Below are 115,343 nucleotides of genomic sequence, written 5' to 3'. Positions count from 1 at the left end.
ACACGAGCGCGCCGAGCTCCATCACAGCCGCGTTCGTGGCGGCTGCGTCGTCGCGGTCCGCCGGCAGCACGGACTCCATCAGCGGGAGGTCCTGCTTCGCCTTCGCCGGCCCGGGTTCGCCCTGGCCGAGGACCGCACGAGCGAGCACACGGCGCACGTTGACGTCCACGACCGGGTGCCGGTCGCCGTATGCGAAGACCGCGACGGCCCGCGCGGTGTAGTCGCCGATGCCCGGCAGTGCGAGCAGCGCGTCGACGTCGCGCGGCACGACGTTGCCGTGGTGGGTCGCGATCGCGGTCGCCGCCGCGTGGAGCGCGAGCGCGCGCCTCGGGTAGCCGAGCCGGTCCCAGGCGCGCACCGCCTCGGACGGCGGCGAGTCCGCGAGGTCGCGAGGCGTCGGCCACCGGGTGAGCCACGCCTCCAGACGGGGGATCACGCGCGCGACCTGCGTCTGCTGCAGCATGATCTCGCTGACGAGCGTCCCCCACGCGGGGAAGCCGGGGCGGCGCCACGGCAGGTCCCGCGCCTGCTGCCGGAACCACGCGATCAGCGGGGTCGCGATGTCGGGCCGTTCCGGCGTGGCCGGCTCCTGCACACCGCGTCGCGCGGTCGGTTTGTCCACATCCGGTCTGGAGGCCCGACTCGCGTTCACCTCGACAGCCTACGGTGGACGCATGGCACGCTGGGCACCCGAAGAGACCGACACGATGGCTGCGATCGCCGCAGAGGCGATTGCGCAGGTCGGCACGAACCGCACCGTCATCGGCGTCGACGGGCAGGACGGCACCGACCTCGAACGGGTCGCGGCCGCGCTCGTCACCGGTTTCGAGCAGCACGGGGTCTCCGCGATGGCGGCCGCCGCGCCGTCCGCCGACCAGGACACGCTGCGGTCCGACCTGGTGACGCCCTTCCGCACGACCGGAGCCGGTGACGGTGTCCTGATCGTGCACGGACGGGGCGTCCTGGCCCCCGGGGTGCGCACCCTGTGGCGCTGGTCGCTGTGGGTGGAGCAGGAGTCCGGCCGGCTCGAGCGCCGCGCCGACGTGAAGATCGCGGCCTCCGCCGTGCTGGACGTCACCGATCCCGAGCACCCTCGCCGCGAGTGGAACGACGCCTGCTGACCGGCGCTGGTAATCTCGCCTGGTGCTCGAAACCGCGCCGGACGGCATCCTCCTCGTCGACAAACCGCAGGGGATCTCCAGCCACCGGGTGGTCTCCATCGCCCGTCGGCGCCTCGGCCTGAAGAAGGTCGGCCACGCCGGGACCCTCGACCCCATGGCCACCGGGCTGCTGCTGCTCGGCATCGGGCCGTCCACCCGGCTGCTGACGCACCTGGTGGGCCTCGACAAGACCTACACGGCGACCATTCGGCTCGGTGTCTCGACGGACTCCGACGACGCCGACGGCACGCCGACCGCTGCTGTCGGTGTGGCCGCTGCCGACGTCTCGGACGACGCCGTCGAGACCGCCGTCGCAGCACAGCGGGGCGTGATCGACCAGGTCCCGTCCACGGTCAGTGCGATCAAGGTCGACGGGCGCCGCGCCTACGACCTGGCGCGCAAGGGCGAGGCGGTGGAGCTCAAGTCCCGCACGGTGACCGTCTCGCAGTTCGACGTGACGACCCGGAACGAGCGGACCGTCGCCGTCGACGGCACCGACGTCGCCGTGGTGGACCTCGACGTCGTCGTGACCTGCTCGTCGGGCACCTACGTCCGCGCGCTCGCCCGTGACGTCGGCGCTGCCCTCGGCACCGGGGCGCACCTCGTCGCGCTCCGGCGGACCCGCGTCGGACCGTTCGACGTGCAGGACGCCATCGACCTCGAGGACGACGCCGTCGACGTCCGCGCCGCGCTCGCGCGTCCGGCGGACATCGCCCGGCGACTCTTCTCGTCCGTGACCCTCGACGCAGCCTCGGCGAAGGACCTCACCGACGGCAAGCGCGTCGCGGCCGAGCACCCCGACTCGGACGGTCCGGTGGCAGCGGTCACGGCGTCCGACGACCGGCTGGTCGGCCTCGTCTCCGTCCGCCGCGGACTGCTCCGGGTCATCACGAACTTCCCGACGCCCGGTGCGTCGTCCTCCTCGCAGACCGGAGCCCGCGCGTGATCGAGTGGTACATGTGGGTGCAGCTGGTGCTCGCCGTGGTCGTGGGGCTCTTCGCGGTCGTCGTGGGGTTCATCGGCTGGAAGCCGAACGACTACACCGTCGGCGCCCTCGTGCTCATCGAACTGCTGCTCCTGGTGCAGGGCGTCATCTCGATCGTGCTGCCGGCGACGGGCAGCCCGCCCGACGGCAACGCGCTCGAGTTCGGGGTGTACGCCGTGTCGGTGCTGCTCGTCCCACCGGCCGCGGTCGTGTGGGCCCTGATCGACCGCACGAAGTGGAGCACCGTGGTGCTCGGCGCCGGTGCGTTCACCGTCGCGGTGATGGTCTACCGGATGTACCAGATCTGGTTCGCGCTGAACTGACGCCGGAGGTCATGCGCGGAGCCGCGCGTCGGTAGAATCGGTGCAATGGCGACCAGATCCTCACTCGCGACCGGCATCGGCCGCGTCCTCATCGCCGTGTACGGCATCCTCGCGCTGGCGGCGACCGGACGCAGCGTCGTGCAGATCATCGAGAAGTTCTCGTTCGCACCGTTCGCCTACACGCTCAGTGCCATCGCCGCCGTCGTCTACATCGTCGCGATGATCGCCCTCATCGTGCCCGGCCGGTTCTGGTACCGGGTCGCCTGCGTCACGATCGTGTTCGAGATGACCGGCGTGCTCGTCATCGGCACCCTGTCGCTGTTCGACCGCCAGCTGTTCCCCGACGACACCATCTGGTCGTACTACGGCATGGGCTACGCCTTCGCGCCGCTCGTCCTGCCGATCGCCGGGCTCTGGTGGCTCCGCAAGCACCACCGCACCGCCGTCACCGAGTCGACGGCACCTGCTGCGTCCTCGTCCACCGCCCCGGCGAGCGAGTAGGAGCCACGGTGCAGTTCTACGAGGACACCGCCGACGTGGCGGACGGGTTCGGGCCGAGTGCGGTCACCATCGGCAAGTTCGACGGCGTGCACGTCGGGCACCGTGCCGTCATCGCACACCTCGAGCGTGCCGCCCGCGAGCACGACCTCGTGGCCACCGTGGTCACGTTCGACCGCCACCCGCTCAACGTCATCGACCCGCCGCACGTCCCGCCGGCCCTGACGAGCACCGCGCAGCGCCGCGAACTGCTCGAGGACGCCGGGGTCGACGCCACCCTGCTGCTCCGCTTCGACCAGGAACTGCAGTCGAAGTCGCCCGAGGCGTTCGTGTCCGAGATCCTCGTCGACACCCTGCACGCCCGGCTCGTCTTCGTCGGCAGCGACTTCCGCTTCGGCGCGAAGGGTGCCGGCGACGTCGCGCTGCTTCGTGCCCTCGGGGAGCAGCACGGGTTCACGGTCGAGCTCATCGACGACGTGGACCTGATCGACGACGTCCGACCCGACGGTGAGCGCCGGGTGTCCTCCACCTGGATCCGGGAGCTCCTGGGCCAGGGTCGCGTGGCCGAGGCCGCACGACTCCTCGGGCGGGAGCACGCCGTGCGGAGCGTCGTGGTGCACGGCAACCAGCGCGGCCGGGCGATGGGGTACCCCACCGCGAACCTCGACCCGGCGTGCGAGGGCTTCGTCCCCGCCGACGGCGTCTACGCCGCCCGGGTGCTGCACGACGGCACCGTCTACCCGGCAGCGGTGTCGGTCGGCAACAACCCGACGTTCGAGGGCGTGCCGGCGAAGCAGATCGAGGCGCACCTGCTCGATGTCGACATCGACCTGTACGGCGATCGGATCTCGGTGCTGTTCGTGTCGTACGTGCGCGGCATGGTGAAGTTCTCGTCGATGGACGAGCTCGCCGCGCAGATGCGGCAGGACGACCTCGACATCCGACTGCTGCTCGGACTGCCCGCTCCGGTCTGACCTGCCGGCACGCTGGCCTGGTTCGCCCGCTGGTGCCCCTGGTATGACGACGCCCCCGTGACCGTTCGGTCACGGGGGCGTCGTTCGTGGTGCGGAGGCTCAGCCGCCCAGGGCGTCGAGCCAGATCTTGCGGGCGTCGAGGGCTTCCTGCGCGTCCTTGATCTTCCGGGCGTCGCCGGTGGCCTGCGCCGCGGCGAGCTCGGACTGGAGCTTGCCGATCGCGTCTTCCAGCTGGCTCGCGAGGCCGTTCTGACGGGCCTTGCGCTCCGGGTTCGATTCCTTCCAGTGCGCGTCCTCGAGCCCACGGACGTGGTCCTCGATGGCACGCAGGCGGTCCTCGACCCGACGGACGTCACCGCGGGGCACCTTGCCGATCTCGTCCCAGCGGCGCTGGATGCCGGTGAGGGTCTTGCGCGCGGCGACCCGGTCGGTCGCCTGCAGGAGCGGCTCGGCCTCGGTCAGCAGGGCCTGCTTCGCCTCGAGGTTGGCGGAGAACTCTTCGTTCTCGGCTGCGCTCTCGGCGTGGCGCTGCTCGAACAGCACGTCTCCGGCGGCCTTGAAGCGCGCCCAGAGTGCGTCGTCGTGCCGCTTGCCGGCACGCCCGGCGTTCTTCCAGTCGTCGAGGAGCTGGCGGTAGTCCGGGATCGCATCGGAGCCGCGGGGTGCGAGGGCCTCGGCCTGCGCCACGAGCTCCTGCTTGCGGGTCCGGGCGTCACGGTGCTGTGCGTCCAGCTCGGAGTAGAACGCACGACGGTGCTGGTCGACGGTGGACCGCGCTGCGCGGAACCGCTTCCAGAGGTCGTTGGCCTCGTTCTTGGGGATCCGCGGCCCGTCGTGCTGGTGCTGCTGCCAGCGCGCGAACACGTCGTCGAGCTGCGCCGTGATCTGCTTCCACTGTGCGCGTGCGGGGTCCACCGCGGCGAGTGCCTCGGCTTCCTCGACCAGGGCGGTGCGGTGCGCCAGGGCGTCCTGCAGCGCCTGCTGCGCCTGTTCCGCCTGCTCCTTGGTGAGCGAGCCGAGCTGCTCGGTGAGAGCACCCACGCGGGTCTCGAGCGACTTGATGTCACCCACCACGCGCGCGTCGGCGACCAGGGCGGTCAGGTGCTCGACCGTCCGGGCGACGTCGTTCGCCGACGCACCGCGCTGGACGCGCTGCTCGGCGATCTTCACCTGCCCCTCGAGGTCGGCGTACTTCCGCGCGAAGTAGGCGAGGGCTTCTTCGGGGGTGGCGTCCGGGTACTCACCGACAGCACGTTCGGTCTCTTCGTACCGGACGTACACGGTCCCGTTCTCGTCGACCCGCCCCCAGGTCGTTGCTTCGTCAGATCCCACAGGTCTCGCCTCGATCGTGGTCGTGCATCGCCGACGTCACCGTCGGCACGGTCAGGTCGTCAGCCTATTGCACGGACGGGCTCCGCCGCCCGACCGGTGCGACGGGTTGTGGACTACTTCTGCTCCGCGATGGTCGCGTCGGTGATCTTCGTCGCCACCTTCGGCTCGCCGGTGCCGTCGCTGCCGGGCGACGCGATGCCCTTCGCGGCGATCTTCGACTCGAGCTCGGACAGCCCGCTCGTGACCTTGCCGACGACCGTGTAGCCGCCAGTCGAGCCGTCGAGCGTGGTGTCCCCGTAGACGATGAAGAACTGCGTCGACTGCGAGTACGGGGAGTCCGACCGTGCGATCGCGATCGTGCCCTTCTCGTAGACGCCGTCCTCCGGCACGTTCTCGAGCGGGCCGTACTCGAAGCCGGCGTCGCCGGTGCCGTCGCCGTTCGCGGAGCCGCACTGCAGGAACTTCAGTCCGTCGCTGTCGGCGAGCCGGTGGCAGGTGGTGCCGTTGTAGAACTGCTCACGGATCAACGAGATCTCGGCACTCGTGGCCTGCGGCGCCTTCGCGCCGTCCAGCTCGATGCCGAGGTCGATGTCCTTGTTGAGCGTGAGGGTGCCGGTCCAGGTCGCGCCCTTCGCGATCGACTTGCTCGGCACGTCGCCGGTGTTGCCGGCCGTGGCACTGGCCGACGGCGTGGCCGTCGAAGACGCGGAGGCGCTCGGGGCCGGGGCGTCCGACCCCCGCGATCCGGCGAAGGCGAGCTGCGACCCGGTGGCGAGGGCCGCGACGAGGACGAGGGCACCGGCGCCGATCAGGTTGTCCCGCACGCGGCGGCGTCGCTGCCGCTCGTGGAGGCCCTGGCGGGCCTGGTAGAGGCGGAGGCGCTCGCGCGCCTCACGGTTGTCACGCGCTGGGTTCTTCGGTGCCACGGTGCTGGTCTGCCCTCTCGTCGCAGTGTGCAACGAGCGTAGCCGAACGGTCGCCGTCACCAGCAGGGAGGCGCGGCCTGCGTCGGTGGACCGGCCTACGATTGCAGGATGGCAGCGGATCGTTCGGGAATGCACGCACCCACGACGGGTGGTCGCGCCGGTCTCGCGCAGGGTTCCGTCCCGCTCGCCGTCCGGATGCGCCCCACCAGCCTCGACGAGGTCGCCGGTCAACAGCACCTGCTCGGCCGGGGTTCGCCCCTGGTGCAGCTGGCCACCGGCACGCGTGAGAACCCCGGCGGGGTCTCCGTGATCCTGTGGGGACCGCCCGGCACCGGCAAGACCACGCTGGCGCAGGCCATCGCACGGCAGTCCGGCCGCGAGTTCGTCGAGCTCTCCGCTGTGACCGCCGGCGTGAAGGACGTGCGCGAGGTCATGGAGAAGGCGCTGACCCACCGCGACCTGTACGGGTCGACCACGGTGCTGTTCCTCGACGAGATCCACCGGTTCAGCAAGGCCCAGCAGGACGCCCTGCTGCCCGGCGTCGAGAACGGGTGGGTCATCCTGATCGCCGCCACCACCGAGAACCCGTCGTTCTCGGTCATCTCGCCCCTGCTGTCCCGCTCGCTGCTCCTGACGCTCAAACCGCTCACCGATCCCGACCTCGGCATGCTCGTCGACCGCGCGGTGGAGGACCCCCGCGGGCTCGGCGGTGCCGTCGTCCTCGGTGACGAAGCCCGCAGCGCGATCATCCGGCTCGCGTCCGGTGACGCCCGACGTGCCCTGACGGCGCTCGAGGCCGCGGCGGCGTCGGCCACCGCCGCGCAGGGCGAGGACGACGACACGGTGCCCGTCGTCGACGCCGACACCGTCGCGGCTGCGGTCGACCGGGCCCTGCTGCGATACGACCGACAGGGCGACGAGCACTACGACGTCATCAGCGCGTTCATCAAGTCGGTGCGGGGGAGCGACGTCGACGCCGCCCTGCACTACCTCGCCCGGATGATCGAGGCCGGCGAGGACTCCCGGTTCATCGCGCGGCGGATCATCATCTCCGCGTCCGAGGACATCGGCATGGCCGATCCGCAGGCGCTGCCCATCGCGGTCGCGGCGGCCCAGGCCGTCCAGCTCATCGGGATGCCCGAGGGGCGGATCCCGCTGGCCGAGGCGGTCGTCTACCTGGCGACCGCGCCGAAGTCGAACGCCGCCTACAACGGGGTCAACCAGGCGATGGCCGACGTCAAGGCGGGGCGCATGGGCACGGTCCCGATGCACCTGCGCGACGCGCACTACGCCGGGGCGAAGCGCCTCGGGCACGGCAAAGGGTACGTCTACTCGCACGACGCCGAACACGGGGTCGCCGAGCAGCAGTACCTGCCGGACGCACTCGAGGGCACCGAGTACTACACGCCGACGGCCAACGGCTACGAGCGCGAGGTCGGGCCGCGGCTCGAACGACTCCGGAAGATCACACGCGGCCACTAGCGTCGCTGCTTCTGCGCTCGCCCCGATGCTGCTAGCATTGCCGGGCCTACGTCCTGGTCCTCGAGCACGGCTGCGTCGAGGACAGAGTGCCACTCCGGTGGTACGGGGGCAGAGGTTCGGACTGTAGCCGTCCGATCCCACAGGCTCATCCCTCTGGATCCCGTCGTCGGGGCCACCGGCACTCGCGTGCCCGGCCTCCGGTGAGTATTCAGTTCGAACAGAGAAAAGGACCCTGTGTCTACCAAGTCACGTACCCGCAGCAAGACCCGCCTGTCGCGCGCACTCGGCATCCCGCTGACGCCGAAGGCTGCCCGTTACCTCGAGAAGCGCCCCTACGGGCCCGGTGAGCACGGCCGTACGCGCCGTCGTGCGGACAGCGACTACGCCGTCCGCCTCCGTGAGAAGCAGCGTCTGCGCGCCCAGTACGGCATCCGCGAGAAGCAGCTCCGCATCGTCTTCGAAGAGGCCCGCAAGACGAAGGGCCTGACCGGTGAGAACCTGGTCGAGCTCCTCGAGCAGCGCCTCGACGCCCTCGTGGTCCGTGCCGGCTTCGCCCGCACCACCGCGCAGGCCCGTCAGCTGATCGTGCACCGCCACATCCTGGTCGACGGCAAGCTCGTCGACCGCCCCTCCTTCCGCGTCAAGGAGGGCCAGCTGATCCACGTCAAGGCGAAGTCCGAGTCGATGGAGCCCTTCCAGGTCGCCGCTGCCGGTGGCCACCAGGAAGTCCTCCCGAAGGTCCCGGGCTACCTCGAGGTCGAGATCGAGAAGCTCCAGGCCCGCCTCGTGCGTCGCCCGAAGCGCGCCGAGGTCCCCGTGACGTGTGAAGTGCAGCTCGTCGTCGAGTACTACGCAGCTCGCTGATCCACTGATCACACCCGAACGGCGGGTCGTCCTCTCGAGGGCGACCCGCCGTTCGGCGTTCCGGCACCGGCTCCGCTTCGCAACACGCCGTCGTCTCATCGACGCGCGTCCGGTTGCGCGAGACGCCCCCGATTTCGGCGGCGTCCTGCCGACACGACGGTGTCTTGTGTGGGGCAGTGGACGTGAGCAGGGGCGGACGGGAGGCGCGGGGGGCGCCGTGTGCACGGCCTCCAGCCCGGTCCCAGGTAGGTCTGCAACACGCCGTCGTCTCCGCGACGCGCCTCCGGGTGCGCGAGACGCCCCCGAGTTCGGCGGCGTCCTGCCGACACGACGGCGTCTTGCGGACGGGGACGCGCGGAAGTGCCCGGCGACTAAGCTTGTCCGGGCATGCACCGCCCGGGTGCACAGAGGGAGAGGCACCGTGAAGCAGCTGTTCTTCGTCGCCGTCGGCATCGTCATCGGGTTCGCCGTCGCACACCGGGTCGCCCAGACCTCCGGTGGCGCCCGGCTCTTCGCCGAGGTGAACGCCAAGACGAAGGCCTTCACGGGAGCCGTCGCGGACGGCTACCGGTCGCGCGAGGCCGAGCTCCGGACCGACGTCTGAGCGCTCCGACCGAGCAGCCACGACCCTCCTCCACCCACGACCTGAACCCAGGAAGCACCATGCAGACCGCAGAGATCCGCCGCCGTTGGCTCCAGTACTTCGGTGACCGCGGCCACACCGTCGTCCCGTCCGCGTCCCTCGTCTCCGACGACCCGTCGCTCCTCTTCACGGTCGCCGGCATGGTGCCGTTCATCCCGTACCTGACCGGTCTCATCCCGGCGCCGTTCCCGAGGGCGACGAGCGTGCAGAAGTGCATCCGCACGAACGACATCGAAGAGGTCGGCAAGACCCCTCGCCACGGCACGTTCTTCCAGATGAACGGGAACTTCTCGTTCGGCGACTACTTCAAGGAGCAGGCGATCCAGTTCGCCTGGGAGTTCCTGACCAAGCCGGAGACCGACGGCGGGCTCGGCTTCTCGCCCGATGACCTCTGGGTCACCGTCTACGAAGAGGACGACGAGGCGATCGGCTTCTGGAAGCAGCACTCCTCGCTGCCCGACGAGCGGATCCAGCGCCTCGGCAAGGACACCAACTACTGGTCGACCGGACAGCCCGGACCGGCGGGTCCCTGCTCGGAGATCTTCTTCGACCGTGGCCCCGAGTACGGCATCGACGGCGGCCCGGCAACGGACGACGACCGCTACGTCGAGATCTGGAACCTCGTCTTCATGCAGTACCAGATCGCCGACGTGCGGTCGAAGTACGACTTCGAGATCACCGGCGAGCTGCCGAACAAGAACATCGACACCGGCATGGGGCTCGAGCGCGTCGCCTTCATCAAGCAGGGCGTCGACAACATGTACGAGATCGACCAGGTGCGCCCGGTGCTCGACCGTGCGGCCGAGATCTCCGGCCGGCGCTACGGTGCCGTGCACGAGGACGACGTCCGGATGCGCGTCATCGCCGACCACGTCCGTTCCTCGCTGATGCTCATCGCCGACGGCGTGAGCCCGTCGAACGAGGGCCGCGGGTACATCCTCCGACGGCTGCTCCGTCGCACCGTCCGCGCGATGCGCCTGCTCGGTGTCGAGGCCCCCACGTTCCCCGAGCTCTTCCCGGCGTCCCGCGACGCCATGCGCGACGCCTACCCCGAGGTGGCGTCCGACTACGACCGGATCTCCCGCATCGCCTACGCGGAAGAGGAGACCTTCCTCCGCACCCTGGCACAGGGCACGACCATCCTCGACGTCGCCGTCGAGCGCGCGAAGCAGGACGGCGCCCCGTCGATCGGCGGCGACACGGCGTTCCTGCTCCACGACACCTTCGGGTTCCCCATCGACCTGACGATGGAGATGGCCGAGGAAGCCGGCGTCCACGTCGACCGCACGGCGTTCGAGACCCTGATGTCCGAGCAGCGTGCCCGGGCGAAGGCCGACGCGAAGAGCAAGAAGACCGCGATCGCCGACCTGAGCGTGTACAGCGCGTTCCGGGCGAAGGGCGAGACGACGTTCCTCGGCTACGACGCGCTCGAGGCCGAGACGCGCGTGCTCGGCATCATCGTCGGTGGCGTGAGCGTCGACCGTGCGGTCGCCGGTGACATCGCCGAGGTCATCCTCGGCGAGACCTCCCTGTACGCGGAGTCGGGCGGCCAGGACGCCGACCAGGGCTCGATCGTCGGCAACGGGTTCGACCTCGAGGTCCTCGACGTCCAGCGACCGGTCTCCGGACTGTGGAGCCACACCGTGCAGGTCCGCTCCGGTGAGGTCGGCGTCGGCGACGCCGCGAGCACCGTCGTCGACGCGGAGTACCGCCGCGGTGCGACCCAGGCGCACTCCGCGACGCACCTGGTCAACGCTGCCCTCCGCGACATCCTCGGGCCGGAGGCGCTGCAGGCCGGTTCGTACAACAAGTCCGGCTACATGCGCCTCGACTTCTCGTGGTCGCAGCCGGTCTCGCTCGAGACGCGCTCCGAGATCGAGGAGGTCGTGAACACCGCGATCCGCACCGACCTCGAGGTCTCCACGCGCATCCTGCCCATCGACGAGGCGAAGGCCCTCGGGGCACAGGCCCTGTTCGGTGAGAAGTACGGCGCCGAGGTCCGCATGGTCGACATCGGCGGCCCGTGGTCCCGCGAGCTCTGCGGTGGCACGCACGTCGCCTCGAGCGCGCAGATCGGGCTCGTCAACCTGGTGGGGGAGTCGAGCGTCGGTTCGACCAACCGCCGAATCGAGGCACTGGTCGGGCTCGAGGGGTTCCGCGACCTCGCCGTCGAACGCACGATCGTGTCGCAGCTCTCCAGCGCGCTCAAGGCACCCCGGGCCGACCTGCCGGCCCGCGTCCAGAACCTGATGGAGGACCTCCGGTCCGCCCAGAAGAAGCTCGCCGAGTACGAGTCGGCGAACCTGCAGCAGCGCGTGCCCGCCATCGCCCGGAACGCCACGACCGTCGGTGCCACCACCGTGGTCGCCGAGACGGTCGACGGCCTGCAGTCCGGCGATGACCTGCGCTCGCTCGCCACCGGCGTGCGGGGCCAGCTCGGTGACGGCGCGGCCGTCGTCGTGCTCGGGGCGGTCGTCGGTGGCAAGCCCATCGTGATCGTCGCGACGAACGACGCTGCTCGTGCTGCTGGCGTGCAGGCGGGTCCCCTCGCGAAGGAGGCCGCCGGCGTGCTCGGTGGTGGCGGCGGCGGCAAGCCGGACCTGGCGCAGGGCGGCGGGACCGACGCGGCCGCGCTCCCCGCGGCGCTGCGTGCCGTGACCGCACGGCTCGCGGGCTGACCGTGGGCATCCGGTCCGGGCGTCGCCTCGGCGTGGACGTCGGACGCGCCCGGATCGGGGTCGCCGTGTGCGACCGCGACGGCCTGCTGGCGACACCGGTCGAGACCGTCCGTCGTGACGACTCGGGGGACCTCCGGCGGATCCTCGAGCTCGCGGACGAGTACGACGTGCTCGAGGTCGTCGTCGGGCTGCCCCTGTCGATGTCGGGCGGGGACACGGCCTCCACCGAGGACGCCCGTGTCTTCGCGGCCCGGATCGCGGCGCGTCGGCCGGTGCGCCTGGTCGACGAACGACTGTCGACCGTGACGGCCCAGCGGGGGCTGCACCAGGCCGGCAAGAACACGAAGAAGTCCCGGGCCGTGATCGACCAAGCAGCCGCTGTTATCATTCTGCAACACGCGCTCGACCACGAGCGCAGTGCCGGTGCCCCTCCGGGCGCCACGCTTCCCTGACAGGGCTGCCCGGTACCGCACATGGGTGCTCTCGTCGTCAGCTGCGAGGACGACGGTGCCCAGGTGGAGTTCCCGACCGAGAGACCGAGGACGTTGGCAGACGATCTGGACTGGAACGCGATCATCGCGCCCGGCAACGACGCCGAGCGGCGGAAGGCGACTTCCGACCGCACGACAGGCACCGATGACCGCGACGACGCTGGTCAGGTGACCCCGCCGCCGCCTCCGATGTCCCGACGTGAAGCCCGAGCCCTCGAGGCCGAACGAGCCCGCGTCGCAGCGACCGACGAGTCGCCGGTCGCCGAGCGGACCACTGATTCCCCGCCAGCCGCACGCGACGAACGCCCCGCGTCACCCGCCGACGCGCCGATCGCCACCCGCCCCGAAGACCTGCACCCCGAGGTCGCCGCACTGCTGACCGGCGAGCTGCCGACCGAGCCCGGGGCGACCGCTGCGGGCGGCGGATCCGGGGCCGGCGGGACGGACGACGGTGACGTGACCGGCGGCGGTGGCGCCGCGGGAGGCGGTGGCCGCGGGGGACGAGGCGGGGGAGGACGCGCCTCCAGGCCGCCCCGGGAGCCACGGCCGAAGCGCCGACGCGGACCGCTCGTCGCCGGACTCGTCATCGTCGCGGTGGTGCTCGCCGCCGGCGTCGGGGCGTACACCTTCGCCGCCCCCAAGTTCCAGCAGCTCATCGCGGCGATCAGCGGCGCGCAGGAGCCCGACGACTACACCGGCGACGGCACCTCGAAGGTGACCATCACCATCAAGCAGGGCGACATCGGCGAGAACGTCGCCGCGACGCTGCAGCGCAGCGGCGTCGTCAAGGACTCGAAGGTGTTCTACAAGCTCCTGCTGGCCTCGCCGGACGTGCAGTTCCAGCCCGGTTCGTACGCGCTGAAGAAGCAGATGAGCTCGAAGTCCGCGCTCGCGGCACTGCAGGACACGAAGAACCGCGTGCAGGCGTCGATCATCATCCCGGAGGGCACCGCCCTCGCCGACATCGAGGCCGGGATGGTCTCGAAGGCCGGCCTGACCAAGCAGGAGGTCGACGCGGCCGCGAAGGACCTGTCGGCCTACGACCTGCCGTCCGGCGTCACGACGCTTGAGGGCTGGCTCTTCCCCGCGACCTACCCGATCAACCCGGGCTGGACCGCCGAGCAGTACTTCAAGTCGATGGTCGACACCATGAAGGAGCGCCTGTCCGCCGCCGGCGTCAAGGAGGCCGACCAGGAGCGCACCATCGTCTTCGCGTCGCTGGTGCAGAAGGAAGCCGGCCTCGCGGCCGACTACCCGAAGGTCGCCCGGGTGTTCCAGAACCGCCTCGACCAGGGCATGCGTCTGCAGTCCGACGCCACCGTCGCCTACGGCACGGGCAACACGCACACCGTGACGACGACCGACGCCGAACGGGCCGACGAGTCGAACGCGTACAACACGTACGTGCACGAGGGGCTGCCGCCTGCACCGATCTCGAACCCCGGGGACATCGCGATCAAGGCCGTGACGAACGAGGCCCCGGGCAAGTGGCTGTACTTCGTGACGGTGAACCTGGAAACCGGTGAGACGGTGTTCTCGAACACCTACGACGAGCACCTCGTCGCGGTGAAGCAGTTCCAGGCGTGGCTCCGGGCGCACCCCGACTACCAGTAGGACGGCGACGTCGCACGGCGGTGCGCTGTGGGAGGATTGCCGCATGCTTCGTTGGTTGACTGCTGGTGAGTCCCACGGACCCGAACTGATCGCCATGCTCGAGGGCCTTCCCGCGGGTGTCCCGGTGTCGTTCGAGTCCATCCGTGCCGATCTCGCGCGCCGCAAGCTCGGCTACGGCCGTGGCTCGCGGATGAAGTTCGAGCAGGACGAGCTGCACGTGTCCGGCGGCGTCCGGCACGGCTACTCGCTCGGCAGCCCCATCGCGATCCGCATCGGCAACACCGAGTGGCCGAAGTGGGTCGAGGTCATGAACCCCGAGCCGATCGAGTCGACCGAGATGTCCCGCGGGCGGAGTGCCCCGCTCACCCGACCGCGTCCGGGTCACGCCGACCTGGTCGGCATGCAGAAGTACGGCTTCGACGAGGCCCGCCCGATCCTGGAGCGTGCGAGCGCCCGCGAGACCGCTGCCCGTGTGGCGCTCGGCGCCGTCGCGAAGTCGTTCCTGGCCGAACTCGGCATCCGCTCGGTGGCGCACACGCTGCAGGTCGGGACCGTCCGGGTCCCGGACGGCACGGAGCTGCCGCTGCCCGATGACGTGGACCGCCTCGACGAGGACCAGCTGCGCTGCTTCGACCCCGAGACCTCCGCACGGATGGTCACCGAGGTCGAGGCCGCGAAGAAGGACGGCGACACCCTCGGCGGCGTCGTCGAGGTGCTGTTCTACGGCGTCCCGCCGGGCCTCGGCTCGCACGTGCACTGGGACCGCCGGCTCGACGCCCGCCTGGCCGCGGCGATCATGGGGATCCAGGCCATCAAGGGCGTCGAGGTCGGCGACGGCTTCGCGACCGCCGGGCGCCGGGGCTCCGCCGCCCACGACGAGCTGTACCGCGAGGACGGCGAGATCTACCGCACGAGCGACCGCGCCGGTGGGACCGAGGGCGGGATGTCCACGGGCACCGTGCTGCGGGTCCGCGCCGGCATGAAGCCGATCGCGACCATCCCGCACGCCCTGCACACCGTGGACGTCGTCTCCGGTGAGGACGCCTCGGCGCACCACCAGCGCTCGGACGTCTGTGCCGTGCCCGCGGCGGGCGTCGTCGCCGAGGCGATGGTGGCCCTGGTGCTCGCCGACGCGGTGCTCGAGAAGTTCGGCGGCGACAACGTCGTCGAGACGAAGCGCAACCTCGACGCCTACCTCGCGGCGATCCCGGAGACCCTGCGGACGCGCCGGACGGAACCGTCGGCGACCTCGACCGACCTGTGAGCGCCGACGTCCGACGCGCCGACGCGCCCGTGGTCGTCATCGGACCGATGGGCGCCGGCAAGTCGAGCGTCGGCAAGCGGGTGGCGAAGGCCCTCGGCGTCCCGTTCACGGACACTGACCGGGTCATCGTGCGCGAGCACGGACCAATCCCCGGGATCTTCGCCGACCACGGTGAGCCGGCGTTCCGCGCGCTCGAAGCCGAGGCCGTCCGGGCAGCGATGGCCGCCGGCGGCGTGATCGCCGTGGGCGGGGGAGCCGTCACCCACGCGGACACCCGGCAGGCCCTGGGCGGGGCGCGCATCGTCCTGCTCACCGTGTCGCCCGAGGCCGTCGCCGACCGCATCGCCGGGTCCGACCGGCCCCTGCTGGCGAACGGCGGGATCGACGCCTGGCAGACGATCATGGATGAGCGGGCCGCCACCTACGCCGAGCTCGCGCACGTCGTGGTCGACACGTCCCGCCGGCCGATGTCCCGCGTGGTCGACGAGGTCGTCACGTGGCTGCGCAGCGACGCCGGCGCCACCGAGCGCAGCGACGACGGCGCCACCGAGCGCAGCGGCACCACCGTCGCGCCCGGCAGCACGACCAGCAGCACCACCAGCACCGAAGGAGCACCGTGACCGAGTCGACCCTGCCCGCCGGGACCACCGAGATCCGGGTCGGCGGTGACGACGGCTACACGGTGGCCGTCGGCACGGACCTGCTCGGCGCCCTGCCCGCGATCCTGGGCCCGCGTGTCGCCAAGGTCCTCATCGTGCACTCTCCGACGCTCGGTGCCCGGGCGAACGAGCTCCGTGCGCTGCTGGTCGAGGCCGGGCTCGAAGCCCTGATCGCCGAGGTCCCCGACGCCGAGGGCGCCAAGCGCGTCGAGGTCGCGGCGTTCTGCTGGCAGATCATGGGACAGGCCGACTTCACCCGTACCGACGCGGTCATCGGCCTCGGTGGCGGTGCCGTCACCGACCTGGCCGGCTTCGTCGCCGCGACCTGGCTGCGCGGTGTGCCGTACGTGGCCGTCCCGACCAGCGTGCTCGGCATGGTGGACGCCAGCGTCGGCGGGAAGACGGGCATCAACACGAACGAGGGCAAGAACCTGGTCGGCGCCTTCTACGCCCCCCGCGCCGTCGTCGTGGACCTCGACCTCGCCCGCACGCTGCCGCGCAACGAGATCCTGACCGGCTTCGCGGAGATCGTGAAGGCCGGGTTCATCGCCGTGCCCGAGATCCTGGACATCGTCGAGGCCGACGTCGACCGGGTGACCGACCCGACGACGCCGGAGTTCCGGCGGGTCGTTGAGCTCGCCATCGCGCTCAAGGCCGAGGTCGTCTCGGACGACTTCACCGAGCAGGGCCGACGCGAGATCCTGAACTACGGACACACCCTCGGGCACGCGATCGAGCACGCCGAGCGGTACCAGTGGCGCCACGGGGCGGCGGTGTCGGTCGGCATGGTGTTCGCCGCCGAACTCGCCCGACTCACGGGCCACCTGGACGACGCCACGGTCGAGCGGCACCGGGCGATCCTCGAGTCGCTCGACCTGCCGACCTCGTACGGTGTCGGTCGGTGGCAGGGGCTGCTCGCCACGATGCGTCGCGACAAGAAGGCCCGTGCCGGCATGCTGCGGTTCATCATCCTGGACGGCGTCGGCAAGCCCGTCGTGCTCGAGGGCCCCGAGGACCACCTGCTCTTCACGGCCTACCAGGAGGTCGGCGTCTAGCCACGCCGGTCAGCGCAGGACCCGTCGCGTCCTGCGCCACCACCAGGTGACACGCGTCGAGACGGTGACCCAGGTGAACCGATGCCAGGCCACGCCCCGAACCAGCTGACGATCGCCGCTCCGGCGGCGATGCACGCCGCGATCAGTGCTGTCTCCACGGCACGAGTGTCCGCTCCATGACCGAGCCCCGCGCCGGGCCCGCGCCGACCTGTGGAAGCCGCGCCGGGCCTCCAGGCTGTGGAAGAGGACAGAGCGACGCGACGGACCGGGCCACCCGCACGCTGCGGACCCAGCACCGGGGAGCAGACTGGCGGGCGTGCCCACCCCACCCCGACTGAGCGACCTCTCCGGCCCGCGCGATGCCGACACCGGCACCCTGCGCTCCCGCGGTCGACGCTTCACCGAACTCCTCTCGATCGCCCGCCGCCACCACCTGGTGCCGTTCCGTCGTCTCGACTTCTCGCACGACCCGGCCACCTCGGACCTGCGTCGCGACCAGGCCGAGCACCTGCGCCGAGCGCTCGAGGAAGCCGGTGGCGGGTTCGTGAAGATGGGCCAGCTGCTCTCCACCCGCGACGACCTGCTGCCCGAGGAGTGGACCGAGGGACTCGCACACCTGCAGCGGAACGTCACGGCGGCGCCGGCGGACGAGGTCCGTGCGCTCCTCGAGCAGGAGCTCGGTGCCCCGGTCGACCAGGTCTTCGCGACCTTCGACCCGGTGCCCGTCGCAGCGGCGTCCATCGCGCAGGTGCACCGCGCCCGGCTGCCCGACGGCACCGCGGTCGCCGTGAAGGTGCAGCGGCCGGGGATCGACGCCGCGGTGCGCCGCGACGTCGACATCGCGCTGCGGGTCGTCCGGTTCATGGCCCGGTGGTCGACCGAGGCGCGGCAGGTCGGGGTGCAGGACATCGCCGGCCAGTACGCGGACGACCTGATCCGGCAGGTCGACTTCGTCTCCGAGCTCCGGAACCTCACGGCGCTGCGTGCGGCCCAGGCCCGCAGCGCGCGTCCGGACGAGGTCCGGTTCCCGGACCCCTACCCGGACCTGTCCGGCCGGCGTGTGCTCGTGATGGAGTTCCTGGAGGGCGACACCCTCAGCGCGATCCGCGCCGAGCGTTCCGAGCGCGACCTCGACGCGCCGATGCGCGCGATCCTCCGCGCCTTCCTGCGCCAGGTCGTCTTCGACGGCCTATACCACGCGGACCTGCACCCGGGGAACGTCCTGGTGCTGCCCGACGGGCGGCCCGCGTTGATCGACTTCGGATCGGTCGGGAGGCTCGACCCGGGTCTCCGGGACACGGTCCAGGACCTGTTGGCCGCCTACCTGCAGGACGACACATCGCGGATCGCCGATGCGGTCCTGCGGATGGCCCCCGTGCGCGATGCGCACGACGAGCCCGACTTCCGTCGGGACATCGCCCGCTTCGTCGCGGACGAGCTCGGCCCGGGTGCGCGCATCGGTGTCGACACCGTGGACGACGCGGTCGAGGTCTTCGGGCGGTACCGGTTGAAGCCGCCGCCGGACTTCGTCGCCGCGGCCCGTGCCCTGGCCATCTTCGAGGGCACCCTCCGCACGCTCGCACCGTCGTTCGACCTGCTCGAGGAGTCCCGCGGACTCGCCCGGGAGCAGATCACCGACCAGCTCCGGCCCGGCAAGCTCCGCGACCTCGCGGCGAAGGAACTGCTCGGCGTCGTGTCGGCCGCCCGTCGCCTGCCCCGCCGGGTGGACCGCATCGGCGAGGCGATCGAGACCGGACGGTTCACGGTGAACATCCGGCTCTTCGCGGACAGCCGCGACCGGCAGCTCGTGTCCGGCATGATCCGGCGCATCCTGCTCGTGCTGCTCGGCGCGGGGGCGGGGATCCTGGCGATCGTCTACCTGTCGTTGCCGGCGCGACCGACGGCGGCCCTGTCCACCGGGGTCGCGGGCGGGTTGCTCGGGGGAGCGGCGGTCGTGCTGCTCGGCTGGGCGGCGATCGACGCCTGGCTCGCCCGGCGGCGGCGCTGACCGCGGCGCGCACCGCTCCGGCCGCCGGGCGGGCGTCCGCTACACTCGTCCGGGGCCGTCCGCGGCCCGAGGACACTTCACAACACGACCGAACGGGACACCGACGACTCATGGCCAGTACCACAGACATCAAGAACGGCGCCGTTCTCATCATCGACGGCCAGCTGTGGTCGGTCGTCGAGTTCCAGCACGTCAAGCCGGGCAAGGGCGGCGCGTTCGTCCGCACGAAGCTCAAGAACGTCGTCTCCGGCAAGGTCGTCGACCGCACGTTCAACGCCGGCGCGAAGATCGACACCGCGACCGTCGACCGTCGTGACTACCAGTTCCTCTACGAGGACGGCGACTCCTACGTGTTCATGGACACCGACACGTACGACCAGATCCCGGTCTCCGCGACCGTGGTCGGCGACGCCAAGAACTACCTGCTCGAGTCCGCGATGGTCACCATCGCGATGAACGAGGGCAACCCGCTGTACGTCGAGCTCCCGACGTCGATCGTCACCGAGGTCGAGACCGAGCCCGGCCTGCAGGGCGACCGTTCCTCCGGTGGCACCAAGGACGCGACCATCATCGCGACCGGCCACCGCATCCAGGTCCCGCTGTACCTGGAGAGCGGAACCCTGGTGAAGATCGACACGCGCGACGGCAGCTTCCTCGGCCGCGTCAACTCCTAGGCGCTGACCGTATGAGTGCTCGTTCGAAGGCCCGCAAGCGCGCCCTCGACATGCTGTACGTGGCCGAGGTGCGGGAGCTGCCGATCGCGGACGTGCTCGCCACCGAGACGGTCCGGCACCTGGACCAGCCGGAGCGTGCCTCCAGCTGGGACTACGCCCGCCAGATCGTCACCGGTGTCGATGACGCCCGTCACGAGATCGACTCCGTCATCGTCGACCACGCCCAGGGCTGGTCGATCGCCCGGATGCCGGTCCTCGACCGCTGCATCCTGCGGATGGCCGTCTGGGAGCTCCGGTTCAACCCGGAGGTCCCCGACGCCGTCGCCATCGCCGAGGCGGTCGAGCTCGCGCAGTCGCTGTCCACCGAGGACTCGGCGGGCTTCGTCAACGGCGTGCTCGGGGCCGTCGCCGGCGGTCGCGCACCGTCCGGTCGGACGGTCGCAGGAGACCAGGAGTCCCGGTAGGGTTGACCACGTCAGCATCCTTTAATGCCGTCCAGTGAGGCGGGGAAGGGGGTCGACGTGGGAACCAGAACGGTCCTGCAACAGCCCGACATCACGCGTGCCCTGACACGCATCGCGCACGAGATCCTCGAAGCCAACCACGGGGGCTCGGACCTCGTGCTCCTCGGCATCCCGACCCGGGGTGCCGTCCTGGCGGAACGCCTCGGCCGGATCCTGGCCGGCATCGAGCCGGAGTGGTCCTCGGCCGCCGGCGGCATCGGGACGGAGCGTGTCGGCACGCTCGACGTCACCATGCACCGGGACGACCTCGGCCACGGCATCGGTCGCGCGCCGCACCGGACGGTCATCCCCGCCGGCGGCATCGACGGCAAGGTCGTCGTGCTCGTCGACGACGTGCTCTACTCCGGCCGCACCGTCCGCGCCGCGCTCGACGCGCTGCAGGGCATCGGACGGCCGCGAGCCGTCCGGCTCGCCGTGCTCGTCGACCGCGGCCACCGCGACCTTCCGATCCGTGCGGACCACGTGGGCAAGAACCTGCCGACCGCGTCCGACGAGCGGGTCACGCTGCACCTGGCCGAGACCGACGGCGACGACACCGTGTTCATCGAGCAGGGGGTGGCGTGATGCGGCACCTGCTCTCCACCGCCGACCTGTCCCGCGACCAGGCCGTCCACATCCTCGACGTCGCCGAGGAGATGGCCGAGGTCAACACGCGCGAGGTCCGGAAGCTCCCGGCCCTGCGCGGCAAGACCGTGGTGAACCTGTTCTTCGAGGACTCCACGCGCACGCGGATCTCGTTCGAGGCCGCGGCGAAGCGCCTGTCCGCCGACGTCCTGAACTTCGCCGCGAAGGGCTCGAGCGTCTCGAAGGGCGAATCCCTGAAGGACACCGTGCAGACCCTCGGCGCGATGGGCATCGACGGCATCGTCATGCGCCACGGTGCCTCAGGCGCCCCGCGGGTGCTCGCCGACGCCGATTGGATCGACGTGCCGGTGGTCAATGCCGGTGACGGGACCCACGAGCACCCGACGCAGGCGCTGCTCGACGCCTTCACCATGCGCCGCCGCCTGCACGGCACCGGCTCGCGCGGCCAGGGCCTCGACGGCGTGCGCGTCCTGATCATCGGCGACGTGCTGCACAGCCGGGTCGCCCGGTCGAACGCGTGGCTGCTCCGCACCCTCGGGGCGAGCGTGACGTTCGCCGCGCCGCCGACACTGCTGCCCGCCACCCCGACCCCGTTCGGCGCCGCGGTGCACCACGACCTCGACACCGCCCTGGCCGAGGACCCGGACGTCGTCATGACGCTCCGCATCCAGCAGGAACGCATGAACGACGCCTTCTTCCCGAACCCGCGCGAGTACACGCGGCACTGGGGCCTGACGGCGGCGCGCTTCGGGCGGCTGTCCGAGCGCACGCTGATCATGCACCCCGGTCCGATGAACCGCGGACTCGAGATCGCCGGCGTCGCCGCCGACGACCCCCGCTCGACCGTCGTCGAGCAGGTCGAGAACGGCGTCTCGGTCCGGATGGCCGTCCTCTACCTCGCCCTGACGGGCAGTGCCGGCAACGGCACCGACGCGAAGGAGTCCGCCGCATGACCGCTCACCTGATCCGTGGCGCGCAGCTGGTCGACGGCTCGCGTGCCGACATCCGAACGGAGGGCGGGCGCATCACCGCGGTCGGGACCGGTCTCGACACGGCCGGCGCCACCACCGTGGACGCGGACGGCCTCATCGCCCTGCCCGGTCTCGTGGACCTCCACACGCACCTGCGCGAGCCCGGTCACGAGGAGTCCGAGACGGTCCTGACCGGCTCGCGTGCCGCGGCTGCCGGCGGGTTCACCGCCGTCAACGCCATGGCGAACTCGAGCCCCGTCGCGGACACCGCCGGGGTCGTCGAGCAGGTCCAGGCCCTCGGGGACGACGCCGGCTACGTGACGGTCCGCCCGATCGGCGCCGTGTCACAGGGGCTGCAGGGCACGCACCTGTCCGAGATCGGCGCGATGGCGACGTCCAGGGCGAAGGTCCGGGTCTTCTCGGACGACGGCTCCTGCGTGGCCGACCCGCTGCTCATGCGCCGCGCACTCGAGTACATCAAGGGCTTCGGCGGAGTGCTCGCGCAGCACGCCCAGGAGCCCCGGCTGACCATCGGCGCGCAGATGAACGAGGGCCGACTCTCCTCGGAGCTCGGCCTCGCCGGCTGGCCCGCCGTCGCGGAAGAGGCGATCATCGCCCGCGACGTCCTGCTCGCCGACCACGTCGGAGCACGCCTGCACGTCTGCCACGTCTCGACGGCCGGCAGCGTCGAGGTGATCCGGTGGGCGAAGTCCCGCGGCATCGACGTCACGGCCGAGGTCACGCCGCACCACCTGGTGCTCACCGAGGACCTCATCGCCGGCCACGACGGTGCCCCCGGGTACGACGCCCGCTACAAGGTGAACCCGCCGCTCCGCGCCCGCGAGGACGTCGAGGCACTCCGCGCGGCCCTGGCCGACGGCACCATCGACATCGTCGCGACCGACCACGCACCGCACACCGCCGAGGCGAAGTGCTGCGAGTGGCCCGCCGCCGCGAACGGCATGGTGGGCCTCGAATCCGCGCTGAGCGTGGTGCAGGCCGCCGTGGTCGACGACGGCCGGCTCGACTGGGCCGACGTCGCCCGGGTGCTGTCCGAGGCACCGGCGCGGATCGGCCAGGTCGAGGAGCACGGGCAGCGGATCGCCGCGGGCGCCCCCGCCGAGATCACCCTCTACGACCCGTCGGCCAGTCGCGAGTTCGCGGTCACCGACCTCGCCGGGCAGTCGCAGAACTCGCCGTACCTCGGCATGACGCTGCCGGGCCGGGTCGTCGCCACCTTCCACCAGGGGTACGCGACGGTGCTCGACGGCGTGGTCGTCGACGCGGAGACGATCGCGGCGCACGCCGCGGCGCTCCGGACGGGGGCGCGCGCATGAGCGGCGACGCCCAGCGCTGGCTCCTCGGCGCGGTGATCCTGCTCGCGGTCGCCGCCCTGTTCGTGGCGATGGCGCGCACCTGGCGGACGCGGACCAGGAAGCAGGCGGAAGCCGTGCCTCCGGTCCGGGTACCGGCCGATCTGGCACCTGCGGTCGGGTCGTGGGACGGGTTCACCGTCGCGACGACCCGTGCCGACCAGCCGTTGGAACGCATCACCGCAGGCGGCCTCGGGTTCCGCGGCCGCGGCGGGGTGACGGTCCACGCGACCGGCGTGGTGATGCGCCTCGCCGGCACGGACGACCGCTGGATCGCGCGTGACGCGGTCCGCGGTGCCGACCGCTCCACGTGGGCGATCGACCGAGTGGTCGAACCCGGGGGACTGGTCCGTCTGCGATGGACGGCGACCGGCGCCGCAGGTGCGACGGACCTGGACACCTACTTCCGGTTCCCGGAGGGCGACGCAGCCGCGCTGCACGCCCTGCAGGGACTGACCGAGACCGGGCCGCAGGCGACTGCGGCCGATGCTCCGCGAACCGCGGGCGAAGGGAAGAAAGCATGACACGCGAACGGGCCGTCCTGGTCCTCGAAGACGGCACCCGGTATGACGGCTGGGCCTACGGCGCCCGTGGGCGCACGCTCGGTGAGGTGGTCTTCGCGACCGGCATGACCGGCTACCAGGAGACGCTGACCGACCCCTCCTACGCCGGGCAGATCGTGGTGCAGACCGCGCCGCACATCGGCAACACGGGCGTGAACGACGAGGACCCCGAGTCCCGTCGCATCTGGGTCGCCGGGTACGTCGTGCGCGACCCCAGTCGCGTGGTGTCGAACCACCGCGCGAACGCCACGCTCGACGACCACCTGGTGCGCGACGGCATCGTCGGTATCTCCGGCATCGACACCCGCGCGCTCACCCGCCGCATCCGTGACGCCGGCGCCATGAAGGGCGGCGTCTTCAGCGGTGCGGACGCGGCACTGCCGGAGTCGGAGCAGCTGGACGCGGTCGTGTCGCAGGCGACGATGGCCGGCGCGAGCTTCTCGGCGGTCGTGTCCACCCCGGAGACCTACGTCGTCCCCGCCGTCGGCGAGCAGATCGGCACCCTGGCCGTGCTCGACCTCGGCGTGAAGGCCTCGACCACCCGGTACCTCGCCGCCCGCGGTTTCGAGGTGCACGTGGTGCCGCAGGACATCTCCGCTCCGGAGCTGGAAGCCCTCGCACCGGACGCCCTGTTCTACTCGAACGGCCCCGGCGACCCCGCCGCGTCGGACGCGCAGGTGGAACTGCTGCAGGACAGCCTGCGCACCGGCCGGCCGTTCTTCGGCATCTGCTTCGGCAACCAGCTGCTCGGCCGTGCGCTCGGCTTCGGCACCTACAAGCTGCCCTTCGGCCACCGCGGCATCAACCAGCCGGTGCTCGACACGACCACGGGCAAGGTCGAGATCACGAGCCAGAACCACGGCTTCGCGGTCGACGCACCCCTCGGCGAGGTCCTCGAGTCCCCGGCCGGGTTCGGTCGGGTCGAGGTCTCGCACTACTCGCTGAACGACAACGTGGTCGAGGGCCTCCGCGCGCTCGACGTGCCGGCGTTCAGCGTGCAGTACCACCCCGAGGCCGCCGCCGGACCGCACGACAGCATGTACCTCTTCGACCGGTTCGCGGACATGGTGCGCGAGCGTCGCGACGGGGAGCCGCTCGACGCGGCCACCGCCGACGCCACGACCCCCGCAGCAGACATCACCAAGGAAGCGAACTGATGCCCAAGCGCGCAGACATCAACTCCGTCCTCGTCATCGGTTCCGGCCCGATCGTCATCGGTCAGGCCGCCGAGTTCGACTACTCCGGCACCCAGGCGTGCCGCGTCCTCCGGGCCGAGGGCGTCCGGGTCATCCTGGTCAACCCGAACCCGGCGACGATCATGACCGACCCCGACTTCGCCGACGCGACCTACATCGAGCCGATCACGAACGCGTCGCTCGAGGAGATCATCCGCATCGAGAAGCCGGACGCCGTCCTGCCGACCCTCGGCGGCCAGACGGCCCTGAACGCGGCCATCGCGCTCGACGAGGCCGGCATCCTCACCAAGCACGGCGTCGAGCTCATCGGTGCCAAGGTCGAGGCGATCCAGCGCGGCGAGGACCGTCAGCTCTTCAAGGAGCTCGTGCTCGAGTCCGGCGCCGACGTCGCCCGCAGCCACATCGCGCACACGCTCGAAGAAGCGAAGGAGTTCGCGAAGGACCTCGGGTACCCGCTGGTCGTCCGCCCGTCCTTCACCATGGGCGGCCTCGGCTCGGGCTTCGCCTACAACGAGGCCGAACTCGTCCGCTTCGTCGGCGACGGGCTGCAGTCCAGCCCGACGACCGAGGTCCTGCTCGAGGAGTCCATCCTCGGCTGGAAGGAGTACGAGCTCGAGCTCATGCGCGACAACTACGACAACACCGTCGTCATCTGCTCCATCGAGAACGTCGACCCGGTCGGTGTCCACACCGGTGACTCGATCACGGTCGCCCCCGCGCTGACCCTGACCGACCGCGAGTACCAGAACATGCGGAACATCGGCATCGACATCATCCGTCGCGTCGGTGTCGACACCGGCGGCTGCAACATCCAGTTCGCCGTCGACCCGTCCAACGGCCGCGTCATCGTCATCGAGATGAACCCCCGCGTGTCCCGCTCGTCGGCCCTCGCGTCGAAGGCCACGGGCTTCCCGATCGCCAAGATCGCGGCGAAGCTCGCCATCGGCTACCGGCTCGACGAGATCGAGAACGACATCACGAAGGTCACCCCGGCGAGCTTCGAGCCGACGCTCGACTACGTGGTCGTGAAGACCCCGCGGTTCGCGTTCGAGAAGTTCCCGGCCGCCGACGCCACCCTCACCACGACGATGAAGAGCGTCGGCGAGGCGATGGCCATCGGCCGGAACTACGCCACCGCACTGCAGAAGTCGCTGCGCTCGCTCGAGAAGCGCGGGTCGAGCTTCCACTGGGACACCCCGGCGGCCGAGCTCGACAAGGACGCCCTGCTGGCGAAGTCGTCGATCCCGACCGACGGTCGCATCGTCACGGTCCAGCAGGCCCTGGTCGCGGGCGCCACCGCGGACGAGGTCTTCGAGGCCACCAAGATCGACCCCTGGTTCATCGACCAGATCGTGCTCATCAACGAGGTCGCGAACGAGGTCCGTGCCGCCGAGTCCCTCGACGCGGACACCCTGCGCTGGGCGAAGGAGCACGGCTTCAGCGACACCCAGATCGCGAGCCTGCGCAGCTCGGACGCGGCACCGGTCTCCGAGCAGCAGGTCCGCGACGAGCGGCACGCCCAGGGCATCCGGCCCGTCTTCAAGACGGTCGACACCTGCGCCGGCGAGTTCCCGGCCCTGACGCCGTACCACTACTCGTCGTACGACACCGAGACCGAGGTCGTCCCGAGCGACCGCAAGAAGGTCGTCATCCTCGGCTCCGGCCCGAACCGCATCGGACAGGGCGTCGAGTTCGACTACTCCTGCGTGCACGCGTCCTTCGCGCTGAGCGCCGCCGGGTTCGAGACGATCATGATCAACTGCAACCCCGAGACCGTGTCGACCGACTACGACACCTCGGACCGCCTGTACTTCGAGCCCCTGACCGCCGAGGACGTCCTCGAGGTCATCGAGGCCGAGGCCGCGTCCGGCGAGCTCGTCGGTGTCGTCGTGCAGCTCGGTGGTCAGACCGCCCTGGGCCTGGCGAAGCCGCTCGAGGCCGCGGGCATCCCGATCCTCGGCACCAGCCCGACCGCGATCGACTCGGCCGAGGAGCGCGGACAGTTCTCCGCCATCCTCGACGCCGCCGGTCTGCTCGCACCGCGGAACGGCACGGCCCACGACCTGGCGAGCGCGACCACGGTGGCCGAGGAGATCGGGTACCCCGTCCTCGTCCGCCCGTCGTTCGTGCTCGGCGGGCGCGGCATGGAGATCCTGTACGACTCCCCGTCGCTGGCGGACTACTTCGACCGGATGGCCGACCAGGCGATCATCGGCCCGGAGCTCCCGCTGCTGGTCGACCGGTTCCTGGACGACGCCGTCGAGATCGACGTCGACGCGCTCTTCGACGGCGAGCGGCTGTACATCGGCGGCATCATGGAGCACCTCGAAGAGGCCGGCATCCACTCCGGTGACTCGGCGTGCACCCTGCCCCCGGTCGGCCTCGGCCGCGCGGAGATCCAGGGCGTCGTCGACGCGACCGAGAAGATCGCCCGCGGCATCGGCGTGCAGGGCCTGCTCAACGTCCAGTTCGCCATCGGCGCCGGCGTGCTCTACGTCCTCGAGGCGAACCCGCGCGCCAGCCGCACGGTGCCCTTCGTCTCGAAGGCGCTCGGCATCCCGCTGGCCAAGGCCGCGTCCCGCATCATGACCGGCACCACGGTCGCCGAGCTCGTCGCCGAGGGCATGCTGCCCGAGCGTGACGGCGCGTTCGTGCCCGCGCAGTCGCCGGTCGCCGTGAAGGAGGCCGTGCTGCCCTTCCGTCGCTTCCGCACCCGCGAGGGCCAGGTCGTCGACTCGGTGCTCAGCCCCGAGATGCGCTCCACCGGCGAGGTCATGGGCATCGACCGCGACTTCCCGCGGGCGTTCCTCAAGTCGCAGGACGCCGCGTACGGCGGCCTGCCGACCAGCGGCACGGTCTTCGTGAGCGTCGCCGACACCGACAAGCGTGCGATCGTGCTGCCGGTGCACCGCCTGCAGCAGCTCGGCTTCACGATCATCGCGACCGAGGGCACGGCGGAGATCCTCCGCCGCAACGGCATCGAGGTCGGGATCGTCGGCAAGTACAGCCAGGGCGGCGAGAGCGTCGTCGACCTGCTCGCCACGGGCGAGGTCGACATCGTCATCAACACGCCGTCGGGTGCCGCCGGTCGTGCGGACGGGTACGAGATCCGTGCGGCCACGGTGGCGGCGGACAAGCCGCTCTTCACGACGATCGCGCAGATCGGGGCGGCCGTCGCGGCGATCGAGACGATCGGCTCGCCGCTCAACGTCCGCAGCCTGCAGGACTACGCGCGCGAGCGCGCGACCTGGTGACGGCTGCCATCGTGGACACGCCCCGGTCTGGAGGCCCGGCCTCCTTCGGCGTCCGCCTCGCGTCCGCCATGGGGGAGCGTTCACCGCTCTGCGTCGGGATCGACCCCCACGCCGCCACTCTGGCGGCGTGGGGGCTCGCCCGCGACGAGCAGGGCCTCACGGCGTTCGGCGCGACCCTGGTCGACGCGGCCGCCGGCCGCGCGGCGATCGTGAAGCCGCAGGTCGCCTTCTTCGAGGCGGCGGGGGTTGCGGGCTACCGTGCGCTCGACGCGACGATCCGCCGGGCACGCGATGCGGGCCTCCTGGTCGTCGCCGACGTGAAGCGGGGCGACATCGGGACCACCGGTGACGACTACGCGCTCGCGTGGCTCGACCGCGACGGGCCGTTCGCGGCCGACGCGATGACCGTGTCGCCGTACCTCGGGTACGACTCGCTCCGGGGCACGATCGACGTCGCGCGCCGGAACGGTGCCGGGGTCTTCGTGCTCGCGGCGACGAGCAACCCCGAGGCCCGGGTGCTGCAGACCGCGGTGCTCGCCGAGGGACCGCGTACCGGCCGGACGGTCGCGGCCGGTATCGTCTTGGACGTGGCAGACGACAACCGGTCCGTGGGCGATCAGGCCCTCGGCGACGTCGGGCTCGTGCTCGGCGCGACCCTTCACCTCGACGACTTCGGCATCGACGCGGACGCGATCGGCACCGCGCCGGTCCTCGCTCCGGGCTTCGGTGCCCAGGGCGCCCGCATCGAGGACCTCCGTGCGCTGTACGGCGCGCGTGCCGAGCAGGTGCTCGTGAGCGAGTCGCGCGGCCTGCTGACCGACGGTCCGGACGGTGCCGCGGCGCTCGTCGCCGACCGCGCCGATCGCATCCGCACCGCACTGGCGGCGGCAGCGTGACCGACGACCACGAGGGCCTGCCCGCCCACCGCACCCCGCCAGAGGTCGACCGCGTCGCCGCGGCGAAGGCCGCCGTGGCCGCGCGACGCGCCCGGGCCGCGGTGAAGGCCGCGATCGCGTCGGGGGAGCGCTCCGCGCTCGACGTCGCCCGTGCCGCGTGGGACGACTCGCTGGTCGAGACGACCTCGGCCGAACGCTCGCTGCGGGTCCGTGACCTGCTGGTGAGCCTGCCGGGCATCGGCCCCGCGCGAGCCGAGGCGATCATGGGGTCCCTGCGGATCGCACCGTCGAAGCGCCTCGGTGGCCTGGGGACCCGGCAGCGCGCGGCCCTGGCCGACTGGCTCGCCGCCCGCGGTCGCAAGCGTGGTGCCTCGAAGCTCGTCGTGCTCGCCGGACCCACCGCGGTCGGCAAGGGCACGGTCAGCGCGCACATCCGACAGCACTACCCGGACGTCAACCTCAGCGTCTCGGCCACCACCCGGAAGCCGCGCCCCGGCGAGGTCGACGGCGTGCACTACTACTTCGTGGACGACGACGAGTTCGACCGCATGATCCGCGACCGCGAGCTGCTCGAGTGGGCGACCGTCCACAACTCGTACCGCTACGGCACCCCGCGCCCGCCGATCGACCGCGCGCTCGACGCCGGCGAGAAGGTCATGCTCGAGATCGACCTGCAGGGCGCCCGGCAGGTCCGCGACGCCATGCCCGAGGCGGTGCTCGTGTTCCTGCTGCCCCCGACGTGGGAGGAACTGGTGCGCCGGCTCATCGGCCGCGGGACCGAATCCGCGGAGGAACAAGCGCGTCGCCTCGAGACCGCGAAGGTCGAGCTGGCCGCCCAGGACGAGTTCGACGTGCGGATCGTGAACTCCGATGTCGGCACCGCGGCACGTGAGGTCGTAGACTTGTTCTCTGCGCCCTGACGGGTGCACTGACTTCGAGGAGACACCATGGCCAACCCCCAGGGCATCATCGACCCGCCCATCGACGACCTGCTCAGCAAGGTCGAGTCGAAGTACGCGCTCGTCATCTTCGCGTCCAAGCGCGCCCGCCAGATCAACGACTACTACGCCGACCTGCACGAGGGCTCGCTCTTCGACAACGTCGGACCGCTTGTCGACTCGACGATCGACGACAAGCCGCTGTCCGTCGCGCTCCACGAGATCAACGAGGACAAGCTCACCGTCACCAAGCAGCAGCAGCCCACCGACTGATCCCGGTGACTGCAGCTGCTCTCCGCCTCTTCACGTCCGAGTCGGTGACCGAGGGGCACCCCGACAAGATCTGCGACCAGATCTCGGACAGCATCCTCGACGCACTGCTCACGGTCGACCCGAACGCGCGCGTCGCCGTCGAGACGATGGTGACCACCGGGCTCGTGCACGTCGCCGGCGAGGTCACGACCTCCGGCTACGTCGAGATCCCCAAGCTCGTCCGTGACGTCATCACCGGGATCGGCTACAACTCGTCGGACGTCTCGTTCGACGGTGCCACCTGTGGTGTCGAGGTCTCGATCGGTGCGCAGTCGCCGGACATCGCGCAGGGTGTGGACGAGTCGCTCGACTCCCGCACCGGTGCGGTCGACCCGCTCGACCGTCAGGGCGCCGGCGACCAGGGCATCATGTTCGGCTTCGCGACGAACGAGACCCCCGAGTACATGCCGGTCGCGATCTGGCTGGCGCACCGCCTGGCCGAGCGCCTGGCCGCGGTCCGGAAGTCGGGCGAGCTGTCGTTCCTGCGCCCGGACGGCAAGACCCAGGTCACCATCGGGTACGACGGCGTCGTGCCGAAGACCGTCGAGACCGTCGTGCTCTCCACGCAGCACTCGCCGAGCGTCACGCTCGACGAGCTCACCGCCGCGATCACCGAGCACGTGATCCGTCCGGTCCTCGACCTGGTCGACCTCGACTCGTCGCACGTCGACGTCATCGTGAACCCGACCGGTCGCTTCGAGATCGGCGGCCCCCAGGGCGACGCCGGGCTCACCGGCCGCAAGGTGATCGTCGACACCTACGGCGGGGCCTCCCGTCACGGTGGCGGCGCGTTCAGCGGCAAGGACCCGTCGAAGGTCGACCGTTCGGCGGCGTACGCGCTGCGCTGGGTCGCCAAGAACGCGGTCGCCGCGGGGCTCGCCGACCGGCTCGAGGTGCAGGTCGCGTACGCGATCGGCCGTGCGAAGCCCGTCGGGCTCTACGTCGAGACCTTCGGCACCGGACACGTCGACGACGCCACGATCGAGGCCGCCATCCGCCAGGTGTTCGACCTGCGTCCGGCCGCGATCATCCGCGACCTCGACCTGCTCCGACCGATCTACGCGCAGACCGCGACCTACGGCCACTTCGGCCGCGAGCTCCCCGGGTTCACGTGGGAGCAGCTCGACCGTGTCGAGGAACTCCGCGCCGCCGCAGGACTCGTCGCCGCGACCGTCTGAAGCACCGCGTGACCACCGTCGCGCGCGTCGTCCTCGACTCGCCGCTCCCGCAGTTGGACCGTCTGTTCGACTACCGGGTACCGGCCGAGCTCGAGGACGACTGCGTCGCGGGGGTCCGCGTCAAGGTGCCGCTGCGCACCGGGGCGCGGATGTCCGACGGCTACGTCGTCGAGATCGTCACCGAGGGTGAGTACCCAGGTGAGTTGAGCCAGATCGAGGCCGTCCTGTCCCCGGTGCCCGTCCTGGCGCCGGAGATCTGGACCCTCGCGCGTGCCGTCGCCGACCGGGCCGCGGGGGTCGCCTCCGACGTCCTGCGCCTCGCCGTGCCCCCGCGGCAGGTGCGCGCCGAGAAGGCCTGGCTCGCCCGGGACACCGCGTGGTCGCCGCCGCCGGTGACCGCCCCGCCCGTCACCGGCTACGCCGACGGCGTCCTGGAGGCCGTGGTGACGGAGCACGGACGCGCTGCGGTCGCCGCCGTGCCCCAGCCCGTGGCGATGGGCGACGCGGACGCGCCGGTCTGGGTCCCGGGGTGGGCCGCCACGCTCGCCCAGGCGGCCGCGCACACCGTGGCGGCCGAGCAGTCCGCGGTGATCGCCGTTCCGGACTTCCGCGACGTCATCGACCTCGAGCGTGCCCTGCTCGCCGTGCTGCCTCCGGAGCGGGTGGTGCGCTTCGACGCGAAGCAGACGAACGGGCAGCGCGCGAAGGCACTGCTGCAGGCCCGCACGCACCCGGTGGTCGCGATCGGCAACCGCACGGCGATGTACGCACCGGCGACGGAGCTCGGCCTGATCGCCATGTGGGACGACGGCGACGCCTCGTTCATCGAGCAGCGGGCGCCCTACGTGCACACGCGCGACGTCGCCCTGGTGCGGGCCGCCCAGTCCGGTGCCGCGCTGCTGTTCGTCTCACACGCGCGCAGCACCGACGTGCAGCGCCTGGTCGAGCTGCACTGGCTGCAGGACGTCGTGCCGTACCGCGTGAAGACCCCGAAGGTCATCCCCACCGTGCAGCAGACCGGGGCCGAGGGGTTCGCCGCGCAGGCGCGCATCCCGAGCTCTGCGTGGCGTGCCGCGCGCGAGGCCAGCCAGCACGGTGCCGTCCTGGTGCAGGTCGCGAGCCCGGGCTTCGGCACCGGGCTGGTCTGTGCCGAGTGCGGCGAACGCGCGCACTGCCGGGTCTGCGGCGGGCCGCTCGGCAGCCCGCACCGTGGCGCCACGCCCCAGTGCCGCTTCTGCGGCGCGCTGGCCGTCGGGTTCCGCTGCCCGACGTGCGGCAACGGCACCGTGAAGCCGGTCGGTCAGGGAGCGCAACGGACCGCCGACGAACTCGGGCGGGCGTTCCCCGGCACCCGGATCGTGGTCGCCGACGGCTCTCGCCCGCTCGACGAGGTCCCCGCCCGCCCGTCCGTCGTCGTCGCCACCCGTGGGGCCGAGCCGTCGGTGCCGGGGGGCTACGCCTGCGTCCTGCTGCTGGACGGTGAGAAGATGCTCGCCCGCGAGGGGCTGCGCGTGCAGGAGGACGTCCTGCGCTTCTGGACGAACGCGGCGGCGAAGTCGTCTCCCGGGGCCGAGGTGTACCTGGTCGGGATCGGCGGGCGGCTGGCCTCGGCGATGGCCCTGTGGCGACTCGACGGACCCGCGCACGACGAGCTGACCGACCGCCGCGAACTCCACTTCCCGCCGGCGGTCCGGGTGGCGACGATGACCGGTACCGACGAGGCCGTCACCGCGGCGGTCGAAGCGCTCGGCGACGCCGTCGTCGGTCCGGTGCTCGGCCCGGTCCCGGTCGAGGACGACGCCCTGCCGGGCACGGTCCGGGCGATCGTGCGGTTCCCGTACGCGCACGGGGCAGAGGTCGCCGCCACGCTCAAGGCCGAGGTCATCCGGCGCTCGTCGACCCGGCGGGTGCTCAAGGGCGGCAACCGCCGACGGGCCGCTCCGACGCTGCGGGTGCGGTTGGACGACGCCGAACCGTTCTCCGAGGTCTGACGCCGTCGGGCCCGGGCGTGCCCGATTGCTGCACGACGCAGAACGACACCGTCGACGTCGTGCGACGTCGGCGGTGTCGTTCGGGGTCTGCCGCCGTGCGGCGACCGACTGGTGCGGGTCGGTCAGGCGTTGGCGGGCCGGCGACGCTCCCGCGGCAGCACGACGCCGAGGGCGACCATGCCGATGGCGAGGACGAGGTGCAGCCAGTTGTCGGCGTTGTTCAGCGGGACGAAGTTCGCACCCGAGCTGTGGCCGGCGGTGAACAGGCCGTAGATCCACAGCACGAAGTAGACGATCCCGCCGATCACCAGGTACATCCGCGAACCGGAGGCACGGTTGGCGGCGAGCAGTCCGACGACGCCGAACAGCAGGTGCACGATGTTGTGCAGCACGGACACCTGGAAGATGCCGAGCAGCATGCCCATCGACTCGTGTCCGGCCCCGGCCAGGTCGCCGGTCGTGATGCCGGGGACGAACCCGGCGATCCCGACGAGCAGGAACACGATGCCGACCACGAGGGCGGCCTTCTGGACGGACGAACCGGCGTAGCGGTTGGTGGCGGTGGTGACGTCACTCATGGTGTCTCCTGATCTCAGCGCGGTTGCGCGGGGTTGGTGGGCACGCCGTGGGACGGCGGGTTGATCGCCGGACCGGCGGTGGCCGGCGTGACGTCCGCTGGTGCCGAGGCCCCCGCAGACGTCTCGGGGAGCTGCTCCGGCACGGAACCGGTCGGCTCCGCACCGCCGTCCAGGGCCTCGATCCGGTGACGGATCCGCTCCAGCACCGGCAACCGTGCGCCGTGGGCGTTCTCGTGGTCGAGCAGCACCTCGAGCTGCTCGCGGTCGAGGGCCGTCAGGTGCTCCGTCAGGTTGCCGAGCGGGACGTGGTCGAAGTCCGGGATGGGCAGGTCTCGGTCGGTCATGGTGCTCCTTCCGTCGATACCGCCAGAACGTACGCAGCCCACGCTCTGCTGGTGCACAGGCAGTGCCGAGCACCGCGTGCTCCGGACAGGCGGTCGGGGTCGGGTGGGCCCGTCGGCGTGGGAGGATCGAACCCATGCGTCTCGTCGTCGCCGGCAGCCCCGCTGCGGCCGTCCCCACCCTCCGCCGTCTGGCGGCGTCCGACCACGAGATCGTCGCGGTGCTCACGCGGCCGGCCACCCCGCAGGGCCGCAAGCGTGTCCTCACCCCGACCCCGGTGGCCGTCGTCGCCGCGGAGCTCGGACTGCCGGTCATCGAGGCCTCGCGCGTCGACGACGCCGTCACCGCCCGGATCGCGGACCTCGACGTCGACCTCGGCGTGATCGTCGCCTACGGTGCACTGCTCCGCCGCCCGGCGCTCGACGCCCCGAGGCACGGCTGGATCAACCTGCACTTCTCCGACCTGCCGGCGTACCGCGGTGCTGCTCCCGTGCAGCGTGCGGTGATGGCCGGCGACACCCGGACCGCCGCCACGGTCTTCCAGCTGGTCGAGGCGCTCGACGCCGGCCCGGTCTACGCCGCGCGGCCCTTCGAGATCGACCCCGAGGCGACCTCGGGCGAGGTCCTCGCGGCGATGGCCGAGGTCGGCGCCGACGTGGTGGCGGACGTCGTGGACGCCATCGCCGACGGCACCGCCGTCGCGACCGAGCAGTCCGGCGAGCCCACGGTCGCCCCGAAGCTCACGATCGACGACGGCCGCATCGACTTCGCCGCGCCCGCCACCGTCGTGCACGCGCGGCTGCGCGGGGTCACGCCCGAGCCGGGCGCGTACGCCCACCTGGGCGAGACCCGCGTGAAGCTGCTCCGCATCACCCTCCAGCCGGGAGGCACGCAGGACCCCGCCCCGTCGCTCGCGCCGGGTGCGCTCGCACTCCACGGCGGTCGGCTGCTGGTCGGGACCGCCGACACCCCGCTGGTGCTGCTCGAGGTGCAGCCGGCGGGCAAGAAGGCGATGGACGCCGCCGCCTGGGCCCGTGGCCTCGGCGAACTGGACGGGAAGGTCCTCGCATGAGCCCCCAGACGAAGCCCCAGGGTGCCCGCCGCGGCCCGCGTCCGGCGAGTGCCCGCCGCGTGGCGTTCGACGTGCTCCGCGCCGTGCAGGTCGACGACGCCTACGCGAACCTGCTGCTGCCGACGCGCATCCGCCGCGCCGGGCTCACGGCCCGCGACGCCGGGTTCGCGACCGAGCTCACCTACGGGTCGATCCGGATGCTCGGCCGCTACGACGTGATCATCGCGCTGGCCTCCGGTCGCCGGACCGAGAACATCGAGGCGGACGTCCTCGACGTGATGCGCCTCGGTGCGCACCAGCTGCTCGCCATGCGCACGCCGACGCACGCCGCCGTCGACGCCACGGTCGAGCTCGCCCGCGAGGTCGGTGCCCGCCGCGCGACCGGGTTCGTGAACGCCGTGATGCGCAAGATCGCCGCCCGCACCGATCAGGAGTGGGACGCCCTGATCACCGAGGGCCGTGCCGGGGACGCCCTGCTCGCCACCCGCTGGTCGCACCCCGTCTGGGTCGTCTCGGCGCTCCGCGACGCTCTGGCCGCCGAACACTCCCGCGACGAGCTCGCCGCCCTGCTCGCCGCCGACAACGCCGCACCCCGGGTGCAGCTCGCGGCCCTGCCCGGACTCGCCACCGACGAGGACATCGCCACCGCGACCGCCCGCACCGCCCCGGACGACGACACCGACGCCGCGTTCGCCGACGCGACCGGTGCGGACGACGTGCCCGCGGCCCTGGTGCCCGCCGACGACGAACCGGAGGCCGACGGCGCGACCGGCACCGTGCCTCCCGTCCGGGCCGACGAGCCCGTCGTGCAGGCGGACGCCGCGCCGGTGTCGCCCGTCGGCATCCGCGGCATCAGCGGCGACCCGGCGCGCGTGCCGGGCGTCGCCGCCGGACGCCTGCGCGTGCAGGACGAGGGGTCGCAGCTCGCCGCGCTGGCGCTGAGCCGCTCGTCGGACGTGCGTGCGGGGGAGCGATGGCTCGACATGTGCGCCGGGCCCGGCGGCAAGGCCGCGCTGCTCGCCGCCGAGGCGCAGCAGGGCGGGGCGACCCTGGTCGCCAACGAGCTCGTGCCCGCCCGCGCCGGACTCGTGCGGAACGCCCTCGGCGTGTTCGGTGACCACGTGCGGGTCGTCGAGGGCGACGCCCGTCGGTACGGCCGCGACGGCACCGGGATGACCTTCGACCGCATCCTGCTCGATGCCCCGTGCACCGGGCTCGGCGCGCTGCGTCGCCGGCCGGAGGCACGCTGGCGGAAGCTCCCCGAGGACGTCGAGGAGCTCGCTGCCCTGCAGACCGAACTGCTCGACGCCGCCGTCCGGGTGCTCGCACCGGGCGGGACCCTGGCGTACGTGACCTGCTCGCCGCACCTGGCCGAGACCCGCGGGCAGGTCGACGCGCTGATGGGGCGGCACAGCGACCGGCTCGAGCAGCTCGACACTGCCACGATCGTCCGGGGTGTCGCCGCACGTGACCCCGAGATCGCCGACGGTGCCACGGCGCAGCTGTGGCCGCACCGGATCGGGACGGACGCGATGTTCATCGCGCTGTTCCGTCGCGTCGACTGACCACCCCGCCGACCGGGATCGGGCTCAGCGCGACCGTCGGTAGGCACTGCCGTCGCACGTGTGCACGGCCGTGTCGTCGAACAAGGTGCGCAGGTTGTACGCGGCGCAGTCCCGGAACGTACCGATGCTGATCCACCGCGCCGAGCGGCGCAGCTCGCCCTTGGATGGGCCGTCCGAACCGATGCCGGCGCGGTGGACCGTCCAGGCGATGTCCTGCGCCTCGGCGTCGAGGTAGCGCATCACCGACTCGTTGTCCGCGTGCTGTCCGATGTACTCCCGCGCGAGCGTCGACCGGACGAGGCGGAGCACGGGCGCGAGCCGCTTGCCGGGAGGCGCACTCAGCCCTCCGGCCTGGTAGAGCAGCCGCCGGGTGCCGCTCCGGCGCATGGCCGGCACGAGCGTGCGGACGAACGCGGTGTTGACCGGTCGCTCGCGCTGCGCGGCGACGTCCCCGAGCATCACGACCACGCCCGTCACGCCGTCGAGCAGTGCATCGAGGTCGAGGTCGTCGGCGACCGAGCCCTGCACGACCTGCAGGTCGTCGTGCTGGACAGCCAGCTTCGACGGCGTCCGTGCGACTGCTCGGACGCGGTGCCCGGCGTCGAGTGCGAGTCGGGTGAAGTGCTGGCCGGTTTGGCCGGTCGCGCCGAACACGAGGAGGGTCTGTTCCGAAGGCATGTCGTCAAACTAGGCGTTGCCTAGAAAATAGTCAATGCCTAGTTCGGGACTAGGATGTCCCCATGACCGAGCGGCCCTTCCACCACGGGAACCTGCGGGCGGTGCTCCTCGACGAGGCCGTCGCGGTGCTTCGGGAGTCAGGGGTCGACGGACTCTCGCTCCGCGACCTCGCCCGCCGCGCCGGGGTCAGTCATGGCGCCCCCCGTAGTCACTTCGTCGATCGGCAGGCGCTCCTCGACGCCCTCGCCGTGCTCGGTTTCGAGCGACTGACCACCGCGGTGCGCCGGGCCCTCTCCGGCTCGGGCGACCTCGACGACCGGTTCCGTCGGGTCGCCATGGCGTACGTCGACTTCGCCATCGACGACGCGGCGCTCATGGACCTCATGTTCCAGGCGTCGACGGCCGGCCGGTCCGGCCCCGTGCAGACCGCCGCCGAATCGCTGTTCGCCGTGCTCGACGGCGCGCTCGGAGCGTCCGCGCCGGAGCCCGGCGAGGACGCCCGGACCACCTTCAAGCTCCTGTTCGCCGCGACCATGCAGGGGATCGCGGGCCTCGTCGTGTCGCGCCGGATCGACCGCCCGCAGGGCGAGCGGCTGGTCGAAGCAGCACTCGGGACGATGCTCCGGTCCGACCTCGGCACGCGCGCCCTCGGCGACGGCTGACCCCGCCCCCGGACGGCGCCGCGCGCACCCGGGCAGCGCAGCCAGGCAGGCGCACGCCGGTAGGCTTGCCCGGTGACGATCCGCATCTCGCCGAGCATCCTGTCCGCCGACTTCGCGAACCTCGAGCGCGAACTCCAGCGCATCGAGACCGCCGACCTGGTGCACGTCGACGTGATGGACAACCACTTCGTCCCGAACCTGACGCTCGGGCTGCCGATCGTGCAGCGCCTGCAGCAGGTGTCGCCGGTGCCGCTCGACGTGCACCTGATGGTGACCGACGCCGACGTCAACGCGCCGAAGTACGCCGAGACGGGCGCGTCGAGCGTCACGTTCCACTTCGAGGCAGCCGACGACCCGGTGGCGACCGCCGCGGCGATCCGGTCGAACGGTGCCCGGGCCGCAGTCGCCGTGAAGCCCGGTACCCCGATCACGCAGGTGCTGCACCACCTCGACGCCTACGACATGATCCTGCTGATGACGGTCGAGCCCGGGTTCGGCGGCCAGTCCTTCATGCCGTCCGTGATGCCGAAGCTCGCCGACGCCCGCGCTGCCGTCGACGCGTCCGGGCTCGACGTCTGGCTCGAGGTGGACGGCGGGATCGCGGTCGACACCGTGCCCGAGGCCGTCCGGAGTGGTGCCGACACCCTGGTGGCGGGCTCCGCGGTGTACGGCGGCGAACCCGCCGCGCGCATCGCCGACCTGCGCGAGGCTGCCGCTCGGGCGCGCTCGTGACCGGGGGAGCGCCGGAGCGCACCGGCGTCACCGAGGCGACCACTGCCTCCCGTCCGGACGGTGCGTCGGCAGCGTCAGCGGAGACCGGTAGCCTGGACCCCGTGAAGACGTTCGACGACCTGTTCCAGGAGCTCACCGAGAAGGCGCGCACGCGCCCCGAGGGCTCCGGCACCGTCGCCGAACTGGACGCCGGCGTGCACCAGATCGGCAAGAAGATCGTGGAGGAAGCCGCCGAGGTCTGGATGGCGGCCGAGTACGAGGGCGACGAGCGCACCTCGGAGGAGATCTCGCAGCTGATCTACCACCTCCAGGTCCTCATGGTCGCCAAGGGACTCACCCCGGCGGACGTCTGGCGACATCTGTAGGAAGCGCCGCCCGGCGCACCGACGACCGCCGACGACCCCACAGAAAGCAGACCCACTGATGCTCCGCATCGCCGTGCCCAACAAGGGCTCCCTGTCCGAGACCGCGTCCGACATGCTGCGGGAGGCCGGGTACGCCGGCCGCCGCGACCCGAAGGCGCTGCACCTGCTCGACGAGCGCAACGGCGTCGAGTTCTTCTTCCTCCGCCCGCGGGACATCGCCACGTACGTGGGGTCCGGCGCGCTCGACGTCGGCATCACCGGCCGCGACCTGCTGCTCGACTCCGGGTCCGAGGCGCACGAGGTCGACGCGCTCGGCTTCGCCGACTCCACCTTCCGGTTCGCCGGCACCCCGGGTCGGTTCGCCTCGCTGCAGGACCTCGACGGCGTGCGGGTGGCCACGAGCTACCCCGGACTGGTCGGTGCGTTCCTCGCCGAGCACGGGGTCAGCTCCACGCTCGTGAAGCTCGACGGCGCGGTCGAGAGCGCCGTCCGGCTCGGGGTCGCCGACGCCGTGGCCGACGTCGTGTCGACGGGCAGCACGCTCCGGCAGGCGGGCCTCGAGATCTTCGGCCCGGTGATCCTCGAGTCGACCGCGGTGCTCGTGTCCACCGACGAGACCATCCCCGGCATCGACGTGCTCCGCCGACGCCTGCAGGGCGTGCTCGTCGCCCGTGGCTACGTGATGCTCGACTACGACGTCCCCACGGCCCTGCTCGAGCAGGCGACGGCGGTGGCGTCCGGCATCGAGTCGCCCACCGTGTCGCCGCTGCACGACCGCGACTGGGCGGCCGTCCGCGTGATGATCCCGCGGGACGACGCGAACCTCATCATGGACGCGCTCTACGACCTCGGCGCCCGGGCGATCCTCGTCAGCCCGATCCACGCCGCACGCCTGTGACCGCCGGTGGCGTGTCGGTCCGGGTCATCCCGTGCCTCGACGTCAAGGGCGGCCGCGTCGTCAAGGGCGTCAACTTCCTCGACCTGCAGGACGCCGGTGACCCCGTCGAGCTCGCGGCTCGGTACTACGAGCAGGGTGCCGACGAGCTGACCTTCCTCGACGTCGGCGCCACGGTCGAGAACCGGGCGACGATGTACGACACCGTGACCCGGACGGCCGAGCAGGTCTTCATCCCGCTCACCGTCGGTGGTGGGGTGCGCAGCGTCGACGACGTCTCGCGCCTGCAGCAGTGCGGCGCGGACAAGATCGGCGTGAACAGCGCAGCGATCGCCCGGCACGAGCTCATCGGGGAGATCGCCGACCGGTTCGGTGCCCAGGCCGTCGTGCTGTCGCTCGACGTCAAGCGATCCGACCGGATGCCGTCGGGCTTCGTGGTCACCACCCACGGCGGGCGGACCGAGTCCGACCTCGACGCCATCGCGTGGGCACGCGAGGCCGTCGAGCGCGGCGCGGGGGAACTGCTCGTCAACTCCATCGACGCCGACGGCACGAAGAACGGGTTCGACCTCGAACTCGTGGCCGCGGTGCGCGCCGTCTCGTCCGTCCCGGTGATCGCCTCGGGAGGCGCGGGTCGCGTCGAGCACTTCGCCCCGGCCGTCGACGCGGGAGCGGATGCAGTCCTCGCCGCCAGCGTCTTCCACCGTGGCGAGATGACCGTGGGGGACGTCAAGGCCGCGCTCCGCGCGACCGGCCACGCCGTCCGCTGATCCGCCGCCGTAGGCTAGGAGCCTCATGACCGACAGCACCAGCACCGACACCGAGGCGGTCCTCGACCGCGCACACTTCGGTGCGGACGGCCTGCTCCCCGCCATCGTGCAGGAGGAATCGTCGAAGGACGTCCTCATGCTCGGCTACATGGACCGGGAAGCCCTCCGCCGCACCCTCACCGAAGGCCGTGTGACCTTCTGGTCGCGGTCGCGCAACGAGTACTGGCGGAAGGGTGACACGTCGGGACACGCCCAGTACGTCCGTGGTGCCGCGCTGGACTGCGACGACGACACGCTCCTCGTCACGGTGCAGCAGGTCGGGGCGGCGTGCCACACCGGTGCGCACCGGTGCTTCGACGTCGACCCGCTCGCGCCCGTGACCATGTCCGCCCCGGCGGGCACGGCCGTGGAGCCGACCCGATGACCACCGCGACGATCTCCGAGACCCCGCACACGACCTCCCGACCGGAGTTCGACGGCCTGCTCGGCGACCACCGCGTCCTGCCGGTCGTCCGCGCGCTGTACGGCGACAGCGAGACGCCGGTCGGCGTCTACCGCAAGCTCGCCGACGGCCGCCCCGGGTCCTTCCTGCTCGAGTCCGCCGGTCAGGGTGGCCTGTGGTCACGCTGGTCGTTCGTCGGCGTGCGGAGCTTCGGCGTCCTGACGCAGGACGGCGACCGTGCGGCCTGGATCGACACCGGCATCGACGCCGAGCGCGCCGTCGGGTCGCTCGACGGCGCCCCCCTCGAGGTCCTCGCACGGTTGCACGAGCGCTGGGCCACACCGCGTGTGCCCGGCTCGCCGCCGCTCGTCGGCGGCACCGTCGGCTTCATCGGGTGGGAGGCCGTGCGGCAGCTCGAGCACCTGCCGAACGTGCCGCCGGCCGACTTCGACGTGCCCGGACAGGCGCTGTCGTTCGTCTCCGAACTCGCCGCGCTCGACCACCGCACCGGTCTCGTGCTGCTGGTCGCGAGCGTGCTGAACGACGGCACCGACGACGCGGACACCCTGTGGGCGGACGCGCAGCAGCGCCTCGACCGCATGCAGGGCGACCTGGTGCAGCCGAGCGTCGCAACCGTCGCCGAGGCCTTCGAGATCGCCGAGCCGACCCCGACCCACCGCACGAGCCCGGCCGACTACATGGCGGCCGTCGAGCGCTCGAAGGGCTTCATCCGCGACGGTGACGTGTTCCAGGTCGTCATCTCGCAGCGGTTCGACCACGAGGTCACGGCCGACCCACTCGACGTCTACCGGGTGCTCCGGACGCTGAACCCGAGCCCGTACATGTACTTCCTCGCCCTCGCGGACACCGCCGACGAGCGGTTCTGGATCGTCGGCGCTTCACCAGAGGCGCTGGTCAAGGTGCAGGGCGACCGCGCGATCACGCACCCCATCGCCGGGTCCCGCCCGCGTGGTGCGACCCCGGAAGCGGACGTCCACCTCGGCGAGGACCTGCTCGGCGACCCGAAGGAGCGCGCCGAGCACCTGATGCTCGTCGACCTCGCCCGCAACGACCTGCAGAAGGTGTGCGAGCCGGGCACCGTCAGCGTCACCGAGTTCATGACCGTCGAGCGGTTCAGCCACATCATGCACCTGGTGTCGAGCGTCGAGGGGCGGGTGCGTCCCGACGCCTCGGCGATCGACGTGTTCCGGGCGACGTTCCCGGCCGGCACGCTCTCGGGCGCGCCGAAGCCGCGTGCGCTCGAGATCATCGACGAGCTCGAGCCGGCGAAGCGCGGTGCGTACGCCGGTGTCGTCGGGTACTTCGACTTCGCCGGTGACGCCGACCTGGCGATCGCGATCCGCACCGCCCTGATCAAGGACGGCGTCGCCCGCGTGCAGGCCGGTGCCGGACTCGTCGCGGACTCCGACCCGGAGACCGAGCACGTCGAGGCGGTCAACAAGGCCGCCGCCCCGCTGCGTGCCGTCGCCACGGCCAACCGGATGCGCGAGGTCCGCTCGTGAAGCGCTCGCGTCCGATCGTGGTCGTCGCCGGGCTCCTGGTCGCCGGCGTCGTCATGCTCGCCTGGACCCAGACCTGGTTCACCGTGCGCCTGCACGCGGGCGCCGCCGTCACCTCGACGGTCTCGGCCGACGGGGCGGCGGTCGTGCCGCAGTACACCGCGCTGGCGATCGCGAGCCTCGCGCTCTTCCTGGCGATGACCATCGCCGGACGGGTGCTGCGCATCGTGCTCGCCGCCGTCGAGATCCTGCTCGGCCTCGGGGTGGTCGTCAGCGGGATCACCGCACTCCGTGACCCGATCGCCGCTGCACGCGGTGCCGTCGGCGAGGTCGCCGGGGTCAGTGACCTCGGCGCCGTCCGCGGTGTCGTGTCGAGCGTCTCCGTGAGCCCGTGGCCCGCCGTCGGGATCGCGGGCGGCGTCCTCGCCGTGCTGCTCGGCGTGGTCGTCATCGTGGTCCAGCGCGCCTGGCCCGGCCCGAGCCGGAAGTACGGCGCCGCGACCGCCGGAGCCGCCGCGGCGGCACGCGCGGCAGCACCCGTCCAGCGCGACGCGGTCGTCGACTGGGACGACCTGAGCGCGGGCGTGGACCCGACCACCGCCGACGGCGCGGGCGCGGGGGCGCCGAGTGACGACACGGTAGGATCAACAGGGCGTCGCTCGACCGACGACGCCGGAGCAGAACGAGGAGCACCGTGAGCAACACTGAGCCCGCAGAACTCGGCGAAGGCCACTCGCCGGCCGCCTGGACCGCCGTCGTGATCATGCTGATCGGATTCGCGGCAGGCACGCTGTTCTTCTGGTTCGACCAGCCGTGGGGCGTCTGGGCCTCCGCTGGCGTCGTCCTCATCGGCCTCATCGTCGGTGGCGTGATGAAGAAGGCCGGCTACGGCGTCGACGGTCCGAAGTTCGTCCCCAAGCACCACGGCGAGTAGGGGTCTCCCGATGCCGAACGTGCTCGAGACCCTCGTCGCGGGCGCGCTCGAGGACGCCGCCGCCCGTCGTGTCGACCGTCCGTACTCGGACGTCGAACGCGACCTCGACCGGGTGGCGTCGCCGCTCGATGCCCTCGCGTTCCTCAGCCCGGGCGACCGGGTGAAGATCATCGCCGAGGTCAAGCGCGCCAGCCCGTCCCGCGGGTCGATGGCCGCGATCGCCGACCCGGCTGCCCTCGCCGCCGACTACGAGCGTGGTGGGGCCTCGACGATCAGCGTCCTGACCGAGGGCCGCAAGTTCCTCGGCAGCCTCGCCGACCTCGAAGCCGTGAAGGCCCGCGTCGGGGTCCCCGTGCTCCGCAAGGACTTCATCGCCGACCCGTACCAGGTGATCGAGGCCCGGGCGTCCGGAGCCGACGTCGTGCTGCTCATCGTGGCGGCGCTCGAACAGGCCCGCCTGGTCGAACTGCACACCCTGGCCGAAGAACTCGGCATGCGCGTGCTGGTCGAGGCGCACTCCGGTGACGAGGTCACGCGTGGCCTCGACGCCGGCGCCCGCATCCTCGGCGTCAACGCCCGTGACCTGACCGACTTCTCGCTCGACCGCGACCTGTTCGGGTCGCTCGCCGACCGCATCCCCACCGGGGTCGTGCGGGTCGCCGAGTCCGCGGTCTCCGGTCCGGCCGACGTCGCCCACTACCGGGCAGCCGGCGCCGACGTCGTGCTGGTCGGCGAAGCGCTCGTGACGGGTGACGACCCCGCCGCGACCCTGGCGTCGTTCGTCGACGCCGCCGACCAGGCCTGACCGGCTCACCGGACCGCTGACCAGCGGCCCGGACCGCCCACGCATCGAGGCCGCCGACCGCGGCCGCACGTTCCACCCGTCCGACGCGGCCCACCGGCCGCGTCGGACTCGTCCCGGGAGACACATCGTGACCTCACTCCGCGACCTGCACGGCCCCTACTTCGGTGACTTCGGCGGACGCTTCGTCCCCGAGTCCCTCGTCCTCGCGCTCGACGAGCTCGAGGCCGCCTTCCGTCAGGCCTGGGCGGACCCGGCGTTCCGTGCGGAGCTCGACGAGCTGCAGCGCGACTACACCGGGCGCCCGTCGATCATCACCGAGGTGCCGCGGTTCGCGAAGCACGCCGGTGGCGCTCGGGTGATCCTGAAGCGCGAGGACCTGAACCACACCGGTTCCCACAAGATCAACAACGTCCTCGGCCAGGCCCTCGTCGCCCGTCGGCTCGGCAAGACCCGCCTGATCGCCGAGACCGGTGCCGGCCAGCACGGCGTCGCCACCGCGACCGCTGCCGCGCTGTTCGGCATGGAGTGCGTCGTCTACATGGGCGCCGTGGACACCGAGCGACAGGCCCTCAACGTGGCCCGGATGCGCCTGCTCGGCGCCGAGGTCATCCCCGTCGAGACCGGTTCGCGCACCCTGAAGGACGCCATCAACGACGCGCTGCGCGACTGGGTCGCCAACGTCGAGTCGACGCACTACCTGCTCGGCACGGTCGCCGGTCCGCACCCGTTCCCCGAGATGGTGCGCGAGTTCCACAAGGTCATCGGCGAGGAAGCGCGCCAGCAGGTCCTCGACCGCGTCGGACGCCTGCCGGACGCCGTCGCGGCCTGCGTGGGCGGTGGATCGAACGCGATGGGCATCTTCGAGGCGTTCCTCGACGACGAGTCCGTCGCGCTGCACGGCTTCGAGGCCGGCGGCGACGGCGTCGAGACCGGTCGGCACGCGGCGAGCATCACGCTCGGTCGCGAGGGCGTGCTGCAGGGCGCGAAGTCGTACCTGATGCAGGACGAGGACGGCCAGACGATCGAGAGCCACAGCATCTCCGCCGGACTCGACTACCCGAGCGTCGGACCGGAGCACGCGTACCTGGCGTCGATCGGCCGCGCGAAGTACCAGCCGATCACCGACACCGAGGCGATGGAGGCGTTCCGCCTGCTGAGCCAGACCGAGGGCATCATCCCGGCGATCGAGTCGTCCCACGCCCTCGCCGGTGCCATGAAGCTCGGCAAGGAGCTCGGCCCCGAGGGCGTCGTGCTCGTGAACCTGTCCGGCCGGGGCGACAAGGACGTCGCGTCCGCCAGTCGCTACTTCGGCATCCTCGACGAGAACGCGGTGCAGCTGTGACCACGAACCGGACCGTCGCCACGACGATCGACACCGCCAACGCCGAGCGCGCCGGAGCCGTCGTCGGCTACCTGCCCGCCGGGTACCCGAACCTGCAGACCAGCGTCGACGCCGCCGTCGCCCTCGCCGAGAACGGCGTGGACGTCATCGAGTTCGGCCTGCCGTACTCGGACCCGGTGATGGACGGCCCCGTGATCCAGCGGGCGGCCGAGGAGAGCCTGGCGAACGGCTTCCGGGTCGCACAGGTCTTCGACGCCGTGCAGCAGATCACCGAGCGGGCCGACGTGCCGGTGCTCGTCATGACGTACTGGAACCCGGTGCTGCGCTACGGCGTGGACCGCTTCGCCGACGACCTCGTCGCCGCCGGAGCCGCCGGCCTCATCACGCCCGACCTCATCCCCGACGAGGCCTCCGCGTGGACCGAGGCCTCCGAGCGGACCGGGCTCGACCGAGTCTTCCTCGCCGCACCGTCCTCGTCGGACGAGCGCATGCGCCAGGCGGTCGAGGCCAGCCGTGGGTTCGTCTACGCCGTCTCCACGATGGGTGTGACCGGTGCACGGGCCGGGGTCGACGTCGCCGCACGCACGGTGGTGTCGCGCCTGCGCGACGCCGGGGTCGAGCGCACCTGCGTGGGTCTCGGGATCTCGACGGCCGAGCAGGTCGGCGAGGTGCTCGAGTACGCCGACGGCGCCATCGTCGGGTCCGCGTTCGTCCGCGCGCTGGCCGACCTCGGTGTGCAGGGTGTGGCCGACCGTGCCGCCGACCTCGCCACCGGCGCCCGCCGCCGCTAGTCCAGTTCCTGTCGGGCCCGCGACCCGCGCTACAGTGAGCGAGGCCGACGCCACGTCGACCGCGCCCCGTCAGTTCCGAAAGGCGACAGCACCTCCATGCCCCTCCTGAGCATCCCGAGCCCGAGCACCGCCTGGCAGTACTTCGACCTGACCGCCTGGCTGCGCGACGCGTTCGGCTGGTCGCTGCCCCTCGACTTCCGCATCCACGCGTACGCGATCTGCATCCTGATCGGGATCGTGGCCGCGGTCGTCCTGGCGAACCGCCGACTCAACGCCCGCGGCGTCGAGCGCTGGATCATCATCGACATCGCGATCTGGGCCGTGCCCGCCGGTATCATCGGCGGTCGCCTCTTCCACGTGTTCACCCACGTGTCCGACTACTTCGGCCCCGGCATCGACCCGCTGTCCTTCCTGTACATCTGGGAGGGCGGGCTCGCCATATTCGGCGCACTCATCCTCGGGTCGGTCGGCGCGTGGATCGGCTGCCGCCAGGTGGGCCTGCGGTTCACGTCGTTCATCGACGCCGTCGTGCCGGGCGTCCTGCTCGCGCAGGCCTTCGGTCGTCTGGGCAACTACTTCAACCAGGAGCTCTTCGGCATGCCGACGAGCCTGCCCTGGGGCCTCGAGATCGACTCGAGCAACGCCGCGTTCCCGAAGGGTCTGCCCGAGGGCACGCTGTTCCACCCGACGTTCCTGTACGAGATCATCTGGAACGTCCTCGGTGTCGTCGTCATTCTGTTCCTCGCGCGCAAGTTCACGCTGCAGTGGGGCAAGGTCCTCGGCCTGTACCTGATCTGGTACGGCGCCGGACGATCGGTGCTCGAGTCCATCCGCGTCGACACGAGCGAGACCTTCTTCGGGGTCCGCACCAACGTGTGGGTGGCCCTCGCCGCGGTCGTCGTCGGCATCCTGATCTTCGTGGTGCAGAGCCGCCGGCACACCGGCAAGGAGCCGAGCCCGTACCTGCCGGGTCGCGGGCCCCGTCCGACCTCCGTTGTAGACTCCGAGGACACCTTCTCGGAGCACGACGACGACGCAGCAGACGGCGTCACGAGCGACGAACCGGTCACGACCACTCGCTGATCCCGTGGTGGGAGCACCCGCTCCCGGCGACCACCGGTCACGCGCAGCACCACCAGCAGCAGCACCAGACGGTCTCCGCCACAAGCGGGGCCCAGCAACCTCGCCGGCCGGCAGGGCAACTCACTGACGGCGGGCACGGGCACCAGTCCCGCCCGCTCGGGCGGAACGCACCACCGGGCCACCGCTGTCCCTGTTCCACTTCCTCGTGAGGACGGTTCCCCATGGCGCTCCAGCCAACCCAGCCCTCGGCACCGACGAGCCTCGTGCCGCCGCACCGCCGCTTCTCCGCGATCCCGGACGCCACGGGCATGTACGACCCGGCGAACGAGAAGGACGCCTGCGGACTCGCGATGGTCGCGACCCTGCGCGGCACGCCCGGTCACGACATCGTCGACGCCGCACTCGGTGCGCTCCGGAACCTCGAGCACCGCGGTGCCGTGGGCTCCGACGCGGGCACCGGTGACGGCGCGGGCATCCTGTGCCAGGTGCCCGACGAGTTCCTCCGGGCCGTCGTGCCCTTCGAGCTGCCGGCCGCGGGGGAGTACGCCGTCGGTACCGCCTACCTGCCCCTGGACGACGACGCGCGCCACGCGGTGAAGGGCGCCGTCGAGCGGCTCGCCCGCGAAGAGGGCCTGAAGGTCCTCGGGTGGCGCGAGGTCCCGGTGCGTCCGGAGGTCCTCGGCACGCTCGCCCGTGCCGCGATGCCGGCGTTCGAGCAGCTGTTCGTCGCCTCCATCCGGCACGACGTGCACGGTGCCTCGTGGAGCGGCATCGCGCTGGACCGCCAGGCCTTCCGGCTCCGCAAGCGCGCCGAGCACGACAACGACCTGTACTTCATGTCGCTGTCGAGCCGCACCATGGTCTACAAGGGCATGGTCACGACGCTCCAGCTCGAGCCGTTCTACCCGGACCTCAGCGACGAGCGCTTCGCGTCGAAGCTCGCGATCGTGCACTCGCGCTACTCCACCAACACGTTCCCGTCGTGGCCGCTCGCGCAGCCGTTCCGGACGATCGCGCACAACGGTGAGATCAACACCGTGCGCGGCAACCGCAACTGGATGCGCGCCCGCCAGTCGCAGCTCGAGAGCGAACTGCTCGGCGACATGGCCCCGCTCCTGCCCATCGTGAGCCCGGGGGCGAGCGACTCGGCCTCGTTCGACGAGGTACTCGAGCTGCTGACCCTGACCGGCCGGACCCTGCCGCACGCCGTGTCGATGATGGTGCCAGAGGCGTGGGAGAACCAGGTCGGGATGGACCCGGACCTCCGCGCGTTCTACGAGTACCACTCGATGCTCATGGAGCCGTGGGACGGCCCCGCTGCGATCACCTTCACCGACGGCTCGCTCGTCGGCGCCACCCTCGACCGCAACGGCCTGCGCCCCGGACGCTTCCTGGTCACGGACGACGGCCTCATCGTGATGGGCTCCGAGACCGGGGTCATCGACGTGCCGGCCGCCAAGGTCGTGCGCAAGGGGCGCCTGCGTCCGGGCCGGATGTTCCTGGTGGACACCGAGGCCGGCCGCATCATCGAGGACGACGAGGTCAAGCGCGAACTCGCCGCCTCGGGTCCCTGGGGTGACTGGCTCGAAGCCGGCCGCATCAACCTCAACGACCTGCCGGAGCGCGAGCACATCGTGCACACCCCGGCCTCGGTCACCCGTCGGCAGCGCGCGTTCGGGTACACCGAGGAAGAGGTCCGGATCCTGCTGCGCCCGATGGCGGCAGCGGGGGCCGAACCCCTCGGCGCGATGGGCTCGGACACCCCGATCGCCGTGCTGTCGGAGCGTCCGCGACTGCTCTTCGACTACTTCACGCAGCAGTTCGCGCAGGTGACCAACCCGCCGCTCGACTCGATCCGTGAGCAGGTCATCACCTCGATGGGGATGGGGCTCGGTCCGGAGCGCAACCTGCTCTCCGCCGGTCCCGAGCACGCGAAGCAGATCACGCTCGACTTCCCGGTGATCGACAACGACCAGCTCGCCAAGGTCCAGCACTTCGAGACCGAGTCGGGTCGCCACCTGACCGTCACGATCAAGGGCCTGTACCGCGTCGACGCCGGCAAGAAGGCGATGCAGAAGCGCATCGCCGCCGTGTGCGACGAGGTCGACGCCGCGATCGAGTCCGGCAAGCAGTTCATCGTGCTGTCCGACCGCGACGGCAACTCCGAGCAGGCACCGGTGCCGAGTCTCCTGCTCCTCGCCGCGGTCCACCACCACCTGATCCGCACCGAGCAGCGCATGAAGGTCGGGCTCATCGTCGAGGCCGGCGACGTGCGCGAGGTCCACCACGTGGCGACCCTCATCGGGTACGGTGCCTCGGCGATCAACCCGTACCTGGCGATGGAGACCTGCGAGAACCTGGTCCGCGCTGGCATGATCCCCGGGATCACCCCGGAGCAGGCCGTCAAGAACGTCATCAAGGCGCTCGGCAAGGGCGTGCTGAAGATCATGTCGAAGATGGGCATCTCCACGGTGTCCAGCTACGCCGGTGCGCAGGCGTTCGAGGCCGTCGGGCTCAGCCAGGAGTTCGTCGACAAGTACTTCACGGGCACCTCGTCGATCCTGGGCGGCGTCGACATCGACGTCATCGCCAAGGAGAACGCCGAGCGGCACGCCCAGGCGTACCCGCAGGACGGTGCGGTGCTCTCCCACGAGCGGCTGCAGATCGGTGGCGAGTACCAGTGGCGCCGTCAGGGCCCGCCGCACCTGTTCAACCCGGACACCGTGTTCCGCCTGCAGCACGCCACGCGCGCCCGCCGGTACGACATCTTCCGCGAGTACTCGAGCGCCGTGGACGACCAGTCCGAGCAACTCATGACGCTCCGCGGGCTGTTCCGGTTCAAGCAGGGCGCCCGGAAGCCCATCGCACTCGACGAGGTCGAGTCGATCGAGTCGATCGTCAAGCGGTTCAACACCGGTGCGATGTCCTACGGGTCCATCTCGAAGGAGGCCCACGAGACGCTCGCCATCGCGATGAACCGACTCGGTGGCCGATCGAACACGGGCGAGGGCGGCGAGGACGTCGACCGGCTCCTCGACCCCGAGCGCCGCAGCGCGATCAAGCAGGTCGCCTCCGGCCGGTTCGGCGTGACGAGCATGTACCTCACGCACGCCACCGACATCCAGCTCAAGATGGCGCAGGGCGCGAAGCCCGGCGAGGGCGGCCAGCTGCCCCCGGCGAAGGTCTACCCGTGGGTGGCCCGCACCCGGCACGCCACCGCTGGCGTCGGCCTCATCTCGCCGCCGCCGCACCACGACATCTACTCGATCGAGGACCTCAAGCAGCTGATCTTCGACGTCAAGCGCGCCAACCCGGCCGCCCGCGTCCACGTGAAGCTCGTGAGCCAGTCCGGCATCGGTGCGGTCGCGGCCGGTGTGACGAAGGCCCTGGCCGACGTCGTGCTCGTGTCCGGCCACGACGGCGGCACCGGCGCGAGCCCGCTGAACTCGCTCAAGCACGCCGGCACCCCGTGGGAGATCGGCCTGGCCGAGACCCAGCAGACGCTCATGCTGAACGGCATGCGCGACCGCGTCGTCGTGCAGGTGGACGGGCAGATGAAGACCGGGCGCGACGTCGTCGTGGCCGCGTTGCTCGGTGCCGAGGAGTACGGCTTCGCGACTGCACCGCTCGTGGTCGAGGGCTGCATCCTGATGCGCGTCTGCCACCTGGACACCTGCCCGGTCGGCGTCGCCACGCAGAACCCCGAGCTCCGCAAGCGGTTCTCCGGCAAGCCCGAGTTCGTCGTGAACTTCTTCGAGTTCATCGCGCAGGAGGTCCGCGAGCTCCTCGCCGAGCTCGGCTTCCGCAGCCTCGACGAGGCCATCGGGCAGACCGACGCGCTCGACGTCGACCGTGCCGTCGAGCACTGGAAGGCCTCGGGGCTCGACCTCGCGCCCGTGCTCAAGGGACCGCACTTCGACGACGCCGAACCGCGCCGCCACCACCGCGAGCAGGACCACGAGCTGGACCAGCACTTCGACGTGCAGCTCATCCAGCAGACCGCGGACGTGCTCGACCACGGCGGTTCGATCGCGCTCGACCTGCCCATCCGCAACACCGAGCGCGCCGTCGGCACCATGCTCGGCCACCAGGTGACCCTGCGACACGGCGAGCACGGTCTGCCGAACGGTTCGATCGACGTGACGCTGCGCGGTTCCGCCGGGCAGTCGCTCGGCGCGTTCCTGCCGGCGGGCATCACGCTGCGACTCATCGGCGACAGCAACGACTACGTCGGCAAGGGGCTCTCCGGCGGCCAGATCGTCGTCCGCCCCGACGCCGGTTCGGGCTTCGACCCCGCCGAGAACGTCATCGCCGGCAACGTCATCGGGTACGGCGCCACCCAGGGCAGCATGTTCATCCGCGGCATCGTGGGCGAGCGGTTCCTGGTGCGGAACTCCGGTGCCACGGCCGTCGTCGAGGGCGTGGGCGACCACGCGCTCGAGTACATGACGGGCGGGCTCGCGCTCATCCTCGGCGAGACCGGCCGGAACCTCGGTGCCGGCATGTCCGGTGGCACGGCGTACGTCCGTGGGCTCCGCGAGGAACACGTCAACACCGACGCCCTGGCATCCGGCGAACTCCGGCTCGAGGCGCTCGACAGCGCCGACGTCGAGATCGTCACCGACCTGCTCACCCGGCACGCCGACGAGACGGGGTCGACGCTCGCGTCCGACCTGCTGGCGTCCGGAGACCTGAGCGACTTCGTCAAGGTGCTGCCGCGCGACTACGCGGCGGTGCTCGAGACGCGCAGACAGGCCGTCGACGAGGGGCTCGACCCCGACGGTGACATCGTTTGGAATCGGATCATGGAGGTGACCGGTGGCTGAGCGTCACGCACGTCCGGAATCGACAGAGCTCATCACAACCCTGGAGGTGACCGGTGGCTGACCCCAAGGGATTCCTGAAGGTCCAGGAACGCGAACTCCCGCCCCGGCGACCCGTGCCCGTGCGGCTCATGGACTGGAAAGAGGTCTACGAGCAGCAGGAGTCCGGTGTCCTGAAGCGCCAAGCCGGCCGCTGCATGGACTGCGGCGTGCCGTTCTGCCACCAGGGCTGCCCGCTCGGCAACCTGATCCCGGAGTGGAACGACCTGACCTGGCGCGGTGAGGGCCGACAGGCGATCGAGCGTCTGCACGAGACGAACAACTTCCCGGAGTTCACGGGCCGGCTCTGCCCCGCCCCGTGCGAGTCGTCGTGCGTGCTCGGCATCAACCAGCCTCCGGTGACGATCAAGCAGGTCGAGGTCTCGATCATCGACCAGGCGTTCCAGAACGGCTGGGTCACGCCGCACCCGCCGGAGCGCCTGACGGGCAAGACCGTCGCCGTCGTGGGCTCCGGCCCCGCCGGACTCGCCGCCGCGCAGCAGCTCACGCGTGCCGGCCACACCGTCGCCGTCTACGAGCGGGACGACCGCATCGGCGGCCTGCTCCGCTACGGCATCCCGGACTTCAAGATGGAGAAGCGCCAGATCGACGCGCGCCTCGCCCAGATGCAGGCCGAGGGCACCCGGTTCCGTGCCGGGGTCGAGATCGGCAGGGACATCACCTGGGACGACCTGAAGTCACGCTACGACGCGGTCGTCGTCGCCACCGGTGCCACGGTGCCGCGCGACCTGCCGATCCCGGGGCGCGACCTCGAGGGCGTGCACTTCGCCATGGACTACCTGGTCCAGCAGAACAAGGCGAACGCGGGCACGACGGTCGACAACCAGATCACGGCCGAGGGCAAGCACGTCGTCGTCATCGGCGGCGGCGACACCGGCGCGGACTGCATCGGTACGGCCCACCGCCAGGGCGCGTTGAGCGTGACGAACCTGGCGATCGGCAAGCAGCCGCCGCTCGAGCGTCCGTCCGACCAGCCGTGGCCGATGTTCCCGACCGTGTTCGAGATCACGAGCGCCCACGAAGAGGGCGGCGAGCGGCACTTCCTCGCCTCCACCGTCGAGTTCCTGTCGAACGACGCCGGCGAGGTCCGCGCACTGCGGGTCGCCGAGACCGAGTACCTCGACGGCCGACGGGTCCCGAAGGCGGGCAGCGAGCGGGAGATCCCGGCCGACCTCGTCCTCATCGCGATGGGCTTCACCGGCCCCGAGTCGGACACGATCGAGCCGCAGCTCGGTCTGCCGACCACGGTCTCCGGGGCGCTCGACCGCCGTGCCGACTACGCGACCAACGAGGCCGGCGTGTTCGTCGCCGGCGACGCGGGTCGTGGGCAGTCGCTCATCGTGTGGGCGATCGCCGAGGGCCGTGCCGCGGCCGCACAGGTCGACGAGTACCTCGAGGGCTCCACGATCCTGCCGGCACCGGTCAAGGCGACCGACCGGGCGATCTCCGTCTGATGTCGGACGCGCACCAGATGTCGGGCCGCCGCCAGACGGCGGACCGTCTCCACCAGATGCTCACGCTCCCGTGAGCATGAGGCCACCAGCACTCGGTAGGGTGCTGGTGGCCTCGCTTCGTTCCGCGCGGCCCCACAGCGCGGAAACCCAAGCTCCATCCACCACCACGAAGGAATCCATTGAGACGCGCAAAGATCGTTTCGACGCTCGGACCGGCAACGTCGGACTACGAGACCGTCAAGGAGATCATCGAAGCGGGCGTCGACGTCGCCCGCCTCAACCTCAGCCACGGTGACTACAGCGTCCACGAGGCCAACTACGTCAACGTCCGTCGTGCCGCCGAAGAACTCGGCAAGCCCGTCGCGATCCTCGTCGACCTGCAGGGTCCGAAGATCCGTCTGGCACGCTTTGCCGACGGCCCGCACGACCTGGCGGTCGGTGACATCTTCACCATCACGACCGAGGACGTCCCCGGCTCGAAGGAGATCTGCGGCACGACGTTCAAGGGCCTGCCGCAGGACGTCAAGCCCGGTGACCCGCTGCTCATCGACGACGGCCGTGTCCGCCTCCGTGTCCTCGACACCGACGGCGTGCGGGTCCGCACCGAGGTCGTCGTCCCGGGCACGGTGTCCAACAACAAGGGCATCAACCTGCCCGGTGTCGCCGTCAACGTCCCCGCGCTGAGCGAGAAGGACGAGGCCGACCTGCGCTGGGCGATCCGCCAGGGCGCCGACCTCATCGCGCTGTCGTTCGTGCGCAACGCGAGCGACGTCGTGCGTGCCCACGAGATCATGGACGAAGAGGGCAAGCGCCTTCCGGTCATCGCCAAGGTCGAGAAGCCCCAGGCCGTCGACGCCCTCGAGGAGATCATCGACGCCTTCGACAGCATCATGGTCGCCCGCGGTGACCTCGGCGTCGAGCTCCCGCTCGAGGCCGTCCCGATCGTGCAGAAGCGCGCCGTCGAGCTGTCCCGCCGCATGGCGAAGCCGGTCATCGTGGCGACGCAGATGCTCGAGTCGATGATCTCGTCGCCGATCCCCACCCGCGCCGAGACGTCCGACGTCGCCAACGCCGTCCTCGACGGTGCCGACGCGGTCATGCTGTCCGGTGAGACGAGCGTCGGTGAGTACCCGGTGCAGACCGTCCGCACCATGGCGCGCATCGTCGAGTCCACCGAGGACCACGGGCTCGAGCGCATCGCCCCGCTCGGCACCAAGCCGCGCACCCTCGGCGGAGCGATCACCCTCGCCGCAGTCGAGATCGCCGAGTTCACCGAGGCGTCGTACCTCTGCGTCTTCACCGAGTCCGGCGACTCGGCCCGCCGCATGTCGCGCCTGCGCCACGGTCTGCCGATCATCGCCTTCACCCCGAACGAGGCCACGCGCCGCCGGATGGCCCTCACGTGGGGTGTCCGTTCGTTCCTGGTGGAGCGGAAGACCCACACCGACGAGCTCTTCTCGCAGGTGGACGACGTCCTCCTCGAGAACGGCCTGGCCGCCCCCGGCGACCGCGTCATCGTGACGGCCGGGTCCCCTCCCGGCATCGAGGGCTCGACGAACGACCTGCGCGTGCACCGGGTGGGCGACGCCCACGCCGAGGCCGCGCCGGCGTACGTCCGGGACTGATCCCGAGGGATCCGTCGCCACCAGGGCGCGGACTGGAGGCCCGGTGCGAGCAGCACCGACCGCTTCCGGTCCGCGCCCTGCCGCGTCTCCACGGCCCTGGTGGTGACCGGACGTCGGCCGCAGGCGGCAGGATGGTCGCTGTGAGCCTCCGATCCGACACCCCGGCGCCGCGCGCCGACGTCCGCCGCTGGCGTCGCTACCTGGCCGACGAACGTGCCGAGGCGGCTGTCTACCGCAACCTCGCCGCCCGCCGTTCCGGCGAGGAGCGCGAGATCCTCGCCGCGCTGGCCGAGGCCGAGGGACGGCACGCCGACCACTGGCTCGACCTGCTCGGCGACGACGTCGGCCGGCCGCGGCGGGGGAGCCTGCGCACCCGGGTGCTCGCCGTGCTGGCCAAGCGGTTCGGGTCGGTCTTCGTCCTCGCGCTCATGCAGCGCGCCGAGGACCGCTCGCCGTACGCCGACGACTCGGACGCGACCGCGCGGATGGCCGCCGACGAGCGGATCCACGGCGAGGTCGTGCGCGGGCTCGCGAACCGCGGCCGGATGCGGCTGTCCGGCACGTTCCGGGCGGCGGTGTTCGGCGCGAACGACGGCCTGGTGTCCAACCTGGCGCTCATCATCGGCATCAGCGCGTCCGGTGCCGACCGGCACTTCGTGCTGCTGAGCGGCATCGCCGGCCTGCTGGCCGGCGCCTTGTCGATGGGGGCGGGGGAGTACGTCTCCGTCCGGTCGCAGCGCGAGCTGCTCGAGGCGTCCGCGCCGCACCCCGAGGCCGGCAGGGCGGTGTCGGACCTCGACGTCGACGCGAACGAGCTCGCCCTGGTCTACCGGGCGCGCGGGATGTCCGAGGCCGAGGCGACCGAGCACGCCGCACAGGTGCTGTCCGGCATCGGTGAGCGGCGTCCGGCGACCGGTTCCACCGCGGTCACGGACGACCACGAGGCGGTCGGCACCGGCCTGAGCGCCGCGGTGTCGAGCTTCTGCTTCTTCGCGTCGGGCGCGATCATCCCGGTGCTGCCGTTCCTGTTCGGCATGGAGGGGTGGCCGGCGATCGCGGTGGCCGGCGGGCTGGTGGGCATCGCCCTGCTCGGCACCGGTGCCGTCGTCGGCGTGCTGAGCGGAGCGTCTCCCGGCAAGCGCGCCTTCCGGCAGCTCGCCATCGGGTTCGGTGCGGCGATCGTCACCTACGCACTCGGGCTGCTCTTCGGCACCGGGTCGGCCTAGCGGCGGACGGCGGCGCGCCGCGGCTACCGGCGGACGGCGGCCCGCGGCGGCAGGAGCAGCAGGGCCGCGGCCCCGACGACGATGAGCGCGATGCCCGCGAAGACCATGAAGACGGTGAGCGCGAGTCCGGGCGCGACGAGCACGACGATGCCCCCGATGATCGACAGCACGCCGCTGACGACGGTCGGGACGCGAGATGATCCCGGGTGGCCGACGAAGCCGCCGACGATCGCGGCGACCCCCTCGATCAGGAACCCGACCCCGGCGAGCACGGCGTAGACGACGAGCGGGATCGCCGGGTCGAGCAGCGTCACGAGCCCCGCGACCGCGACCAGGCCGCCGACGATGCCGGACGTCCACCGCCACACCGGGCGGGTGCCGTGGCCCCGCACCGCGGCGAAGACGCGCAGTGCCCCGGCCACGACGAGGTACACGCCGAACAGCAGCGCCACGAGCACGAGCGACGGGCGGGGCCAGACGATGGCCACGATGCCCAGTGCGATGGCGACGACGGCGGTGACGACGACGAACACCCGGAACGTCCTGACGGCACGAGAATCCACGAGCGCTCCTCCCTGATCGCCAGCGCTGGTGTCCAGCACGCTACCCGTCGGAGCCCCGGACCGTGCAACGACCTGCAACCCCCGCGGTCGTACCGTGCGGAGCAGGCGCGCGACCCGTGCGCCCCGACAGCGTCGTCGAAAGGGCACCACCATGACCATCGCACCCTCGCCCACCAGCTACGCCGCACCCGGCGAGCCCGGCTCCCTGGTCGAGTACCGCTCCCGGTACGACCACTTCATCGGCGGCGAGTACGTGCCGTCCGCCAGTGGGCAGTACTTCGAGAACCCGACGCCCGTCACGGGCAAGGTCTTCACCGAGGTCGCCCGCGGCGACTCGACGGACGTCGACCGCGCCGTCGCCGCCGGATGGAAGGCGTTCCCGGCCTGGGGCCGGACGAGCGCGGCCGAGCGCGCGGTCATCCTCAACAAGATCGCGGACCGCATGGAGGAGCACCTCGAGATGCTCGCCGTCGCCGAGACGTGGGAGAACGGCAAGCCGATCCGCGAGACCCTCGGCGCGGACATCCCGCTCGCCATCGACCACTTCCGGTACTTCGCCGGGGCGATCCGTGCGCAGGAGGGCTCCGCCGGCGAGATCGACCACGACACCGTGGCCTACCACTTCCACGAACCGCTCGGCGTCGTCGGGCAGATCATCCCGTGGAACTTCCCGATCCTGATGGCGGTGTGGAAGCTCGCACCGGCCCTCGCCGCCGGCAACTGCGTCGTGCTGAAGCCCGCCGAGCAGACCCCGGCGTCCATCCACGTGCTCGTCGAGCTCATCCGCGACCTGCTGCCCGCCGGAGTGCTCAACGTCGTCAACGGCTTCGGCATCGAGGTCGGCGCACCGCTCGCGCAGCACCCGGACATCCGGAAGATCGCCTTCACCGGGGAGACCACCACCGGGCGGCTGATCATGCAGTACGCCTCGCAGAGCCTCATCCCGGTGACGCTCGAGCTCGGCGGCAAGAGCCCGAACGTGTTCTTCCCCGACGTGGCGGCCGAGAAGGACTCGTTCTACGACAAGGCACTCGAGGGCTTCACGTTCTTCAACCTGAACCAGGGCGAGGTCTGCACGTGTCCGTCCCGGGCACTCGTGGCGAAGGAGATCTACGACGGGTTCGTCGCCGACGGCCTGGAACGGGTCCGTGCCGTCAAGCAGGGACACCCGCTCGACCTGTCGACGATGATCGGTGCCCAGGCGTCGAACGACCAGCTCGAGAAGATCCTGAGCTACATCGACATCGGCAAGCAGGAGGGTGCGACGCTCCTGACCGGTGGTGAACGCGCGGACCTGGGCGGCGAGCTCTCGGGCGGCTACTACGTCACCCCGACCGTGTTCGAGGGCGACAACTCGATGCGGATCTTCCAGGAGGAGATCTTCGGGCCCGTGCTCGCCCTGACGTCCTTCAGCGGCTACGACGACGCGATCGCCACGGCCAACGACACCCTGTACGGGCTCGGCGCCGGGGTGTGGAGCCGCGACGTCACGACCCTGTACCGCGCCGGACGTGACATCCAGGCCGGGCGGGTGTGGTCGAACACCTACCACCAGTACCCGGCGGGTGCGGCCTTCGGCGGCTACAAGCAGTCCGGCATCGGGCGCGAGAACCACAAGATGATGCTCGACCACTACCAGCAGACGAAGAACCTGCTCGTCTCCTACGCCGACGGACCGATGGGCTTCTTCTGATGCCCGACACCGCACGCGTCGCGGTGACGCCGGCGGCGGGGGAGCTCCTCGGCACCCTCACCGCCCGGCACGGCCCGCTGATGTTCCACCAGTCCGGCGGCTGCTGCGACGGCTCGAGCCCGATGTGCTACCCCGTCGGCATGTTCCGGACCGGCCCGGGGGACGTCCTGCTCGGCGCGTTGCGTGTCGACGGGCTGGACCCGGTCGAGGTCTACATGTCGGTGTCGCAGTTCGAGTACTGGAAGTACACGCACCTGACGATCGACGTCGTCGACGGTCGGGGCGGCGGTTTCTCGGTCGAGGTCCCGGAGGGCAAACGGTTCCTCACCCGGTCGCGGATGTTCGACGAGGCCGAGCTCGCCGATCTCGGCCTGGTCCCGCGGGTGGCCCGGACGTAGGCTGACCGGACGCGTCGCGACGGAGCGGCGGGCGGGGTCGATCGGAGGACGCATGCGCGCACCCGGTCGGCTCCGCCCGCTCGTCGCCGCGTCGTGGCAGCGGTCCGCCCGGGTCGACCCCGACGCCACCCCGGTCCTCGCCCTCGACGACGACGAACTCGACGCCGTACGGCACGACGGCCCCCTCGCCACCCTGCTGCCGGTGGTCCGTCGGCTGCTGCTCGAGGATTCCCGCTCGGCCGGGTGCGTTGTCGCCGTCGCGGACGCCGCGGGTCGTCTCGTCTGGGTCGACGGCGCCCGCTCCACGCGTCGCGCCGCCGAGGACATGGGCTTCGTCCCCGGAGCCGACTGGTCGGAGGACCGCGTCGGCACCAGCGCGCCCGGCACGGCACTGCGCCTGGACCGCCCGGTGCAGATCCGGTCCGACGAGCACTACGCGAACGCCGTCAAGCCGTTCTCCTGCACGGCCGTCCCGGTGCACGACGCGAGCGGCGCCACGGTCGGGGTGCTCGACCTGACGGGCGACGACCGAGCCGTCGAGCGGCACACGCTGTCGCTGCTCGCCGCCACGGTCGCCGCCGCCGAGGCCCAGCTGGCCCTGGCCGCGGTCCGCCCACGCGCGCGGACGCCGCGCGTGCCGTCGGCCGAGCTGACCGTGCTCGGGACCGACACCGCCGTGCTCCGGATCGCCGACCGACGGGTCGAGCTGTCCGCCCGGCACTCCGAACTGCTCGTCGTGCTCGCCGCGCACCCCGACGGCCTCGCGGCGACCGACCTCGCCGCCGCCGTCTACGGAGACCCGGGCTCGGTCGTCACCCTGCGCGCCGAGGTCGTCCGGCTCCGACGGTTCCTCGCGCAGCACGCGCCGGACGTGACCGTGACGTCGCGGCCGTACCGGGTGACCGGGGTCCGGACCGACGTCGACGGCGTGCTGTCCGCGCTCGAACGCGGGGCGCGCCTCCAGGCCGTCGACCGGTACGCCGGACCGGTCCTGCCGGGCTCCGCCGCACCCGGCGTCGACGCAGTCCGTGACCTGGTGCGGCTGCGGTTCCGCGAGTCGGTCGTCGCCGACGGCGGCGTCGACGCCCTGCTCGCGTGGGCACGCACCCCGGACGGTGCGACCGACGCGCTCGTGCTCCGCGCGCTGCTCGCGGTGCTGCCGCGGCGGTCGCCGCGACGGGCCGGTCTCGTGGCGGCGATCGAGGCGCTCGAGGGCTCCTGAGACGGTCGACGACGGGCCGGGAGGCGCGGGTCGGGCTGGTAGTGTTGGCCTCCTCGCGAGTGTGGTGGAATCGGCAGACACGGGGCACTCAAAATGCTCTGCCTCACGGCGTGCGGGTTCAAGTCCCGCCACTCGTACCAAGCACTCATCCGACTGATCGATCTGCGTGGTCTGGGATACGGCACTTCCGTCGTCTAGTAGGCTTTCGTCCGTGAGTGACACAGAAGCAACAGCACCAGCACCCCGTCGCGTCGTCGTCGCCGAGGACGAGTCGCTCATCCGCCTCGACATCGTGGAGATCCTCCGCGACAACGGGTTCGACGTGGTCGGTGAAGCCGGCGACGGTGAGACCGCCGTCCAGCTCGCGACCGACCTCCGCCCCGACCTCGTCGTGATGGACGTCAAGATGCCCCAGCTCGACGGCATCTCCGCAGCCGAGAAGCTGTCCAAGAACCACATCGCGCCCGTCGTCCTGCTGACCGCGTTCAGCCAGAAGGACCTCGTCGAGCGTGCCACCGAGGCCGGCGCGCTGGCCTACGTGGTCAAGCCCTTCACCCCGAACGACCTGCTCCCCGCGATCGAGATCGCCCTCTCGCGGTACCAGCAGATCATCACGCTCGAAGCCGAGGTCGCCGACCTCGTCGAGCGCTTCGAGACCCGCAAGCTCGTCGACCGCGCCAAGGGCCTGCTGAACGAGAAGATGGGCCTCACCGAGCCCGAGGCGTTCCGCTGGATCCAGAAGGCCTCGATGGACCGCCGCCTGACCATGCACGACGTCGCGAAGGCGATCATCGAGCAGCTCAGCGCCAAGAAGTAGTCCAGCGCTCCACCGTCGCTCACGGAACGCCGCCGGACCCCCTGGGGTCGGCGGCGTTCCTGCGTCCCGGGGCGGGGCGTGTGCCGCGACCACCTGGCAGGCTGGAGCCGTGGACGACGTGGTGATCCGGGCCTCCCGGCCTGACGACATGCCCGCGGTGGCCGACCTGCGGTGGCGGTGGAGCGTCGACGAGGACGGCCGCACGCCGGTGCAGACGCCGGACGAGTACCGCCGTGCGATGACGGGGTTCGCGGTCGACCACCGGGAGTCGCACCGGTGCGTCGTCGCCGAGCGGGACGGTGTGGTGCTCGGCATGGCGTGGCTGGCGGTCAACCCGCGACCGCCGGCGCCGCACGTCGACGGTGACCGGTTCGCCGCTGAGCTGCAGACGGTCTACGTGCACCCGGAGCTGCGCGGTTCCGGCGTCGCCGGACGGCTCGTCACGGCCCTGCTCGAGGTCGCCGACGAACTCGGCGTGGAGCGGACGTCGGTGCACTCGAGCGTGGACGGCGAGCGGCTCTACCGGAGGCTCGGGTTCGGCGACGCCCGCCTGTTGCTGCAGCGGCCGCCGGAGGACTGAGCCGTCGGTCCGTCGGTCAGCGACGCTCGCGGATCATGTTCGTGATCCGGACGGTGGAGCACCGGCGACCCTGGTCGTCGGTCAGGACGATCTCGTGGGTGGTGAGCGTGCCGCCCAGGTGGATCGCGGTGCACGTGCCCGTGACGATGCCGCTCGTGGCGCTCCGGGAGTGCGAGGCGCTGAGCTCGATGCCGACGGCGTAGCGGCCGGGCCCGGCGTGCACGTTCGCGGCCATCGAACCGAGGCTCTCCGCGAGGACGACGTAGGCACCGCCGTGCAGCAGGCCGACCGGCTGCCGGTTGCCCTCGACGGGGATCGAACCGACCGCCCGCTCGGCCGAGAGCTCGGTGATGACCATGCCCATCTTCTCGGCCAGCTCACCCATGCCGCGTTCGTCGATGCGGGGATCGATCGTGGTCGATGTGGTGTCGTCGGTCACGGTCTGCGTCGACCTTCCGTGTCAGCGGGCGTCGGTAGGCTGTCCGGGTGTCGGACTCCGCAAAGCCTACCCTCATGGTCATCGACGGCCACTCGCTCGCCTTCCGGGCCTTCTACGCGCTGCCGGTCGACAGCTTCGTGAACCGCGAGGGGCAGCACACGAACGCGATCCACGGCTTCATCTCGATGCTGCTGATGCTCCTGCAGCGCGAGAAGCCCACCCACCTGGCGGTGGCGTTCGACATCTCCCGGTTCTCGTTCCGAACCCGTGAGTACGCCGAGTACAAGGGCACCCGCTCCGAGACCCCGGCCGAGTTCAAGGGACAGATCCCGCTCCTGCAGCAGGCGCTCGAGGCGATGGGCATCACCACCGTCACGAAAGAGGACTACGAGGCCGACGACATCCTCGCGACGCTCTCCAAGCAGGGCGCCGACCAGGGCTTCACGGTCTACGTGGTCTCCGGTGACCGCGACTCGATCCAGCTCGTCAACGACGACGTCACGCTGCTCTACCCGTCGGTCCGCGGTGTCTCCGAACTCACCCGTTACGACCGCGACAAGGTCTACGAGCGGTACGGCATCGAGCCCCACCAGTACCCGGACATCGCGGCCCTGGTCGGCGAGACCAGCGACAACCTGATCGGCATCGACAAGGTCGGCGAGAAGACCGCGGTCAAGTGGGTGACGCAGTACGGGTCGCTCGACGGCGTCCTCGAGCACGCCGACGAGATCAAGGGCGTCGTCGGCAACAACCTGCGCGAGCAGCGGGACCGGGCGATCCGGAACCGCCGGCTCAACCGCCTGGTCACCGACGTCGAGCTGCCCGTCGGTCCCGCCGACGTCGCGCTCCGCCCGGTCGACGAGACCGCGGTGCGCGAGCTCTTCGCCAAGCTGCAGTTCCGCACGCTGCTCGACCGCGTCTTCAAGGTGGCCGGGTCGGGCGACCCCGCCGAGCCGGCGGCCGAGGGCACCGTCACCGACGGCGCGCCGACCCCGCCGCCCGTCAAGACCCTGATCGACGAAGAACTCGGCTACTGGCTCGAGCGCCGCAACGCGACCGAGGCGGCGAACGGCTACGGCGTCGCGGTCGAGGTCATCGACGGACGTCTCAGCGCCATCGGCATCGCGACCCACGACGACGCCGTGCTGGTGCCGGGCGGCAGCGGCGCGAAGGACTACGAGCAGCTCTCGGCCTGGTTCGCCTCCGACGCCCCGAAGCACTTCCACGACGCCAAGGCCGCCATCAAGGCGCTCGGCACCGCCGGCTTCGTCGTGAACGGCATCGCCGGCGACGCCCGGATCATGGGCTGGCTCGCGCAGCCCGGCAAGCAGGGGCAGCCGCTGTCCGACCTCGTCTACCAGGAGCTCGGCGAAGAACTGCCGACGGCCGACCCGAACCAGCTGGTCCCCGAGACCGACCCGGTCAACGTCGGGGTGCACGCGTGGTTCGTGCTCCGTGTCACCACGGCCCTGCGCGCCCGGATCGACGCGTCCTCGCTGCAGGTCCTCGACGACATCGAGCTGCCGCTCGTGTCGGTGCTGGCCGGCATGGAGACCATCGGTGTCGGCATCGACCGCCCGGTGCTCACCGGCCTGTCGAAGGAACTCGGGGAGCGCGCCGCCGAACTCGCGCAGCAGGCCTTCGCCGAGATCGGGCACGAGGTCAACCTCGGGTCGCCGAAGCAGCTGCAGGAAGTCCTGTTCACCGAGCTCGCGATGCCGAAGACCCGCAAGACCAAGACCGGGTTCTCGACCGACGCCGCGAGCCTGGCCGACCTGCAGGAACAGCACCCGCACCCGTTCCTCGGGCTCCTGCTGCAGCACCGCGACGCCACGAAGCTCCGGCAGATCGTCGACACGCTCGACGCCGCCGTGGTCGACGGGCGCATCCACACCCGCTACGAGCAGACCGGTACGAGCACCGGCCGGGTCTCGTCGACCGACCCGAACCTGCAGAACATCCCGGTGAAGACGGCCGTCGGTCGCCGGATCCGGTCGGCGTTCGCGGTCGCCGAGCCGTACACGACGCTCGTGACCGCCGACTACTCGCAGATCGAGATGCGGATCATGGCGCACCTCTCCGGCGATCCGGGGCTCATCCAGGCCTTCAACGAGGGCGAGGACCTGCATCGCTTCGTCGGCGCCCGGGTGTTCGGCGTCGACCCGTCCGAGGTCTCCAACGAGATGCGCACCAAGGTCAAGGCGATGTCCTACGGCCTGGCCTACGGGTTGAGTGCCTTCGGTCTGTCGAAGCAGCTGCGCATCGAGCAGTCCGAGGCCCGCACCCTGATGACCGAGTACTTCGCCCGCTTCGGTGCGGTGCGCGACTACCTGCGCAACGTCGTCGAGCAGGCGCGCGAGGACGGCTACACCGAGACGATCTTCGGTCGCCGTCGCCCGTTCCCCGACCTGAAGAGCCCGAACCGGGTCCTGCGTGAGAACGCCGAACGCGCCGCGCTGAACGCCCCGATCCAGGGTTCGGCCGCCGACATCATCAAGATCGCGATGCTCGGGGTCGCCGACGACCTGCGCGAGGGCGAGCTGCAGTCCCACCTGCTGCTCCAGGTGCACGACGAGCTCATCCTCGAGGTCGCGCCCGGTGAGCAGGAGCGTGTGGAGGAGATCCTCCGCACCCGGATGGGCAGCGCTGCCGAGCTGAGCGTCCCGCTCGACGTCTCGGTCGGCGTGGGCCCGAACTGGGAGAGCGCCGCCCACTGACCCGGGCGGCCCGGGGGTCCTGCCGACCCGGGGGTCGGTAGGGTCGGGGCATGAGCGAAGAGCGTCCTGTCCGCCAGCCGTCCGCCGTCGACCGCGTCGCCGAGGACTGGGTCACCACCCTCGTCGACCTCGACCCGACGACCGCCACGTACATCGGCGTCCCGGGGCGCACGGGGGAGTACGGCGACACCTCGCCCGCCGGTGCCGCCGCGATGGCCGAGGCGGCGCGCGGTGCGAAGCGTGCGCTCGACGCCGCTCCCGCCGTCGACTCCGTGGACCAGGTGACGAAGGCCGACCTCGGCGCCGAGCTGGACCTGGTGCAGGAGTCGTACGAGCGCAAGCTGCACCTCCGCGACCTCAACGTCATCGCGAGCCCGGCGCAGTCGGTCCGCGAGATCATCGACCTGATGCCGACCGCGACCGAGGGCGACTGGCAGGACATCGCGAGCCGGCTGCACGCGCTGCCGGACGCCCTCGAGGGCATCCGCGAGACCCTGCTCGAGGGCACCCGCGAAGACGTCACCCCGGCCAAGCGCCAGGTCGCCCTGGTCGCCGAGCAGGCAGCGCGGAACGGCGCCGAGGACGGCTTCTTCGCGCGCCTCGCCGACGGCGCCGCGTTCGACGACGGTTCGCCGGTGCCGGACACGCTCCGCGCCGAGCTCACCCGCGGAGCCCAGGTCGCCTCGGCCGCGTACCGCTCGCTCGGGCAGTTCCTGGAGCACGAGCTGCTGCCGCTCGCCACCCCCGTGGACGCCGTCGGTCGCGAGGCCTACGAGCTGCACTCGCGCCGGTTCCTCGGCGCGGTCGTCGACCTCGACGAGACGTACGAGTGGGGCCTCGAGGAACTCGCGCGCATGCGGGACGAGCAGGAGCGCATCGCCGACCGCATCGAGTCCGGCGCGAGCGTTGCCCGGGCGATCGAGGTGCTCGACACCGACCCGTCCCGGATCCTGCACGGAACCGACGCGCTGCAGCGGTGGATGCAGGAGACGAGTGACGCGTCGATCGCCGCGATGGCCGGGACCTACTTCGACATCCCGGACCCGATCCGTCGCCTGGAGTGCCGGATCGCCCCCACGCAGGAGGGCGGCATCTACTACAGCGGCCCCTCCGACGACTTCTCCCGTGCCGGACGCATGTGGTGGTCGGTGCCCGAGGGCGTCACCGAGTTCGGCACCTGGCGCGAGAAGACGACGGTTTACCACGAGGGCGTCCCCGGACACCACCTGCAGATCAGCCAGGGCGTCTACAACCGCGGCGAGCTGAACACCTGGCGCCGGCAGCTGTCCGGGTCCTCCGGGCACGTCGAGGGCTGGGCCCTGTACGCCGAGCGGCTGATGGAGCAGCTCGGGTTCCTCGACGACGACGGTGACCGGCTCGGCATGCTCGACGGGCAGCGGATGCGTGCGGCCCGCGTCGTGCTCGACATCGGCGTGCACCTGCAGAAGACGAACCCCGACGGCGGCGGCTGGACGTGGGAGTACGCGCTCGACTTCATGGGGCAGAACGTCAACATGGACCCGGCGTTCGTCCGGTTCGAGGTCGCGCGGTACTTCGGGTGGCCGGGGCAGGCACCCTCGTACAAGGTCGGCCAGCGCGTCTGGGAGTCCATCCGCGACGAGGTCGCCGCGCGCGAGGGAGCCGACTTCGACCTGAAGGCGTTCCACCACCGGGCGCTCTCGCTCGGCAGCATCGGCCTCGACACCCTCCGGACCGCGCTGGTCGGGTGACGCGCCGTCGACACGCCCGGTTGTGGGGCCTCCGCCGGTGCGGTTAGACTTGTGCGGCGCAATCCGCGCCACTCAATCAATCGCCACGGCGGTGCACCACGGGGGCCGAGTCCCCGCACGCCATGGCCCGACTCATGTCCGTTCGGAGCAATCTCTACATGACAACCACTACGACCAAGGCTCCTAAGCAGGTCGCCATCAACGACATCGGTTCGGCTGATGACTTCCTGGCCGAGGTCGAGAAGACCCTGAAGTTCTTCAACGACGGTGATCTCATCTCCGGCACCGTCGTGAAGATCGACCGCGACGAGGTCCTCCTCGACGTCGGTTACAAGACCGAGGGCGTCATCCCCTCGCGCGAGCTCTCGATCAAGCACGACGTCGACCCCAACGAGGTCGTCGAGGTCGGCGACGAGGTCGAGGCCCTGGTTCTCCAGAAGGAGGACAAGGAAGGCCGCCTCATCCTGTCGAAGAAGCGTGCGCAGTACGAGCGTGCGTGGGGCGACGTCGAGAAGATCAAGGAGTCCGACGGCGTCGTGACCGGGACGGTCATCGAGGTCGTCAAGGGCGGTCTCATCGTCGACATCGGCCTCCGTGGCTTCCTCCCCGCCTCGCTCATCGAGCTCCGTCGTGTCCGCGACCTCACGCCGTACCTCGGCCAGGAGATCGAGGCCAAGATCCTCGAGCTCGACAAGAACCGCAACAACGTGGTCCTGTCGCGCCGTGCGCTCCTCGAGCAGACGCAGTCCGAGTCCCGGACGACGTTCCTCAACAACCTCCACAAGGGCCAGGTCCGCAAGGGCATCGTGTCCTCGATCGTCAACTTCGGTGCGTTCGTGGACCTCGGCGGCGTCGACGGTCTCGTCCACGTCTCCGAGCTCAGCTGGAAGCACATCGAGCACGCCAGCGAGGTCGTCGAGGTCGGTCAGGAAGTCACCGTCGAGATCCTCGAGGTTGACCTGGACCGCGAGCGCGTGTCGCTCTCGCTCAAGGCGACGCAGGAGGACCCGTGGCAGGTCTTCGCCCGCACCCACGCGATCGGTCAGATCGCACCGGGCAAGGTCACGAAGCTCGTCCCGTTCGGTGCCTTCGTCCGCGTTGCCGACGGCATCGAGGGTCTCGTGCACATCTCGGAGCTCTCGAACAAGCACGTCGAGCTCGCCGAGCAGGTCGTGTCGGTCAACGACGAGGTCTTCGTCAAGATCATCGACATCGACCTCGACCGTCGCCGCATCTCGCTCAGCCTCAAGCAGGCGAACGAGGGCGTGGACCCGGAGAGCGACGAGTTCGACCCGGCGCTCTACGGCATGCCGACCGAGTACGACGACAAGGGTGACTACAAGTACCCCGAGGGCTTCGACCCGGAGACCAACGAGTGGCTCGAGGGCTACGACACGCAGCGCACCGAGTGGGAGGGCCAGTACGCGGCCGCCCAGGCGCGTTGGGAAGCCCACAAGGCGCAGGTCGCGAAGACCATCGCCGACGAGGCGCAGGGTGGCTTCGACCTCCCGGCCACGGCTTCCTCGTCGTCGTCGACCTCGTCGTTCGCCGGCGAGACGGGTGGCGCAAGCCCCCTGGCCGACGACGCGTCGCTCGCTGCACTCCGCGAGAAGCTCAGCTCGACCAACAACTGATCGAGCGGTTCGTCCCGACCGGAAGCCCGGCACCCCTGACAGGGTGCCGGGCTTCCGGCGTTTCCGGGCATCGGGGTCGTTACCCTGTTGCCGTGCACATCATCGGACTCACGGGCGGCATCGCCGCGGGCAAGTCGACCGTCTCCCGGCGCTGGACCGAGCACGGGGCCGTCGTGGTCGACGCCGACCGACTCGCGCGGGACGCCGTGGCACCGGGCAGCCCGGGCCTGGCGCAGGTCGCCGAGCGGTTCGGACCGTCGGTGATCGCCGCCGACGGTTCCCTCGACCGGCCGGCGCTCGGGTCGATCGTGTTCGCGGACCCCGCGGCGCGGAAGGACCTCGAAGCCATCACGCACCCCGAGGTCTGGCGGCTCGCGCAGCAGGCGTTCGACGCCGCCGAGGCCGCCGACCCCGACGCCGTGGTGGTCTACGACGTGCCGTTGCTCGCCGAGGCCCGCGGCTCGCGCCCGCTCCGGTTCGACGCGGTCGTGGTGGTCGACGCCCCCGCGGCGCAGCGCATCGAACGGCTCGTCGAGCACCGCGGGATGGCCCGTGACGAGGCCGAGCGTCGCGTCGCCGCCCAGGCGAGCGATGCCGACCGTCTCGCCCTCGCCGACCACGTCGTCGACGCCACCGGGACGCTCGAGGAGACGATCCGCTCCGCTGACGAGGTGTGGGCGCGGATCACGGCATGAGTCACCGTCTGCTGCTGGTCCTCGCCGCGATCGTCCTCGTGGCGATCGGGGCCGGTTCGCTCGTCGCCGCGAACGTCCTCGGTGCCCAGCGTGTGGCGGACAACGGCCGGGTCGCGGTGCACGAGCGGCCGTCGGGTGACGAACACGGGCCTGACGGCGAGTTCCACCGGTTCCGGCTCGGCACGGTGAACGGTGAGCGGCTCACCCCGAACCGCGACGACTTCGCCGCGCGCACGTCGGCCGACGGTCCGCTCCTGTTGTTCCTGCCCGCGACCCGGGCCCGTCCGGCCGAGTACCAGCGGTTCCTCGGGGCCGCGCTGGCCGACGGCTACCACGTGCTCGGCCTCGACTACTGGAACCTCGGTCGCACGCTGTCCGGCACGTGCGAGGCGGACGCGCGCTGCTACGGCATGGTCCAGCGGAACCGCTTCGACGGCACCCGGCCGTCGGAGTTCAGCGCTGTCAGTCCGGCCGGGTCCATCGTCTCGCGCTTCCGCGACGCCGTCGCCTACCTCGACGACCACGACCCCGACGGCGGCTGGGGGCGGTTCGTCCAGGGCGACGACCGCATCGTCTGGAACGACGTCGTCGTGGCCGGACACTCGCAGGGCGGCGGAGAGGCGGCGTACATCGCGCACATCCGCAGTGTCCACGGCGCGCTGATGTTCTCCTCGCCCGTCGAGTCCCGCGGGCCGTCGCACGCAGCGTGGATGGACCGCCCTGGCCGGACACCGGTCGACCGGATGTACGCCATCGACGACGTCCGTGACACGTTCGGCCCCCGCATCACCGGCTCGTGGGACGTCCTCGGGCTGAGTGGCGTGTCCGGGCCGTTCGAGACGGACACCACCCCGCCCCTCGCCGGCGCGGACCCGCACGCGATCCTCACCGACCTCGGCGGCGACGGCAAGGCGCACTCCCTGATCATCAAGGACTCGACACCGCTCACCCGTGACGGCGTTCCGCGGATGCTCCCGCTCTGGCAGTGGATGCTGCACCGGTTCTCCACAGATCCCGCTGTTCCCTCCGACCGCTCATAGGGTCGCGCAATAGCCTTCTTGCGTGCAGCCCGTTCGCGATGAACCCGACCTGCGCTCGCTCATCCGGGCCCGTGCGGCCGACGGGGGCGAGCGCCACTTCCTCGAGGACGCTCGCTCCGAGCGCGTCCTGACGTACCGTGCGCTGGACGACGCGGTCACCGCCTGGTCGCGGACCTTCGACGCGATCGGCATCGTCCCGTCGGGTGCCGTCCTGGTCGACGTGGGCGACCCGCTCGCGTTCGCGGTCGTGCACCTGAGCGCTGTCGCCGCAGGTCTCCGGGCGATCCCCGTCGACACCGGCCAGCCGGCCACCGAGCCCGGCCGTCTCGCCGACCTGATCGGCGGCGCGTCCATCGTCGTGTCCGATCGCGCGGTGGACGCGACCGTCCCCGGGGCGCCGGCCAGCGGGATCGACCCCGCCACGTTCCTCCCGACCGCCGTCCGTGACGGCGACCTGCCCGCGGACAGCCCGCACGCGCCGGGTCAGGGGTCCGTCGTCCTGTTCACCTCGGGGTCGACCGGTACGCCGAAGGGCGTCGAGCTGCCCGAGACGCAGCTGCTGTTCGTCGCACGGGCAGTCGCGCGGCACAACCGGCTCGTGCCGGACGACCGCGGGTTCAACTCGCTGCCGCTGTTCCACGTCAACGCCGAGGTGGTCGGGCTGCTCGCGACGCTCGTCGCCGGCGCGACCCTGGTGCTCGACCGGCGCTTCCGTCGCACCGGGTTCTGGGACCTGCTCGCCGAACGACGGATCACCTGGCTGAACGCCGTCCCGGCCGTCCTGGCCGTCCTGGCGAAGACCGGGCCGCTCGAGTTCCCGTCGGGCTTGCGTTTCGTGCGCAGCGCGTCGGCGCCGCTGCCCGATCCTGTGCGCGCCGCCCTCGGCGACGTGCCGCTCGTCGTGAGCTGGGGCATGACCGAGGGTGCCTCGCAGATCACGGCGACCCCGCTGGACGAACCGGCCCGGCCGGGTACGGTCGGGGTACCGGTCGGGTCCGAGGTGCAGGTCCGCGGCGAGGACGGCTCGCTCCTGGCCGCCGACGAGATCGGCGCCCTGTGGGTGCGTGGTCCGGGGATCGTCCGCGGGTACCTCGAGGGCCGTGCGTCCGAGCGGTTCGACGCCGACGGCTGGCTCCACACCGGTGACGTCGGCTCCGTGAGCGCCGACGGCTGGGTGTCCCTGGCCGGACGCTCCGACGACGTCATCAACCGCGGTGGCGAGAAGGTCTACCCGTCCGAGGTCGAGGACGTCCTGCTCGGCGATCCACGTGTGCTCGAGGCGGTCGTCGTCGGCCGCCCCGACGACGTGCTCGGTGCGGTCCCCATCGCCTACGTGATCCCGCAGCCCGACGAACCCGTCGACCACGCAGCCCTCGTGGCCGATCTCGTGGCCCGGGCCGAGGCACACCTGACGCGGTTCCGCCGACCGGTCGAGGTCATCGTCGTGCCCGACCTGCCGCGTGCACCCACCGGCAAGGTGCAGCGCGCGAAGGTCCGGACCATGGCCCGACCCTCGTGAACCGACCAGCACGCGTGTCCTCGGCGTCGACCGCCGCTGAGCCGGGGGTGCAGACGCCGACGCGCACGGCCGAGGGCAAGCCCCGGCACCTGTACGAGGTCGACGTGCTCCGCATCCTCACGTTCGCGTGCGTGATCGGGGTGCACACCACGAGCCACACCGCCGGCGCCGACGACGTCGGGCTGAACGCGCTGCTCGCCCTGCTGCACTTCACCCGGCTGGTCTTCTTCTCGCTGACCGCGTTCGTGCTCGTGTACAGCTACACGTTGCGGCCGCGGCCGATGGCGCAGTTCTGGCCGAAGCGGTTCCTGCTCGTGGGCGTGCCGTACCTGGCGTGGTCGTTCGTGTACGTCGCGGCGGCGTGGCTGCTGAGCCCGACCCGCCGTGGCGACGTCCCGGACCTGGTGCGCACCGCGGCCGAGGGCATCGTCACCGGCACCTCGTGGTACCACCTGTACTTCCTGCTCGTGACGATGCAGGTGTACCTGCTCCTGCCGGTGATCGTCTGGCTGGTGCGCCGGACCCGCGGGCACCACGTCACCGTGCTGGTCGTGGCGTTCCTGGTCCAGCTGGTGGTGTTCGCCGGGTACAAGTACTTCCCGGCGAGCGACGCGTGGATGCAGGGGTACCAGAAGCAGTTCTTCTTCTCGTACGTCTTCTTCATCGTCTCGGGGGCGATCGCCGCCGACCACGCGGACGCGTTCCTGCGGTTCATCCGGGTCCACCGGCGTTCGGTGCTGTGGGCCTTCGCCGGCGTCGGTGGGCTCACCCTCGGCGTGTGGGCGCTGCAGGTCGGCCTCGGGCAGTCCCTCTACGCCGCGGGGACACCGCTGCAGCCGATCCAGGTGGTCTGGAGCACCGCGGTGTTCGTCGGGTTCCTGGCGATCGGCGCCGCCTGGGCGGACCGCCGGCGACCCGGCAGCCGCACCGCCCGGTTCGTCGACTACGCGTCCGATCGCTCGTTCGGCATCTTCCTGAGCCACCCGTTCGTCATCTGGATCCTGCTCTACGGCGACAGCTGGCTCGAGGCGGTCGTGCCACGGCCGTGGCTCACCCTCGTCACCTACGTGCTCGTGCTGGTGCTGTCAGTCGCGGTGACCGAGCTGTTCCGGCGGACGCCGCTCAGCGTGCCGCTGACCGGCCGGCCGTCGTTGTCCTCGAGGGCGTCGAGAGCGGCGCGGGCGCGTCGTTCCGCGGCCGCGACGGTGCCCCCGCGGTCCCCGGAACCGGTGGAGCCGGACGACGCCCTCGTCGGCGAGACCGACGACGTCGGGCGGCGCGCCGCGCGCTGAGCGCCCGCTCGCAGCTCTCGTGCGAGGTTCCGTCCGTGGTGCGATGGTGACGCCGTCCCACGGAATCCGGAACCTCGCACCAGCCGTGCGGGGCGGTGGACGCGGGGCGGGCGGCCTGGAGGCACGTGGCGGACCCGACCCGCGCCTCCCGGCCGTCGCGTGCGGACCACCAGGGCTGGCGCACGTTCCGCGCGTCGCCCGTCAGGCCGGGCGCTGCTCGGCCTTCGGGGTGCCGATCTCGAGCACGCCGTCGGTGGAGGTCAGCCGCTGCGGCTTCATGAACCAGGCGACGACGGCCGCGGCTCCGAGCAGGACGCAGGAGAGCGCGAAGGGCACCTGCCACCCCGAGGCGTCGATGAGCAGGCCGAACACGATGGGCGAGACCACACCGGCGATGCCGAACCCGGTGTTCATGAAGCCCGAGGCCGTGCCGGACCACTGCGGCGCGACGTCCATCGGGATCGCCCAGAGGTTGGCGTTGCAGAGTTCGAGGAAGAAGAACGAGAGGGCCAGCGAGATCGTCGCGACGAGCAGGCCCTGCCCGATCACGAGCGGGATGAGGCAGAGGAGTGAGCCGCCGAGCCCGATCACCAGGATGGTCCGGCGGGCGTTCCGGGTGTTCCCGCCGCGGTGGATGATGCGGTCGCTGAGCATCCCACCGACCGTGTCCCCGACGACACCGGCCAGCAGGATGAGGGTGGTGAACAGCGCGAAGTCGCCGATCTCCAGGCCGTAGGTGGAGCTGAGGAACGTCGGGAGCCACGTGAGGAACACCCACAGCGTCCAGCCGTACCCGAAGTCGACGAAGGTGACCGGCAGGATCTGCTTCGCCATCTGCCGCCACGGCACCGGGGGACGGGTCGCACGGGTCTCGACCGGCGGGAGCTCGGCGAGCTCGACCTGCGTGATGCCCTTCGCGGACTCGGGCTTGTCGCGGAACCAGACGAACCAGACGACAGCCCACGCCAGGGACAGCACCGCGGTGGCGAAGAACGCCCAGCGCCAGCTGCCCGTCGCGCCGATCACCCAGGCGACGATGAGCGGCGCCAGGGCGTTGCCGAGCCGTGCCGCCGAGTGGACCACGCCCTGGGCGAAGCCGTTCCGGTCGCGGGGGATCCACCGGCTCATCGCCTGCGTGGCGGTCGGGAACGCGGCGGCCTCGCTCAGCCCGAGCAGGGCCCGTGCTGCGAAGAGGGTCCAGAAGCCGACCGCGAACCCGGTCCAGAGCGTCGCGACGCCCCAGATCACCGTGATGACGAAGAGCGCCCTGCGCGGGCCGAACTTCTCGCTGATCGTGCCGCCGAACACCTGCAGCAGGGCGTACGGCAACGAGAACGCGGAGACGATGAGGCCGGCGGTCGCCTCGTTGAACCCGAACTCCTCGGTGATGTGCGGCAGCGCGGTCGAGATGTTCGTCCGGTCGATGTACGAGATCGCGTACATGCAGCAGAGCAGGACGAGCACGCGCCCGCGGATGCGTCCGCGGAACGGGGTGCCCTTGATCGGTGCGGCCGGGGTCGCCGTGGTCATGAGGCCTCTTCGGGGGAGTGGGAAGGAGTCGGGTGACGGAACGGATCGGACGGTATGCCCGGCCACCATCAGTCGCCTTGGAGCCTGCTTGCAGCGGACAATACGCCGAGGGCGAGCAGGGGGCCTCGGTGTCAGGGGTGCCGACTACCGTTGTCCCCATGGGTGTTGCGATCGAACCGACCCGAGCGGTGCGTCCGTTCGAGGTCATCAGCGAGTACTCGCCGAGTGGCGACCAGCCCGCGGCCATCGCGGAACTCGCCGGGCGGATCAACGCCGGTGAGACCGACGTCGTGCTGCTGGGTGCGACCGGTACCGGCAAGTCGGCGACGACCGCGTGGCTCATCGAGCAGGTGCAGCGGCCGACGCTCGTGCTCGCGCACAACAAGACCCTCGCGGCGCAGCTCGCCAACGAGTTCCGCAGCCTGATGCCGAACAACGCGGTCGAGTACTTCGTCTCGTACTACGACTACTACCAGCCCGAGGCGTACGTCCCGCAGACGGACACCTTCATCGAGAAGGACTCCTCGGTCAACGCCGAGGTCGAACGGCTCCGGCACTCCACGACGAACTCGCTGCTCAGCCGGCGCGACACCGTGGTGGTGTCCACCGTTTCCTGCATCTACGGTCTCGGCACCCCCGAGCAGTACATGAACGCGTCGGTCGCGCTCCACGTCGGCCAGACGATCTCGCGCGACCAGCTCGTCCGCAAGTTCGTCGCCATGCAGTACCAGCGCAACGACGTCGACTTCGCCCGGGGCACGTTCCGCGTGCGCGGCGACACCATCGAGATCATCCCGATGTACGAAGAGCACGCGATCCGCATCGAGATGTTCGGCGACGAGATCGAAGCGCTCTCGTCGCTGCACCCCCTCACCGGCAACGTCATCGACGACCTGCCCGCCGTGTCGATCTTCCCGGCCTCGCACTACGTCGCGGACACCGACGTGATGCACCGGGCGATCGCCTCCATCAAGGAAGAACTCGCGGAACGGCTCGCCGAACTCGAGGGCCAGGGCAAGCTGCTCGAGGCCCAGCGCCTCCGGATGCGCACCACGTTCGACATCGAGATGATGGAGCAGATCGGGTTCTGCTCGGGCATCGAGAACTACTCGCGGCACATGGACGGCCGTGGTCCGGGCGAAGCACCGCACTGCCTGATCGACTACTTCCCCGACGACTTCCTCATCGTCATCGACGAGTCGCACGTCACCGTGCCGCAGATCGGCGCGATGTACGAGGGCGACGCCTCGCGCAAGCGCACCCTCGTCGAGCACGGGTTCCGCCTGCCGAGTGCGATGGACAACCGCCCGCTGAAGTGGGAGGAGTTCCTCGAGCGCGTCGGGCAGAAGGTCTACCTGTCGGCCACCCCCGGGCGCTACGAGCTCGGTGTCACCGACAGCGTGGTCGAGCAGATCATCCGCCCGACCGGCCTGATCGACCCCGAGATCGTGGTCAAGCCGAGCGACGGCCAGATCGACGACCTGCTCGAGGAGATCAAGCAGCGGGTCGAGAAGGACGAGCGCGTCCTCGTCACCACGCTGACCAAGCGCATGGCCGAGGAACTCACCGACTTCCTCGGGAACGCGGGCGTGCGCGTCCGGTACCTCCACTCCGACGTCGACACCCTCAAGCGCGTCGAGCTGCTGACCGAGCTGCGGCAGGGTGTCTACGACGTGCTCGTCGGCATCAACCTGCTGCGCGAGGGCCTCGACCTGCCCGAGGTGTCGCTCGTGGCGATCCTCGACGCCGACAAGGAAGGCTTCCTCCGCTCGTCGACGTCGCTCATCCAGACGATCGGTCGCGCTGCCCGCAACGTGTCGGGCCAGGTGCTCATGTACGCCGACAAGATGACCGACTCGATGAAGACCGCGATCGAGGAGACGGATCGCCGTCGTGAGAAGCAGGTCGCCTACAACCTGGAGCGGGGCATCGACCCCCAGCCGCTGCGCAAGAAGATCGCCGACATCACCGAGGTCCTGCAGCGGGAGAACGACGACACGAAGGCGCTCCTGCAGGGTCGCCCCGGCTCCGACGGTCGTCGGTCGCCCACGCCGAACCTCAAGCGCGGCGGCATCGCGGGCGAGGGCGCGACGCAGCTCGGTGCCACCATCGCCGACCTGAACGACCAGATGCTGCAGGCGGCGGCCGAGCTGAAGTTCGAGCTCGCGGCGCGACTGCGCGACGAGGTGCAGGACCTGAAGAAGGCCCTGCGCCAGATGGAGTCGGCCGGGCATGTCAGCTGACGGCGCCCGCACGGTCGTCGTGACCGGTGCGAGTGCCGGGCTCGGCTACCACGCCGCCGAGCAGCTCGCCGCGGCGGGACACCGTGTGGTGCTGGCCACGCGCGACCGCCGCCGGGCGGAGGCCGCCGAGCGCAGCATCCGGCGGCACGTCGACGGAGCCTCGCTCGCCCACGTCCACCTCGACCTCGCCGACCTCGACTCGGTCGACGCGGCCGCCCACGAACTCGCCGCGCTGGAACCCGACGGCGTCGACGCGGTCGTGAACAACGCCGGGGTCGTCGGGGCGTCCACGCGGGGGAGCACGGCCCAGGGCACCGAACTGCAGATCGGCACGAACCACCTCGGACACTTCGCGTGGACCGCGCTGGTCCTGCCCCTGCTCGAACGACGAGCCGGCAGGGTCGTGCACCTCGGGTCCATCGCCCACCGGTTCGCACAGCTCGACGAGACCGATCCACTCGGGGTCGGTCGGTACTCGAGCCACCGCCAGTACGCCAGGAGCAAGCTCGCGGTGATGCTGTTCGGCTTCGAGCTCGCCGAACGACTGGCGGACTCGGGGTCGTCCGTGTCGAGCGTCGTCGCGCACCCCGGCCTGTCGCTCGACCGACTGTCCCCGGCCCGCCCGGACGTCAGCCCGACACGACCCGAACCCGAGTGGATCCGTCCGGCGCAGCGCCTCGTCGCCCAGGGCAAGGACATCGGCGCCCAGCCGCTCGTGCACGCTGCCGTCGGTGCGGACGTGCGCTCGGGGGAGTACCGGGGCCCGGCAGGCTGGATGCAGCTCCGTGGCCCGGCCGCGGTGGTCGCGGCCGAACCACGAGCGCACGACCGGACGATCGCAGCGCAGCTCTGGGCAGCGAGCGAGCGTGCATCCGGTGTCGCGTTCGCTCTCGACGCACTCGTCTGACCCTCCATCCCGGCCGAATGTCGGTGCCGCTTCGTAGAATCGACGACGATGACCATCACCTCTGACCCCGGTACCTCGACGTCGGGCCGGAACGCCTTCGGCGAGCCCGCTGACCTCCACCTCCCCGGCGGGACCGCACCGCACAGCACCTCCACGCTCAGCGTGCGCGGCGCGCGCGTGCACAACCTGCGTGACGTCGACCTCGAGATCCCGCGCGACTCGCTCGTCGTGTTCACCGGCCTGTCCGGCTCGGGCAAGTCCTCGCTGGCGTTCGACACGATCTTCGCCGAGGGGCAGCGCCGGTACGTCGAGTCGCTGTCCGCCTACGCGCGCCAGTTCCTCGGCCAGGTCGACCGCCCAGACGTCGACTTCATCGAGGGGCTCTCGCCGGCGGTGTCGATCGACCAGAAGTCGACGAACCGCAACCCGCGGTCGACGGTCGGCACGATCACCGAGGTCTACGACTACATGCGTCTGCTCTGGGCGCGCATCGGAGTCCCGCACTGCCCGACGTGTGGCGAGGTGATCAGCAAGCAGACCGTGCAGCAGATCGCCGACCAGCTCATGCAGTTCGAGACCGGCACCCGCTTCCAGGTCCTCGCACCCGTCATCTCGAAGAAGAAGGGCGAGTTCGTCGACCTCTTCCAGGAGCTCGCGGCGTCCGGCTACGCCCGCGCGATCGTGGACGGGGAGCGCATCCAGCTCAGCGACCCGCCCAAGCTCAAGAAGCAGGTCAAGCACGACATCTCGGTCATCGTCGACCGCCTGGTGGCGAGCGACGACATCCTCGGTCGTCTCACCGACTCGCTCGAGACCGCCCTGCGCCTGACCGACGGCACCGTCGGCATCGACCTGGTGGACCACGAGGGGCCCGGAGCGGTCCGGAACTACTCCGAGAACCTCTCGTGCCCGAACAACCACCCGCTCGCGCTCACCGAGATCGAGCCGCGCACGTTCTCGTTCAACGCGCCGTTCGGTGCCTGCCCCGAGTGCTCCGGCCTCGGCACGCGCATGTCGGTCGACCCCGACCTGGTGCTCGGCGACCCCGAGGCCTCGTTGCGTGACGGCGTCCTGCTTCCCTGGACCGGGACGAGCGGGCTGTACTCCTACTTCGAGAAGCTCCTCGGCGGCCTCGGCAAGGAGCTCGGCTTCTCGCTCGACACCCCCTGGAACCAGCTCGACCCCGCGGTGCAGGCGTCGATCCTGACCGGCAAGGACTTCCAGGTGTCCGTCTCCTGGCGCAACCGGTTCGGCCGCGAGATGCGGTACACGAGCGGGTTCGAGGGCGTCATGCCCTACATCGAGCGCAAGTTCGCCGAGGCCGAGTCGGACTCGCAGCGGCAGCGCTTCCAGGGCTACCTGCGCGAGGTCCCGTGCCCGGTGTGCGAGGGAACCCGTCTCAAGCCCGAGGTGCTCGCGGTGACGGTCAACGACCGCAGCATCGCGGACGTCACCGACATGTCGCTCGACAACGCGTACTCGTTCATGGACGAGCTGACGCTGACCGACCGCGAAGCGCACATCGCCGCCGCGGTCCTCCGCGAGATCCGCGCACGCCTCGAGTTCCTGCTCGAGGTCGGCCTGAACTACCTCACGCTCGCACGTGGTGCCGGTGGTCTGTCCGGCGGCGAGGCGCAGCGCATCCGACTCGCGACGCAGATCGGTTCCGGGCTGACCGGTGTGCTCTACGTGCTCGACGAGCCCAGCATCGGCCTGCACCAGCGCGACAACCGTCGACTCATCGACACCCTGGTCAAGCTCAAGGACCTCGGCAACACGCTCATCGTCGTCGAGCACGACGAGGACACGATCCGCACGGCCGACTGGGTCGTCGACATCGGCCCGGGCGCCGGTGTGAACGGCGGCAACGTCGTGCACTCCGGCTCGTACGAGGGCATCATCGAGAACCGTGAGTCGATCACCGGTGACTACCTCGCCGGCCGACGCGCGATCGAGGTGCCGGCCGAGCGCCGCAAGGTCAACCTGAAGCGCGCCATCACCGTGCAGGGCGCCCGCGCGAACAACCTCAAGTCGATCGACGCGGACTTCCCCCTCGGCGTGTTCACCGCGGTCACGGGCGTCAGCGGGTCGGGCAAGTCGACGCTGGTGAACGACATCCTGTACAAGGTGCTCGCCAACCAGCTCAACGGCGCACGGCACATCGCGGGCAAGCACACCCGGGTGAAGGGCCTCGACCAGCTCGACAAGGTCGTGCACGTCGACCAGGCACCGATCGGCCGCACGCCACGGTCGAACCCCGCGACCTACACGGGCGTGTTCGACCGCATCCGTCAGCTGTTCGCCGAGACGCAGGAGGCCAAGACCCGTGGCTACCAGCCCGGCCGCTTCAGCTTCAACGTCAAGGGCGGCCGCTGCGAGAACTGCGCGGGCGACGGCACGATCAAGATCGAGATGAACTTCCTGCCCGACGTCTACGTCGCGTGCGAGGTCTGCGGTGGTGCGCGCTACAACCGCGAGACGCTCCAGGTGCACTACAAGGGCAAGAACATCTCCGAGGTCCTCGACATGCCGATCAGCGAAGCGGCCGAGTTCTTCGAGCCGATCTCGGCGATCCACCGGTACATGGCGACCCTCGTCGACGTGGGCCTCGGCTACGTGCGCCTGGGCCAGAGCGCGACCACGCTCTCCGGCGGCGAGGCGCAGCGCGTCAAGCTCGCCACCGAGCTGCAGCGTCGCTCGAACGGCCGCACGGTCTACGTGCTCGACGAGCCGACCACCGGTCTGCACTTCGAGGACGTCCGCAAGCTGCTCCTCGTGCTGCAGAGCCTGGTCGACAAGGGCAACACCGTCATCACGATCGAGCACAACCTCGACGTCATCAAGTCCGCCGACTGGCTGATCGACATGGGTCCCGAGGGCGGCTCCGGCGGCGGGACGGTCCTGGCGACGGGCACCCCGGAACACGTGGCGACCGTGCCGGAGAGCCACACCGGTGTCTTCCTGCGCGAGATCTTCGACGCCCAGGACGCCCGGGTCGGCAAGCAGCAGGCGGTCGGCGCACGCCAGGCCACCCAGAAGCAGCAGGGCGGCAGCCAGCAAGGCGACAAGCAGCAGGGCACGACCAAGAAGGCGAGCAAGCAGAAGGCGGGTGCTCGCTAGGTGGCGGACACCGTCCCGTGGCGTCCGAAGGCGGGGGAGATCCCGACCGACCCGGGCGTCTACCGCTGGCGTGACGAAGCCGGTCGGGTGCTCTACGTCGGCAAGGCGAAGAACCTCCGCGCCCGGCTGAGCAACTACTTCGCGCCGCTGCCGACGCTGCACGAGCGCACGCGGCGCATGGTCCTGACGGCGCGCAGTGTCGAGTGGACGACGGTCGGCTCCGAGATCGAGGCGCTCCAGCTGGAGTACACCTGGATCAAGGAGTTCGACCCGCCGTTCAACGTCAAGTTCCGCGACGACAAGTCGTACCCGTACATGGCGGTCACCCTGGGTGACGAGGCACCGCGGGTGATGGTCACGCGCAACCGCAAGATCAAGGGCGCGAAGTACTTCGGTCCGTACCCGAAGATCTGGGCGGTGCACGACACCATCGACCTGATGATCAAGGTCTTCCCGATCCGCACGTGCTCGGACTCGTCGTACAAGAAGGCGATGCAGACGGGCCGGCCGTGCTTCCCGGGGCAGATCGGCAAGTGCGGGGGCCCCTGCTCGCAGAAGGTCACCATCGAGGAGCACCGTGCCCTCGTCGAGGAGTTCGTGCGCTTCATGAACTCGTACGACCGTCGGGTCATCACCGAGCTCCGGCAGCGCATGGGGGCCTCGGCCGACGCGATGCAGTACGAGCAGGCCGCGAAGTACCGCGACCAGGTCGAGGCGCTCGAAGCCGTGCTCGAGAAGTCCGCCGTGGTGCTCCGCGACTCGGTCGACCTCGACCTGTTCGGCATCGCGGAGGACGAGCTCGCCGCGGCCGTGCAGCTGTTCTCCGTCCGTGGTGGCCGCATCCGCGGTGTCCGCGGCTGGGTGGTCGACAAGGAGCTCGACATCGCCACGGGCGACCTCGTCGAGCAGATCGTGCAGGGCGTCTACGTCACCGACGAGCCCCCGCGCGAGGTCGTCGTCCCCGAACTGCCGGAGGACGCGGACGCGCTCCAGGAGTGGCTCAGCAAGCGCCGGAACGGGCGCGGCACGAAGCTCAGCACCGCACAGCGCGGCGATCGTGCCGGTCTCGCGCGGACGGCCGCGCAGAACGCCGGGCAGGCGCTCATGCTCTACAAGACCAAGCGTTCGGCCGACTACACCACCCGGGCCGCGGCACTGGCCGACATCCAGGACGCCCTCGGCATGACCGAGGCGCCGCTCCGCATGGAGTGCTACGACATCTCGCACCTGCAGGGGACGAACGTCGTCGCGTCGATGGTGGTGTTCGAGGACGGTCTGCCGCGCAAGGACCAGTACCGCCGGTACTCGATCGCCGAGACCACCGACGACACCGACAGCATGTACCAGGTGCTCTCACGGCGCCTGGCGCGGCTGGACGAGGACGCCGAGCTGCCGGACGTCCCGGACGTCACGACCGACGAGGTCGTCGAGGGGTCGAAGCCGACGAAACGGTTCGCGTACCGTCCGCAGCTGCTCATCGTCGACGGCGGCCAGCCCCAGGTGCAGGCCGCGAAGCGCGCGATGGACGAAGCCGGCGTGCACGACATCGCCCTGGTCGGCATCGCCAAGCGGCTCGAGGAGCTCTGGCTGCCCGACGACGACTTCCCGGTCATCCTGCCCCGCAACTCCGAGGCGCTCTTCCTCATCCAGCGCATCCGCGACGAGGCGCACCGGTTCGCGATCACCCACCAGCGCAGCAAGCGGAAGCGGGACGTCCGGTCGCGGTTGTCCGAGATCCCCGGTCTCGGCCCGAGCCGCGTCAACGCCCTGCTGAAGCACTTCGGTTCGGTCGCCCGGCTGCGCGAGGCCACGGCCGAGGACATCGGCGAGGTGAACGGGATCGGCCCGGCGACCGCTGCCGCCGTGGTCTCGAAGCTGGCCCAGACGCCGACGAGCGCACCGGCCACGAGCGCGTCGAGCGCCCCCGAACCGGACGCCGACGCGATCGCGGACACCGGAACCGTCACCGATCCCGGAGGCCCGGTGCGGGTCCCCGAGGTGACCGACGACGGTCCGCAGCGACCGTCGTGACGAACCCCGCGCCTCCCGGCCGTCACCGGGCGGTAGCCTGGTCCGGCAGCCGAGACCTCCCCGGGCGACGCGCCCGGGCCGCCACGACGGAGCCCACTCCCAGATGACCGACAGCGCCACCGCGACCACCCACGCGTCGCAGCACGACATCCTCATCGTCACCGGCATGTCCGGTGCCGGGCGGTCCACCGTCGGCAAGGCCCTCGAAGACCTGGGCTGGTACGTCGTCGACAACCTGCCCACGCAGATGCTGGCCCCGCTGACCGAGCTGGCCGACCGCGCGGGGGAGAAGATCCCGAAGATCGCCACGGTGGTCGACGTCCGTGGCGGGCGGTTCTTCACCGACCCCGAGCACGCGGTCGAGCAGGTGCGCTCGAGCACGTCCGCGCGGGTCCGGGTGCTGTTCCTCGAGGCCACCGACGCCGTGCTGGTCCGGCGCTTCGAGCAGGTCCGTCGACCCCACCCGCTCCAGGGCGAGGACACCCTGCTCGACGGCATCGCCCGCGAACGGGCGCGTCTCGCCGGCCTCCGCGAGGCGTCCGACGTGGTGATCGACACCTCCGACCTCAACATCCACCAGCTCGCGAACACCGTGATCGAGCACTTCGCCGACGAGCACTTCGTGGGTGTCCAGGTCACGCTGATGAGCTTCGGGTTCAAGTACGGACTGCCGGCCGACGCCGACATGGTGGCCGACGTGCGGTTCCTCCCGAACCCCTACTGGGTGCCGGAACTGCGGCCCCACACCGGGCTGGACCAGCCGGTCTCGGACTACGTCCTGGCCCAGGCCGGAGCCCGTCCGTTCGTCGATCGCTACGCCTCCGTCCTCGAGCCGGTGTTCGAGGGGTACCAGCGCGAGAACAAAAGACACGCTACGATCGCCATCGGCTGTACCGGCGGGAAGCACCGCTCGGTCGCCATCGTCGCCGAGTTGGCGAACCTCCTCCGCGGGATGCCAGGCGTCGCCGTGCGTGTGAAGAACCGAGATCTCGGCCGGGAGTGACCGTCCCTCCGGCCGCTCCCACGCCCGTGCCGCCGGATCTGCGGGAACCACTGAACGAACGTTAGGAATGATGCTGTGCCGTTGACTGCCGAGGTCAAGGACGAACTGGCCAGGGTCGCCGTGAACCGCAACACGGTCCGCGCCGCCGAACTGGCCACGATCCTCCGGTTCGCAGGTGGTCTGCACGTCATCTCGGGCCGCATCGCGGTCGAGGTCGAGCTCGACACCCGGATCATCGTGCACCGGGTCCGCAAGGACCTCGCCGAGCTCTACGGCGTGCGCAGCGAGGCGTCGGTGGGGTCGTCCGCGTCCGCCCGCCGTGGCACCCGCTACCTGGTGCGCGTGCTCGAGGCGGGGGAGACCCTCGCCCGCCAGACCGGCCTGATGGACGCCCGTCGCCGCCCCGTCCGCGGGCTGCCGAACCGCCTCACCACGGGCAACCGTGAGGACCTCGCCGCCATCTGGCGCGGTGCCTTCCTGGCCTCCGGCACCCTGACCGACCCGGGTCGGGCCGCAGCGCTCGAGGTCACCTGCCCCGGCAACGAGGCCGCGATGGCCCTCGTCGGTGCCGCGTCGCGTCTCGGGGTCGCCGCCAAGGGCCGCGAGGTCCGCGGGGTGCACCGCGTCGTCATCCGCGACGGCGAGGCCATCGGTCAGATGCTGACCGTCATGGGTGCCGCGCGCACCACCGCCGACTGGGAGGAGATGCGCCAGCGTCGCGAGGTCCGCGCGACCGCGAACCGCCTGGTCAACTTCGACGACGCGAACCTCCGCCGTTCCGCGCAGGCCGCCGTGGCCGCCTGCGCCCGGGTCGAGCGTGCGCTCGAGATCCTCGGCGACGAGGTCCCCGACCACCTGCAGTACGCCGGCACCCTGCGGCTGCAGCACCGCGACGCCTCGCTCGACGAGCTCGGCCAGCACGCTGACCCGCCCATGACCAAGGACGCCATCGCCGGCCGCATCCGTCGCCTGCTGGCGATGGCCGACAAGCGGGCCTCCGACCTCGGCATCCCGGGCACCGAAGCGAGCGTTCCCGAGGAGCTCGAAGGGGCCTGAGAGCGGTCTGTCGACCCTGCGGACGGGAGGCGCGGTGCCAGCTGGCACCGCGCCTCCCGTCCGTTTCCCGGCCCGTTCTCGGACCCGTTCCCGGCCTGGTCGGCGACCGTCCGGACGGACCGTCATCCCGCTCGGGTACGCAGTGTCCGACTGCTAGGGTCGTTACGGCGACGTTACGGGGCGTATCGTCCACCACACGCGGGCCCGCCAGGGTGCGCGACTCCCGAAAGCAGCGCCCCCTGGGCGCTCCACACTCACCAGGAGATCCATTGACCGTCAAGATCGGTATCAACGGCTTCGGCCGCATCGGCCGTAACTTCTTCCGGGCCGCCCTCGCGAAGGGCTCCGACCTCGAGATCGTGGCGGTGAACGACCTCACCGACAACGCGTCGCTCGCCAACCTGCTGAAGTTCGACTCCATCACGGGCAAGCTCCCCGCGACCGTCGAGCTCGACGGCGACAACATCGTCGTCGACGGCAAGGCCATCAAGGTCCTCGCCGAGCGCGACCCCGCCAACCTCCCCTGGGGCGAGCTGGGCGTCGACATCGTCATCGAGTCGACCGGTTTCTTCACCAAGGCCGCCGATGCGCAGAAGCACATCGACGCCGGTGCCAAGAAGGTCATCATCTCCGCTCCGGCCTCGGGTGACGACGTCACCATCGTGCTCGGCGTGAACGAGGGTCAGTACGACCCCGCGAACCACCACATCATCTCGAACGCGTCCTGCACCACGAACAGCCTCGCGCCGCTCGCCAAGGTGTTCCACGACAAGTTCGGCATCGAGCGTGGCCTCATGACGACGGTGCACGCCTACACCGCCGACCAGAACCTGCAGGACGGCCCGCACAAGGACCCCCGTCGTGCCCGTGCCGCCGCGCTCAACATCGTGCCCACCTCGACCGGTGCTGCGAAGGCCATCGGCCTCGTGCTCCCCGAGCTCGCCGGCAAGCTGGACGGCTTCGCGCTGCGCGTCCCGGTCCCCACCGGGTCGATCACCGACCTCACCCTCGAGACCAAGTCCGAGGTCACCGTCGACGAGATCAACGCCGCCTACAAGGAGGCCGCAGAGGGCCCCCTCAAGGGCATCCTGCTCTACAGCGAGGACCCGCTGGTGTCGACCGACATCACCACGGACCCGCACTCCTCGATCTACGACTCCGGCCTGACCAAGGTCATCGGCGGCCTCGTGAAGATCACCTCGTGGTACGACAACGAGTGGGGCTACTCGAACCGCCTCGTCGACCTCACCGAGTACGTCGGCGAGCGTCTGTAACACATGGCCCTCCGCACCCTCGAGGACCTCGGCGACCTCGCCGGCAAGCGCGTCGTCGTCCGTTGTGACCTGAACGTTCCGCTCAAGGACGGCACCATCACGGACGACGGCCGCGTCCGCGCGTCGCTGACCACGCTGAACACCCTCGTCAACGCCGGCGCACGCGTCATCGTGATCTCGCACCTGGGCCGCCCCGACGGGGAGCCCAAGCCCGAGTTCTCGCTCGCACCGGTGGCCCAGCGGCTCTCCGAGCTGCTCGGCAAAGAGGTCACGTTCGTCGGCGAGACCGTCGGCGACGAAGCGACCGCCGCGGCCGAGGCCCTTGAGGACGGCGACGTCCTGCTGCTCGAGAACCTCCGCTTCAACCCGGAGGAGACCTCGAAGGACGCCGCCACGCGCGGTGCCTTCGCGGACCGCATCGCCGCCCTCGGTGACGCCTTCGTCTCCGACGGCTTCGGTGTCGTGCACCGCAAGCAGGCCTCGGTCTACGAGCTCGCGTCCGCACTGCCCAGTGCGGCCGGTTCGCTGATCGAGACCGAGCTCCGCGTGCTCGAGCGACTGACCAAGGACCCGGAGCGCCCCTACACGGTGGTGCTCGGCGGCTCGAAGGTCAGCGACAAGCTCGGAGTCATCGACCACATCCTGCCGAAGGTCGACACCCTCTGCATCGGTGGCGGCATGCTCTTCACGTTCCTCGCGGCCCAGGGCCACGGTGTCGCGAAGTCGCTGCTCGAGGCCGACCAGCTCGACGTCGTCCGCGAGTACCTCTCGCGGGCGAAGGAGCTCGGTGTCACCATCGACCTGCCGACCGACGTCGTGGTGGCCTCCGGCTTCGCGGCCGACGCCGACCACGAGACGGTGGCGGCCGACGCCATCGAGTCCTCGTCGTTCGGCACGGACGGCATCGGCCTCGACATCGGCCCGGAGACCGCAGCGCGGTTCGCCTCGGCCGTCTCGGGTTCGAAGACCGTCTTCTGGAACGGCCCGATGGGTGTGTTCGAGTTCCCGGCCTTCGCCGCCGGCACGAAGACCGTCGCGCAGGCGCTGACCGAGGTCGACGGCCTCGGTGTCGTCGGTGGTGGCGACTCCGCTGCCGCCGTGCGGTCGCTCGGCTTCTCGGACGACCAGTTCGGCCACATCTCGACCGGTGGCGGTGCGAGCCTCGAGTTCCTCGAGGGCAAGTCGCTGCCAGGTCTCGAAGCACTGGGGTGGACCGCATGACCCGGACGCCACTGATCGGCCGTCGCGCGTTGGGAGACGCAGCATGAACCGCGTCCCCCTGATCGCGGGCAACTGGAAGATGAACCTCGATCATCTCCAGGCCATCGCCACCGTGCAGAAGCTCGCGTGGACGCTCAAGGACGCCCGGCACGACTTCGACGAAGTCGAGGTCGCGGTGTTCCCGCCGTTCACCGACCTGCGGAGCGTGCAGACGCTCATCTCGGCCGACAAGCTGCCGATCCACTTCGGTGCGCAGGACCTGTCGCAGTTCGACTCCGGCGCCTACACCGGTGACGTCTCCGGTGCGTTCCTCGCGGCACTCGACGCCCAGTACGTCATCGTCGGCCACTCCGAGCGGCGCACGCTGCACGGTGAGACCGACGAGGTCGTCGCAGCGAAGACCGCAGCGGCCGTCAAGCACGGTCTCGTCCCCGTCGTGTGCGTCGGCGAGACCGGCGAGCAGCGCGAGGAGCGCGGCGCCGGCGTCGTGCCGGTCGAGCAGCTCCGCGTCGTGCTCGACGCGGTGAAGCCCGCAGACATCGTCGTGGCCTACGAGCCCGTTTGGGCCATCGGCTCCGGCCAGGCGGCCACGGCCGAGCAGGCGCAGGACGAGTGCGCGGCCATCCGTCGTGGCATCGCCGCAGCCTGGGGCGACCAGGCTGCTGCCGACACCCGGGTGCTCTACGGCGGCTCGGTCAAGTCGGGCAACATCGCGGGGTTCCTCCGCGAACCCGACATCGACGGCGCGCTCGTCGGTGGCGCTTCGCTCGACGTGCAGGAGTTCGCGGCCATCGCGCGGTTCCGTCAGCACGTCGGGCTGTAGCCCACAGGCGACCTCGTCGCGGGCAGTCGTCCGCACCACTCCCGTCCAGGTACCGGCCGTGCTCCGCGCGGCCGGTACACTGGTACGGCTGACTGACACGAAAGGTACGTCGTGGCGATACTCTCCGTCGTGCTGCAGGTCCTGCTCGCAATCACGAGCCTCCTGCTCACGCTCCTCATCCTGCTGCACAAGGGCCGCGGTGGTGGCCTCTCCGACATGTTCGGCGGTGGGGTCACGAGCAACCTCGGTGCGTCCGGCGTGGCCGAGCGCAACCTCAACCGCATCACGGTGATCCTCGGTCTGGTCTGGATCGTCTCCATCATCGTGCTCGGTCTCATCAACAAGTTCACGGCGGGGGTCTGATCCATGGCAAGCGGAGGCAGTGCAATCCGAGGGTCTCGCGTCGGTGCGGGCCCGATGGGCGAACAGGACCGCGGGGTCCAGGCCGAGCGCGTGGCGATCTCGTACTGGGACGCCCTGGGCAACGAGGTCGTGCGGTACTTCGCCGCGAACCTGCCCGACGAGGAGATCCCCGAGACGGTGGACTCGCCGTCGAGTGGTCTGCCGGCCGGGCGCGACAAGGAGAACCCTCCCGTGGTCTCCAAGACGGAGCCCTACAAGACCCACCTCGCGTACGTGAAGGAACGCCGCACCGAGGAAGAGGCAGCGCAGCTCCTCGAGGACGCGCTCCAGCAGCTCCGAGAGCGTCGCGGCACCGCGGCGAAGAAGGCCTAGCGCACACACGCTGACGAAAGCCCCTGCACCCATGGTGCGGGGGCCTTCGTGCGTCCGGGGGAGTGCCGGCAGCGCTCGGCTCGAGGTTGCCTGGTTCGCCGAGTGGTCACGACACACCGTGTGCGGTGCGCCGTGGTGGCGCGTTCTGTCGCCCGGGGCGCCCGCAGCCGACAGTTTGTGACCGCTCGGCGTCGTGCCGCCGGGGTGTCGCGACCGTTCGGCGTCGGAGTGCCGTGCCGGGAGCCGCGCGGAGTGCCGGTTCGCCGAGTGGTCACGACACACCGTGTGCGGTGCGCCGTGGTGGCGCGTTCTGTCGCCCGGGGCGCCCGCAGCCGACAGTTTGTGACCGCTCGGCGTCGCGCCGGCGGGGCGTCGCGACCGCTCGACGCCGGCAGTGGGCGCGACCACAGACGGACGGGAGGCCCGGTGCCAACTGGCACCGGGCCTCCTGTCCGTCAGGAACGCGCGTCTAGTACGTCGACGCGATCAGGTTCTCGGGGACGTCGCGCGCGGCGTCCTGGTCCACGAAGAAGACCGTGCGCTTGCGACCCTGCACGCCACCGACGGGGACGTCTTCGATCGACGCACCCGCAAGGGCCAGCCCGAGGACCGAGGCCTTCTCGGCACCGGAGAGGATCACCCAGACGCGCTGCGAGGCGTTGATCACCGGGAAGGTGACGGTCAGACGCTGCGGCGGCGGCTTGGGGGAGTCGTCGACCGACACGACGGCACGGTCGGTGACGGTGAGCTGCGGGAACTCCGGGAAGAGCGAGGCGGTGTGTCCGTCGGGACCGACGCCGAGCAGCGTGATGTCGAAGCGCGGAGCGACGGCACCCTCGGGCGCGGCGTCCTGCAGCTCGCGCTCGTACCGGGTGGCAGCGGCCTCGATGTCGAGCCCGCCGTCCGACGCCGGCATGGGGTGGATGTTCGACGCGGGGATGTCGACGTGGTCGAAGAAGTCGGTCTGCGTGCCGATCGTGTTGCGGTCGGCGTCGTCCGCCGGAACCCAGCGCTCGTCGACCCACCAGACGTGCACCTTCGACCAGTCGACGCTCTCACGCGCCGGCGACTGGCCGATCGCGGCGAGGACCAGGGAGGACACCGAGCCACCGCTGATCGCGATGTCGGCACGCTCCTGCTCGTCGAGCACGTCGATGATCTTGGTGATGAAGCGTGCGGCGACCGAAGCGCCGAGGGCCTGCTTGTCCGGGTGCACGAGCACCCGCCGTTCGTTGGTCACGTGACTCCCGTGTTCGTGGCGGCCGACCGGTCGTCCGACCGCCTTCGGTCCGGTCGGGCCGCCTGCACCAGACAGGCGGCCCGACCGTGTGGGGTGTTGATCAGCTGGCGATGGTCTCGCGCAGCTGGGGCACCCCGTGCTTGACGACGTCTCCGAAGAGGACGTCCGGGTCGAGTCTACGGAGTTCCTCGGCCAGGCAGTCGCGCAGGTTGCGGCGTGGCAGCGACAGGTCGTGCGTCGGCTGCCCGGGCATCGAGAGCGTGGCGACGTCCACCAGGGACCGCTCGAGCTCGATGGTGCCGGACTCGCGCACGAGCTTCACACCGTGGATGCCGCTCGACCCGGTCGCGCGCGGCGACGTGACGACGGACACCGGTACCTGCAGCTGCAGCTGGAGCCAGGCGGCGAGGAGGATCGTCGACGGGCTGTCGGACGCTCCGGAGACCTCGACCGCGGTGATCGGCTCGTACGGCGGCTGGTCGAGCGCCGCGGCGAGCTGGTTCCGCCACAGGGTCAGACGGGTCCACGCGAAGTCGGTGTCGCCCGGCACGTAGGACGCACCGAGCGCCTCGATCGCGCCGTTCGGGTCCTTCTGCGCGGCCGCGTCGGTGATCCGTCGCTGCGCGATGCGGCCGAGGGCCGACGCCGCGGGCTGCTCGGGAGCGGTCTGCGGCCACCAGGCCACGACGGGTGCATCCGGCAGCAGGAGGCCGGTGACCAGGCTCTCCTCGTCGGTCGCGGTCTCGCCGTACGCACGGAGGACGATGACCTCGCTCGCGCCCGCGTCGCTACCGACGCGGATCTGCGCGTCGAGGCGGCCGGGGGACTTCGTGTCACCGCTGTTCTTCGAGACGATGATCACGCGCATCGGGTGCTCGCGGGACGCCTCGTTCGCCGCCTCGATCGCCTCTTCCTCGTGGCCGAGGGCCGTCGAGATGATGAGGGTCAGCACGCGGCCGAGGGCGACGGCGCCGCCCTCTTCGCGGATGCGGACGAGCTTCTTCTGGATCTTCGACACCGTGGTGTCGGGCATGTCGATCTTCACGGACGCCTCCAGGTCCGACCGTCGCGGGCGAGCAGGGCGTCGGCGGATGCCGGGCCCCACGTGCCGGGACGGTACTGCTCGGGCTGGCCCTGCGTGGCCCAGAACTCCTCGATGGGGTCGAGGATCTTCCAGGACAGCTCGACCTCCTGGTGCCGCGGGAACAGCGGCGGGTCACCGAGGAGCACGTCGAGGATGAGTCGCTCGTACGCCTCGGGGGATGCTTCGGTGAACGCGTGGCCGTAGCCGAAGTCCATCGTCACGTCGCGCACCTGGGTGCCGACGCCGGGGACCTTCGAGCCGAAGCGGAGCGTGACGCCCTCGTCCGGCTGGACACGGATGACGAGCGCGTTCTGACCGAGCGGGGACTGCGTGTTGCCGTAGACGTCCTCGGGGACGCGCTTGAACACGATCGCGATCTCGGTCACACGACGACCGAGACGCTTGCCGGCGCGCAGGTAGAACGGCACGCCCTGCCAGCGGCGCGTGGCGATGTCGAGCTTGATCGCCGCGTAGGTCTCGGTGCCGGACTCGGGGTTCATCCCGGCCTCTTCGAGGAAGCCGAGTACCTTCTCGCCGCCCTGCCAGCCGCCGTCGTACTGCCCGCGGGCGGTGGCGGTCGACAGGTCCTCGGGCAGGCGCACGGCGGAGAGCACCTTCTCCTTCTCGGCACGCAGGTCGGCGGCCTTGAACGAGACGGGTTCCTCCATCGCGGTGAGCGCGAGGAGCTGCAGCAGGTGGTTCTGGATGACGTCGCGCGCCGCACCGATGCCGTCGTAGTACGCGGCACGCCCGGCGACGCCGATGTCCTCGGCCATCGTGATCTGCACGTGGTCGACGTAGTTCGAGTTCCAGATGGGTTCGTACATCTGGTTCGCGAACCGGAGCGTCAGGAGATTCTGGACGGTCTCCTTGCCGAGGTAGTGGTCGATGCGGAACACGTCGTCGGGTGCGAAGACGCTCTCGACGATCGCGTTGAGCTCGCGCGCGGTGCGGAGGTCGGAGCCGAACGGCTTCTCGACGACGACGCGGCTCCAGGAGCCCTCGCGCTTCTCGGTCAGCCCGGACAGCTTCAGCTGCTCGGTGACGACCGGGAACATCTTCGGCGGGATCGACAGGTAGAACGCGTGGTTGCCCAGCGTCCCGCGCTCGGCGTCGAGGTCGTCGACGGTGCGCTTGAGCTCGCGGAACGCCTCGGGGTCGTCGAACGAGCCCTGCACGAAGCGGATGCCCTGTTCGAGCTGACGCCAGACGTCCTCGTCGAACGGGGTGCGGGAGTGTTCCTTGACGGCGTCGTGCACGAGCTGGGAGAAGTCTTGGTCCTCCCAGTCGCGACGAGCGAACCCGACGAGCGCGAACCCCGGGGGCAGGAGCCCCCGGTTGGCCAGGTCGTAGACCGCGGGCATCAGCTTCTTGCGTGACAGGTCGCCCGTCACGCCGAAGATGATGAGCGTGCTCGGTCCCGCGATCCGGTTCAGTCGACGATCCGTCGGCAGCCGGAGCGGGTTGTGCTCCGGGGTGATTGCCACCGGTGACATGAGTCGGTGAACTCCTTACGAGTCAGTGGGAGACGGCGGACGCGATCGCCGCGGTGGCGGCGTGGACGTCCGACGTGGTGAGGGTGAGGACCGGCCGGCCGTGCTCCGCGAGGACACTCGCGTCGCCGGCTGCCTGGGCCCGGAGGAGCTGCCCGAACGTGAACGGCCGACCCGGGATCGCCAGGTCGTCTGTTTCGTCGGCCACGATCTGCAGGAACACTCCCGTGGCGGGGCCGCCCTTGTGGTACTGGCCGGTCGAGTGCAGGAACCGCGGACCGTACCCGAAGGTCACGGGTCGCTCCGTGCGCGCCGCGATCGCGTCACGCAGCGACTCGAGGCCGCTGTTCGTGGTGCGGTCGACGTACGCCTGCACCGACACGTAGCCGGTCGGGTCGAGTGCGGACAGGAGGCCCGACACGGCTTCCGAGAGCGTCGCACCGACCACGAGTCCGGGCGTCGCGCGGACGGCGATGCCGTCCTCGGCGAACGCTGGCTCGGCCGGAGCGGGGCGGTCGTCGAGCAGCGCGCGGGTCGCGACCTTGGCGGCCTCGACGTCGGGCTGGTCGAACGGGTTGATGCCGAGCAGGCGACCGGCGACCGCGACGGCGTACTCCCAGACGAGGATCTGGCCACCGAGCGTGCCGGTGATCTCGACCTCGCCGTCGGCCACGTGACGCTCGTCCTCGCGCGAACCGACCAAGCGGATGACCTGGACGTCGGGCAGGCCGGCGGTGACCTCGGGGGAGTCCGTGTGCAGCACGACGGGCAGCAGGCCACGGCCGTCCTTGCCGGTCGACTCCGCGATCAGCTGTTCGACCCAGTCGCCGAAACCGACGATGTGCGTGCCGTCGGGCACGATGGCGATCTTGTCGCGCAGCGGCTCGGTGCCGGCGAGGACCGCACCGAGCACGAGCCCGGGGTTCTCGTCCAGGTCGACCGAGAGCAGCGCGGAGATCGCGTCGGCCTCGTCGAGGAGTTCGGCGATGTCCGCTCCCGCGAGCCCGGACGGCACGAGGCCGAAGGCGGTGAGCGCGGAGTAGCGGCCGCCGACCGTGGGGTCGGCGGTGAAGACGCGGTACCCGGCGTCGATCGCAGCGGCCTCGAGCGCGGAACCCGGGTCGGTGACGACGACGATGCGGCGGGCGGGGTCGATGCCCGCGTCGCGGAAGGCCTGCTCGTAGACACGACGCTGCGAATCGGTCTCGAGCGTCGAGCCGGACTTCGACGAGACGACGAGCACCGTGCGCTCGAGGTCGGTCGTCACGGCCGCGCGGACCTGTGCGGGGTCGGTCGAGTCGAGGACCGTGAGGGGCACGCCGGCGGTGCGCGTGATGACCTCGGGTGCGAGGGACGAGCCGCCCATGCCGGCGAGGACGACGTGGTCGACCCCTTCGGCACGGAGCGACTCGCGCAGCGCGGTCACCTCGGCGACGAGCGGGCGGGAGACCGAGACGGCCTCCACCCAGCCGAGGCGCTTCGACGCCTCGGCCTCGGCGGCGGTTCCCCACAGATCGGCGTCCTGGGCGGTGATGCCCGAGGCCACCAGGTCAGCGACGAGCCGCGGGACCACCTGTTCGATGGCCCGCGCGGCGTCGCCGCTGGCTGCGATGGAAACCGTCACTACTTGGCGCCCTCGAGCGCTGCCTTGACGGTGTCGACGAGCTCGCCCCAGGAGACGATGAACTTGTCCACGCCCTCCTTCTCGAGCAGTGCGACGACCTCGTCGTAGTCGACGCCCTGTGCGGCGAGCTGGTCGAGGACCTGCTGCGCCTGGTCGAACGTGCCGGCGATGGCGTCGCCGTGGATCTCACCGTGGTCGAACGTGGCGTCGAGCGTCTTGCCCGGCATCGTGTTGACGGTGTTCGGGGCGGCGAGCTCGGTCACGTAGAGCGTGTCGGGGAGCGACGGGTCCTTGACACCGGTCGAGGCCCAGAGCGGACGCTGCGTGTTGGCGCCGGACTCGAGCAGGCCGAGGGCACGCTCGGAGGCGAACGCCTCGGTCCAGACCTGGTACGCGAGCTGCGCGTTGGCGATGCCGGCCTTCGACTTGAGGGCCTTGGCCTCGTCGGTGCCGACGGCGTCCAGGCGCTTGTCGATCTCGGAGTCGACGCGCGACACGAAGAAGGACGCGACCGAGTGGATCTTGGAGAGGTCGTGGCCGGCGGCCTTGGCCTTCTCGAGCCCACCCAGGTAGGCGTCGATGACGGCGCGGTAGCGCTCGAGCGAGAAGATCAGGGTGACGTTGACGGAGATGCCGGCGCCGATGACCTCGGTGATCGCCTCGAGACCCTCGAGCGTCGCCGGGATCTTGATGAGGACGTTCTCCTTGCCGACCTTCTCGAACAGGAACTTGGCCTGCTCGATGGTCTTGGCGGTGTCGTGCGCGAGGCCCGGCTCGACCTCGATCGAGACGCGGCCGTCGAAGCCCTTGGTCTCGTCGTAGATCGGCTTGAAGACGTCGGAGGCGTTCGCGACGTCCTGCGTGGTGATCTCGAAGATCGCGTCGGTGACGTCGGTGCCCGCAGCGGCGAGCTCCTTGACCTGCGAGTCGTAGCGCTCGCCCTTGGCGAGGGCCGACGCGAAGATCGTCGGGTTGGTCGTCACACCGACGACGTTCTTCTGCTCGATGAGCTCGGTGAGCTTGCCGGTCTCGAGGAGCTCGCGGGAGAGGTCGTCGAGCCAGATGCTCACGCCGACCGCGGAGAGGGCGGCGGTGGGGGTGTTCTCAGCCATGTGTTTCTCTTCTTCTTTCATCGACGGGTCCGTGAGGACCGTGAGTCGGGGTTTCGGGGACGGGAGGCCCGTGGCGGAACCGAGCCGGGCCTCCCGGAAGAAGGGCCGGATCCGGAAACCGGACCCGGCCCTTGCAGGTCAGGAAGCTGCGATCGATTCCTTCGCGGCGGCCACGACGTGCTCCGTCGTGAAGCCGAACTCCTTGAAGAGCGTCTGGTAGTCCGCCGAGGCACCGAAGTGCTCGATCGAGACGCTGCGGCCCTTGTCGCCGACGATGTCGCGCCAGCTCATGGCGATGCCGGCCTCGACCGACACGCGAGCGGTGACGTCCTTCGGGAGCACCTGGTCCTGGTAGTTCTCGGACTGGGCGCGGAACCACTCGATCGACGGGGCGCTCACGACGCGGGCGTTGATGCCCTCGGCCTTGAGCTGCTCGCGTGCCTCGACCGCGATCTGGACCTCGGAACCGGTCGCGATGAGGATGACGTCCGGGGTGCCGTTGGGCGCCTCGGCCAGGACGTACGCACCCTTGGCGACGTTCTTCGCCGAGGCGAAGACCTCACCGGAGGCGTCACCCTCGCCACGCTCGAACACGGGGAGGTTCTGACGGCTCAGCGCGATGCCGGCCGGGCGGTCGGTGTGCTTGAGCATCTCGAGCCACGCGTACGCGACCTCGTTGGCGTCGGCCGGGCGGACGACGTCGAGACCGGGGATCGCACGGAGCGACGAGACCTGCTCGATCGGCTGGTGCGTCGGGCCGTCCTCGCCGAGGGCGATGGAGTCGTGGGTCCAGACGTAGATCGCCGGCGCCTGCATGAGCGCGGCGAGACGGACCGCCGGACGCATGTAGTCGCTGAAGATGAGGAACGTGCCACCGAAGGGGCGGGTGTTCCCGTGCAGGACGATGCCGTTGAGGATCGAGCCCATGGCGTGCTCGCGGATGCCGAAGTGCAGCACGCGGCCGTACGGGTCGGTGCTCCACGTCGACGTCGAGGCCTCGGCCGGACCGAAGGACTTGGCGCCCTCGATCGTGGTGAGGTTCGACTCGGCGAGGTCGGCGGAACCGCCCCAGAACTCGGGCATCAGCGGCGCGATGGCGTTGATGACCTTGCCGGAGGCGGCACGGGTCGAGACGGCCTTGTCGGTCGGGAAGACCGGGAGCGCTGCTTCGAGGCCCTCCGGGAGCTCCTTCGACTGGACACGGTCGAACAGTGCCTTCTTGTCGGCGTTGGCCGCGGCCCATGCGTCGAAGGACTTCTGCCACTCGGCGTGCTCGGCCTGGCCCTTGGCGACGGCGCCGCGGGTGTACTCGAGGACCTCGGGGGCGACCTCGAAGGTCTTGTCGGTGTCGAAGCCGAGGATCTCCTTGAGGCCCTTGATCTCGTCGGCGCCGAGCGCCGAACCGTGGATCTTGCCCGAGTTCTGCTTGGTCGGCGACGGCCAGCCGATGATCGTCTTGAGGACGATGAGCGACGGCTTGTCGGTGACCTGCTTGGCGGCCTCGATCGCGGCGTGGAGCTCCTCGACGTCCTCGGAGTACTCGCCGGTCTTCTTCCAGTCGACGATCTGGACGTGCCAGCCGAGCGCCTCGTAACGGTCGGCGACGCTCTCGGAGAACGCGATGTCGGTGTTGTCCTCGATCGAGATCTGGTTCGAGTCGTAGAACGCGATGAGGTTGCCGAGCTGCTGACGGCCGGCGAGCGAGCCGGACTCGTTCGTCACGCCTTCCTGCATGTCACCGTCACCGGCGATCACGTAGGTGTAGTGGTCGAACGGCGACTGGCCGGCCGGGGTCTCCGGGTCGAACAGGCCGCGCTCGAAGCGCTGGGCGTAGGCGAAGCCGACCGAGGACGCGAGGCCCTGGCCGAGCGGGCCCGTGGTGATCTCGACACCGTCGGTGTGGCCGTACTCCGGGTGACCCGGGGTCTTCGAGCCCCACTTGCGCAGGTGCTGCAGGTCGTCGATCTCGAGCCCGTAGCCGTGCAGGTAGAACTGCACGTACTGGAGGATCGAGGCGTGACCGGCGGAGAGGATGAAGCGGTCGCGGCCGATCCAGGTGGAGTCGCTCGGGTCGCGACGCATCACCTTCTGGAAGAGCAGGTGGGCGAGCGGAGCGAGGCTCATCGCGGTGCCGGGGTGACCGTTGCCGGCGGCCTCGACCGAGTCGGCGGCGAGAACGCGGGCCGTGTCGACGGCCTTCCGGTCGATGGCGTCCCAGGTGAATTCAGCCACTTGGATGTTGACCCTTCTTGATGCGACATGTGCGAGGGCTCGTGCCATCGCACGGACATGTGGCCATCCCGGGGCCGAGTCGTGTCGCCGTCTAGCGGCGGCCGACCGGCTCATCGCGGCCGACGTCATCGGGGCGCGCACTGCGGGAGGGCGTGTCCAGCATAGTGACCCGGTACTCAGAAGGGGTTCAGGTGACCCCCGATGTTCACACCGGGGTGGCCGCCGACGGTCGATCCGGGCGTGTCGAACGCGTCCGGATCACGCCGGGATGTCGGAGCGGGGCACCGTCGCGGCGCTTCCATCCCGTAAACTGGTCAGGACCCGTGGACATTCCGGGTCAGCGCATGCCCGGACGCCGTCGCAGTCGTCCACCGAGTGTGCGAGCTGATGCGAACAGACTGAGGTTCTCTTGCCGACTGCCACCGTGACCCGGCCCGACACCGATCGACCCCGATCGCCGCTGTCCCGCAAGGTCCGTGCGTACGTCTCGTTGACGAAGCCGCGCGTGATGGAGCTGCTGCTCGTCACCACGGCGCCGACGATGTTCCTCGCCGAACGCGGCGTCCCCGACCTGTGGCTCGTCTTCTGGACGATGCTCGGCGGAGCGATGTCGGCCGGTTCGGCGTCGGCCTTCAACTGCTACATCGACCGCGACATCGACCGGCTGATGAAGCGGACCAGCACCCGCCCGCTCGTCACCGGTGAACTGTCCGACCGCGAGGCCCTCGTGTTCTCGTGGGTGCTCGGCATCCTGTCGACCGCGGTGCTCGGGTTCCTGGTGAACTGGCTGGCCGCTGCGCTGAGCGTCATCGCGATCCTCATCTACGTGTTCGTCTACACGCTGTGGCTCAAGCGCCGCACCCCGCAGAACATCGTCTGGGGCGGCTCGGCCGGCTGCATGCCCGTGCTCATCGGCTGGGCGGGAGTCACCGGGTCGCTGACCTGGACACCGGTTATCCTGTTCATGGTGATCTTCCTGTGGACGCCGCCGCACTACTGGCCGCTGTCGATGAAGTACCGCGACGACTACGACGCGGCGGACGTGCCGATGCTCGCCGTGGTCCGCGGCCGCACCGTCGTCGGCCTGCAGGTCGTGCTGTACGCCTGGGCGACGCTCGTCTGCTCGCTCCTGCTCATCCCGGTCGGGCACATGGGGCCGCTCTACACGGTCGTCGCGCTGGCCGGCGGCATCTGGTTCGTCCTCGAGTCGCACCGCCTGTACTCGCGGGCCATCCAGCACGTCGAGCACGTGCAGCCGATGCGGGTCTTCCACAGCTCGATCACGTACCTGACGCTGCTCTTCATCGCCGTGGGCATCGACCCGCTGCTGCCGCAGGTCTTCACCTTCTAGGCGGTCGAGCGGGCGCCCGCGCGCGCTCGGTCCGCACGACGCCGTCGTGTCCGGTTGACGCCGTCGTGCCCTGTTGACGCCGTCGTGTCCTGTTGACGCCGTCGTGTCCCGTTGACGCCGTCGTGTCCTGTTGACGCCGTCGTGTCGGCACGACGCCGCCCACCCGCCGAGACGCCGCCGAATCCGGGGGCGTCTCGCGCGTTCCGCGGTGTATCGGCAGGACACCGGCGTCCTGCGTCGGGCACGGGGCGGACTGGAGGCACGGTGCGGGCCCGCCGCGGGCCTCCCGTCCGGTGTCGCCGGCGTCGGCCGCGGGGCGGACGCGAGCCGCTGCGGACCGCGGCGCCCTCCCGTCCAGACCCACCACGAACGCGACACCCCACGAGTCGAACGACTCGTGGGGTGTCGGAGAAGGGGTGTCGAGCGCGCGACGCGCCCGGGCGTCAGGCGTCGATGGGTTCCCGGACGGCGTCTCGGCCGGCCGAGGCCCGCGTCGACAGCACCACGGCGGTCACCGCACCGACGAGCAGCCCGGCGAGCACCATGTGCGTGCCGACGAGCCCGACGGGCAGACCCGTGCGCGCCTGCGTGAGGCCGACGGCGATCTGCAGGAACTCGACGACGAGCAGCAGCAGCGGCCACTTGCTCGGTCGGCCCAGGCGGACGGCTCCGATGACGAGCACCAGGGTCAGGGCGAAGAGGGCGTACGCGGGCCAGGCGTGGACGTGCTCCATGACCGCCGGGTCGAACCCGGTGCGGTGCAGGCGGCCACCGTCGACGGCGGCGTCGGCTCCGGCGTGCGGGCCGCTGCCGGTGGTCAGGATGCCGACCAGTACGGTCACGACGACGGCGGCGACGGTGCCGCGGACGACACCCGTGTACCAGCCGGGGACGAGCCGCTGGGCGGTGCGCGGACCGTGCGTGGTGCGGTAGACCAGCGCAGCGGTCACCGAGGTGAGGGCGGCGGAGACGACGAAGTGCAGCCCGACCACGAAGGGGTTCAGGTTCGTCCAGACGCTCATTCCGCCGATGACGGCCTGCACGGGGATCGCGACGCCCTGAGCGAACGCCAGCCAGAAGAGTTCGGGGCGCGTGCGGAGCATCCGGACGACCGCGAGGAACATCGCGACGGCCACGATCACGAGCACGAAGGTGAGCAGACGGTTGCCGAACTCGATGATGCCGTGGATGCCCATCTCCGGCGTGGAGACGAGCGAATCCGCCGTGCACTTGGGCCAGGTGGGGCATCCGAGGCCCGAGGCGGTGAGGCGCACCAGGCCTCCCGTGCCGATCAGCACGACCTCGACCACGAAGGACGCCCAGGCCAGTGCGACCACGCGACGGTCGACCACGCGGGGGAGCGACCACCACCGTCCGGTCCGGAGATCCTGCTCGACGGGGGATCCGACGCGTGTCACGAGGGTGGTGCCTTCCTGTTGTTCCGTGCGGTGAACCTGTAGGATTCGAGGGTTCAGCAGCAGTCAAGTCTAGGCAGGCGCCGGCTCCGAATGGGCCGAGATCGCCGATCACTCCACGGACTGCGTGGAACCATTGTCGTTGCGAGGGAGCAGCACCGGGTCCGCATGTCAGCGGTCCGCGGTGGAATGGCGTCCAGACGCCACGGGTTCACACCTGTAACGCTGTCCCGCGAGAAGGAAACGAGGAGACCATGTCCGACGTGCTCATCGACCGTCCCGAGCTCGAAGGGCTCGGCCAATACGAGTTCGGCTGGTCCGACTCCGACTCGGCAGGGTCCTCCGCCCGTCGTGGGATCTCGGAAGAGGTCGTCACCGACATCTCGAACCTCAAGAACGAGCCCGAGTGGATGCTGAAGAACCGCCTCAAGGGGCTGTCGCTCTTCGGCCGCAAGCCGATGCCGACGTGGGGTGCCGACCTGACGGGCATCGACTTCGACAACATCAAGTACTTCGTGCGCTCCACCGAGAAGCAGGCGCAGTCGTGGGAGGACCTCCCCGAGGACATCCGTGCGACCTACGAGAAGCTCGGCATCCCCGAGGCCGAGCGCCAGCGCCTCGTCGCCGGTGTCGCCGCGCAGTACGAGTCCGAGGTCGTCTACCACCAGATCCGCGAGGACCTGGAGCAGCAGGGCGTCATCTTCATGGACACCGACACGGCGCTCCGTGAGCACCCGGAGCTGTTCGAGGAGTACTTCGGCACCGTGATCCCGGCCGGCGACAACAAGTTCGCCGCGCTGAACACAGCCGTCTGGTCCGGTGGCTCGTTCGTCTACGTCCCCAAGGGCGTCCACGTCGAGATCCCGCTGCAGGCTTACTTCCGGATCAACACCGAGAACATGGGCCAGTTCGAGCGGACGCTGATCATCGCGGACGAGGACTCGTACGTCCACTACATCGAGGGCTGCACCGCCCCGATCTACAAGTCCGACTCGCTGCACTCGGCCGTCGTCGAGATCATCGTGAAGAAGAACGCCCGCGTTCGGTACACGACGATCCAGAACTGGTCGAACAACGTCTACAACCTCGTCACCAAGCGTGCGATCGCACACGAGGGCGCGACGATGGAGTGGATCGACGGCAACATCGGGTCCAAGGTCACGATGAAGTACCCGTCGATCTACCTCGCCGGCGAGCACGCCAAGGGCGAGACGCTCTCCGTCGCCTTCGCGGGCCCCGGCCAGCACCAGGACGCCGGCGCGAAGATGATCCACATGGCGCCGTACACGACGTCGTCGATCGTCTCGAAGTCGATCGCCCGTGGTGGCGGTCGTGCGGGCTACCGCGGTGAGGTCCGGGTCGACCCGGCCGCGCACCACGCCGCCAACACCGTGCGCTGCGACGCCCTGCTGGTCGACACGATCAGCCGGAGCGACACCTACCCGGCGATCGACATCCGTGTCGACGACGTGCAGCTGGGGCACGAGGCCACGGTCTCGCGTGTCAGCGAGGAGCAGCTCTTCTACCTCATGTCCCGCGGCATGGCCGAGGACGAGGCGATGGCGATGATCGTCCGTGGCTTCATCGAGCCGATCGCCCGCGAACTCCCGATGGAGTACGCACTCGAACTCAACAAGCTCATCGAGATGAGCATGGAAGGATCCGTCGGCTAGATGTCCAGCACCACCCCTCCCCACATCGACCAGCCGATCGAGCCCGCTGCCGCAGCGCAGGGCGGCACCCAGCACGGCGCCGGAGCCCACTCCGACGGCGGCTGGGATGCCCCCGACAAGAAGGTGCCGGTCCAGACCCGCTCCGAGCGGTTCCAGTCCGGCGACGTCGAGGCGTTCCCGAAGGTCACCGGCCGAGAGGTCAACTGGAAGTTCGCGCCGCTCGCCAAGCTCCAGCCGCTGCTGGACGGCGGACTCGACGGATCCGCCTACCCGTACCTCGCCCGCCAGTCCGAGGGTGCCGACGTCGAGTGGGGTCGCAGCGACGACCCCCGCGTCGGCTCCGCCGGACTGCCCGAGGACCGCGCCTCGGCCGCGGCCTGGACCGCGCGCGACGCCGTGCTGGCGATCACGATCAAGGCCACCGAGGCACACGAGTTCATCACCGTGACCCGCTCCGACTTCGGGTCGCAGCCCCGCGCCGCGCACACGGTCATCACGGCCGAGCCGAACGCGCAGGGCATCGTCGTGCTCGACAACCGCGGCAGCGCCCTGCTCAGCGAGAACGTCGAGATCGTCGCGCAGCAGAACTCGCGACTGACCGTCGTCAGCCTGCAGGACTGGGACGACGACGCCGTGCACGTCGCGACGCACTTCGCCGAGGTCGGCCGCGACGCGTTCCTCAAGCACGTCGTGGTCTCGCTCGGCGGCGACGTCATCCGGGTCAACCCCTCGACGCACCTCGGTGCGCAGGGCGCCGACACCGAGATGTACGGCGTGTACTTCGCCGACGCCGGCCAGTACATCGAGCAGCAGGTCTACGTGAACCACGACGCGCCCAACACGCGCGGTCGGGTCAACTACAAGGGCGCGCTGCAGGGCCAGGGCGCGCACACCGTCTGGATCGGTGACGTCCTGATCGGCCGCGCCGGCGACGGCACCGACTCGTACGAGCAGAACCGCAACCTCGTGCTGACGGACGGCACCCGTGCCGACAGCATCCCGAACCTCGAGATCGAGACGGGCAACATCGAGGGCGCCGGACACGCGAGTGCGACCGGTCGCTTCGACGACGAGCAGCTGTTCTACCTGCAGTCCCGCGGCGTCCCGGAAGAAGAAGCCCGGCGCCTCGTCGTGCTCGGCTTCCTGGTCGAGGTCATCCAGAAGATCGGTGCCCCCGAGCTCGAGGAGCGCCTCATCGCCGCGGTCGAGCAGGAGCTGGCCGAGGGCCGTTCGGTCATCGCCGCACCGGCCGAAGCAGGCGCCGCGCAGTCCGACGGCGCGGAGGCCAGCGCCTGATGGCCGAGAAGGTCTGCGCCGAAGCCGACGTCGCGGTGGACAGCCCGATGCGGGTGGTCGTCGGCGGCACGGCGGTCGCGATCGTGAAGGACTCGTCCGGCACGGTCCACGCCATCGGCGACACCTGCACGCACGGCGACATCTCGCTGGCCGAGGGCTTCGTCGAGGGTGACTCGCTGGAGTGCTGGGCCCACGGGTCCCGCTTCTCGCTGACCACCGGCAAGCCGCAGAACTTCCCGGCCTACGAGCCCGTCCCGGTCTTCCGGGTCGAGGTCCGCGACGGCGACGTCTACGTCGACGTGCAGGACGTCGTCCCGGTCGACTGAGCACCCCAACACTTCCCGCGGCTGACGCCGCACCACAGCTGCAACCGAAGGAACGCAATGTCCACTCTGGAAATCCGTGACCTCAAGGTCTCGATCGACACCGATCAGGGCACCAAGGAGATCCTGAAGGGTGTCGACCTCACCATCAACGAGGGCGAGATCCACGCGATCATGGGGCCGAACGGCTCCGGCAAGTCCACCCTGGCGTACACGATCGCCGGGCACCCCCGGTACAACGTCGTCGGTGGCACGATCACCCTCGACGGCGAGGACGTCCTCGCGATGAGCGTCGACGAGCGCGCCCGTGCCGGCATGTTCCTGGCGATGCAGTACCCGGTCGAGATCCCCGGCGTGACGGTGTCGAACTTCCTCCGCACCGCCAAGACGGCGATCGACGGTGAGGCTCCGGCGCTCCGTGGCTGGATCAAGGAACTCCGCCAGTCGATGGCCGACCTGAAGATGGACTCGTCGTTCGCCGAGCGCAACGTCAACGAGGGCTTCTCCGGTGGCGAGAAGAAGCGCCACGAGATCATGCAGCTCGAGCTCCTCAAGCCGAAGTTCGCCGTCCTCGACGAGACCGACTCCGGCCTCGACGTCGACGCGCTGAAGATCGTCTCCGAGGGCGTCAACCGCGCCAAGGCCGCGACCGGCCTCGGTGTGCTGCTCATCACGCACTACACGCGCATCCTCCGCTACATCAAGCCGGACTTCGTGCACGTGTTCGTCGCCGGCAAGGTCGCGGAGCAGGGCGGCCCCGAGCTCGCCGACCGCCTCGAGAACGAGGGCTACGACCGCTACGTGCAGGCCGCTGCCGCCGAGGCGCAGGCCTGATGATCGCCGCACTCGCTCCCGACAAGTTCGACGAGGTCGTCGAGGGCCTGAAGGAGGTCCAGGACCCGGAGCTCGGCGTGAACATCGTCGACCTCGGCCTGATCTACGACCTCGCCTGGGACGACGACGCCAACGCGCTCGTCATCAGCATGACGCTCACCAGCGCGGGCTGCCCCCTGACCGACGTCATCGAGGGGGACACCGCGAACGCCCTCGACGGCATCGTGGACGCCTTCCGGATCAACTGGGTCTGGATGCCGCCGTGGGGTCCGGAACGGATCACCGACGACGGACGCGAGATGATGCGCGCCCTCGGGTTCGCGATCTAGTCGCGACCCACCACGGACGGGAGGCGCGGTGCCAGCTGGCACCGCGCCTCCCGTCCGTCTGTGCGCACGCGACGCGCGGGGCGCGCCGCCGAGTGGTCGCGACCGCCCGCTCACGTTCGCCGAGCGGTCACGTTCTGTCGGCTGACGGTGCTCCAGGCGACGGAATGCGACCACTCGGTGTCCGGCCGGCGGGGAGTCGTGACCGACCGACACCCCGGCCAGGCCCCGCACCGACCGACGCCCCGGCCAGCCCCGCACGGACTGTTCATCCCCGCACCGGACGCAGAACGGCCCCGCACCGATCGGTGCGGGGCCGTTCTCGTGCGAGACGTCAGCGGCGGCCGACGGCCTTCCACGCGAGCGGCAGGATGCCGGCGGCGATGAGCGCCTTGGCGACGCCACCGACGATGAACGGGTACAGGCCGGCGGCGAGCACCGACTGGACGTCGTTCGGGGCACCGAGCTGGCCGAGCGCCACGGCCAGGTACGGCAGGCCGGTCACGAACGGGATGGCACTCGCGAGCAGCATCGCGACCGCCGCGCGACCGACGTTGCGGTCCCAGTTGCGGCGCGCGAGCCAGCCGACGAGCCCGGCGGCCGGGACGAAGCCGATGACGTACCCGAAGCTCGGCAGTGCCAGGGCCTGCAGGCCGCCCTGCATGTCGGCGAAGAACGGGGCACCCGCGAGTCCGGCGACGGCGTAGACGAGCAGCGAGAGCATGCCGCGGCGTGCGCCGAGCGTCGCGCCGACGAGCACGACGGCGAGCGTCTGTCCGGTGATCGGGACCGGCCACATCGGGACCTCGAGCTGCGCCATCGCGGCGGTGAACAGGGCTCCGCCGGCGACGAGGGCGGCGTCGGTGGCCAGCCCGTGCGTGCGCAGACGGTCGGCGAGGACTGCGCGGGGAGCGAACCCGGTGGCGTTCGTCATGGATTCTCCTAGAATGGACTGCTGGTTCCGTTCGGAACCATCGGTCCCGTCAGCGTAGCGGTGCACCTCACGCACACACCGTTGTGCAAACCCACCAACTGATTGGACGTCCACTGTGCTTGCCGTGCACGAACTCGAGATCCGCGTCGGAGCTCGTCTCCTCATGGAAGACGTGTCCTTCCGTGTCGAGAAGGGCGACAAGATCGGACTCGTCGGCCGCAACGGCGCGGGGAAGACGACGATGACCAAGGCCCTCGCGGGCGAGACACAGCCCACCGGCGGCAAGATCGAGCGCGGTGGGGAGATCGGCTACCTGCCGCAGGACCCCCGCTCCGGCGACCCGGAGGAGACCGCGCGGAAGCGCATCCTCGACGCCCGTGGGCTCGGCGAGCTCGTGGAGGGCATCCGCCTCGCGACCCTCGACATGGCGAGCGACGACGCGGCCGTGGCCGAGAAGGCGATGCGGCGCTACAGCCGCCTCGACGACCAGTTCAACGCGCTCGGTGGCTACGCTGCCGAGGCCGAGGCTGCCTCGATCGCGTCGAACCTGAAGCTGCCGGACCGTATCCTCGACCAGCAGCTCAAGACGCTCTCGGGTGGTCAGCGCCGGCGCATCGAGCTCGCCCGGATCCTGTTCTCGGACGCCGAGACGATGATCCTCGACGAGCCGACCAACCACCTCGACGCCGACTCCGTCGTGTGGCTCCGCGAGCACCTGAAGACCTACCCCGGTGGCGTCATCATCATCTCCCACGACGTCGAGCTCGTCGACGAGGTCGTGAACCGCGTCTTCTACCTGGACGCCAACCGCCAGACCATCGACATCTACAACATGGGCTGGAAGCTGTACCAGCGGCAGCGCGTCGCCGACGAGGAGCGCCGCCGCAAGGAGCGCGCGGGTGCCGAGAAGAAGGCCGCCACGCTCAAGGACCAGGCCGCCCGGTTCGGCGCCAAGGCGTCGAAGGCCGCGGCAGCCCACCAGATGGTCGCGCGTGCCGACAAGCTGCTCGCCGGTTTGGAGGACGAGCGCGTCGCCGACCGGGTCGCGAAGATCCGCTTCCCCACCCCGGCGCCGTGCGGCCGCACCCCGCTGATGGCCGAGGGACTGTCGAAGTCCTACGGGTCGCTCGAGATCTTCGCGGGTGTCGACCTGGCGATCGACCGCGGTTCGCGCGTGGTCATCCTCGGCTTCAACGGTGCGGGCAAGACGACGCTGCTGCGCATCCTGGCGGGTGCGGACCAGCCGGACACGGGTGAGATCCAGCCCGGCCACGGTCTGCGCATCGGCTACTACGCGCAGGAGCACGAGAACATCGACATCAACCGCACGGTGATCGAGAACATGGTGTCGGCATCGACCGACCTCAACGAGACCGAGGCCCGTCGGGTGCTCGGGTCGTTCCTGTTCACCGGCGACGACGGCTACAAGAAGGCCGGAGTCCTGTCCGGCGGTGAGAAGACCCGTCTGTCGCTCGCGATGATCGTGGTCTCCGGCGCGAACGTCCTGCTGCTCGACGAGCCGACGAACAACCTGGACCCGGCGTCGCGCGAGGAGATCCTCAATGCCCTCGCCGGTTTCGAGGGTGCGGTCGTCCTGGTGTCCCACGACGCCGGCGCGGTCGAGGCGCTCAACCCCGAGCGTGTGCTGCTGCTGCCGGACGGCACCGAGGACCACTGGAACAAGGACTACGCGGAGCTCATCGAGCTCGCGTAGCTGCCTGCGAGACGGCATCTTGCGCACTCGCCGCGGGTACAGGCGGACGGGAGGCCCGTGGCGACGCCGCCACGGGCCTCCCGTCCGCTGTGGGGTCGCGTTCGCGTACGGCGTCTTGCGGAACAGCACCAGCGCGTCAGCGACGTGACGCGATGAGCTCGTCCTCGATCTCGGCGTCGGTCTTCGGCTTCGCGTTCTTGCGGCGTTCGCGCTCGAGGGCGCGCTCGCGCTCCTCGGGGTCGTCCTGGTTGAGGTTCCGGTACTCCTGCACCATCACGTACGCAAGGAAGCCGAAGCCGCCGGCGGCGAACAGGAACCACTGGATGAAGTAGCTCAGGTGCAGCCCGGTGTCGGCGGTCGGACGCTCCCAGCCGAGCGGGCGGGCCTCGGTCGGGGCGGGGGACTCGGAGGCGAGTTGCCCGTACGCACCGGTCCAGATCGGGTCGTCGACCTTGTTCGCCACATCGGCCAGCGTGACCGACTGCACCTGGTCGGTGTCCTTCGGGTCGGAGCGGCCGGGGATGCGCGGTTCGCTCTGCTGCAGGCGGACGATCGCGGTGACCTCGCCGGACGGAGGAGCGGGCACGTGGTCGGGGGCGTCCTGGGCGTTGCCGGTCGGCACCCACCCGCGGTCGACGATGAAGGCGCGGCCCTCGGACGTGACCAGGGGGGTCAGGACCTCGAACCCGGGCTGCCCGTTGTGCACGCGGTTGCGCACGAGCAGCTGCGCGTCGACGTCGTAGCGGCCGGTCACGGAGACCCGGAGCCACTCCTGCTCGTCCTGCCAGCTCGAGGCCTTCGGCAGCGCCCGGTCGAGGGGGACGGGGGTGTGGTCGTAGTTCTGCGCGACCTGCTCGTTCTGCCGGACGGCCTCGTTGCGGCGGTCCCACTGCCACATGCCGAACAGCGCGCAGACGACGGCGAAGGCGACGGCGATCGCGAAGTAGCCGAGCCAGCGGCGGCTCCGGACGAAGCGCCAGCCGACGAACGGTTCGCGGGGGTCGTGCTGCTGCGCCGGGCCACCCGACTCGGCGGATGCGCGCTGCAGCTTGGCGGCGTGCTTGCGGCCGTACCGGGACTGCGGGTCGAAGCCGTCGGTCATCGCGAGGTGCCGGTGGAGCGCACCCCGACGTCGTTCTTCGGCGCCGCGGTCGACTCGCGCTCGTCGTCGAGGTGGTCGACGTCCTCGTGCATGCCGGTGACGCGCACCGGGAACGAGCGGGAGCGCAGGTAGTCGGCGAGGAAGTCGCGGTGCTCCTCGCACGCGGCCCAGATCTTCACGCGGTCGATCGCGTGGATCCGGGGGTTGCGCCAGTTCACACGCCACCCGGCAGTCGACACGCAGCCGGCGCGGGAGCAGACCGGGGTGGAACCGGGTTCGGTCTGCAGGTCGAACGTCGCACCCATCAGCGGGGTCCCCACATCTTCGATCGGTCGCCGTTGCGCTGCCACTCGTCCTGCGCATGCTGCGCCTGCTGGCGGAGGCGGTCCTGCTCGTCGCGGTAGGCCTGGGCCCGGGCGTCCTCCTGCTGTTCGCGGAGACGCGGGTCGACGGCGTCGTAGAGCTCGATGGACCCGGCGGGGGAGATCATGTCGCTCTCGGTCCGGCTGCCGGCGTTCGCGATGACGACGGCGACCCAGGGGATCACCGCGGCCAGGACGATCGGGATGACCGCCAGCCAGGAGTGCCAGATCGAGTACACGAGCACCGCGGAGATGAAGAGGACCACTCGGATGGCCATCTGCCAGACGTAGCGGGACAGGCGGTGCGCCCGGTCCTGCTCCGGTGTGTCCGGCAGCGACGTGATGCTCGTGTGCGTGCTCTTCATACAGATGGTCTCCGTCTACCCGTGGTCAAGCCTAATCCCGCCGGACCGATCGTGGGTGCGCCGCGCGCGAACCGGCGGGGTGGTCCGCTCCGGTACGCTCGTCCGGGCGTGTCCGCCGGGTCCCCGGCGCCGCGTGCCGAGCAGATCCCACCGAACGGAGCGACCATGAGCACCCCCCGTACCGTCCTCATCACCGGCGGCAACCGCGGCATCGGCCACGCGCTGGCCGAGCGGTTCGTCGCAGCCGGCCACCGGGTCGCCGTGACGTCGCGCAGCGGTCAGGGTGGTCCCGAGGGTGCGCTGACGGTGCAGGCCGACATCACCGACACGGCCTCCGTCGACGCCGCGTTCACGCAGGTCGAGGCCGAGCTCGGTCCGATCGAGGTCCTCGTCGCGAACGCCGGCATCACGAACGACCAGCTGCTCCTCCGCATGTCCGAGGACGACTTCACCAGCGTGGTCGACACGAACCTCACGGGCACTTTCCGCGTCGTCAAGCGCGCCACGAAGGGCATGATGAAGGCCAAGTTCGGCCGCATCGTGCTGATGTCGAGCGTCGTGGGTGCCTACGGCCAGATCGGCCAGGTCAACTACGCGTCCTCGAAGGCCGCCCTGGTCGGCATGGCCCGGTCGATCACCCGTGAGCTCGGCTCGCGCGGCATCACCGCCAACGTCGTCGCGCCCGGCTTCATCCAGACGGACATGACCGCCGCGCTCTCCGACGAGCTGCAGGCCGAGTTCAAGAAGGCGATCCCGGCCGCCCGCTACGGCACGGTCGACGACGTCGCCGACGCCACGCTGTTCCTGGCGAGCGACGGCGCCGGGTACGTCTCCGGTGCGATCATCCCCGTCGACGGCGGCCTCGGGATGGGCCACTAGCCCTCGGACTGATCAGCCGCGCAGCCCGAGCGTCGCGAGCACGGCGGACAGGTCACGGTCGACGACCGCGACGTCCGCCTGCTCCCGCACGCGCGGCTTCGCGTCGAACGCCACCGACAGCGCCGCGACGCGCATCATCTCGAGGTCGTTCGCGCCGTCGCCGATCGCGATCGTCCGTGTCGGGTCGACCCCGTCCGCGTCCGCCCACTCGCGGAGCGCGACGGCCTTGGCGTGTGCGTCGACCACGTCACCGAGCACGCGGCCGGTGAGCACGCCGTCGGTGACCTCGAGGCGGTTCGCCCGGCAGTGGTCGAGACCGAGCTGCTCGGCGAACGGGTCGAGCACCTCGTGGAACCCGCCGGACACGACGCCGACGGTGCCGCCGGCGGCGTGCACCCCGCGGACGAGCTGGTCGGCGCCCCGCGTCACACGGACCGCCTGCTGTGCGCGGACGAAGACGTCTGCCTGGAGGCCCGCCAGGGTCGCGACACGCTCCCGGAGGCTCTCGGCGAAGTCGAGTTCCCCGCGCATGGCGCGCTCCGTGATCGCCGCCACCTGTGGCCGGGTCCCGGCGCTGTCGGCGAGCAGTTCGATCACCTCGTCCTCGAGGAGGGTGGAATCGGCATCGAGGACGACGAGGAAGCGGGGCACGCACCAACGGTACCGACTGACGGGGGCACGGCCGCGTCCGTGACGCGAGCCGTGCCTCCAGGCCGTCCGTCCGGGGCAGCGCCCCGGGTGCTTGCCCTGTTCGTCGTGCCGACGCGTCGTGTCTACGCGTCGACGCGGACGCCCTTGCCGACCACGGTGATGCCCGACTCGGTGACGGTGAACCCGCGTGCCTCGTCGGCCTCTCGGTCGACGCCGACCTGCGCACCCGGCGCGAGGACGACGTCCTTGTCGAGGATGGCGCGGTTGACGACCGCCCCGGCGCCGATGGTGGCACGCTCGAACACGATCGAGTCGAGGACCTTCGCGCCGGAGTCGATCGAGCACCAGGGCCCGATCATGCTGCGCTCGACCTGCGCACCCGACACCAGGCAACCGAGCGACACGAGCGAGTCCACCGTGGACCCGGTGTTGCCGTTCGCGTCGCGGACGAACTTCGCCGGCGGCAGGTTCGTCTGCTGGTTGAAGATCGGCCAGTCCTGGTTGTACAGGTTGAAGACCGGGACCGGCGCGATGAGGTCCATGTGGGCGTCGAAGAACGAGTCGATGGTGCCCACGTCGCGCCAGTAGTACTTGTCGCGGTCGGTGGAACCGGGCACCTCGTTGCGCTGCAGGTCGTACACGCCAGCGTCGCCGCGGTTGACGAAGTCGGGGACGATGTCGCCGCCCATGTCGTGAGCCGAGGTCTCGAGCTGTCCGTCGCGCAGGACCGCGTCGACGAGGGCATCGGCGTTGAACACGTAGTTGCCCATCGAGGCCAGGATCTCGCCGGGGGAGTCGGCCAGCCCGACGGCGTCCTTCGGCTTCTCGAGGAACGCCTCGATCTTCGTCGGGTCGTCGTCGGCCACCTGGATCACGCCGAACTGGTCGGCGAGCCCGATCGGCTGACGGATCGCCGCGACCGTGGCACTGCGGCCGGAGGCGATGTGCGCCTCGACCATCTGGTGGAAGTCCATCCGGTACACGTGGTCAGCACCGACGACGACGACGATGTCGGGGCGTTCGTCGCGCAGCAGGTTGAGCGACTGCAGGATCGCGTCGGCCGAGCCGGCGAACCAGCGCTTGCCGAGCCGCTGCTGCGCGGGGACGGACGCGACGTAGGAGCCGAGCAGCCCCTCCATGCGCCACGTCTCCGCGACGTGCCGGTCGAGACTGTGCGACTTGTACTGGGTCAGGACGACGATCTTCTGCAGACCGGAGTTGACCAGGTTCGACAGTGCGAAGTCGATGAGACGGAAGTTGCCGCCGAACGGGACGGCGGGCTTCGCGCGATCGGCCGTGAGCGGCATGAGTCGTTTGCCCTCGCCGCCGGCGAGCACGATGCCGAAGACCTTCTTTGGTGCCATGCCGCTCACAGTAGGCGTCAGCACTGGGAACCGGTTACGTTGAACCAGTGCGAGTCGATCTGCTGACCAGGGAGTATCCGCCGGAGGTCTACGGCGGAGCGGGTGTCCACGTGTCCGAACTCACCGCCGCGTTGCGGTCGGGGACGGACACGGAAGTCCGTGTCCGGGCCTTCGGGGCCTTCCGTGACGAACCCGACGTGTGGGGCTACCGGACCCCGGACGGCCTCGGCCAAGCGAACGGCGCGCTGCAGGCCCTCGGCACCGACGTGGCCATCGCGGCCGACGTCGAGGGTGCCGACCTCGTGCACTCGCACACCTGGTACGCGAACTCCGCAGGCCGGATCGCGCAGCTGACCTACGGCATCCCCCACATCGTCACCGCCCACAGCCTCGAGCCGCTCCGCCCGTGGAAGGCCGAGCAGCTCGGCGGCGGCTACCGCCTGTCCAGCTGGATGGAGCGCGAGGCGTTCGAACACGCCGACGGCGTCATCGCGGTCTCGAAGGCCATGCGTGCGGACATCCTGCGCTCGTACCCGTCGATCGACCCGGCGAAGGTCCACGTCGTCTACAACGGCATCGACATCGACGCGTGGAAGCCGACCGTCGACGAGGACGCCGTGCGCGCCCTCGGCATCGACCCGACGCGCCCGAGCGTCGTGTTCGTCGGACGCATCACCCGGCAGAAGGGCCTGCCGTACCTGCTCCGTGCCGTGGCGTCGCTGCCGTCGGACGTGCAGATCGTGCTGTGCGCCGGCGCGCCGGACACCCCCGAGATCCTGGCCGAGGTCACCGAGCTCGTCGACGGGCTCCGGGCCGACCGCGAGGGCGTCGTCTGGATCGACCGGATGCTCGCGCACCAGGAGATCGTGAACGTGCTGTCCTCGGGCACCGTGTTCGTGTGCCCGTCGGTCTACGAGCCGCTCGGCATCGTGAACCTCGAGGCGATGGCGTGCGGCATCCCGGTGGTCGGCACCGGCACCGGGGGCATCCCCGAGGTCGTCGCCGACGGGCTCACCGGCCGCATCGTCCCGATCGACCAGGTGCAGGACGGCACCGGCACCCCGACCGACCCGGACCGCTTCGTGGCCGACCTCGCCGCGACCCTCACCGAGGTGCTCGCCGACGAGGGGCTGGCGAAGCTCATGGGACGCGCCGGACGGCTCCGTGTCGAGACCGAGTTCACCTGGGACGCGATCGCCACCCGGACACGGCAGGTCTACGACCAGGTGCTCGGCCAGAACCCGTAGGCTGGTCGCATGCCCTCGGTCGTGCGCTTGTCAGACGTCTCCGTGGTCCGCAACGGGGCCACCATCCTCGACGCGATCTCGTGGGAGGTGCAGGACGACGAACGCTGGGTCGTGCTCGGCGCGAACGGTGCCGGCAAGACCACGCTGCTGCAGGTCGCCGGCGCCCAGACGTTCCCGACCTCGGGCGACGTCGAGGTGCTCGGCACCGAACTCGGCGGCGCCGACCTGTTCGAGCTCCGCCCGCGCATCGGCTTCGCGTCGACCGCGCTGGCACGTCGCATCCCGGTGACCGAGAAGGTCATCGACGTCGTGCTCACGGCGGCGTACTCGGTGACTGGTCGCTGGAACGAGGAGTACGAGGAGCTCGACGTCCGCCGTGCGCAGCGCGTGCTCGAGGAGTGGGGCCTGGGGTCCTTCACCGACCGCACGTTCGGCGACCTCAGCGACGGCGAGCAGAAGCGCGTGCAGATCGCCCGTGCCGTGATGACCGACCCGGAGATCCTGTTCCTCGACGAACCGGCCGCGTCGCTCGACCTCGGCGCCCGCGAGAGCCTCGTCCGCACCCTCGGCGGCTACGCCCAGCGCGCGGACTCGCCGGCCATCGTCATCGTGACCCACCACGTCGAGGAGATCCCGGCGGGCTTCACCCACGCGCTCGTCCTCGCCGACGGCCACGTGCAGGCCGCCGGCCCCATCGACGAGGTCCTGACGGACCAGACCCTGACCGAGGCGTTCGGCATCGACCTCTCGGTCACCAAGGACGCCGGTCGCTACACGGCACGCGCCGCGTAGCGCTGCGATCCCGCCGTCTCTCTGGTATCGTGGACGGCTGGCGCAAGCCGACGACTTCCCGCGCAGTTCGCGCAATCCCATCACCGCTATCGAGGAATCTCCATGAAGACCGACACCCACCCCGAGTACCGCGCCATCGTCTTCCGCGACCTGGCCTCCGGTGAGACGTTCCTGACGCGTTCGACCGCGAACAGCGACAAGACCATCGAGCTCGACGGTGCGACCTACCCGGTCATCGACGTCGAGATCTCGTCCGCTTCGCACCCGTTCTACACGGGCAAGCAGCGCATCCTCGACTCGGCCGGTCGCGTCGAGAAGTTCAACCAGCGCTTCAAGGGCTTCAGCAAGTAAGCAGCCCCCACGCAACGCCAACGGGCGGTCCTCCTCCGGGAGGGCCGCCCGTTCGCGTTGTGCGGTCGTGGGCCCTGGACGCAAGACACCGGTGTTCGCGCGTCACGCCGCGTTCTGCGGGT

General features: G+C 70.7%; 102 protein-coding genes, 1 tRNA gene and 1 pseudogene (1 of these 104 only partly in view). 82 read left to right on the top strand and 22 right to left on the bottom strand.

The features are described 5' to 3' along the window. Positions 1 to 550 carry the 5' portion of an A/G-specific adenine glycosylase gene (locus HQQ79_RS10060; protein ID WP_173034352.1) on the bottom strand. It extends 305 nt beyond the left edge of the window, so 550 of the gene's 855 nt are visible here — the first part of the coding sequence; its start codon is at positions 548 to 550; its stop codon lies off the left edge, out of view. A gap of 124 nt (positions 551 to 674) precedes the next feature. Between HQQ79_RS10060 and HQQ79_RS10055 the strand changes: the two genes are divergently transcribed. The 5 genes from HQQ79_RS10055 to HQQ79_RS10035 are packed head-to-tail and all read left to right on the top strand — an operon-like array spanning position 675 to position 3,940. Continuing rightward, a complete protein-coding gene (locus HQQ79_RS10055) occupies positions 675 to 1,121 on the top strand; it encodes a hypothetical protein (protein ID WP_051596740.1) in 447 nt (148 codons plus the stop codon). Positions 1,122 to 1,143: 22 nt separating this feature from the next. Continuing rightward, positions 1,144 to 2,106 carry a tRNA pseudouridine(55) synthase TruB gene (truB, locus tag HQQ79_RS10050; RefSeq protein WP_071244775.1) on the top strand — a complete coding sequence of 321 codons (963 nt, stop codon included), beginning with the start codon at positions 1,144 to 1,146 and terminating at the stop codon, positions 2,104 to 2,106. Continuing rightward, positions 2,103 to 2,468, top strand: a complete 366-nt coding sequence (locus HQQ79_RS10045; protein WP_071244774.1) for a hypothetical protein — start codon at positions 2,103 to 2,105, stop codon at positions 2,466 to 2,468. The genes truB and HQQ79_RS10045 overlap by 4 nt, the downstream gene beginning before the upstream one ends. A 45-nt stretch (positions 2,469 to 2,513) precedes the next feature. Continuing rightward, entirely contained in the window at positions 2,514 to 2,969 is a 456-nt protein-coding gene (locus HQQ79_RS10040) for a hypothetical protein (RefSeq protein WP_027465756.1), read from the top strand. An 8-nt stretch (positions 2,970 to 2,977) separates the two neighbouring features. Continuing rightward, positions 2,978 to 3,940 (top strand): bifunctional riboflavin kinase/FAD synthetase, encoded by a 963-nt coding sequence (locus tag HQQ79_RS10035; protein ID WP_111056390.1) that lies wholly within the window; start codon positions 2,978 to 2,980, stop codon positions 3,938 to 3,940. Positions 3,941 to 4,039: 99 nt separating this feature from the next. On the opposite strand, the gene HQQ79_RS10030 is transcribed toward HQQ79_RS10035, so the two are convergent. Continuing rightward, complete coding sequence (locus HQQ79_RS10030; protein ID WP_173034022.1) at positions 4,040 to 5,272, bottom strand: DUF349 domain-containing protein; 1,233 nt, start codon at positions 5,270 to 5,272, stop codon at positions 4,040 to 4,042. Positions 5,273 to 5,385: 113 nt separating this feature from the next. After that, positions 5,386 to 6,198 (bottom strand): peptidylprolyl isomerase, encoded by an 813-nt coding sequence (locus tag HQQ79_RS10025; protein ID WP_138803580.1) that lies wholly within the window; start codon positions 6,196 to 6,198, stop codon positions 5,386 to 5,388. 129 nt (positions 6,199 to 6,327) lie between these two features. Between HQQ79_RS10025 and HQQ79_RS10020 the strand changes: the two genes are divergently transcribed. From HQQ79_RS10020 to HQQ79_RS09910, 23 genes are all read left to right on the top strand, one after another. Next, positions 6,328 to 7,680, top strand: a complete 1,353-nt coding sequence (locus HQQ79_RS10020) for a replication-associated recombination protein A (protein WP_173034020.1) — start codon at positions 6,328 to 6,330, stop codon at positions 7,678 to 7,680. 234 nt (positions 7,681 to 7,914) lie between these two features. Continuing rightward, positions 7,915 to 8,544 carry a 30S ribosomal protein S4 gene (rpsD, locus tag HQQ79_RS10015; RefSeq protein WP_017887166.1) on the top strand — a complete coding sequence of 210 codons (630 nt, stop codon included), beginning with the start codon at positions 7,915 to 7,917 and terminating at the stop codon, positions 8,542 to 8,544. Between the two features lie 421 nt (positions 8,545 to 8,965). Further along, positions 8,966 to 9,148, top strand: a complete 183-nt coding sequence (locus HQQ79_RS10010) for a hypothetical protein (RefSeq protein ID WP_027465751.1) — start codon at positions 8,966 to 8,968, stop codon at positions 9,146 to 9,148. Between the two features lie 59 nt (positions 9,149 to 9,207). After that, positions 9,208 to 11,865, top strand: coding sequence for an alanine--tRNA ligase (alaS, locus tag HQQ79_RS10005; protein WP_173034018.1), 2,658 nt, complete (start codon positions 9,208 to 9,210; stop codon positions 11,863 to 11,865). 8 nt (positions 11,866 to 11,873) lie between these two features. After that, positions 11,874 to 12,317: a Holliday junction resolvase RuvX gene (gene ruvX, locus HQQ79_RS10000; RefSeq protein WP_173034350.1), complete on the top strand. Its 444-nt coding sequence runs from the start codon at positions 11,874 to 11,876 to the stop codon at positions 12,315 to 12,317. Between the two features lie 93 nt (positions 12,318 to 12,410). Further along, positions 12,411 to 13,970 (top strand): endolytic transglycosylase MltG, encoded by a 1,560-nt coding sequence (gene mltG, locus HQQ79_RS09995; protein WP_254066184.1) that lies wholly within the window; start codon positions 12,411 to 12,413, stop codon positions 13,968 to 13,970. A gap of 43 nt (positions 13,971 to 14,013) precedes the next feature. Beyond that, complete coding sequence (gene aroC / locus HQQ79_RS09990) at positions 14,014 to 15,234, top strand: chorismate synthase (protein WP_027465748.1); 1,221 nt, start codon at positions 14,014 to 14,016, stop codon at positions 15,232 to 15,234. Continuing rightward, the gene (locus tag HQQ79_RS09985) at positions 15,231 to 15,854 is read left to right on the top strand and encodes a shikimate kinase (protein ID WP_173034016.1); all 624 of its coding nucleotides are present in this window, start codon (positions 15,231 to 15,233) and stop codon (positions 15,852 to 15,854) included. Before aroC ends, HQQ79_RS09985 begins: the two co-directional genes overlap by 4 nt. After that, positions 15,851 to 16,948, top strand: coding sequence for a 3-dehydroquinate synthase (gene aroB, locus HQQ79_RS09980; protein ID WP_173034014.1), 1,098 nt, complete (start codon positions 15,851 to 15,853; stop codon positions 16,946 to 16,948). The genes HQQ79_RS09985 and aroB overlap by 4 nt, the downstream gene beginning before the upstream one ends. 316 nt (positions 16,949 to 17,264) lie before the next feature. Then, a complete protein-coding gene (locus HQQ79_RS09975; RefSeq protein WP_071403714.1) occupies positions 17,265 to 18,956 on the top strand; it encodes an AarF/ABC1/UbiB kinase family protein in 1,692 nt (563 codons plus the stop codon). Between the two features lie 110 nt (positions 18,957 to 19,066). After that, the gene (gene efp, locus HQQ79_RS09970; RefSeq protein WP_027465745.1) at positions 19,067 to 19,630 is read left to right on the top strand and encodes an elongation factor P; all 564 of its coding nucleotides are present in this window, start codon (positions 19,067 to 19,069) and stop codon (positions 19,628 to 19,630) included. Positions 19,631 to 19,641: 11 nt separating this feature from the next. Beyond that, entirely contained in the window at positions 19,642 to 20,094 is a 453-nt protein-coding gene (gene nusB, locus HQQ79_RS09965; RefSeq protein WP_027465744.1) for a transcription antitermination factor NusB, read from the top strand. A gap of 57 nt (positions 20,095 to 20,151) precedes the next feature. Beyond that, a complete protein-coding gene (gene pyrR / locus HQQ79_RS09960; RefSeq protein ID WP_173034012.1) occupies positions 20,152 to 20,718 on the top strand; it encodes a bifunctional pyr operon transcriptional regulator/uracil phosphoribosyltransferase PyrR in 567 nt (188 codons plus the stop codon). After that, positions 20,718 to 21,692: an aspartate carbamoyltransferase catalytic subunit gene (locus HQQ79_RS09955; RefSeq protein WP_173034010.1), complete on the top strand. Its 975-nt coding sequence runs from the start codon at positions 20,718 to 20,720 to the stop codon at positions 21,690 to 21,692. Before pyrR ends, HQQ79_RS09955 begins: the two co-directional genes overlap by 1 nt. Next, positions 21,689 to 23,047 carry a dihydroorotase gene (locus tag HQQ79_RS09950; protein ID WP_173034008.1) on the top strand — a complete coding sequence of 453 codons (1,359 nt, stop codon included), beginning with the start codon at positions 21,689 to 21,691 and terminating at the stop codon, positions 23,045 to 23,047. Before HQQ79_RS09955 ends, HQQ79_RS09950 begins: the two co-directional genes overlap by 4 nt. Beyond that, positions 23,044 to 23,607 carry a hypothetical protein gene (locus HQQ79_RS09945; protein ID WP_051596738.1) on the top strand — a complete coding sequence of 188 codons (564 nt, stop codon included), beginning with the start codon at positions 23,044 to 23,046 and terminating at the stop codon, positions 23,605 to 23,607. Before HQQ79_RS09950 ends, HQQ79_RS09945 begins: the two co-directional genes overlap by 4 nt. Continuing rightward, the gene (gene carA, locus HQQ79_RS09940; RefSeq protein WP_173034006.1) at positions 23,604 to 24,803 is read left to right on the top strand and encodes a glutamine-hydrolyzing carbamoyl-phosphate synthase small subunit; all 1,200 of its coding nucleotides are present in this window, start codon (positions 23,604 to 23,606) and stop codon (positions 24,801 to 24,803) included. The genes HQQ79_RS09945 and carA overlap by 4 nt, the downstream gene beginning before the upstream one ends. After that, positions 24,803 to 28,096, top strand: a complete 3,294-nt coding sequence (gene carB, locus HQQ79_RS09935) for a carbamoyl-phosphate synthase large subunit (RefSeq protein ID WP_173033997.1) — start codon at positions 24,803 to 24,805, stop codon at positions 28,094 to 28,096. Before carA ends, carB begins: the two co-directional genes overlap by 1 nt. Positions 28,097 to 28,107: 11 nt before the next feature. After that, positions 28,108 to 28,992, top strand: coding sequence for an orotidine-5'-phosphate decarboxylase (pyrF, locus tag HQQ79_RS09930; RefSeq protein ID WP_367948084.1), 885 nt, complete (start codon positions 28,108 to 28,110; stop codon positions 28,990 to 28,992). Then, positions 28,989 to 29,912 carry a guanylate kinase gene (gene gmk, locus HQQ79_RS09925; protein ID WP_232536487.1) on the top strand — a complete coding sequence of 308 codons (924 nt, stop codon included), beginning with the start codon at positions 28,989 to 28,991 and terminating at the stop codon, positions 29,910 to 29,912. Before pyrF ends, gmk begins: the two co-directional genes overlap by 4 nt. A 27-nt stretch (positions 29,913 to 29,939) precedes the next feature. Next, positions 29,940 to 30,203, top strand: a complete 264-nt coding sequence (gene rpoZ, locus HQQ79_RS09920; RefSeq protein ID WP_017887186.1) for a DNA-directed RNA polymerase subunit omega — start codon at positions 29,940 to 29,942, stop codon at positions 30,201 to 30,203. Positions 30,204 to 30,208: 5 nt separating this feature from the next. After that, positions 30,209 to 31,420, top strand: a complete 1,212-nt coding sequence (gene metK, locus HQQ79_RS09915; RefSeq protein ID WP_110858970.1) for a methionine adenosyltransferase — start codon at positions 30,209 to 30,211, stop codon at positions 31,418 to 31,420. A gap of 8 nt (positions 31,421 to 31,428) precedes the next feature. Next, positions 31,429 to 33,411 carry a primosomal protein N' gene (locus HQQ79_RS09910; RefSeq protein WP_173033986.1) on the top strand — a complete coding sequence of 661 codons (1,983 nt, stop codon included), beginning with the start codon at positions 31,429 to 31,431 and terminating at the stop codon, positions 33,409 to 33,411. 122 nt (positions 33,412 to 33,533) lie between these two features. On the opposite strand, the gene HQQ79_RS09905 is transcribed toward HQQ79_RS09910, so the two are convergent. Next, on the bottom strand, positions 33,534 to 33,989 hold the full coding sequence (locus HQQ79_RS09905) for a DUF4383 domain-containing protein (protein WP_071403720.1): 456 nt from the start codon (positions 33,987 to 33,989) through the stop codon (positions 33,534 to 33,536). Positions 33,990 to 34,003: 14 nt separating this feature from the next. Continuing rightward, positions 34,004 to 34,333, bottom strand: coding sequence for a hypothetical protein (locus HQQ79_RS09900; RefSeq protein WP_173033984.1), 330 nt, complete (start codon positions 34,331 to 34,333; stop codon positions 34,004 to 34,006). Between the two features lie 134 nt (positions 34,334 to 34,467). Between HQQ79_RS09900 and fmt the strand changes: the two genes are divergently transcribed. Together fmt and HQQ79_RS09890 are read left to right on the top strand one after the other, a co-directional pair. Further along, on the top strand, positions 34,468 to 35,403 hold the full coding sequence (gene fmt / locus HQQ79_RS09895) for a methionyl-tRNA formyltransferase (RefSeq protein ID WP_173033982.1): 936 nt from the start codon (positions 34,468 to 34,470) through the stop codon (positions 35,401 to 35,403). After that, complete coding sequence (locus tag HQQ79_RS09890) at positions 35,400 to 36,968, top strand: RsmB/NOP family class I SAM-dependent RNA methyltransferase (protein ID WP_254066183.1); 1,569 nt, start codon at positions 35,400 to 35,402, stop codon at positions 36,966 to 36,968. Before fmt ends, HQQ79_RS09890 begins: the two co-directional genes overlap by 4 nt. Before the next feature lie 24 nt (positions 36,969 to 36,992). On the opposite strand, the gene HQQ79_RS09885 is transcribed toward HQQ79_RS09890, so the two are convergent. Further along, complete coding sequence (locus tag HQQ79_RS09885; protein ID WP_173033980.1) at positions 36,993 to 37,646, bottom strand: NAD(P)-dependent oxidoreductase; 654 nt, start codon at positions 37,644 to 37,646, stop codon at positions 36,993 to 36,995. Between the two features lie 62 nt (positions 37,647 to 37,708). Here HQQ79_RS09885 and HQQ79_RS09880 point away from each other — a divergent pair, with 62 nt between their 5' ends. The 17 genes from HQQ79_RS09880 (at position 37,709) to HQQ79_RS09800 (ending at position 57,175) form a co-directional block, all read left to right on the top strand. Next, positions 37,709 to 38,308, top strand: a complete 600-nt coding sequence (locus HQQ79_RS09880; RefSeq protein WP_173033978.1) for a TetR/AcrR family transcriptional regulator — start codon at positions 37,709 to 37,711, stop codon at positions 38,306 to 38,308. Between the two features lie 72 nt (positions 38,309 to 38,380). Further along, entirely contained in the window at positions 38,381 to 39,040 is a 660-nt protein-coding gene (gene rpe, locus HQQ79_RS09875; RefSeq protein WP_173033976.1) for a ribulose-phosphate 3-epimerase, read from the top strand. Positions 39,041 to 39,141: 101 nt separating this feature from the next. After that, a complete protein-coding gene (locus HQQ79_RS09870; RefSeq protein ID WP_027465728.1) occupies positions 39,142 to 39,405 on the top strand; it encodes a phosphoribosyl-ATP diphosphatase in 264 nt (87 codons plus the stop codon). A 58-nt stretch (positions 39,406 to 39,463) separates the two neighbouring features. Continuing rightward, on the top strand, positions 39,464 to 40,303 hold the full coding sequence (gene hisG, locus HQQ79_RS09865) for an ATP phosphoribosyltransferase (RefSeq protein ID WP_027465727.1): 840 nt from the start codon (positions 39,464 to 39,466) through the stop codon (positions 40,301 to 40,303). An 11-nt stretch (positions 40,304 to 40,314) separates the two neighbouring features. Beyond that, entirely contained in the window at positions 40,315 to 41,070 is a 756-nt protein-coding gene (hisF, locus tag HQQ79_RS09860) for an imidazole glycerol phosphate synthase subunit HisF (RefSeq protein WP_232536485.1), read from the top strand. Between the two features lie 25 nt (positions 41,071 to 41,095). Next, complete coding sequence (gene hisI / locus HQQ79_RS09855) at positions 41,096 to 41,494, top strand: phosphoribosyl-AMP cyclohydrolase (protein ID WP_071403727.1); 399 nt, start codon at positions 41,096 to 41,098, stop codon at positions 41,492 to 41,494. Beyond that, the gene (locus HQQ79_RS09850) at positions 41,491 to 43,035 is read left to right on the top strand and encodes an anthranilate synthase component I (protein WP_071403728.1); all 1,545 of its coding nucleotides are present in this window, start codon (positions 41,491 to 41,493) and stop codon (positions 43,033 to 43,035) included. The genes hisI and HQQ79_RS09850 overlap by 4 nt, the downstream gene beginning before the upstream one ends. Continuing rightward, positions 43,032 to 43,730 (top strand): Trp biosynthesis-associated membrane protein, encoded by a 699-nt coding sequence (locus HQQ79_RS09845; protein WP_173033974.1) that lies wholly within the window; start codon positions 43,032 to 43,034, stop codon positions 43,728 to 43,730. Before HQQ79_RS09850 ends, HQQ79_RS09845 begins: the two co-directional genes overlap by 4 nt. Beyond that, complete coding sequence (locus tag HQQ79_RS09840; RefSeq protein WP_017887200.1) at positions 43,727 to 43,966, top strand: HGxxPAAW family protein; 240 nt, start codon at positions 43,727 to 43,729, stop codon at positions 43,964 to 43,966. The genes HQQ79_RS09845 and HQQ79_RS09840 overlap by 4 nt, the downstream gene beginning before the upstream one ends. A 19-nt stretch (positions 43,967 to 43,985) precedes the next feature. Continuing rightward, complete coding sequence (gene trpC / locus HQQ79_RS09835; RefSeq protein WP_027465722.1) at positions 43,986 to 44,771, top strand: indole-3-glycerol phosphate synthase TrpC; 786 nt, start codon at positions 43,986 to 43,988, stop codon at positions 44,769 to 44,771. A 127-nt stretch (positions 44,772 to 44,898) separates the two neighbouring features. After that, positions 44,899 to 46,113: a tryptophan synthase subunit beta gene (gene trpB, locus HQQ79_RS09830; protein ID WP_071244754.1), complete on the top strand. Its 1,215-nt coding sequence runs from the start codon at positions 44,899 to 44,901 to the stop codon at positions 46,111 to 46,113. Then, a complete protein-coding gene (gene trpA / locus HQQ79_RS09825) occupies positions 46,110 to 46,904 on the top strand; it encodes a tryptophan synthase subunit alpha (RefSeq protein WP_027465720.1) in 795 nt (264 codons plus the stop codon). Before trpB ends, trpA begins: the two co-directional genes overlap by 4 nt. A 96-nt stretch (positions 46,905 to 47,000) precedes the next feature. Next, a complete protein-coding gene (gene lgt / locus HQQ79_RS09820; protein WP_173033972.1) occupies positions 47,001 to 47,987 on the top strand; it encodes a prolipoprotein diacylglyceryl transferase in 987 nt (328 codons plus the stop codon). A 308-nt stretch (positions 47,988 to 48,295) separates the two neighbouring features. Next, positions 48,296 to 52,813 carry a glutamate synthase large subunit gene (gene gltB, locus HQQ79_RS09815; RefSeq protein WP_071244914.1) on the top strand — a complete coding sequence of 1,506 codons (4,518 nt, stop codon included), beginning with the start codon at positions 48,296 to 48,298 and terminating at the stop codon, positions 52,811 to 52,813. A 53-nt stretch (positions 52,814 to 52,866) separates the two neighbouring features. Beyond that, positions 52,867 to 54,324, top strand: coding sequence for a glutamate synthase subunit beta (locus HQQ79_RS09810; protein WP_110858958.1), 1,458 nt, complete (start codon positions 52,867 to 52,869; stop codon positions 54,322 to 54,324). A 179-nt stretch (positions 54,325 to 54,503) separates the two neighbouring features. Then, positions 54,504 to 55,949 carry a pyruvate kinase gene (pyk, locus tag HQQ79_RS09805; RefSeq protein ID WP_017887208.1) on the top strand — a complete coding sequence of 482 codons (1,446 nt, stop codon included), beginning with the start codon at positions 54,504 to 54,506 and terminating at the stop codon, positions 55,947 to 55,949. Between the two features lie 140 nt (positions 55,950 to 56,089). Then, the gene (locus tag HQQ79_RS09800) at positions 56,090 to 57,175 is read left to right on the top strand and encodes a VIT1/CCC1 transporter family protein (protein ID WP_367948083.1); all 1,086 of its coding nucleotides are present in this window, start codon (positions 56,090 to 56,092) and stop codon (positions 57,173 to 57,175) included. A 23-nt stretch (positions 57,176 to 57,198) separates the two neighbouring features. On the opposite strand, the gene HQQ79_RS09795 is transcribed toward HQQ79_RS09800, so the two are convergent. Then, entirely contained in the window at positions 57,199 to 57,738 is a 540-nt protein-coding gene (locus tag HQQ79_RS09795; RefSeq protein WP_173033968.1) for an HdeD family acid-resistance protein, read from the bottom strand. Positions 57,739 to 57,889: 151 nt separating this feature from the next. Between HQQ79_RS09795 and HQQ79_RS09790 the strand changes: the two genes are divergently transcribed. From HQQ79_RS09790 to HQQ79_RS09765, 6 genes are all read left to right on the top strand, one after another. Then, the gene (locus tag HQQ79_RS09790; protein ID WP_027465714.1) at positions 57,890 to 59,431 is read left to right on the top strand and encodes an aldehyde dehydrogenase family protein; all 1,542 of its coding nucleotides are present in this window, start codon (positions 57,890 to 57,892) and stop codon (positions 59,429 to 59,431) included. Continuing rightward, on the top strand, positions 59,431 to 59,829 hold the full coding sequence (locus tag HQQ79_RS09785; protein WP_173033966.1) for a DUF779 domain-containing protein: 399 nt from the start codon (positions 59,431 to 59,433) through the stop codon (positions 59,827 to 59,829). The genes HQQ79_RS09790 and HQQ79_RS09785 overlap by 1 nt, the downstream gene beginning before the upstream one ends. 52 nt (positions 59,830 to 59,881) lie before the next feature. After that, on the top strand, positions 59,882 to 61,051 hold the full coding sequence (locus tag HQQ79_RS09780; protein ID WP_173033964.1) for a helix-turn-helix domain-containing protein: 1,170 nt from the start codon (positions 59,882 to 59,884) through the stop codon (positions 61,049 to 61,051). 55 nt (positions 61,052 to 61,106) lie between these two features. Next, positions 61,107 to 61,191 (top strand) — tRNA-Leu (locus HQQ79_RS09775). 71 nt (positions 61,192 to 61,262) lie between these two features. Beyond that, positions 61,263 to 61,868, top strand: a complete 606-nt coding sequence (locus tag HQQ79_RS09770; protein ID WP_017887240.1) for an ANTAR domain-containing response regulator — start codon at positions 61,263 to 61,265, stop codon at positions 61,866 to 61,868. Between the two features lie 109 nt (positions 61,869 to 61,977). Continuing rightward, on the top strand, positions 61,978 to 62,448 hold the full coding sequence (locus HQQ79_RS09765) for a GNAT family N-acetyltransferase (protein WP_173033956.1): 471 nt from the start codon (positions 61,978 to 61,980) through the stop codon (positions 62,446 to 62,448). A gap of 16 nt (positions 62,449 to 62,464) precedes the next feature. Here the strand turns inward: HQQ79_RS09765 and HQQ79_RS09760 are convergent, their stop codons facing one another. Then, entirely contained in the window at positions 62,465 to 62,833 is a 369-nt protein-coding gene (locus HQQ79_RS09760) for a PaaI family thioesterase (RefSeq protein WP_051596794.1), read from the bottom strand. Between the two features lie 101 nt (positions 62,834 to 62,934). Here HQQ79_RS09760 and polA point away from each other — a divergent pair, with 101 nt between their 5' ends. From polA to HQQ79_RS09725, 7 genes are all read left to right on the top strand, one after another. Next, a complete protein-coding gene (polA, locus tag HQQ79_RS09755; protein ID WP_173033954.1) occupies positions 62,935 to 65,604 on the top strand; it encodes a DNA polymerase I in 2,670 nt (889 codons plus the stop codon). A 50-nt stretch (positions 65,605 to 65,654) separates the two neighbouring features. Beyond that, positions 65,655 to 67,334 carry a DUF885 domain-containing protein gene (locus HQQ79_RS09750; RefSeq protein ID WP_173033952.1) on the top strand — a complete coding sequence of 560 codons (1,680 nt, stop codon included), beginning with the start codon at positions 65,655 to 65,657 and terminating at the stop codon, positions 67,332 to 67,334. A 158-nt stretch (positions 67,335 to 67,492) separates the two neighbouring features. Next, positions 67,493 to 68,968 (top strand): 30S ribosomal protein S1, encoded by a 1,476-nt coding sequence (rpsA, locus tag HQQ79_RS09745; protein ID WP_027465699.1) that lies wholly within the window; start codon positions 67,493 to 67,495, stop codon positions 68,966 to 68,968. Positions 68,969 to 69,060: 92 nt separating this feature from the next. Next, complete coding sequence (gene coaE / locus HQQ79_RS09740; protein WP_173033950.1) at positions 69,061 to 69,663, top strand: dephospho-CoA kinase; 603 nt, start codon at positions 69,061 to 69,063, stop codon at positions 69,661 to 69,663. Beyond that, positions 69,660 to 70,703 carry a hypothetical protein gene (locus tag HQQ79_RS09735; RefSeq protein WP_071244742.1) on the top strand — a complete coding sequence of 348 codons (1,044 nt, stop codon included), beginning with the start codon at positions 69,660 to 69,662 and terminating at the stop codon, positions 70,701 to 70,703. Before coaE ends, HQQ79_RS09735 begins: the two co-directional genes overlap by 4 nt. 22 nt (positions 70,704 to 70,725) lie before the next feature. Then, the gene (locus HQQ79_RS09730; protein ID WP_173033948.1) at positions 70,726 to 72,222 is read left to right on the top strand and encodes an AMP-binding protein; all 1,497 of its coding nucleotides are present in this window, start codon (positions 70,726 to 70,728) and stop codon (positions 72,220 to 72,222) included. Next, complete coding sequence (locus HQQ79_RS09725) at positions 72,219 to 73,514, top strand: acyltransferase (protein WP_173033946.1); 1,296 nt, start codon at positions 72,219 to 72,221, stop codon at positions 73,512 to 73,514. Before HQQ79_RS09730 ends, HQQ79_RS09725 begins: the two co-directional genes overlap by 4 nt. A gap of 201 nt (positions 73,515 to 73,715) precedes the next feature. On the opposite strand, the gene HQQ79_RS09720 is transcribed toward HQQ79_RS09725, so the two are convergent. Next, positions 73,716 to 75,044, bottom strand: coding sequence for an MFS transporter (locus HQQ79_RS09720; protein WP_071244739.1), 1,329 nt, complete (start codon positions 75,042 to 75,044; stop codon positions 73,716 to 73,718). 170 nt (positions 75,045 to 75,214) lie between these two features. Here HQQ79_RS09720 and uvrB point away from each other — a divergent pair, with 170 nt between their 5' ends. The 11 genes from uvrB (at position 75,215) to HQQ79_RS09665 (ending at position 89,457) form a co-directional block, all read left to right on the top strand. Beyond that, positions 75,215 to 77,287: an excinuclease ABC subunit UvrB gene (gene uvrB / locus HQQ79_RS09715; RefSeq protein WP_027465695.1), complete on the top strand. Its 2,073-nt coding sequence runs from the start codon at positions 75,215 to 75,217 to the stop codon at positions 77,285 to 77,287. Beyond that, on the top strand, positions 77,277 to 78,194 hold the full coding sequence (locus tag HQQ79_RS09710) for an SDR family NAD(P)-dependent oxidoreductase (RefSeq protein WP_173033942.1): 918 nt from the start codon (positions 77,277 to 77,279) through the stop codon (positions 78,192 to 78,194). The genes uvrB and HQQ79_RS09710 overlap by 11 nt, the downstream gene beginning before the upstream one ends. Positions 78,195 to 78,242: 48 nt before the next feature. After that, positions 78,243 to 81,314, top strand: coding sequence for an excinuclease ABC subunit UvrA (gene uvrA, locus HQQ79_RS09705; RefSeq protein WP_173033940.1), 3,072 nt, complete (start codon positions 78,243 to 78,245; stop codon positions 81,312 to 81,314). Next, positions 81,315 to 83,345, top strand: coding sequence for an excinuclease ABC subunit UvrC (uvrC, locus tag HQQ79_RS09700; RefSeq protein WP_173033938.1), 2,031 nt, complete (start codon positions 81,315 to 81,317; stop codon positions 83,343 to 83,345). Between the two features lie 103 nt (positions 83,346 to 83,448). Next, on the top strand, positions 83,449 to 84,348 hold the full coding sequence (rapZ, locus tag HQQ79_RS09695; protein WP_027465691.1) for an RNase adapter RapZ: 900 nt from the start codon (positions 83,449 to 83,451) through the stop codon (positions 84,346 to 84,348). A gap of 75 nt (positions 84,349 to 84,423) precedes the next feature. Further along, positions 84,424 to 85,404: a DNA-binding protein WhiA gene (gene whiA, locus HQQ79_RS09690; protein ID WP_027465690.1), complete on the top strand. Its 981-nt coding sequence runs from the start codon at positions 84,424 to 84,426 to the stop codon at positions 85,402 to 85,404. 269 nt (positions 85,405 to 85,673) lie between these two features. Continuing rightward, on the top strand, positions 85,674 to 86,678 hold the full coding sequence (gene gap, locus HQQ79_RS09685) for a type I glyceraldehyde-3-phosphate dehydrogenase (RefSeq protein ID WP_027465689.1): 1,005 nt from the start codon (positions 85,674 to 85,676) through the stop codon (positions 86,676 to 86,678). Between the two features lie 3 nt (positions 86,679 to 86,681). Beyond that, positions 86,682 to 87,899, top strand: a complete 1,218-nt coding sequence (pgk, locus tag HQQ79_RS09680; RefSeq protein ID WP_071244734.1) for a phosphoglycerate kinase — start codon at positions 86,682 to 86,684, stop codon at positions 87,897 to 87,899. 43 nt (positions 87,900 to 87,942) lie between these two features. Then, positions 87,943 to 88,722: a triose-phosphate isomerase gene (gene tpiA / locus HQQ79_RS09675; protein WP_173033936.1), complete on the top strand. Its 780-nt coding sequence runs from the start codon at positions 87,943 to 87,945 to the stop codon at positions 88,720 to 88,722. Between the two features lie 111 nt (positions 88,723 to 88,833). Continuing rightward, complete coding sequence (secG, locus tag HQQ79_RS09670) at positions 88,834 to 89,085, top strand: preprotein translocase subunit SecG (protein ID WP_017887256.1); 252 nt, start codon at positions 88,834 to 88,836, stop codon at positions 89,083 to 89,085. 3 nt (positions 89,086 to 89,088) lie between these two features. Further along, positions 89,089 to 89,457: an RNA polymerase-binding protein RbpA gene (locus HQQ79_RS09665; RefSeq protein ID WP_027465686.1), complete on the top strand. Its 369-nt coding sequence runs from the start codon at positions 89,089 to 89,091 to the stop codon at positions 89,455 to 89,457. Positions 89,458 to 89,926: 469 nt separating this feature from the next. Here the strand turns inward: HQQ79_RS09665 and pgl are convergent, their stop codons facing one another. The 6 genes from pgl to tkt form a co-directional block, all read right to left on the bottom strand. After that, positions 89,927 to 90,697: a 6-phosphogluconolactonase gene (pgl, locus tag HQQ79_RS09660; RefSeq protein WP_173033934.1), complete on the bottom strand. Its 771-nt coding sequence runs from the start codon at positions 90,695 to 90,697 to the stop codon at positions 89,927 to 89,929. Positions 90,698 to 90,797: 100 nt separating this feature from the next. Then, positions 90,798 to 91,742 carry a glucose-6-phosphate dehydrogenase assembly protein OpcA gene (locus tag HQQ79_RS09655; protein WP_173033932.1) on the bottom strand — a complete coding sequence of 315 codons (945 nt, stop codon included), beginning with the start codon at positions 91,740 to 91,742 and terminating at the stop codon, positions 90,798 to 90,800. Further along, the gene (zwf, locus tag HQQ79_RS09650; protein WP_027465683.1) at positions 91,739 to 93,277 is read right to left on the bottom strand and encodes a glucose-6-phosphate dehydrogenase; all 1,539 of its coding nucleotides are present in this window, start codon (positions 93,275 to 93,277) and stop codon (positions 91,739 to 91,741) included. Before zwf ends, HQQ79_RS09655 begins: the two co-directional genes overlap by 4 nt. A gap of 22 nt (positions 93,278 to 93,299) precedes the next feature. Beyond that, the gene (locus tag HQQ79_RS09645; protein ID WP_173033930.1) at positions 93,300 to 94,898 is read right to left on the bottom strand and encodes a glucose-6-phosphate isomerase; all 1,599 of its coding nucleotides are present in this window, start codon (positions 94,896 to 94,898) and stop codon (positions 93,300 to 93,302) included. Then, a complete protein-coding gene (tal, locus tag HQQ79_RS09640; protein WP_027465681.1) occupies positions 94,898 to 96,010 on the bottom strand; it encodes a transaldolase in 1,113 nt (370 codons plus the stop codon). The genes HQQ79_RS09645 and tal overlap by 1 nt, the downstream gene beginning before the upstream one ends. Positions 96,011 to 96,148: 138 nt before the next feature. Continuing rightward, a complete protein-coding gene (tkt, locus tag HQQ79_RS09635; protein WP_173033928.1) occupies positions 96,149 to 98,242 on the bottom strand; it encodes a transketolase in 2,094 nt (697 codons plus the stop codon). A 424-nt stretch (positions 98,243 to 98,666) separates the two neighbouring features. On the opposite strand from tkt, the gene HQQ79_RS09630 reads away from it, so the two are divergent. Beyond that, positions 98,667 to 99,593 carry a heme o synthase gene (locus HQQ79_RS09630; protein ID WP_027465679.1) on the top strand — a complete coding sequence of 309 codons (927 nt, stop codon included), beginning with the start codon at positions 98,667 to 98,669 and terminating at the stop codon, positions 99,591 to 99,593. Between the two features lie 443 nt (positions 99,594 to 100,036). Here the strand turns inward: HQQ79_RS09630 and HQQ79_RS09625 are convergent, their stop codons facing one another. Beyond that, positions 100,037 to 101,011: a heme A synthase gene (locus tag HQQ79_RS09625; RefSeq protein ID WP_051596734.1), complete on the bottom strand. Its 975-nt coding sequence runs from the start codon at positions 101,009 to 101,011 to the stop codon at positions 100,037 to 100,039. 251 nt (positions 101,012 to 101,262) lie between these two features. Here HQQ79_RS09625 and sufB point away from each other — a divergent pair, with 251 nt between their 5' ends. Genes sufB through HQQ79_RS09600 form a run of 5 tightly spaced genes read left to right on the top strand, consistent with a single transcriptional unit; the run spans position 101,263 to position 105,463 of the window. Beyond that, the gene (gene sufB / locus HQQ79_RS09620; RefSeq protein WP_027465678.1) at positions 101,263 to 102,681 is read left to right on the top strand and encodes a Fe-S cluster assembly protein SufB; all 1,419 of its coding nucleotides are present in this window, start codon (positions 101,263 to 101,265) and stop codon (positions 102,679 to 102,681) included. Then, positions 102,682 to 103,977, top strand: a complete 1,296-nt coding sequence (gene sufD, locus HQQ79_RS09615) for a Fe-S cluster assembly protein SufD (RefSeq protein WP_216852352.1) — start codon at positions 102,682 to 102,684, stop codon at positions 103,975 to 103,977. Further along, positions 103,974 to 104,303 (top strand): non-heme iron oxygenase ferredoxin subunit, encoded by a 330-nt coding sequence (locus HQQ79_RS09610; RefSeq protein WP_173034345.1) that lies wholly within the window; start codon positions 103,974 to 103,976, stop codon positions 104,301 to 104,303. Before sufD ends, HQQ79_RS09610 begins: the two co-directional genes overlap by 4 nt. Before the next feature lie 57 nt (positions 104,304 to 104,360). After that, positions 104,361 to 105,134 (top strand): Fe-S cluster assembly ATPase SufC, encoded by a 774-nt coding sequence (gene sufC / locus HQQ79_RS09605; RefSeq protein ID WP_071244730.1) that lies wholly within the window; start codon positions 104,361 to 104,363, stop codon positions 105,132 to 105,134. Further along, the gene (locus HQQ79_RS09600) at positions 105,134 to 105,463 is read left to right on the top strand and encodes a metal-sulfur cluster assembly factor (RefSeq protein WP_017887270.1); all 330 of its coding nucleotides are present in this window, start codon (positions 105,134 to 105,136) and stop codon (positions 105,461 to 105,463) included. Before sufC ends, HQQ79_RS09600 begins: the two co-directional genes overlap by 1 nt. Before the next feature lie 331 nt (positions 105,464 to 105,794). Here the strand turns inward: HQQ79_RS09600 and HQQ79_RS09595 are convergent, their stop codons facing one another. Continuing rightward, entirely contained in the window at positions 105,795 to 106,394 is a 600-nt protein-coding gene (locus HQQ79_RS09595) for a biotin transporter BioY (RefSeq protein WP_173033926.1), read from the bottom strand. Between the two features lie 115 nt (positions 106,395 to 106,509). Here HQQ79_RS09595 and HQQ79_RS09590 point away from each other — a divergent pair, with 115 nt between their 5' ends. Continuing rightward, entirely contained in the window at positions 106,510 to 108,108 is a 1,599-nt protein-coding gene (locus tag HQQ79_RS09590; protein ID WP_027465675.1) for an ABC-F family ATP-binding cassette domain-containing protein, read from the top strand. Positions 108,109 to 108,244: 136 nt separating this feature from the next. Here HQQ79_RS09590 and HQQ79_RS09585 read toward each other — a convergent pair whose 3' ends face one another. The 3 genes and pseudogenes from HQQ79_RS09585 to HQQ79_RS09575 all read right to left on the bottom strand — a co-directional run bounded on the left by HQQ79_RS09585 (position 108,245) and on the right by HQQ79_RS09575 (position 109,937). Then, positions 108,245 to 109,210 carry an SURF1 family protein gene (locus HQQ79_RS09585; protein ID WP_173033924.1) on the bottom strand — a complete coding sequence of 322 codons (966 nt, stop codon included), beginning with the start codon at positions 109,208 to 109,210 and terminating at the stop codon, positions 108,245 to 108,247. Positions 109,211 to 109,308: 98 nt separating this feature from the next. Next, positions 109,309 to 109,515, bottom strand: a pseudogene (locus HQQ79_RS09580) (hypothetical protein); the annotation flags it as partial. Next, positions 109,515 to 109,937, bottom strand: a complete 423-nt coding sequence (locus HQQ79_RS09575; RefSeq protein ID WP_051596733.1) for a DUF3099 domain-containing protein — start codon at positions 109,935 to 109,937, stop codon at positions 109,515 to 109,517. The pseudogene HQQ79_RS09580 and the gene HQQ79_RS09575, both read right to left, overlap by 1 nt. 165 nt (positions 109,938 to 110,102) lie before the next feature. On the opposite strand from HQQ79_RS09575, the gene fabG reads away from it, so the two are divergent. Next, entirely contained in the window at positions 110,103 to 110,816 is a 714-nt protein-coding gene (gene fabG, locus HQQ79_RS09570; protein WP_027465673.1) for a 3-oxoacyl-ACP reductase FabG, read from the top strand. A gap of 12 nt (positions 110,817 to 110,828) precedes the next feature. On the opposite strand, the gene serB is transcribed toward fabG, so the two are convergent. Next, a complete protein-coding gene (gene serB, locus HQQ79_RS09565) occupies positions 110,829 to 111,467 on the bottom strand; it encodes a phosphoserine phosphatase SerB (RefSeq protein WP_173033922.1) in 639 nt (212 codons plus the stop codon). A gap of 122 nt (positions 111,468 to 111,589) precedes the next feature. Next, positions 111,590 to 112,831: a glucose-1-phosphate adenylyltransferase gene (locus HQQ79_RS09560; protein WP_071244725.1), complete on the bottom strand. Its 1,242-nt coding sequence runs from the start codon at positions 112,829 to 112,831 to the stop codon at positions 111,590 to 111,592. A 47-nt stretch (positions 112,832 to 112,878) separates the two neighbouring features. On the opposite strand from HQQ79_RS09560, the gene glgA reads away from it, so the two are divergent. From glgA to HQQ79_RS09545, 3 genes are all read left to right on the top strand, one after another. Beyond that, positions 112,879 to 114,078 carry a glycogen synthase gene (gene glgA / locus HQQ79_RS09555; RefSeq protein ID WP_027465670.1) on the top strand — a complete coding sequence of 400 codons (1,200 nt, stop codon included), beginning with the start codon at positions 112,879 to 112,881 and terminating at the stop codon, positions 114,076 to 114,078. A 9-nt stretch (positions 114,079 to 114,087) separates the two neighbouring features. Beyond that, positions 114,088 to 114,870, top strand: coding sequence for an ABC transporter ATP-binding protein (locus tag HQQ79_RS09550; RefSeq protein ID WP_173033920.1), 783 nt, complete (start codon positions 114,088 to 114,090; stop codon positions 114,868 to 114,870). A 102-nt stretch (positions 114,871 to 114,972) separates the two neighbouring features. Next, entirely contained in the window at positions 114,973 to 115,221 is a 249-nt protein-coding gene (locus tag HQQ79_RS09545; RefSeq protein ID WP_017887280.1) for a type B 50S ribosomal protein L31, read from the top strand. Positions 115,222 to 115,343: the final 122 nt, after the last annotated feature.

Source organism: Curtobacterium sp. VKM Ac-2852 (assembly GCF_013205045.1).
GTDB classification, from domain to species: domain Bacteria; phylum Actinomycetota; class Actinomycetes; order Actinomycetales; family Microbacteriaceae; genus Curtobacterium; species Curtobacterium flaccumfaciens.
Note: the sequence above shows the minus strand (reverse complement) of the source record. Positions and strands in the feature narration are given on the sequence as shown.

Bases quoted from the DNA above. Each gene is read 5' to 3' on its own strand.
- HQQ79_RS10055 (WP_051596740.1), top strand. From the start codon at position 675: ATGGCACGCTGGGCACCCGAAGAGACCGACACGATGGCTGCGATCGCC.
- HQQ79_RS10040 (WP_027465756.1), top strand. From the start codon at position 2,514: ATGGCGACCAGATCCTCACTCGCGACCGGCATCGGCCGCGTCCTCATC.
- HQQ79_RS10020 (WP_173034020.1), top strand. From the start codon at position 6,328: ATGCACGCACCCACGACGGGTGGTCGCGCCGGTCTCGCGCAGGGTTCC.
- alaS (WP_173034018.1), top strand. From the start codon at position 9,208: ATGCAGACCGCAGAGATCCGCCGCCGTTGGCTCCAGTACTTCGGTGAC.
- aroC (WP_027465748.1), top strand. From the start codon at position 14,014: ATGCTTCGTTGGTTGACTGCTGGTGAGTCCCACGGACCCGAACTGATC.
- efp (WP_027465745.1), top strand. From the start codon at position 19,067: ATGGCCAGTACCACAGACATCAAGAACGGCGCCGTTCTCATCATCGAC.
- nusB (WP_027465744.1), top strand. From the start codon at position 19,642: ATGAGTGCTCGTTCGAAGGCCCGCAAGCGCGCCCTCGACATGCTGTAC.
- HQQ79_RS09955 (WP_173034010.1), top strand. From the start codon at position 20,718: ATGCGGCACCTGCTCTCCACCGCCGACCTGTCCCGCGACCAGGCCGTC.
- HQQ79_RS09950 (WP_173034008.1), top strand. From the start codon at position 21,689: ATGACCGCTCACCTGATCCGTGGCGCGCAGCTGGTCGACGGCTCGCGT.
- HQQ79_RS09945 (WP_051596738.1), top strand. From the start codon at position 23,044: ATGAGCGGCGACGCCCAGCGCTGGCTCCTCGGCGCGGTGATCCTGCTC.
- carA (WP_173034006.1), top strand. From the start codon at position 23,604: ATGACACGCGAACGGGCCGTCCTGGTCCTCGAAGACGGCACCCGGTAT.
- carB (WP_173033997.1), top strand. From the start codon at position 24,803: ATGCCCAAGCGCGCAGACATCAACTCCGTCCTCGTCATCGGTTCCGGC.
- rpoZ (WP_017887186.1), top strand. From the start codon at position 29,940: ATGGCCAACCCCCAGGGCATCATCGACCCGCCCATCGACGACCTGCTC.
- HQQ79_RS09905 (WP_071403720.1), bottom strand. From the start codon at position 33,989: ATGAGTGACGTCACCACCGCCACCAACCGCTACGCCGGTTCGTCCGTC.
- HQQ79_RS09900 (WP_173033984.1), bottom strand. From the start codon at position 34,333: ATGACCGACCGAGACCTGCCCATCCCGGACTTCGACCACGTCCCGCTC.
- fmt (WP_173033982.1), top strand. From the start codon at position 34,468: ATGCGTCTCGTCGTCGCCGGCAGCCCCGCTGCGGCCGTCCCCACCCTC.
- HQQ79_RS09890 (WP_254066183.1), top strand. From the start codon at position 35,400: ATGAGCCCCCAGACGAAGCCCCAGGGTGCCCGCCGCGGCCCGCGTCCG.
- HQQ79_RS09885 (WP_173033980.1), bottom strand. From the start codon at position 37,646: ATGCCTTCGGAACAGACCCTCCTCGTGTTCGGCGCGACCGGCCAAACC.
- HQQ79_RS09880 (WP_173033978.1), top strand. From the start codon at position 37,709: ATGACCGAGCGGCCCTTCCACCACGGGAACCTGCGGGCGGTGCTCCTC.
- hisG (WP_027465727.1), top strand. From the start codon at position 39,464: ATGCTCCGCATCGCCGTGCCCAACAAGGGCTCCCTGTCCGAGACCGCG.
- hisI (WP_071403727.1), top strand. From the start codon at position 41,096: ATGACCGACAGCACCAGCACCGACACCGAGGCGGTCCTCGACCGCGCA.
- HQQ79_RS09850 (WP_071403728.1), top strand. From the start codon at position 41,491: ATGACCACCGCGACGATCTCCGAGACCCCGCACACGACCTCCCGACCG.
- lgt (WP_173033972.1), top strand. From the start codon at position 47,001: ATGCCCCTCCTGAGCATCCCGAGCCCGAGCACCGCCTGGCAGTACTTC.
- gltB (WP_071244914.1), top strand. From the start codon at position 48,296: ATGTACGACCCGGCGAACGAGAAGGACGCCTGCGGACTCGCGATGGTC.
- HQQ79_RS09790 (WP_027465714.1), top strand. From the start codon at position 57,890: ATGACCATCGCACCCTCGCCCACCAGCTACGCCGCACCCGGCGAGCCC.
- HQQ79_RS09785 (WP_173033966.1), top strand. From the start codon at position 59,431: ATGCCCGACACCGCACGCGTCGCGGTGACGCCGGCGGCGGGGGAGCTC.
- HQQ79_RS09780 (WP_173033964.1), top strand. From the start codon at position 59,882: ATGCGCGCACCCGGTCGGCTCCGCCCGCTCGTCGCCGCGTCGTGGCAG.
- HQQ79_RS09760 (WP_051596794.1), bottom strand. From the start codon at position 62,833: ATGGGTGAGCTGGCCGAGAAGATGGGCATGGTCATCACCGAGCTCTCG.
- HQQ79_RS09750 (WP_173033952.1), top strand. From the start codon at position 65,655: ATGAGCGAAGAGCGTCCTGTCCGCCAGCCGTCCGCCGTCGACCGCGTC.
- rpsA (WP_027465699.1), top strand. From the start codon at position 67,493: ATGACAACCACTACGACCAAGGCTCCTAAGCAGGTCGCCATCAACGAC.
- HQQ79_RS09735 (WP_071244742.1), top strand. From the start codon at position 69,660: ATGAGTCACCGTCTGCTGCTGGTCCTCGCCGCGATCGTCCTCGTGGCG.
- HQQ79_RS09720 (WP_071244739.1), bottom strand. From the start codon at position 75,044: ATGACCACGGCGACCCCGGCCGCACCGATCAAGGGCACCCCGTTCCGC.
- HQQ79_RS09710 (WP_173033942.1), top strand. From the start codon at position 77,277: ATGTCAGCTGACGGCGCCCGCACGGTCGTCGTGACCGGTGCGAGTGCC.
- uvrA (WP_173033940.1), top strand. From the start codon at position 78,243: ATGACCATCACCTCTGACCCCGGTACCTCGACGTCGGGCCGGAACGCC.
- rapZ (WP_027465691.1), top strand. From the start codon at position 83,449: ATGACCGACAGCGCCACCGCGACCACCCACGCGTCGCAGCACGACATC.
- pgk (WP_071244734.1), top strand. From the start codon at position 86,682: ATGGCCCTCCGCACCCTCGAGGACCTCGGCGACCTCGCCGGCAAGCGC.
- tpiA (WP_173033936.1), top strand. From the start codon at position 87,943: ATGAACCGCGTCCCCCTGATCGCGGGCAACTGGAAGATGAACCTCGAT.
- HQQ79_RS09665 (WP_027465686.1), top strand. From the start codon at position 89,089: ATGGCAAGCGGAGGCAGTGCAATCCGAGGGTCTCGCGTCGGTGCGGGC.
- zwf (WP_027465683.1), bottom strand. From the start codon at position 93,277: ATGTCACCGGTGGCAATCACCCCGGAGCACAACCCGCTCCGGCTGCCG.
- tal (WP_027465681.1), bottom strand. From the start codon at position 96,010: ATGGCTGAGAACACCCCCACCGCCGCCCTCTCCGCGGTCGGCGTGAGC.
- sufB (WP_027465678.1), top strand. From the start codon at position 101,263: ATGTCCGACGTGCTCATCGACCGTCCCGAGCTCGAAGGGCTCGGCCAA.
- sufD (WP_216852352.1), top strand. From the start codon at position 102,682: ATGTCCAGCACCACCCCTCCCCACATCGACCAGCCGATCGAGCCCGCT.
- sufC (WP_071244730.1), top strand. From the start codon at position 104,361: ATGTCCACTCTGGAAATCCGTGACCTCAAGGTCTCGATCGACACCGAT.
- HQQ79_RS09600 (WP_017887270.1), top strand. From the start codon at position 105,134: ATGATCGCCGCACTCGCTCCCGACAAGTTCGACGAGGTCGTCGAGGGC.
- HQQ79_RS09595 (WP_173033926.1), bottom strand. From the start codon at position 106,394: ATGACGAACGCCACCGGGTTCGCTCCCCGCGCAGTCCTCGCCGACCGT.
- HQQ79_RS09585 (WP_173033924.1), bottom strand. From the start codon at position 109,210: ATGACCGACGGCTTCGACCCGCAGTCCCGGTACGGCCGCAAGCACGCC.
- HQQ79_RS09575 (WP_051596733.1), bottom strand. From the start codon at position 109,937: ATGAAGAGCACGCACACGAGCATCACGTCGCTGCCGGACACACCGGAG.
- fabG (WP_027465673.1), top strand. From the start codon at position 110,103: ATGAGCACCCCCCGTACCGTCCTCATCACCGGCGGCAACCGCGGCATC.
- HQQ79_RS09560 (WP_071244725.1), bottom strand. From the start codon at position 112,831: ATGGCACCAAAGAAGGTCTTCGGCATCGTGCTCGCCGGCGGCGAGGGC.
- HQQ79_RS09550 (WP_173033920.1), top strand. From the start codon at position 114,088: ATGCCCTCGGTCGTGCGCTTGTCAGACGTCTCCGTGGTCCGCAACGGG.
- HQQ79_RS09545 (WP_017887280.1), top strand. From the start codon at position 114,973: ATGAAGACCGACACCCACCCCGAGTACCGCGCCATCGTCTTCCGCGAC.